This is a genomic window from Candidatus Nitrososphaera gargensis Ga9.2, from assembly GCF_000303155.1.
GTDB lineage: Archaea > Thermoproteota > Nitrososphaeria > Nitrososphaerales > Nitrososphaeraceae > Nitrososphaera > Nitrososphaera gargensis.
Genome location: NC_018719.1, coordinates 107927 through 218932, shown reverse-complemented (window position 1 = coordinate 218932; position 111006 = coordinate 107927). Strand labels below are relative to the sequence as shown.

Annotated in this window: 130 protein-coding genes, 2 tRNA genes and 4 pseudogenes (2 of these 136 only partly in view); 67 read left to right on the top strand and 69 right to left on the bottom strand. The window is 50.1% G+C overall.

Annotation, left to right across the window (positions count from 1 at the left end; genetic code table 11):
- From NGAR_RS01315 to NGAR_RS17005, 7 genes are all read left to right on the top strand, one after another.
- A protein-coding gene (locus tag NGAR_RS01315) for a copper resistance CopC/CopD family protein (RefSeq protein ID WP_015017805.1) crosses the window boundary here: on the top strand, positions 1-2186 show its 3' portion. The gene continues 736 nt to the left of window position 1, outside the view; the window shows 2186 of its 2922 coding nt (coding positions 737-2922); its start codon lies off the left edge, out of view; its stop codon occupies positions 2184-2186.
- Between the two features lie 78 nt (positions 2187-2264).
- Positions 2265-2672 carry a hypothetical protein gene (locus NGAR_RS01310; RefSeq protein ID WP_015017804.1) on the top strand — a complete coding sequence of 136 codons (408 nt, stop codon included), beginning with the start codon at positions 2265-2267 and terminating at the stop codon, positions 2670-2672.
- 5 nt (positions 2673-2677) lie between these two features.
- Complete coding sequence (locus NGAR_RS01305) at positions 2678-3208, top strand: winged helix-turn-helix transcriptional regulator (protein WP_015017803.1); 531 nt, start codon at positions 2678-2680, stop codon at positions 3206-3208.
- A gap of 34 nt (positions 3209-3242) precedes the next feature.
- Positions 3243-3782, top strand: coding sequence for a hypothetical protein (locus NGAR_RS01300; RefSeq protein ID WP_015017802.1), 540 nt, complete (start codon positions 3243-3245; stop codon positions 3780-3782).
- A gap of 4 nt (positions 3783-3786) precedes the next feature.
- Positions 3787-4293 (top strand): hypothetical protein, encoded by a 507-nt coding sequence (locus NGAR_RS01295; RefSeq protein WP_015017801.1) that lies wholly within the window; start codon positions 3787-3789, stop codon positions 4291-4293.
- A gap of 110 nt (positions 4294-4403) precedes the next feature.
- The gene (locus tag NGAR_RS01290; protein WP_148680796.1) at positions 4404-5336 is read left to right on the top strand and encodes a hypothetical protein; all 933 of its coding nucleotides are present in this window, start codon (positions 4404-4406) and stop codon (positions 5334-5336) included.
- A gap of 45 nt (positions 5337-5381) precedes the next feature.
- On the top strand, positions 5382-7217 hold the full coding sequence (locus NGAR_RS17005) for a CFI-box-CTERM domain-containing protein (protein WP_015017799.1): 1836 nt from the start codon (positions 5382-5384) through the stop codon (positions 7215-7217).
- On the opposite strand, the gene NGAR_RS01280 is transcribed toward NGAR_RS17005, so the two are convergent.
- Together NGAR_RS01280 and NGAR_RS01275 are read right to left on the bottom strand one after the other, a co-directional pair.
- Positions 7189-8433 carry a cytidine/deoxycytidylate deaminase family protein gene (locus NGAR_RS01280; RefSeq protein WP_187147611.1) on the bottom strand — a complete coding sequence of 415 codons (1245 nt, stop codon included), beginning with the start codon at positions 8431-8433 and terminating at the stop codon, positions 7189-7191. The genes NGAR_RS17005 and NGAR_RS01280 overlap by 29 nt on opposite strands.
- A 52-nt stretch (positions 8434-8485) precedes the next feature.
- Positions 8486-9535 (bottom strand): DUF1297 domain-containing protein, encoded by a 1050-nt coding sequence (locus NGAR_RS01275; RefSeq protein WP_228369249.1) that lies wholly within the window; start codon positions 9533-9535, stop codon positions 8486-8488.
- 74 nt (positions 9536-9609) lie between these two features.
- On the opposite strand from NGAR_RS01275, the gene NGAR_RS01270 reads away from it, so the two are divergent.
- The 6 genes from NGAR_RS01270 to gatB all read left to right on the top strand — a co-directional run bounded on the left by NGAR_RS01270 (position 9610) and on the right by gatB (position 15594).
- Complete coding sequence (locus NGAR_RS01270; protein WP_015017796.1) at positions 9610-10545, top strand: DHHA1 domain-containing protein; 936 nt, start codon at positions 9610-9612, stop codon at positions 10543-10545.
- A gap of 79 nt (positions 10546-10624) precedes the next feature.
- Entirely contained in the window at positions 10625-11017 is a 393-nt protein-coding gene (locus NGAR_RS01265; protein ID WP_015017795.1) for a response regulator, read from the top strand.
- Positions 11018-11086: 69 nt separating this feature from the next.
- Positions 11087-12418 (top strand): aspartate--tRNA(Asn) ligase, encoded by a 1332-nt coding sequence (gene aspS, locus NGAR_RS01260; RefSeq protein ID WP_015017794.1) that lies wholly within the window; start codon positions 11087-11089, stop codon positions 12416-12418.
- Position 12419: 1 nt separating this feature from the next.
- A complete protein-coding gene (gene gatC, locus NGAR_RS01255) occupies positions 12420-12689 on the top strand; it encodes an Asp-tRNA(Asn)/Glu-tRNA(Gln) amidotransferase subunit GatC (protein ID WP_015017793.1) in 270 nt (89 codons plus the stop codon).
- Between the two features lie 9 nt (positions 12690-12698).
- Positions 12699-14147: an Asp-tRNA(Asn)/Glu-tRNA(Gln) amidotransferase subunit GatA gene (gene gatA / locus NGAR_RS01250; RefSeq protein WP_015017792.1), complete on the top strand. Its 1449-nt coding sequence runs from the start codon at positions 12699-12701 to the stop codon at positions 14145-14147.
- A gap of 1 nt (position 14148) precedes the next feature.
- On the top strand, positions 14149-15594 hold the full coding sequence (gene gatB, locus NGAR_RS01245; RefSeq protein ID WP_015017791.1) for an Asp-tRNA(Asn)/Glu-tRNA(Gln) amidotransferase subunit GatB: 1446 nt from the start codon (positions 14149-14151) through the stop codon (positions 15592-15594).
- A gap of 57 nt (positions 15595-15651) precedes the next feature.
- Here gatB and NGAR_RS01240 read toward each other — a convergent pair whose 3' ends face one another.
- The 9 genes and pseudogenes from NGAR_RS01240 to NGAR_RS01190 all read right to left on the bottom strand — a co-directional run bounded on the left by NGAR_RS01240 (position 15652) and on the right by NGAR_RS01190 (position 20161).
- Positions 15652-15945, bottom strand: a complete 294-nt coding sequence (locus NGAR_RS01240) for a GIY-YIG nuclease family protein (RefSeq protein ID WP_015017790.1) — start codon at positions 15943-15945, stop codon at positions 15652-15654.
- Positions 15938-16351, bottom strand: a pseudogene (gene msrB / locus NGAR_RS01235) (peptide-methionine (R)-S-oxide reductase MsrB). Before msrB ends, NGAR_RS01240 begins: the two are co-directional and overlap by 8 nt.
- A 17-nt stretch (positions 16352-16368) precedes the next feature.
- Positions 16369-16988, bottom strand: a pseudogene (locus tag NGAR_RS18205) (SPFH domain-containing protein).
- A 29-nt stretch (positions 16989-17017) separates the two neighbouring features.
- Entirely contained in the window at positions 17018-17311 is a 294-nt protein-coding gene (locus tag NGAR_RS01220) for a hypothetical protein (RefSeq protein ID WP_148680793.1), read from the bottom strand.
- Between the two features lie 66 nt (positions 17312-17377).
- Positions 17378-18625, bottom strand: a complete 1248-nt coding sequence (locus NGAR_RS01215) for an ornithine cyclodeaminase, nickel-pincer nucleotide-dependent (RefSeq protein WP_015017784.1) — start codon at positions 18623-18625, stop codon at positions 17378-17380.
- Between the two features lie 137 nt (positions 18626-18762).
- The gene (locus NGAR_RS01210) at positions 18763-19074 is read right to left on the bottom strand and encodes a PQQ-dependent sugar dehydrogenase (protein ID WP_187147610.1); all 312 of its coding nucleotides are present in this window, start codon (positions 19072-19074) and stop codon (positions 18763-18765) included.
- A 213-nt stretch (positions 19075-19287) separates the two neighbouring features.
- Positions 19288-19649, bottom strand: a pseudogene (locus tag NGAR_RS18625) (PQQ-dependent sugar dehydrogenase); the annotation flags it as partial.
- A 160-nt stretch (positions 19650-19809) separates the two neighbouring features.
- Complete coding sequence (locus tag NGAR_RS18195) at positions 19810-19902, bottom strand: PQQ-dependent sugar dehydrogenase (RefSeq protein ID WP_148680792.1); 93 nt, start codon at positions 19900-19902, stop codon at positions 19810-19812.
- A 28-nt stretch (positions 19903-19930) separates the two neighbouring features.
- Positions 19931-20161, bottom strand: coding sequence for a hypothetical protein (locus tag NGAR_RS01190; RefSeq protein ID WP_148680791.1), 231 nt, complete (start codon positions 20159-20161; stop codon positions 19931-19933).
- Positions 20162-20302: 141 nt separating this feature from the next.
- On the opposite strand from NGAR_RS01190, the gene NGAR_RS01185 reads away from it, so the two are divergent.
- On the top strand, positions 20303-21520 hold the full coding sequence (locus tag NGAR_RS01185; RefSeq protein WP_015017779.1) for a hypothetical protein: 1218 nt from the start codon (positions 20303-20305) through the stop codon (positions 21518-21520).
- A 248-nt stretch (positions 21521-21768) separates the two neighbouring features.
- Here the strand turns inward: NGAR_RS01185 and NGAR_RS01180 are convergent, their stop codons facing one another.
- The 6 genes from NGAR_RS01180 to NGAR_RS01165 all read right to left on the bottom strand — a co-directional run bounded on the left by NGAR_RS01180 (position 21769) and on the right by NGAR_RS01165 (position 24332).
- A complete protein-coding gene (locus tag NGAR_RS01180) occupies positions 21769-22374 on the bottom strand; it encodes an NADPH-dependent FMN reductase (RefSeq protein ID WP_015017778.1) in 606 nt (201 codons plus the stop codon).
- Positions 22375-22426: 52 nt separating this feature from the next.
- Positions 22427-22765: a hypothetical protein gene (locus tag NGAR_RS01175; RefSeq protein WP_015017777.1), complete on the bottom strand. Its 339-nt coding sequence runs from the start codon at positions 22763-22765 to the stop codon at positions 22427-22429.
- Positions 22765-23328, bottom strand: coding sequence for an HD domain-containing protein (locus tag NGAR_RS01170; RefSeq protein WP_015017776.1), 564 nt, complete (start codon positions 23326-23328; stop codon positions 22765-22767). The genes NGAR_RS01175 and NGAR_RS01170 overlap by 1 nt, the downstream gene beginning before the upstream one ends.
- On the bottom strand, positions 23322-23477 hold the full coding sequence (locus tag NGAR_RS17000) for a hypothetical protein (RefSeq protein WP_015017775.1): 156 nt from the start codon (positions 23475-23477) through the stop codon (positions 23322-23324). Before NGAR_RS17000 ends, NGAR_RS01170 begins: the two co-directional genes overlap by 7 nt.
- A 53-nt stretch (positions 23478-23530) precedes the next feature.
- On the bottom strand, positions 23531-23704 hold the full coding sequence (locus NGAR_RS16995) for a hypothetical protein (protein ID WP_187147609.1): 174 nt from the start codon (positions 23702-23704) through the stop codon (positions 23531-23533).
- Positions 23705-23771: 67 nt separating this feature from the next.
- Positions 23772-24332 (bottom strand): cob(I)yrinic acid a,c-diamide adenosyltransferase, encoded by a 561-nt coding sequence (locus NGAR_RS01165; RefSeq protein ID WP_015017774.1) that lies wholly within the window; start codon positions 24330-24332, stop codon positions 23772-23774.
- Positions 24333-24426: 94 nt separating this feature from the next.
- Here NGAR_RS01165 and NGAR_RS01160 point away from each other — a divergent pair, with 94 nt between their 5' ends.
- On the top strand, positions 24427-24795 hold the full coding sequence (locus tag NGAR_RS01160) for a response regulator transcription factor (protein ID WP_015017773.1): 369 nt from the start codon (positions 24427-24429) through the stop codon (positions 24793-24795).
- Here NGAR_RS01160 and NGAR_RS01155 read toward each other — a convergent pair.
- Genes NGAR_RS01155 through NGAR_RS01145 form a run of 3 tightly spaced genes read right to left on the bottom strand, consistent with a single transcriptional unit; the run spans position 24787 to position 27176 of the window.
- On the bottom strand, positions 24787-25467 hold the full coding sequence (locus tag NGAR_RS01155; protein ID WP_015017772.1) for a TfuA-like protein: 681 nt from the start codon (positions 25465-25467) through the stop codon (positions 24787-24789). The genes NGAR_RS01160 and NGAR_RS01155 overlap by 9 nt on opposite strands.
- Positions 25449-26774, bottom strand: coding sequence for a YcaO-like family protein (locus NGAR_RS01150; protein ID WP_015017771.1), 1326 nt, complete (start codon positions 26772-26774; stop codon positions 25449-25451). The genes NGAR_RS01155 and NGAR_RS01150 overlap by 19 nt, the downstream gene beginning before the upstream one ends.
- Before the next feature lie 36 nt (positions 26775-26810).
- Positions 26811-27176: a hypothetical protein gene (locus NGAR_RS01145; RefSeq protein ID WP_015017770.1), complete on the bottom strand. Its 366-nt coding sequence runs from the start codon at positions 27174-27176 to the stop codon at positions 26811-26813.
- Positions 27177-27245: 69 nt separating this feature from the next.
- Between NGAR_RS01145 and NGAR_RS01140 the strand changes: the two genes are divergently transcribed.
- The 3 genes from NGAR_RS01140 to NGAR_RS01130 all read left to right on the top strand — a co-directional run bounded on the left by NGAR_RS01140 (position 27246) and on the right by NGAR_RS01130 (position 29124).
- A complete protein-coding gene (locus NGAR_RS01140; protein WP_015017769.1) occupies positions 27246-27608 on the top strand; it encodes a DUF6659 family protein in 363 nt (120 codons plus the stop codon).
- Positions 27609-28159: 551 nt separating this feature from the next.
- The gene (locus NGAR_RS01135; protein ID WP_015017767.1) at positions 28160-28408 is read left to right on the top strand and encodes a hypothetical protein; all 249 of its coding nucleotides are present in this window, start codon (positions 28160-28162) and stop codon (positions 28406-28408) included.
- The gene (locus tag NGAR_RS01130) at positions 28405-29124 is read left to right on the top strand and encodes a CbtA family protein (protein ID WP_148680788.1); all 720 of its coding nucleotides are present in this window, start codon (positions 28405-28407) and stop codon (positions 29122-29124) included. The genes NGAR_RS01135 and NGAR_RS01130 overlap by 4 nt, the downstream gene beginning before the upstream one ends.
- 113 nt (positions 29125-29237) lie before the next feature.
- Here the strand turns inward: NGAR_RS01130 and NGAR_RS01125 are convergent, their stop codons facing one another.
- Positions 29238-29480, bottom strand: coding sequence for an Lrp/AsnC family transcriptional regulator (locus NGAR_RS01125; protein WP_015017765.1), 243 nt, complete (start codon positions 29478-29480; stop codon positions 29238-29240).
- A gap of 171 nt (positions 29481-29651) precedes the next feature.
- On the opposite strand from NGAR_RS01125, the gene NGAR_RS01120 reads away from it, so the two are divergent.
- Together NGAR_RS01120 and NGAR_RS01115 are read left to right on the top strand one after the other, a co-directional pair.
- Entirely contained in the window at positions 29652-29906 is a 255-nt protein-coding gene (locus NGAR_RS01120) for an Lrp/AsnC ligand binding domain-containing protein (protein WP_187147608.1), read from the top strand.
- A gap of 2 nt (positions 29907-29908) precedes the next feature.
- Positions 29909-30094 (top strand): hypothetical protein, encoded by a 186-nt coding sequence (locus NGAR_RS01115; RefSeq protein ID WP_015017763.1) that lies wholly within the window; start codon positions 29909-29911, stop codon positions 30092-30094.
- Between the two features lie 274 nt (positions 30095-30368).
- Here the strand turns inward: NGAR_RS01115 and NGAR_RS01110 are convergent, their stop codons facing one another.
- Positions 30369-30674 (bottom strand): hypothetical protein, encoded by a 306-nt coding sequence (locus tag NGAR_RS01110; protein ID WP_148680787.1) that lies wholly within the window; start codon positions 30672-30674, stop codon positions 30369-30371.
- A 408-nt stretch (positions 30675-31082) separates the two neighbouring features.
- Between NGAR_RS01110 and NGAR_RS01105 the strand changes: the two genes are divergently transcribed.
- The 4 genes from NGAR_RS01105 to NGAR_RS18190 all read left to right on the top strand — a co-directional run bounded on the left by NGAR_RS01105 (position 31083) and on the right by NGAR_RS18190 (position 33803).
- Positions 31083-31250, top strand: coding sequence for a hypothetical protein (locus NGAR_RS01105; protein WP_187147607.1), 168 nt, complete (start codon positions 31083-31085; stop codon positions 31248-31250).
- A 281-nt stretch (positions 31251-31531) separates the two neighbouring features.
- On the top strand, positions 31532-31915 hold the full coding sequence (locus tag NGAR_RS01100; RefSeq protein WP_015017759.1) for a hypothetical protein: 384 nt from the start codon (positions 31532-31534) through the stop codon (positions 31913-31915).
- Positions 31916-31969: 54 nt separating this feature from the next.
- Positions 31970-32224, top strand: a complete 255-nt coding sequence (locus tag NGAR_RS01095; protein WP_015017758.1) for a hypothetical protein — start codon at positions 31970-31972, stop codon at positions 32222-32224.
- Positions 32225-33665: 1441 nt separating this feature from the next.
- The gene (locus NGAR_RS18190) at positions 33666-33803 is read left to right on the top strand and encodes a hypothetical protein (RefSeq protein WP_228369246.1); all 138 of its coding nucleotides are present in this window, start codon (positions 33666-33668) and stop codon (positions 33801-33803) included.
- Between the two features lie 34 nt (positions 33804-33837).
- Here NGAR_RS18190 and NGAR_RS01085 read toward each other — a convergent pair whose 3' ends face one another.
- Positions 33838-34095 (bottom strand): hypothetical protein, encoded by a 258-nt coding sequence (locus NGAR_RS01085; protein WP_015017753.1) that lies wholly within the window; start codon positions 34093-34095, stop codon positions 33838-33840.
- Between the two features lie 16 nt (positions 34096-34111).
- Positions 34112-35020, bottom strand: coding sequence for a transcription initiation factor IIB (locus NGAR_RS01080; protein WP_148680786.1), 909 nt, complete (start codon positions 35018-35020; stop codon positions 34112-34114).
- An 883-nt stretch (positions 35021-35903) separates the two neighbouring features.
- Between NGAR_RS01080 and NGAR_RS01075 the strand changes: the two genes are divergently transcribed.
- Positions 35904-36143: a hypothetical protein gene (locus NGAR_RS01075; RefSeq protein WP_015017749.1), complete on the top strand. Its 240-nt coding sequence runs from the start codon at positions 35904-35906 to the stop codon at positions 36141-36143.
- 164 nt (positions 36144-36307) lie between these two features.
- Here NGAR_RS01075 and NGAR_RS01070 read toward each other — a convergent pair whose 3' ends face one another.
- Positions 36308-36787: a universal stress protein gene (locus NGAR_RS01070; protein ID WP_015017748.1), complete on the bottom strand. Its 480-nt coding sequence runs from the start codon at positions 36785-36787 to the stop codon at positions 36308-36310.
- A 466-nt stretch (positions 36788-37253) separates the two neighbouring features.
- The gene (locus NGAR_RS01065; RefSeq protein ID WP_015017747.1) at positions 37254-37511 is read right to left on the bottom strand and encodes a hypothetical protein; all 258 of its coding nucleotides are present in this window, start codon (positions 37509-37511) and stop codon (positions 37254-37256) included.
- Between the two features lie 123 nt (positions 37512-37634).
- Between NGAR_RS01065 and NGAR_RS01060 the strand changes: the two genes are divergently transcribed.
- The 6 genes from NGAR_RS01060 to NGAR_RS01035 all read left to right on the top strand — a co-directional run bounded on the left by NGAR_RS01060 (position 37635) and on the right by NGAR_RS01035 (position 44075).
- Positions 37635-39818, top strand: a complete 2184-nt coding sequence (locus NGAR_RS01060) for a CDC48 family AAA ATPase (protein WP_148680785.1) — start codon at positions 37635-37637, stop codon at positions 39816-39818.
- A gap of 173 nt (positions 39819-39991) precedes the next feature.
- On the top strand, positions 39992-40957 hold the full coding sequence (locus NGAR_RS01055) for a radical SAM protein (RefSeq protein WP_015017745.1): 966 nt from the start codon (positions 39992-39994) through the stop codon (positions 40955-40957).
- 98 nt (positions 40958-41055) lie between these two features.
- Positions 41056-41979, top strand: a complete 924-nt coding sequence (locus NGAR_RS01050; protein ID WP_015017744.1) for a pirin family protein — start codon at positions 41056-41058, stop codon at positions 41977-41979.
- A gap of 159 nt (positions 41980-42138) precedes the next feature.
- Positions 42139-43116, top strand: a complete 978-nt coding sequence (locus tag NGAR_RS01045) for a transcription initiation factor IIB (RefSeq protein ID WP_228369245.1) — start codon at positions 42139-42141, stop codon at positions 43114-43116.
- A gap of 8 nt (positions 43117-43124) precedes the next feature.
- Positions 43125-43751, top strand: a complete 627-nt coding sequence (locus NGAR_RS01040; RefSeq protein WP_015017742.1) for an antibiotic biosynthesis monooxygenase — start codon at positions 43125-43127, stop codon at positions 43749-43751.
- A 66-nt stretch (positions 43752-43817) separates the two neighbouring features.
- Positions 43818-44075 carry a VOC family protein gene (locus NGAR_RS01035; protein WP_015017741.1) on the top strand — a complete coding sequence of 86 codons (258 nt, stop codon included), beginning with the start codon at positions 43818-43820 and terminating at the stop codon, positions 44073-44075.
- A 300-nt stretch (positions 44076-44375) separates the two neighbouring features.
- On the opposite strand, the gene NGAR_RS01030 is transcribed toward NGAR_RS01035, so the two are convergent.
- Together NGAR_RS01030 and NGAR_RS01025 are read right to left on the bottom strand one after the other, a co-directional pair.
- Positions 44376-45035, bottom strand: a complete 660-nt coding sequence (locus NGAR_RS01030) for a YsnF/AvaK domain-containing protein (protein ID WP_015017740.1) — start codon at positions 45033-45035, stop codon at positions 44376-44378.
- An 859-nt stretch (positions 45036-45894) separates the two neighbouring features.
- Entirely contained in the window at positions 45895-46758 is an 864-nt protein-coding gene (locus NGAR_RS01025) for a hypothetical protein (RefSeq protein ID WP_148680784.1), read from the bottom strand.
- A gap of 274 nt (positions 46759-47032) precedes the next feature.
- Here NGAR_RS01025 and NGAR_RS01020 point away from each other — a divergent pair, with 274 nt between their 5' ends.
- From NGAR_RS01020 to NGAR_RS01005, 7 genes and pseudogenes are all read left to right on the top strand, one after another.
- Positions 47033-48016 carry a mechanosensitive ion channel family protein gene (locus tag NGAR_RS01020; protein WP_187147606.1) on the top strand — a complete coding sequence of 328 codons (984 nt, stop codon included), beginning with the start codon at positions 47033-47035 and terminating at the stop codon, positions 48014-48016.
- A 458-nt stretch (positions 48017-48474) separates the two neighbouring features.
- Positions 48475-48864, top strand: coding sequence for a transcriptional regulator (locus NGAR_RS01015; protein ID WP_015017736.1), 390 nt, complete (start codon positions 48475-48477; stop codon positions 48862-48864).
- Entirely contained in the window at positions 48861-49016 is a 156-nt protein-coding gene (locus tag NGAR_RS16990) for a hypothetical protein (protein ID WP_015017735.1), read from the top strand. Before NGAR_RS01015 ends, NGAR_RS16990 begins: the two co-directional genes overlap by 4 nt.
- A 448-nt stretch (positions 49017-49464) precedes the next feature.
- Positions 49465-49635, top strand: a complete 171-nt coding sequence (locus tag NGAR_RS16985) for a hypothetical protein (RefSeq protein ID WP_015017734.1) — start codon at positions 49465-49467, stop codon at positions 49633-49635.
- Positions 49636-49817: 182 nt separating this feature from the next.
- A pseudogene (locus tag NGAR_RS19170) lies at positions 49818-50204 on the top strand (MFS transporter); the annotation flags it as partial.
- 31 nt (positions 50205-50235) lie between these two features.
- A complete protein-coding gene (locus NGAR_RS18185) occupies positions 50236-50649 on the top strand; it encodes an MFS transporter (RefSeq protein WP_228369244.1) in 414 nt (137 codons plus the stop codon).
- 141 nt (positions 50650-50790) lie between these two features.
- Complete coding sequence (locus NGAR_RS01005; protein WP_015017732.1) at positions 50791-51648, top strand: LysM peptidoglycan-binding domain-containing protein; 858 nt, start codon at positions 50791-50793, stop codon at positions 51646-51648.
- A gap of 46 nt (positions 51649-51694) precedes the next feature.
- On the opposite strand, the gene NGAR_RS01000 is transcribed toward NGAR_RS01005, so the two are convergent.
- The 3 genes from NGAR_RS01000 to NGAR_RS00990 all read right to left on the bottom strand — a co-directional run bounded on the left by NGAR_RS01000 (position 51695) and on the right by NGAR_RS00990 (position 55465).
- A complete protein-coding gene (locus NGAR_RS01000; RefSeq protein WP_015017731.1) occupies positions 51695-53290 on the bottom strand; it encodes a glycosyltransferase family 2 protein in 1596 nt (531 codons plus the stop codon).
- Between the two features lie 23 nt (positions 53291-53313).
- Positions 53314-54927 carry a TackOD1 domain-containing metal-binding protein gene (locus NGAR_RS00995; protein WP_015017730.1) on the bottom strand — a complete coding sequence of 538 codons (1614 nt, stop codon included), beginning with the start codon at positions 54925-54927 and terminating at the stop codon, positions 53314-53316.
- Positions 54928-55364: 437 nt separating this feature from the next.
- Positions 55365-55465: transfer RNA gene (locus NGAR_RS00990), tRNA-Ser, on the bottom strand.
- 430 nt (positions 55466-55895) lie between these two features.
- On the opposite strand from NGAR_RS00990, the gene NGAR_RS16980 reads away from it, so the two are divergent.
- The gene (locus tag NGAR_RS16980) at positions 55896-56057 is read left to right on the top strand and encodes a hypothetical protein (protein ID WP_187147605.1); all 162 of its coding nucleotides are present in this window, start codon (positions 55896-55898) and stop codon (positions 56055-56057) included.
- A 13-nt stretch (positions 56058-56070) separates the two neighbouring features.
- On the opposite strand, the gene NGAR_RS00985 is transcribed toward NGAR_RS16980, so the two are convergent.
- The 11 genes from NGAR_RS00985 to NGAR_RS00935 all read right to left on the bottom strand — a co-directional run bounded on the left by NGAR_RS00985 (position 56071) and on the right by NGAR_RS00935 (position 64537).
- Positions 56071-57138: an RNA-guided pseudouridylation complex pseudouridine synthase subunit Cbf5 gene (locus NGAR_RS00985; protein ID WP_015017728.1), complete on the bottom strand. Its 1068-nt coding sequence runs from the start codon at positions 57136-57138 to the stop codon at positions 56071-56073.
- A gap of 27 nt (positions 57139-57165) precedes the next feature.
- Positions 57166-57750, bottom strand: a complete 585-nt coding sequence (locus NGAR_RS00980; RefSeq protein WP_148681694.1) for a cytidylate kinase-like family protein — start codon at positions 57748-57750, stop codon at positions 57166-57168.
- Between the two features lie 5 nt (positions 57751-57755).
- Positions 57756-58361 (bottom strand): EMC3/TMCO1 family protein, encoded by a 606-nt coding sequence (locus NGAR_RS00975; RefSeq protein ID WP_015017726.1) that lies wholly within the window; start codon positions 58359-58361, stop codon positions 57756-57758.
- A complete protein-coding gene (locus tag NGAR_RS00970) occupies positions 58358-58948 on the bottom strand; it encodes an adenylate kinase (RefSeq protein ID WP_015017725.1) in 591 nt (196 codons plus the stop codon). The genes NGAR_RS00975 and NGAR_RS00970 overlap by 4 nt, the downstream gene beginning before the upstream one ends.
- Positions 58932-60389, bottom strand: a complete 1458-nt coding sequence (secY, locus tag NGAR_RS00965; RefSeq protein ID WP_015017724.1) for a preprotein translocase subunit SecY — start codon at positions 60387-60389, stop codon at positions 58932-58934. The genes NGAR_RS00970 and secY overlap by 17 nt, the downstream gene beginning before the upstream one ends.
- Positions 60367-60807, bottom strand: coding sequence for an uL15 family ribosomal protein (locus NGAR_RS00960; protein ID WP_015017723.1), 441 nt, complete (start codon positions 60805-60807; stop codon positions 60367-60369). The genes secY and NGAR_RS00960 overlap by 23 nt, the downstream gene beginning before the upstream one ends.
- Before the next feature lie 63 nt (positions 60808-60870).
- The gene (locus NGAR_RS00955; RefSeq protein ID WP_015017722.1) at positions 60871-61329 is read right to left on the bottom strand and encodes a 50S ribosomal protein L30; all 459 of its coding nucleotides are present in this window, start codon (positions 61327-61329) and stop codon (positions 60871-60873) included.
- Positions 61330-61339: 10 nt separating this feature from the next.
- The gene (locus tag NGAR_RS00950) at positions 61340-61954 is read right to left on the bottom strand and encodes a 30S ribosomal protein S5 (protein WP_015017721.1); all 615 of its coding nucleotides are present in this window, start codon (positions 61952-61954) and stop codon (positions 61340-61342) included.
- A 5-nt stretch (positions 61955-61959) separates the two neighbouring features.
- Complete coding sequence (locus NGAR_RS00945; protein ID WP_228369243.1) at positions 61960-62721, bottom strand: 50S ribosomal protein L18; 762 nt, start codon at positions 62719-62721, stop codon at positions 61960-61962.
- A gap of 73 nt (positions 62722-62794) precedes the next feature.
- A complete protein-coding gene (gene larB / locus NGAR_RS00940) occupies positions 62795-63577 on the bottom strand; it encodes a nickel pincer cofactor biosynthesis protein LarB (protein WP_015017719.1) in 783 nt (260 codons plus the stop codon).
- 42 nt (positions 63578-63619) lie between these two features.
- The gene (locus tag NGAR_RS00935; RefSeq protein WP_015017718.1) at positions 63620-64537 is read right to left on the bottom strand and encodes a malate dehydrogenase; all 918 of its coding nucleotides are present in this window, start codon (positions 64535-64537) and stop codon (positions 63620-63622) included.
- A 93-nt stretch (positions 64538-64630) separates the two neighbouring features.
- Here NGAR_RS00935 and NGAR_RS00930 point away from each other — a divergent pair, with 93 nt between their 5' ends.
- The 6 genes from NGAR_RS00930 (at position 64631) to NGAR_RS00905 (ending at position 69861) form a co-directional block, all read left to right on the top strand.
- Complete coding sequence (locus NGAR_RS00930; protein WP_015017717.1) at positions 64631-65194, top strand: hypothetical protein; 564 nt, start codon at positions 64631-64633, stop codon at positions 65192-65194.
- A 41-nt stretch (positions 65195-65235) separates the two neighbouring features.
- Positions 65236-66495 carry a nickel pincer cofactor biosynthesis protein LarC gene (larC, locus tag NGAR_RS00925; protein ID WP_015017716.1) on the top strand — a complete coding sequence of 420 codons (1260 nt, stop codon included), beginning with the start codon at positions 65236-65238 and terminating at the stop codon, positions 66493-66495.
- Positions 66496-67314, top strand: coding sequence for an ATP-dependent sacrificial sulfur transferase LarE (larE, locus tag NGAR_RS00920; protein ID WP_015017715.1), 819 nt, complete (start codon positions 66496-66498; stop codon positions 67312-67314). It begins immediately after the preceding gene.
- Entirely contained in the window at positions 67304-68485 is a 1182-nt protein-coding gene (locus NGAR_RS00915) for a cysteine desulfurase family protein (RefSeq protein WP_015017714.1), read from the top strand. Before larE ends, NGAR_RS00915 begins: the two co-directional genes overlap by 11 nt.
- A 35-nt stretch (positions 68486-68520) precedes the next feature.
- Entirely contained in the window at positions 68521-69015 is a 495-nt protein-coding gene (locus tag NGAR_RS00910; protein WP_015017713.1) for a redoxin domain-containing protein, read from the top strand.
- A gap of 84 nt (positions 69016-69099) precedes the next feature.
- The gene (locus tag NGAR_RS00905; protein ID WP_015017712.1) at positions 69100-69861 is read left to right on the top strand and encodes an FkbM family methyltransferase; all 762 of its coding nucleotides are present in this window, start codon (positions 69100-69102) and stop codon (positions 69859-69861) included.
- Here NGAR_RS00905 and NGAR_RS00900 read toward each other — a convergent pair.
- The 4 genes from NGAR_RS00900 to NGAR_RS00885 all read right to left on the bottom strand — a co-directional run bounded on the left by NGAR_RS00900 (position 69851) and on the right by NGAR_RS00885 (position 73793).
- Positions 69851-70363 (bottom strand): acetyl-CoA carboxylase biotin carboxyl carrier protein subunit, encoded by a 513-nt coding sequence (locus NGAR_RS00900; RefSeq protein WP_015017711.1) that lies wholly within the window; start codon positions 70361-70363, stop codon positions 69851-69853. The two genes, NGAR_RS00905 and NGAR_RS00900, sit on opposite strands and share 11 nt — an antisense overlap.
- 4 nt (positions 70364-70367) lie before the next feature.
- Complete coding sequence (locus tag NGAR_RS00895) at positions 70368-71879, bottom strand: acetyl-CoA carboxylase biotin carboxylase subunit (RefSeq protein WP_015017710.1); 1512 nt, start codon at positions 71877-71879, stop codon at positions 70368-70370.
- 18 nt (positions 71880-71897) lie between these two features.
- A complete protein-coding gene (locus NGAR_RS00890; RefSeq protein WP_015017709.1) occupies positions 71898-73439 on the bottom strand; it encodes an acyl-CoA carboxylase subunit beta in 1542 nt (513 codons plus the stop codon).
- Between the two features lie 126 nt (positions 73440-73565).
- Complete coding sequence (locus NGAR_RS00885; protein WP_148680779.1) at positions 73566-73793, bottom strand: hypothetical protein; 228 nt, start codon at positions 73791-73793, stop codon at positions 73566-73568.
- A gap of 240 nt (positions 73794-74033) precedes the next feature.
- Here NGAR_RS00885 and NGAR_RS00880 point away from each other — a divergent pair, with 240 nt between their 5' ends.
- Positions 74034-74411 carry a DUF2795 domain-containing protein gene (locus NGAR_RS00880; protein WP_015017707.1) on the top strand — a complete coding sequence of 126 codons (378 nt, stop codon included), beginning with the start codon at positions 74034-74036 and terminating at the stop codon, positions 74409-74411.
- Positions 74412-74416: 5 nt separating this feature from the next.
- On the opposite strand, the gene NGAR_RS00875 is transcribed toward NGAR_RS00880, so the two are convergent.
- Positions 74417-74911 (bottom strand): hypothetical protein, encoded by a 495-nt coding sequence (locus NGAR_RS00875; protein WP_015017706.1) that lies wholly within the window; start codon positions 74909-74911, stop codon positions 74417-74419.
- Between the two features lie 144 nt (positions 74912-75055).
- On the opposite strand from NGAR_RS00875, the gene NGAR_RS00870 reads away from it, so the two are divergent.
- The 5 genes from NGAR_RS00870 (at position 75056) to NGAR_RS00850 (ending at position 78561) form a co-directional block, all read left to right on the top strand.
- Positions 75056-75241 (top strand): hypothetical protein, encoded by a 186-nt coding sequence (locus NGAR_RS00870; RefSeq protein WP_015017705.1) that lies wholly within the window; start codon positions 75056-75058, stop codon positions 75239-75241.
- A gap of 385 nt (positions 75242-75626) precedes the next feature.
- The gene (locus tag NGAR_RS18180; RefSeq protein ID WP_228369242.1) at positions 75627-76706 is read left to right on the top strand and encodes a DUF2795 domain-containing protein; all 1080 of its coding nucleotides are present in this window, start codon (positions 75627-75629) and stop codon (positions 76704-76706) included.
- Positions 76707-76709: 3 nt separating this feature from the next.
- Positions 76710-77276 (top strand): DUF2795 domain-containing protein, encoded by a 567-nt coding sequence (locus tag NGAR_RS00860; protein WP_015017703.1) that lies wholly within the window; start codon positions 76710-76712, stop codon positions 77274-77276.
- Between the two features lie 6 nt (positions 77277-77282).
- Entirely contained in the window at positions 77283-78023 is a 741-nt protein-coding gene (locus NGAR_RS00855; RefSeq protein ID WP_015017702.1) for a hypothetical protein, read from the top strand.
- A gap of 193 nt (positions 78024-78216) precedes the next feature.
- On the top strand, positions 78217-78561 hold the full coding sequence (locus NGAR_RS00850) for a hypothetical protein (RefSeq protein ID WP_228369241.1): 345 nt from the start codon (positions 78217-78219) through the stop codon (positions 78559-78561).
- A gap of 485 nt (positions 78562-79046) precedes the next feature.
- Here the strand turns inward: NGAR_RS00850 and NGAR_RS00845 are convergent, their stop codons facing one another.
- Entirely contained in the window at positions 79047-79268 is a 222-nt protein-coding gene (locus tag NGAR_RS00845; RefSeq protein WP_015017700.1) for a hypothetical protein, read from the bottom strand.
- 519 nt (positions 79269-79787) lie between these two features.
- Between NGAR_RS00845 and NGAR_RS00840 the strand changes: the two genes are divergently transcribed.
- Positions 79788-80756: a mechanosensitive ion channel family protein gene (locus NGAR_RS00840; protein ID WP_187147603.1), complete on the top strand. Its 969-nt coding sequence runs from the start codon at positions 79788-79790 to the stop codon at positions 80754-80756.
- A gap of 63 nt (positions 80757-80819) precedes the next feature.
- Here NGAR_RS00840 and NGAR_RS00835 read toward each other — a convergent pair whose 3' ends face one another.
- On the bottom strand, positions 80820-81089 hold the full coding sequence (locus tag NGAR_RS00835; RefSeq protein ID WP_148680777.1) for a hypothetical protein: 270 nt from the start codon (positions 81087-81089) through the stop codon (positions 80820-80822).
- 170 nt (positions 81090-81259) lie between these two features.
- On the opposite strand from NGAR_RS00835, the gene NGAR_RS00830 reads away from it, so the two are divergent.
- Both NGAR_RS00830 and NGAR_RS00825 read left to right on the top strand, forming a co-directional pair.
- On the top strand, positions 81260-82081 hold the full coding sequence (locus NGAR_RS00830; protein ID WP_015017697.1) for an ATP-binding protein: 822 nt from the start codon (positions 81260-81262) through the stop codon (positions 82079-82081).
- 65 nt (positions 82082-82146) lie between these two features.
- Positions 82147-82602, top strand: a complete 456-nt coding sequence (locus NGAR_RS00825; protein ID WP_148680776.1) for a hypothetical protein — start codon at positions 82147-82149, stop codon at positions 82600-82602.
- A gap of 13 nt (positions 82603-82615) precedes the next feature.
- On the opposite strand, the gene NGAR_RS18175 is transcribed toward NGAR_RS00825, so the two are convergent.
- Entirely contained in the window at positions 82616-83194 is a 579-nt protein-coding gene (locus tag NGAR_RS18175; RefSeq protein WP_015017695.1) for a hypothetical protein, read from the bottom strand.
- Positions 83195-83483: 289 nt separating this feature from the next.
- On the opposite strand from NGAR_RS18175, the gene NGAR_RS00815 reads away from it, so the two are divergent.
- The gene (locus tag NGAR_RS00815; protein WP_148680775.1) at positions 83484-83822 is read left to right on the top strand and encodes a KGG domain-containing protein; all 339 of its coding nucleotides are present in this window, start codon (positions 83484-83486) and stop codon (positions 83820-83822) included.
- Between the two features lie 49 nt (positions 83823-83871).
- Here NGAR_RS00815 and NGAR_RS00810 read toward each other — a convergent pair whose 3' ends face one another.
- Positions 83872-84063 (bottom strand): zinc finger C2H2 domain-containing protein, encoded by a 192-nt coding sequence (locus NGAR_RS00810; protein ID WP_015017693.1) that lies wholly within the window; start codon positions 84061-84063, stop codon positions 83872-83874.
- 118 nt (positions 84064-84181) lie between these two features.
- On the opposite strand from NGAR_RS00810, the gene NGAR_RS00805 reads away from it, so the two are divergent.
- Positions 84182-84619: a CBS domain-containing protein gene (locus NGAR_RS00805; RefSeq protein WP_187147602.1), complete on the top strand. Its 438-nt coding sequence runs from the start codon at positions 84182-84184 to the stop codon at positions 84617-84619.
- A gap of 27 nt (positions 84620-84646) precedes the next feature.
- On the opposite strand, the gene NGAR_RS00800 is transcribed toward NGAR_RS00805, so the two are convergent.
- Entirely contained in the window at positions 84647-85129 is a 483-nt protein-coding gene (locus NGAR_RS00800; protein ID WP_015017691.1) for a hypothetical protein, read from the bottom strand.
- A 405-nt stretch (positions 85130-85534) separates the two neighbouring features.
- Here NGAR_RS00800 and NGAR_RS00795 point away from each other — a divergent pair, with 405 nt between their 5' ends.
- The 4 genes from NGAR_RS00795 (at position 85535) to NGAR_RS00785 (ending at position 87565) form a co-directional block, all read left to right on the top strand.
- Positions 85535-85981, top strand: a complete 447-nt coding sequence (locus NGAR_RS00795) for a hypothetical protein (RefSeq protein WP_015017689.1) — start codon at positions 85535-85537, stop codon at positions 85979-85981.
- 207 nt (positions 85982-86188) lie between these two features.
- Positions 86189-86587, top strand: a complete 399-nt coding sequence (locus NGAR_RS19165) for an MGH1-like glycoside hydrolase domain-containing protein (RefSeq protein ID WP_407637182.1) — start codon at positions 86189-86191, stop codon at positions 86585-86587.
- Positions 86588-86693: 106 nt separating this feature from the next.
- Positions 86694-86951: a hypothetical protein gene (locus NGAR_RS00790; RefSeq protein WP_015017687.1), complete on the top strand. Its 258-nt coding sequence runs from the start codon at positions 86694-86696 to the stop codon at positions 86949-86951.
- A 350-nt stretch (positions 86952-87301) separates the two neighbouring features.
- On the top strand, positions 87302-87565 hold the full coding sequence (locus NGAR_RS00785; protein ID WP_015017686.1) for an MGH1-like glycoside hydrolase domain-containing protein: 264 nt from the start codon (positions 87302-87304) through the stop codon (positions 87563-87565).
- Between the two features lie 10 nt (positions 87566-87575).
- Here NGAR_RS00785 and NGAR_RS00780 read toward each other — a convergent pair whose 3' ends face one another.
- The 10 genes from NGAR_RS00780 to NGAR_RS00735 form a co-directional block, all read right to left on the bottom strand.
- Positions 87576-87977: a hypothetical protein gene (locus NGAR_RS00780; protein ID WP_015017685.1), complete on the bottom strand. Its 402-nt coding sequence runs from the start codon at positions 87975-87977 to the stop codon at positions 87576-87578.
- Positions 87978-87979: 2 nt separating this feature from the next.
- Positions 87980-89218, bottom strand: a complete 1239-nt coding sequence (locus NGAR_RS00775; protein WP_015017684.1) for an AAA family ATPase — start codon at positions 89216-89218, stop codon at positions 87980-87982.
- Entirely contained in the window at positions 89215-90357 is a 1143-nt protein-coding gene (locus NGAR_RS00770; protein WP_015017683.1) for a hypothetical protein, read from the bottom strand. The genes NGAR_RS00775 and NGAR_RS00770 overlap by 4 nt, the downstream gene beginning before the upstream one ends.
- 433 nt (positions 90358-90790) lie before the next feature.
- Positions 90791-91396 carry a 30S ribosomal protein S7 gene (locus NGAR_RS00765; RefSeq protein WP_015017682.1) on the bottom strand — a complete coding sequence of 202 codons (606 nt, stop codon included), beginning with the start codon at positions 91394-91396 and terminating at the stop codon, positions 90791-90793.
- Entirely contained in the window at positions 91393-91830 is a 438-nt protein-coding gene (locus tag NGAR_RS00760; RefSeq protein ID WP_015017681.1) for a 30S ribosomal protein S12, read from the bottom strand. The genes NGAR_RS00765 and NGAR_RS00760 overlap by 4 nt, the downstream gene beginning before the upstream one ends.
- Positions 91823-92302, bottom strand: a complete 480-nt coding sequence (locus tag NGAR_RS00755) for a NusA-like transcription termination signal-binding factor (RefSeq protein WP_015017680.1) — start codon at positions 92300-92302, stop codon at positions 91823-91825. The genes NGAR_RS00760 and NGAR_RS00755 overlap by 8 nt, the downstream gene beginning before the upstream one ends.
- Before the next feature lie 90 nt (positions 92303-92392).
- Positions 92393-92710 carry a ribosomal L7Ae/L30e/S12e/Gadd45 family protein gene (locus NGAR_RS00750; RefSeq protein WP_015017679.1) on the bottom strand — a complete coding sequence of 106 codons (318 nt, stop codon included), beginning with the start codon at positions 92708-92710 and terminating at the stop codon, positions 92393-92395.
- Positions 92685-96509 (bottom strand): DNA-directed RNA polymerase subunit A', encoded by a 3825-nt coding sequence (locus NGAR_RS00745; RefSeq protein WP_148680774.1) that lies wholly within the window; start codon positions 96507-96509, stop codon positions 92685-92687. Before NGAR_RS00745 ends, NGAR_RS00750 begins: the two co-directional genes overlap by 26 nt.
- 13 nt (positions 96510-96522) lie before the next feature.
- Positions 96523-99873: a DNA-directed RNA polymerase subunit B gene (locus tag NGAR_RS00740; RefSeq protein WP_015017677.1), complete on the bottom strand. Its 3351-nt coding sequence runs from the start codon at positions 99871-99873 to the stop codon at positions 96523-96525.
- Positions 99874-99880: 7 nt separating this feature from the next.
- Complete coding sequence (locus NGAR_RS00735) at positions 99881-100129, bottom strand: DNA-directed RNA polymerase subunit H (protein ID WP_015017676.1); 249 nt, start codon at positions 100127-100129, stop codon at positions 99881-99883.
- Positions 100130-100408: 279 nt separating this feature from the next.
- On the opposite strand from NGAR_RS00735, the gene NGAR_RS00730 reads away from it, so the two are divergent.
- Positions 100409-101200, top strand: a complete 792-nt coding sequence (locus NGAR_RS00730) for a PEFG-CTERM sorting domain-containing protein (RefSeq protein WP_228369240.1) — start codon at positions 100409-100411, stop codon at positions 101198-101200.
- Between the two features lie 82 nt (positions 101201-101282).
- Here the strand turns inward: NGAR_RS00730 and NGAR_RS00725 are convergent.
- The 3 genes from NGAR_RS00725 to NGAR_RS00715 all read right to left on the bottom strand — a co-directional run bounded on the left by NGAR_RS00725 (position 101283) and on the right by NGAR_RS00715 (position 103912).
- Positions 101283-101388: transfer RNA gene (locus tag NGAR_RS00725), tRNA-His, on the bottom strand.
- A gap of 60 nt (positions 101389-101448) precedes the next feature.
- Positions 101449-103032 carry a pyridoxal-phosphate dependent enzyme gene (locus tag NGAR_RS00720; RefSeq protein WP_228369239.1) on the bottom strand — a complete coding sequence of 528 codons (1584 nt, stop codon included), beginning with the start codon at positions 103030-103032 and terminating at the stop codon, positions 101449-101451.
- A gap of 61 nt (positions 103033-103093) precedes the next feature.
- Positions 103094-103912, bottom strand: coding sequence for an NIFsuperfamily domain-containing protein (locus tag NGAR_RS00715; RefSeq protein WP_015017673.1), 819 nt, complete (start codon positions 103910-103912; stop codon positions 103094-103096).
- Between the two features lie 68 nt (positions 103913-103980).
- Here NGAR_RS00715 and twy1 point away from each other — a divergent pair, with 68 nt between their 5' ends.
- Complete coding sequence (twy1, locus tag NGAR_RS00710; protein ID WP_015017672.1) at positions 103981-105018, top strand: 4-demethylwyosine synthase TYW1; 1038 nt, start codon at positions 103981-103983, stop codon at positions 105016-105018.
- An 11-nt stretch (positions 105019-105029) separates the two neighbouring features.
- On the opposite strand, the gene rdgB is transcribed toward twy1, so the two are convergent.
- Both rdgB and NGAR_RS00700 read right to left on the bottom strand, forming a co-directional pair.
- Positions 105030-105584 (bottom strand): RdgB/HAM1 family non-canonical purine NTP pyrophosphatase, encoded by a 555-nt coding sequence (gene rdgB / locus NGAR_RS00705; RefSeq protein ID WP_015017671.1) that lies wholly within the window; start codon positions 105582-105584, stop codon positions 105030-105032.
- 10 nt (positions 105585-105594) lie between these two features.
- Positions 105595-106215 (bottom strand): KEOPS complex kinase/ATPase Bud32, encoded by a 621-nt coding sequence (locus tag NGAR_RS00700; protein ID WP_015017670.1) that lies wholly within the window; start codon positions 106213-106215, stop codon positions 105595-105597.
- A 33-nt stretch (positions 106216-106248) separates the two neighbouring features.
- Between NGAR_RS00700 and NGAR_RS00695 the strand changes: the two genes are divergently transcribed.
- A complete protein-coding gene (locus tag NGAR_RS00695; protein WP_015017669.1) occupies positions 106249-106569 on the top strand; it encodes a PH domain-containing protein in 321 nt (106 codons plus the stop codon).
- Here NGAR_RS00695 and kae1 read toward each other — a convergent pair.
- Together kae1 and NGAR_RS00685 are read right to left on the bottom strand one after the other, a co-directional pair.
- Positions 106553-107554 (bottom strand): KEOPS complex N(6)-L-threonylcarbamoyladenine synthase Kae1, encoded by a 1002-nt coding sequence (gene kae1 / locus NGAR_RS00690; RefSeq protein WP_015017668.1) that lies wholly within the window; start codon positions 107552-107554, stop codon positions 106553-106555. The genes NGAR_RS00695 and kae1 overlap by 17 nt on opposite strands.
- Positions 107555-107563: 9 nt before the next feature.
- Positions 107564-108766, bottom strand: coding sequence for a redox-regulated ATPase YchF (locus tag NGAR_RS00685; protein WP_015017667.1), 1203 nt, complete (start codon positions 108764-108766; stop codon positions 107564-107566).
- A gap of 84 nt (positions 108767-108850) precedes the next feature.
- On the opposite strand from NGAR_RS00685, the gene NGAR_RS00680 reads away from it, so the two are divergent.
- The 4 genes in view from NGAR_RS00680 to folE are tightly spaced (at most 23 nt apart) and all read left to right on the top strand, a layout consistent with a single transcriptional unit that may run on beyond the window.
- Entirely contained in the window at positions 108851-109345 is a 495-nt protein-coding gene (locus NGAR_RS00680) for a cupin domain-containing protein (RefSeq protein WP_015017666.1), read from the top strand.
- Positions 109346-109368: 23 nt separating this feature from the next.
- Positions 109369-110121, top strand: coding sequence for a 7-cyano-7-deazaguanine synthase (locus NGAR_RS00675; protein WP_015017665.1), 753 nt, complete (start codon positions 109369-109371; stop codon positions 110119-110121).
- The gene (locus tag NGAR_RS00670) at positions 110066-110806 is read left to right on the top strand and encodes a 7-carboxy-7-deazaguanine synthase QueE (RefSeq protein ID WP_015017664.1); all 741 of its coding nucleotides are present in this window, start codon (positions 110066-110068) and stop codon (positions 110804-110806) included. The genes NGAR_RS00675 and NGAR_RS00670 overlap by 56 nt, the downstream gene beginning before the upstream one ends.
- A gap of 10 nt (positions 110807-110816) precedes the next feature.
- A protein-coding gene (folE, locus tag NGAR_RS00665) for a GTP cyclohydrolase I FolE (RefSeq protein WP_015017663.1) crosses the window boundary here: on the top strand, positions 110817-111006 show its beginning. 401 nt of this gene lie beyond the right edge of the window; only the first 190 of its 591 coding nucleotides appear in the window; it begins with the start codon at positions 110817-110819; the stop codon falls past the right edge of the window.

The following is a 111006-nucleotide window of genomic DNA, read 5'->3' as shown; positions in this document are numbered from 1 at the left end:
AGGCCGCAAAGAACAGCTCCAGCCCAAGCAGGGCAGAGATGTACGCAATACTAATCCTAGGGCTTGCCGTTATGGCCACTTCAAGCCTGATAGCCCACGCGGCAGCAACGAACCAGATCCATTCGATAATACTTGACTTTTTCCACAATGCCGCCGCTTCAATATGGATAGGCGGCCTGATACTGCTTGGCTTTGCGGCAGTCCCCAAGATCCTTGCTATTGCCGATGAGAGAGTCAAGGCAACCGCGCTTTCGCTCCTGATTCCCCGCTTTTCGACAGTGGTGGCGACGCTTCTTGGCATAGCGGTAATAACCGGGCCGGTCCTGCTGTTCACGCTTGAAAGCGACCTTTCGCTCACCATTGCTTCGGTCTACGGCCAGATACTGGCAGTCAAGCTTGGCCTTGCAGGCGTGATGGTCGGCATGGGCGCATACTCCCAGTTTGTAATACAAAAGAGGGCGGTGGCGGTGATGGTCGGCGGCAGAGGCAGATCGAGCGTGCAGGACACGGGCCTCAGGCGCTATGGCAGGACGCTCAAAGCAGAGGCTGCAGTCGGAATCGCGCTCTTGCTGGCGGTATCCTTCATGGCCAACGGATCCCTGCCTGCAGGCCAGTTCCCGGCATATGCGCGCCAGCAGCAGGCAGCAGACGGAAGCCAGGCCGCATTTGCAAAGGAGTCCAAGGTCGACTTTGTTAGGACGCTGTACACTGACAATGGCAAGATACAGCTTGCAATAACGCCCTTTGCAGTCGGGCAGAACAGCTTCAAGATATCCTTCCTTAACCAGGACGGCAGCAGCGCCACAGGAATAGAGTCTGCTACGATAAAGCTGACACAGGTTGACAGGGGCATCGGCCCGATACCGATTGAAACCAGAAAGCAAGCAGGCAGCAACAATGTGTTTTTGGCCGACGCGGCGTTCAGCCTGCCGGGGAACTGGCAGATCGAGATCGAGGGCGTGAACACGCAGGGAGGCAATATGCTCGCTTCCCTTGACGCAAATGTCAAGCCACAGGTGTCGAACCTACAGTTCAAGGTAGACCAGTACAAGACTCCAGAGAATAGCCTGCCGCTCTACCCTGTCTTTGATGCGGCAAGGCAGTCGATATGGGTTGGAGACTCGATACCAGGGAGCGGCAGGATATGGCAGATGGACATTACAACAGGCAACTATACAGTGCACAACATAGACGGTGCGGTCCTGGTAACGAATGTCTTGCTTGCTCCTGACGGCAGGATTTGGTACATTGATCCTCTTGGCGGCGGCTCAAGTGACGGATCAAACAGGGGCGCGCTTGGCGTCTACAACCCCGAAGACAACTCTAACAGGCGGTTTATCATGCCAGAAGCCGGTACTCCGTCTGGTATTGCAATAGACGGAAGCGGCAACCTGTGGATCACGGTAGGAGGTCTGGCTAACAAAATAGCCAAGTTTGATCCTGTAAATGAAGAGTTCTCGTTGTATGATGTGCCGACGCAGGAGGCAGACCCGCGCGGGATTGTTGTTGACAATTCGGGCAACATTTGGTTTGCAGAGGCAACTGCAGGACGCATTGCCAAGGTAGACCATGCTACTGGCAACATTACCGAGTATGCGCCAAACAGCAAGCTCCAGACGCTTGACGAGCCGACCGCGTTATTCCCAGATCCAGAAGGCTTTGACATTTACATCGCAGAGCACGGGGGCCACACGATAACAGTGTTCAACTCGCTGCTTGGCACTTTCCGTGAGTATCCTTCCGTCAATGAAGAGGGCCTTCCATTTGGTATGGCGATGGACAGCTACGGCAACCTGTGGTTTGCAGAGCACACGATAGACAGGGTCGGTGTCATAGACCCAAGGACGGGCGAAGGGACAGAGGCCAGAATACCAATCACAGGCTCTCAAATCCAGTGGATAACGGCTGACAACGATGGTAGGATCTGGTTTGCGGCGCAGCGCGGCTCAGCCCTTGGCAGCATTACTATAACGGCTAGGCCGTCGACCGCCCCACCAGGCAGCGGAGAGCAGAATGGATCAACAACGACCGGTGGAATAATACCCCAGCTTCCATTTTCCTTCACTGACGTAGTAGGACCAGCCATTGCTGCGGGCATAGTCATAAGCGCGCTGGCATACACCAAGAGCGCAATAGACCTCAAGCGCAACACCCAGTCTGCCCTTCGGCTTGAGGAGACGCGCTAGCGCATATATATACAAGATATATTATTTCGCCCGGTGTACCAGTTGGCTTATTAGTGGTACCTGACCATAATTATATGGATGCAAAAGGGCAGTCGAGGCGAGCCTGTACAGGAATCGGTAAGCAAGCCTATACTGCTTGGGCTAATCACGGCGCTTGTTATTGGCATTGTCGCGCCTATTATCATGCCCCACATGACCCACCCTTCAATGATTTACCATATCATGCTCCATATCGCCAGCCTGACGATTGCAGTCTTTCTCAGCATAGTGTCGGTCATTGCGTACGGGAGAAGCACAGGACCAAGGCTGCTGTTCATGATGCTTGGCTTTATGGCTCTGGCGCTGGTAGAATTCCTGTACCTGCTGGACGCCACTGCGATTGTGAGCGTATTTGACTTTTCGACGCTTGGCATCGAGCTGCCCCATGTTATTATTCTTGCAATGCTGGCCATGTTTGGCCTAGGAGTGCTGAGGGTGAACAAGTGAGAGATATGATTGAGGAGCAGGCAGTCGAAGAAGTAGTAGAAGAAGGCACGAGGACGATGCTTCTCAAGCACATTGAAGAAAACCCAGGCATTCGCTACAGGGAACTGCTCCGCATGACAGGCCTTGCCAACGGAGTCCTGACATACCATTTGGCAGCGCTTGAAAAGGCAGACGTTGTCAAGGTCGACAGGCAATCAAGGATGACAAGATACTACCCAGTCAGCGTTTCAGAGGACGAGTCTACCATATTGAAATTTGTCAGGCACGAGCCGATAAGGCAGATCGTGCTTTTCATACTGAATCACGACCTCTGCACCTTCAACGAAATAGTTGATCACACGAAAAAGGCCCCTTCTACCGTGTCAGCGCACCTGAAGCGGCTGAAGGAGGCTGGCATAATCTCGGTGAGGTACGGAGAATACCAACTCTACAGGCTTGCAGATAAAGAGCTTGTAGCCGAGGTGCTATCAAAGTACAGGGCGAGCTTTACCGACAAGGTCGTTGACAACTATGCCGAGATGGTAGAAGAACTATAAGCCGGATTTACCAAGCAAGACAAGACCAAAGTTGATGAAGCTTTCAGCCCTGATGATTATTGCCTTCTTTGTCACTATGGCACTGCTGACCTTTTCTTCTAGTGCGAAGGCGTTCGCGGACCCGCTTCAGAACGCCTATCGGCAGAGGATAGGCAACTATGATGTTGAAATGACTACAGAGCCGGCAAGCCCAGTGGCCGGCAGCCCTGCAAACGTCTTGATAAGAATCGCAGGGGTCAACGGCGACGATCTGGTCGACGTCTCGATAACGATAAGGCTGGCCAAGGACGGAGCGGAGCTTCAGAGGACCAACCCTATAATCGTGCCCTACGGCCATTACACCTACGAATACACGTTTGCAGAAGCCGGAAGGTACGTCCTTTACGTCGACCTCAACGACCATAGCTATAGCGGCGAGATCTTGACCTTCACGTTCTTTGTCAACGTGGCAGGCCCGTTTGATTACGTCTACTACATTGTGGCGCCTTCTACAGGGGTTGCCGTTGCTGCAATAGCTGGAACGGTAATTTTCATGAAAAGAAAGAGGAAGGCCAGCAGCAGGATAAAGCCATAGAGACATGATCCGACCTTTCCTCTTTATTGCACTGGTAGCTGCTGCCGCTACCACGCAAGCAGGCTTGGCGTACGGGCACTTTTTCGGCGACACCAAGAACGTCGACAGGTACCAGGTGGTGTTTGCCCCAAACCCTTCAAACCCTACCGCAGGCGACAATTCTACGCTGAACTTTAGCGTCCTTGAGAACAACGCCAACATTTACAACATCTACGCTGCAGTGATGATAACCGACCAGTCAGGCAGGGTTGTTGATCAGGTGCCGTACAAGCTGTACGAGTTTAGCGACATCACGATTCCTTATAGTTTTCGGGAAAACGGCAGGTACACAGTGACCCTGCAGACTCGGATAATAGGCGACGAAAAGTACCAGTCAAGCCCGCTTGAAGCCAGCTTTGACATCACTGTCGGCCTGATCCCGTTTGACGAACTGATGCTGTTCTACGTCACGCCTGCCGCGGTGGCAATCGCCGGCATTGCGATATACCTGCATTCCAAGAAAAAGCTCTAGAGGTTATCATTCGGCGCTTGTACTAAAAACCTAATTAACGATGCATACTATATCGTGCTTGGATGAAAAATAGGCAAGCTTACGCGTTGGTACTGACAGGCATAATTTGTATGGGTGCCATTTATGCTGTTCCGGGTCAACAGGCTTTTGCACATGAATTTTCCGGGGACGAGAGCGCATCGTTCCTTGCACTTATCGAATCGATAAGAGTCGAGCTTGGGCTGGTGCAGAGCAACTTTGTTTCAAATGTCACGCTGGCTGAACAGCATGCCGAGCATGCTCACAAGCACCTTGACGAACACACTATAAAAGAGATATCAGAGAGAAATAAGAGGCTCGGGACAGCCTTGCCGGCCGCTCTAGAAGAGCTGCACGATTCAATTGGAAACAGCACGACAGAGCAGGTCCAAGCAGATATACAGGAAATCAACAACTTGCTGGCTGAGACAATCACGGTGCGCATTAGCAACGAGCAGTTGAGCAACTCAACGGTGTGGGCGCTCGTCGTTGCAAACATGGCCGATGCCGTGCTGGAACACTATGGCGCAGCCTATGGAATGGAGACAGAAGAAGGCGGAGGAGGGCACGGCCATGATGAAGAAGAGTCTGACAACATGACAGAAACCACAACAACAGAAGATAATAACATGACGCATGGCACGAGAGAAGAGGCAGGAGGAAGCATGTCCATGGGTGAAGGAAATGACGCCATAGTGAACGTCGTGCACTACCAGACCTCCCAAGGGTTAGCTGCAAGAACCCAAGTCCTGTTCAACGAGCAGGTAAAGAATATGGCGCCGGCCAACGCGACACAGGCAGTCGCAGACCTTGAAGCCGGCCTTGATCACCTGATTCAGGCGATAAACAACAAGGAGCTGTTTGCCGATGTAGAAGTCATTGTGCATAGTGAAGTGCACCCCAACCTACAAACTGCCTTCAACCTGCAAGTGATCCCTGAGTTCCCGCTGCCGATGCTGCTGATAATCCCTGCAATAGCCGGCATCATTGCAGCAACCAGATTCAACGCTCTGAGAAGAAGATGACTCGGAGCAAATCTTTATTTTAAGTATATGCACTCAGTATACAGCGTGAAGCGCTACCCTGCTTCGCTTGTGCTGCTATTGCTCTTGCTTGCTGCTATCGTTCCTTTCATCCCTTTTCCTGCATACGGTCACGGCCTTGGAACCGACAAGTCACTCCCGGCCACAATATCTGACAAGCAGGTTTCTGTTGAAGCGACGATAAATCCGAGTTTTATAGATCAGGTTGCTGGCACCAATCCAACATTTGTAATCAGGGCGCTTGACGATACCAAGCTTGATTCCACCATACCCGGCGTCGATTTTCACATCGTTGTAGAACTGCGGGACGAGATCGTCCTTGATCAGCACTTCAGGTCGTCCGATGGCGTCGTGGCGGCTAACCTGATCCCTGATGGCGAGATCGACGGCTGGGAAATAAACGGCAACAACAGCCCGTCCCCAACTGATCGGATCAAAGTGAGTAAGAGCAATCCTATCGAACTGAAGAGCAAGATCCTTTCAGCAGGCGGCCTTTACCACATTGCAGTAACCATCGAGAGCAGCAGTCCCGGCATTGCCGTGCAGTCTGACCGAAAATTCGATCTTTATGTCAGCGTCGGCAGGACGTACACATACGACGTGCAAGGCAACAACCAGATGGTTGTCAAGACCTACTATGACGATGTCAACAATTTCAACTATTCCAATGGCACGATCTCGTTTGAAATGCCGTTTACGTGGAATGAGGACTATGTCTCGCAGGTGCCGGTGCTCCACATGGAAGTCCAGTTCCCAAAAACGATCGAAGAGCTCAGGACTAACAGTTACCGCGGGACATTGAATGGTATGGAGCTTGAGGCACAAGCGGTTGTCATAGACGACTATAGCTCGGAACAGAACCGCATAGTCCACTTTGTGGTCAACAATGCAATGCTGACTCGCTTTGCGGAAAGAGTGGAGGACACTGATGTCGCTGCCTTTTCCCTCAAGCCAGCAGAGAAGCCAAAATTCCCGCTTGACATAATGTCGCTGCCGGGAGAAAAGTTCCTCTTCCAGCTTTCGTGGGGCCCGGACCTGATCGAAACTGGAACCCCTATAACGTTTGTCATGAACATTCAGGACCCGGCGACTGGCGAAGTCATCAGGGGATCGTCGTTTGATTTCGTTCTGACGCAGAACGGGCGAGAGATCCACAGGCAGCACCTAGCAGAGGACTTTGGGACATATGCGTACGACTATACGTTTTCAAATCCAGGGACGGTGACTCTGTCTGCAAGGAACATCAACGGTCAGCGCGAAAGCGCCAGCATAGACCTAGTCGTGCTTCAGGGAAGCAGCCCAACTCCACAGCCGCCACAACAGCCTTCCGGCTGCCTTATCGCAACTGCAGCGTTTGGCTCAGAGCTCACACCACAGGTACAATACTTGCGCAACTTCCGCGACCACTACATCCTGTCAACTGTGTCAGGGTCAGCTTTCATGAACACGTTCAACTCTATCTACTATTCTTTCAGCCCACAGGTTGCAGACTATGAGAGGGAGCAGCCATGGCTTCAGGCAACGGTAAAAGCAGGGCTATACCCGCTGTTTGGCATACTCATGGTGTCAGAGCGGGCATATTCTGCAGTTGAGGGTGAGGCCGGCGCGATTCTGGCCGGCGCAACTGCAAGCTCGCTCATCGGTGCCGTCTACTTGTGGCCGGCAGGCATGGCTGCAAAAAGAGTTGGCTACAAACCACTGGCTATCATTATAGGAGCGGCGACAACAGTTCTTGCGATTACGCTAGTTGCGTTGCCGGCGCTGCTGCCGTTGAGCACTGCTGTGTTTGTAGTGGCAGCCGCTGGGGTGTCTGCAATAGCAGTGACAAAAGCAATCAGGTACGTCCGCTCGCAAATAATGTAGCCTTGCTTGTGCAGAATTGCTGGAGTTGTACGTCTTTTACTTGATGGATGGCATCTTTTAGTCGCATAACGTCTGAATAAAGTGGAGGCAGGTTGTTCAGCATATTTTGCAGGTCGTCCTGCCCTTGTTGCGGAATGACGTACTGCATCTGCTCGCCTTTTGGCAATTTTCCCTCTATACACGAGCCAAAGCATCCTACCTCCATTAGGCTCTTTGGATCCCGCCCCGGCCCAAGCATGGTCACTGTCTTGCAATATTTCAGATGCGCGAGGTGCTTGCTGCCCTCAGCTCCTGCTTCAAGCAGCAGGCGATGATATTTGCGCACCAGCTCCAAGAAGGGCGCCCGTATGGGAGACGCATCTTCGGCACCGGCCTCTGAGAGGAGCACATTTCCAAAAGGATCTATCAGGCAGGCAGAATTAAAGACACCTGATTTTTCATGCGATTCTTTTGCCTTTTCCACTAGAATCTGTCCAAGGTTTATTCCGGGCTTGTCAAAATCAACGAGGTATCCATCAGAAAACACTTTTGAGTTGTACTTTTTCAGCAGCCTGAAAATGCGCGATGATCTGGCAAGGGTCTTGGGGTCTGTTAGTTTGTCTGGCGACTGCCCGTGGTGATTGTTAATTATTCCCTTGATCTTTTTCAAGCTGGAAGAAAAGGCGCGCACCGATCGCCGATCTAGCTTGCTGTCGATTTCGTCGCCTGAAAATATCGAATCAGGAGGCCCGTTGAACAGCCTGTTCCCGACCACTCCAAAAGCAGAAAACGTTTCTCTGGCCCTTTGCTCAAGGCCATCTGGCAGGGTTGAAAAATCTCCAACTCCCCTGCAGCTTGTACCCGTCTGGCTGTCTTGGGAGATATGGATTACGTTAAATCCACCGGCAAGGATAGCGCCAGAGCACATCATGCACGGATCCAGAGACGTGATTATAGTCGTCTTATTTGCAGGCGGAAGAAGCAAGTTTTTTGTTTTCTTCTCTCTCTTTTTTGAAAAGTACCAGTCTACCAGCTGTCTCTCAACATGTGCCGTCGGGTCGTGAACAGAGTTGCCCTGGATTACCGTGTTTCTAATTATTTTGTATATCTTACCGTCATTTCCTATCAAAAGCCCGCCTACGCCAAACGTGCCAGCGCTCTTTGCATTTTCAGCCTCTCTTACCGCAATCTCGGCATATTTGCACGCTGCTGCAAGTTTGCGGCTGTCTCTGAGCATAACATATACCGTTGCAAGATCAAACATTAAACATTTGTAGCACGCTTCTTTCTTAGGTCACTACTTTTCCAAGCTTGCCCTTCTTGCTTGCCATCTTGACTTCCCGCGCTATTCTTCTCCCCATGCTCATCGGGTCATCGTACAGCAGACCCGAATAAGGCGAGCCGTCAAGGTAGAGGTTCGTCCCTGCCACAATCCTTGCAGAGAATTCAAACGTGGTGAACTTGCCCTCGCTGTCATAGACGCCTTCAAGGCAGAACGGACCGGGCATCCCTGGAGGCACGAGTCTCTCTGCTGCGCGCACAAAGCTCTCGCCCATCTTGTAGACTTCGTCCAGCAATGACTCACGGAGCACGAGCGGGATGTTGCCAATCACATTGTACGAAGGCTCGACCCCGGCTCCAAGCTGCTGCTTTGCCGGAATCCTGCCGATGCCATCAATGTCCGATTCGTAGCGCCTGTCAATCCCGAGCAGTTCAAGCTCGCCGGTTACCGGCGAATAGAAATACTGCAGGTACACTGGAACGCCCCTGATAAATTCCTGAATGTAAAGATCGTTTTCGCTCCTGATCGCTTTCTGATCGATCAGCCGCCTTGCGCCTTCCTCAAAGCTCTCCCTGTTCCATGCAAGGTAGTATCCCCGGCCGCCGGCCGCGCCGTGCAGCTTCACGATGCAGAGGCCATTGAGGTCGTCCTTTGACTTGACCGCCCGCGGAGTTCGAAGGCCGGCTTCGTTCATCAGCTTTTCCTTGAGCTCCCTGTCGGCCTCCCACCTCAGTATCCACTTGTTGCCAAAGATGGGCGTGTCTATCTTTTCAATCTCATCGCTCCTCATCTGCGATATCAGGGTGCCGTGCGGTATCAGCACCGAATTTGCCTGCCTCAAGCGCTTGCGGCATTTGTCTTCAAGGATCTCCCTAAAGCTGTCGACTTCAATGATCTCGTCGATAAACCCAAAGCGCCGGTAGAGCCCAAGCCGCCGCTTCTCGCATATTAGCAGGGTATGAAAGCCCTCGTCCTTGGCCCCCTTTAGCACCTGAAGTGAGCAGTGAGAACCCAGCGTTGCTATCGTAACACGCTTGCCAACCTTCTTCCTAGCCAACGGCTGTTGGTTGTTAGCAGGGAGGTTAAAATCCTTCTCAATGGCATTTATAGCTGGCAGGGGAAGAGAGTGCCGTGCACGATAGGCTAGCTCACACGGCAGAGCACGCATTTATAGGCTCGCTCCAAAAGTTGCTTGGGCAGACGCTCAGGGTAAGGAAGGTGGAGCACAAAGGCTCAGGCAACACAGCGTTTATTGTGATCCCGCAGCTTGACCTTGACACCGTGCTCAAGGCAGAGTCTGAAGTAAATTTACTCATTACTGAAGGGCGCAAAGTGGTGGCGCGCACATTTCCGTCGCTTGAAAAGGCCAAGAAAAACATACCAAACCTGCGGGCAAACGAAGAAAGGATAGCGGCAGCCGGCGAAGTCAGGGTCGTAGAGATCGAAAATCATGACGTTGCAGCCTGCGCGATGGATCATGCCAGCAACCTGCAGGAATGCGACTTTTTTCTAGTCACACGGTTATCAAAAAGCGGAAGCGAATACGAAGTGGACTTTGCAGTGGGCCGGCAGGCCAAAGAGACCGCGGTGACACTGGCGGCCAAGCTAATGAGGGTGTGTAGCGAGCTTGGCGCCAATATCAACACCGTCGAGAACACTGCGAAGAAATTGAGATCAGAGAATGAAAGCAACGCCAGAAAATTGAAGGCACTTGGCCGGGAAAAACTATCAGGCATCAAGCCGGTCACAAACGACAGGGTGACACTGCTCAAAGGAGTGTTTGAAAATCTGGCTGACGACCAGCTTCAGGAATTTGCAGGAGACAAGATCGCCGATGCAAACAACAACACAGTAGTCCTTGTCGCAAATGTTGGAAGCGGCGAAATGGCAAATGTTGTTTTTGCGCGAAATGAAAAGATGAAGGGGATCGACTGCAACAAACTGTTCAAACAGTTCGCCGGCCCGGACGGCAGGGGAGGAGGCAAGCCCCACTTTGTCACAGGCGTGATCAAAAAAGAAGCGGTCAGCAGCGTGCTGGACAGAATAGTAAACGAGATCATGCGCTAGACTAGCAGATTGATTCCGATTATCATACCACAAATCTTAAAAGCCTGATAGACTGTTGCTCTTTTTAGCCAAAAAATTTATGACAATCCCGAAAAAGGTGATGATAATCGATGATGAGCCCGATGTTGTAGCAGCAATCCAAAATTCCTTGAAGAATAATGGGTACAAGGCGAACGGCTTTACGGATTCGAGGAAGGCTCTTGAAGAATTCCGAAACAACAGCCAAGAATACGCCTTGATAATTTCTGACATCAGGATGCCCGGCATGAGCGGGTTTGATCTCGCAAGGAGGGCCAAAGGCACAAGGCCGGACGTGCCGATCGTGCTCATGAGCGCGTTCGAGATCAACAAGCCCGAGTTCTCGTCACTCTTTCCTTCGATGTCAGTATCCGAGCTGGTCACAAAGCCTATGACAAAGGCACTGCTGCTTGCCATGGTTAGAAAGTACGTCGGCATCACAGAGTTGCACTGACATACATGCTCTGCTGGTAAGGTTAAATTAACCTCTTTTTAAGTACAAGCACTTACTCAATTGGGAGAAATGTTGCAAGAACAAGATCTTGGACACTGGCGGAGGACCCACTATTCCTCAGAGATAAGCCCCTCTATCGGAGATAGCGAAGTGGTTGTCATGGGCTGGGTCGCCAGCGTGAGGGATCACGGCAACATCCAGTTTATCATACTAAAGGACATGCACGGCGAAGTGCAGATCACCGCAAAAAAGGGCGAGTGCAGCGAACCGATCTTTGAAATGGCCAAGGAGGTCAAGGAGCACAGCTCGATCGGGGTGCGCGGCAAGGTGAGGCCACAGGAAAAGGCGCCAAACGGGGCAGAAGTGGTGCCATCGGAGATCAGGGCATTTTCGATAGCAAAAAAGGCTGCACCTTTTATGATGCAGGGCAAGACTTCGACGGTGGGCATTGACACTAGGCTTGACCTTCGCGCAGTAGATCTCCGCCGCAACTATCTTGGCGCGATATTTCGGATACGCCAGACAGTGCTCAACTCTGTCAGGGAGTTCCTTGCAAGGCAAAAGTTTATTGAAGTAAACACGCCGAAAATGATAGCGACTGCTACAGAGGGCGGGGCGGCGCTGTTCCCGATATTCTACTACGATAGGGAGGCGTTCCTCGCGCAGAGCCCGCAGCTCTACAAGGAGCAGCTGACAATGGCGTTTGAGAGCGTCTTTGAAGTTGGCCCCATTTTCAGAGCCGAGCCATCGCGCACAAACCGTCACCTGTCTGAGGCGATATCAATAGATGTCGAGCGCGCGTTCGTGGACTATAACGACGTGATGTCGCTCCTTGAGCGCATGATAGTAAACATCATCGAGACGATAAAGGAGAGGAACGCGGACGACCTGAAATTCTTGGAGAGCCAGCTGCCGGCTGTCGAGCTTCCCTTCCCAAAGTACACCTATTCCGATCTCATTGACAAGCTGCAGGAGGCCGGCGAGCGCATCCAGTGGGGCGATGACATCTCTCCTCAGGTGATGAAGAGCCTGCAGGACGACCGGCTCAACAGCTTTTACTTTATCATAGACTGGCCGACCTCGACCAAGCCATTCTACGTCAAGCCCGGCACGGCGGACGGCGGCAGAGTGTGCGAGTCATTCGACCTGATGTACGGCGCGCTTGAAATGTCGTCGGGCAGCACAAGAATCAACCGCAAGGACCAGCTGGTGGAGCGCATGAGCAAGCAGGGCCTGAAGCCTGACGCGTTCGACTATCATTTACGGGTGTTTGACTATGGCGTCCCGCCGCACGCCGGCTTTGGCCTCGGGCTTGAGAGGCTGATGATGGCGCTAACAAAAATTGAAAACATCCGCGACGCGACCCTTTACCCAAGAGACATAGACAGGCTGGCTCCATGATATGGTGACCAAAGAGGAAGTAAAGCACCTTGGCTGGCTTGCAAGGATCGAGCTGTCAGACGACGAGCTAGATCGATACACATCGCAGATCAAGGAGATAATCAAGTACCTGGACAAGCTGGACACAATACCGCTAGAGGAGGTCAAGCCGATCGTTTCCAGAAAGAAATTTGCGGATCTGCGGCGTGACGAGCCGGCAGATTTTGAAGGCGACACGCTTGGGACTAAATACAGAAAGGACGGCTTTGTGAAGGGGCCGAGGATGGTGTGACAAGAATTGGTGGTGGCCCTCTACACCCTTGATGCAGGGCAGGTTGCGGCAGGCGTCAAAAGCAGAGAGTTTTCAGCTGAGGAATACATCTATCAGCTTTTAGAAAGGATCGAAAAGGTAGAGCCCAAGGTAAACGCGTTTGTGACAGTCAACAACAAGGAAGCGATAGACCGGGCGAGAGCAATCGACAAAAAGGTAAGGGACGGAGAGCAGGCAGGAGCGCTTGCCGGCGTCGCGGTGAGCGTCAAGGACAACATTTGCACCAAAGGTATCAAGACCACATGCGCCTCAAGGATGCTTGAAGCATACGTGCCGCCGTATGACGCGACTGTGGTCAAGAGGCTGCAGGACGCCGGAGCCATAGTGATCGGCAAGGCCAACCTTGACGAGTTTGCAATGGGCTCGACTACAGAGTTTAGCAGGCATGGCACCACCAGAAACCCGTGGGACATTAGCAGGGTGCCAGGTGGGTCATCAGGCGGAAGCGCTGCAAGCGTGGCCGCGCTTGAATGCACGGTATCACTCGGTTCCGATACAGGAGGCTCGGTCAGGTGCCCGGCCAGCTTTTGCTCTGTAGTTGGGTTAAAGCCGACGTACGGGCTGATAAGCAGGTACGGGCTCGTGTCGTACGCAAACAGCCTAGAACAGATAGGGCCGCTTGGCAGGACGGTTTCAGATGCTGTTTCGGTGCTGAACGTGATCGCCGGCGCGGACGAAAACGACCATACCACGGCAGGCGGCAAGCCGACATATTCATTGCAGGAGAGAAAGAAAGGCCTGCGCGTCGGCCTTGTACAAGAGTTCATTGAAGGTGCAGACCCGGCAGTTGCAAAAGTGATCCACAAGGCGGCAGACACGCTGGTTGGGCAGGAGGGGTGCACGTGCGAACAGGCGTCGCTTGCGTCTGTGCAGTACGCCCTTGCGTCCTACTATACTATTGCAACGGCAGAGGCGAGCAGCAACTTGGCGCGCTATGACAACGTGCGCTACGGGTTTGACTTAAGCCCGGAAGGCTACGAGTGGAACAGCTACTTTGCTAAGGCGCGCAGCAACTTTGGCGAAGAGGTCAAGAGGAGGATAATTGTTGGGTCGTACGTTCTGTCGTCCGGTTACTATGGCAAGTACTACCTGAAAGCGCAGCAGGTGCGCTCGCTCCTCAAGCGCGAGCTCAAGGCGCTGTTCAAGAAATATGACGTCCTGATAGGACCGACGATGCCTATACTGCCGTTCAAGATAGGTGAAAAGATAGATGATCCGCTCAAGATGTATCTTGTTGACATTGACACTGTGGTGGCGAACCTGACAGGTATGCCGGCGATGTCGGTTCCTGCCGGCTTTGCCGACGGCCTGCCTGTGGGCTTGCAGATAATGGCAGACGAGTTTCAGGAACAGACGATGCTGGATGCGGCGTACCTGTTTGAGCAGGCTGCCAAGGTGCAGAGGAGCCCTGAGCTATAAGATGGAGACCAAGATTGGGCTTGAAATCCACTGCCAGCTGACAGGCGCCAAGAGCAAACTCTTCTGTCGGTGCAGCAGCGACTACCGCGGAAAGGCGCCAAACGCAAACACTTGCCCCACGTGCTCCGGGCTTCCAGGGACGCTGCCGCTACTGAACCAAAAAGCAGTCGAGTTTGCCGGCATGATATCGCTTGCGCTTGGCTGTAAAATCCCTGACGAAATCGCGTTCTACAGAAAGAACTACTTTTACCCCGACATGCCCAAGAACTTCCAGCTGACGCAGTACAACGCGTACGGCATAACAAGCATCGGCGTTGAAGGCAGGCTCGGATACGGCGACGGCAAGAGCGCAAGGATAAGGCGGGTGCAGCTTGAAGAAGACCCCGGCAGGCTCGTCTACGAGGGAGGCAGCATGGAGACAAGCGTCTATGCTTTGATAGACTACAACAGGGCCGGCGTCCCTCTGGTCGAGATAGTGACAGAGCCGGACTTTACCGACCCAAAGGATGTTAGGATGTTCCTTGATAAGATAACTTCGATAATAGAGCACCTTGGCGTGTGCGACACGAAACTGGAAGGCTCGGTTCGCTGCGACGCCAACGTTTCTGTGGGCGGTGGCAACAGGGTCGAGATCAAGAACGTCAGCTCGTTTGCCGATGTTGAAAAGGCGGTGCGGTACGAGATCACGAGGCAGAGGACTATGGCCTCGCGTGACATCGAAGTCAGGTCGGAGACGCGGCACTGGGATGACGCAAGGAAGGTGACAAAAGAGTCAAGGACAAAGGAGGAAGAGCAGGACTACCGCTACTTCCCCGAGCCGGACGTCCCGGCAGTGGTGCTTGGAAGCGAGTTTATCTCGTCCATCAGGCAGTCGATGCCAGAGCTGCCCGACACCCGCAAGGACCGCTTTGTGTCAAAATACGGCATCTCTTCCCACGTCGCGCAGGTGCTGATCGACAATAAAGAGCTGGCAGACTTTTTCGAGTCGGCGATCAAGATATACTCATCGCCAAAAGAGATTGCAAACTGGCTGGTCACCGACCTGATGAGCTTTGTTGACGAGCGGCAGAAGGAGGAGCAGCAGAGACGATCGCTTTTTGCCGGTCTAAAGATAGGGCCGGAGCACATCGCGGATCTGGCAAAGCTGGTCGACCAAGGCACAATAAACAGGGCGACTGCCAAGCAGATCTTGGCTCAGGTGGTCAGGACAGGCGAGATGCCCTCTCATGTAGCCAAAAAGACGCAGGCTGCCAAAATAGACGATGTTGGCGCGCTTGCGCAGGCGATCGAGTCTGTTTTCAAGTCAGAGCAGGCGGCAGTTCAGGACGCAAAGCGCAACCCCAATGCAGCCAACTTTTTGCTCGGCAAGGTCATGCAGGCGACAAAGGGCAGGGCTGACCCCAAGGCTGCCCTAGAGATGATACAGAAAAAACTACGGGAAGGCTAGCTATAGCCGTCACAACGACTGCTGCTTCATATGACCATGATCGTCCCGTCCCTATCATCAAGTGTTTTGCTCTTCCATGCAGGGCGGAAGCTTGCCGTGCTTGCCCACGTATTCCTTTACCTGTTGCTCCTTGACGCTTTCAAATGCAGGCGTCACAATATAGCGGAAGCGCTTGGCCTTGGCCGTGCAAGGGTCCGACAGCCGGCCCATCAGCTCCTGCCGTATGTTTGGGCTTGCTCCGATGTACAGTATCTTCATTCTTGCGTGCATCACGCAGACGCCGGGCGATTCAGGCACGGCCTCGACGTTTGCCTTGTCAAAGTCGAGCCACTGCGACCATTCATCACCCATTGGTCGTTGCACCCTTCTTTTTTGCCAGCAAAAGCGACAGGGCGTTAATGCAGTAGCGGGGGCAGGTAGGGTTGGACCCGTCGTCAAACATGTGACTGAGGTGCGCGCCGCACCTGCCGCGCATGACTTCGGTCCTTACCATGCCGTAGCTAGTGTCCACCTCTTCTTCCACGCTGCCTTCCTTGATAGGTGTCCAGAAGCTAGGCCAGCCTGTACCCGAGTCGAACTTCGTCAGAGCTGAACAGGCTGATGCCACAGTAGACGCACTTGTAGATGCCCTTGTCTTTGCAGTTGTTGTACTCGCCGGAGAACGGGGGTCGGTGCCCTTGTTCCAGCACACTTCGTACTGTTCTGGGGTCAGGTGCTTTTTGTAGTCTTTTGCCATATAGACTCTATACCTTTGCATTCCGCTTATTTTAGGCGTTACTCAGCAGTGTCAGCGGCGGCCGCTGCTGCATGCGGCTTTGTTGCAGCCTTTTTCGTGTTTTTCAGGTACGCCAGCGTCATCCTCAGATTTCCAAAGCCCATCGAATTGAGAGTCTCTGACGGGATCATGACTATGGTGTTGCCCTGCACCTTCATCGATTCGTACAGCATGTTGGACTGCCTGAGCACATAGGCCACATGGTTGTTTTCATACACCTTGGCCGCCTCTTCAAACTGCTTTGCAACCAAGACCTCCGATTCGCCGTACGTCACACTTGCGTTCTTTTCTCGCTCGGCCTGCGCCTGCATCTGCATGGCAGCTTCAAGCTCCTGCGGGATTATCACCTGCCGGATCTCGACGCTAGTAACTTCGATCCCCAGTTGCCTGCTTCGCCTGCGATCACGGACTTGATGTGTTGGTTCACTTCTTCCCTCCTTGACAGTATGTCCTGAAACACTGAAGACCCAATGTTGTTGCGGAGCGTCGTCTGCGAAACCTGCTGGATCATCTGGTTAAAGTTCTCCACGTTTAGCACAGCATTTCTGACGCGCTCTTCAATTATCCGATAGCGCGGTATGGCGTCTATCGTCACCGGCACGTTGTCCTTGGTGAGCATCTGCTCCGCCTTGAACTCCCTCACGTCCACTACAAGACGCTGTCCACAAACGGTATCCTTGTCTGGACGCCGGGCCCAACCTGCCTATGATATCTGCCAAGCCGCAGTATTATGACGCGTTCGTACTGTTTGATTATCATCAGAAAGGCCGATATTATTGTGGCCAGTCCGATGACAATTGCTGCGTATACTAGGGCTTCGCTTTCTATCGATAGACCAAACGCTACTCCTACTATCAGGATTAGCAATCCTGCTATGGCATGCGCCCCTGAACCCTTTTGGTTGACTATTCTTTTCGATATGCTGAAGAGAGACGATGACATTTTTCTCATCCTCAGGCACTATATAGTAAATGTAGAATAAAGGGTTTGATTACCAATTCTATATAGTCAGCTGTGCTTGTTGGCGATCTGCTTGAGGTGTTCCACTACAATGGGCAAGAACGCCCCAACGTCCGTCACTATGCCTATTGCCTGAGCTGTGCCCCTATCGATGAGCTTCGTGACCACCGGCTGGCTGATGTCCACTGCGACAACTTTGACCGAAGCGGGCAGCATGTTGCCTACCGCTATAGAATGGAGCATCGTAGAGAACATCAGCACCATCCTTGCTCCCTTTACTATCTCCTTGTACTTGCGCTGGGCCTCGACGACATCGGTGACCACATCTGGTAGCGGCCCGTCGTCCCTGATAGAGCCAGCAAGCACAAATGGGACGTTGTTCTTTATGCACTCATACATCACGCCGCTTTTCAGGATCTTTTTATCCACCATTGCCCTCAGGCCGCCGGCCTTGAAGACCTCGTTTATGGCCTCCATGTGGTTGCGGTGGCCCCTGATTGCAAGCGTGCCATCCTTGACGCGCATTCCAAGCGAAGTACCAAGCAGTGCATTCTCAACGTCATGCACCGCAAGCGCGTTGCCTGCGAGCAGTCCATCGATGTAGCCCATCCTGATAAGAGAAGCAAGCGCCTCTGCCGCGCCAGAGTGCACGAGTACTGGGCCAGACACCACCACTATCTTGCCGCCCTCTTTTTTCGTGCTGTAAATGTCGCTTGCCACTTTGCGCGCAATGTGCTGTGTAGGCCGCTCGCTAGAGCTTGCGCTGCTCATGAACTGGAAAATGTCAACTCCTTCCCGGGGACGCTCTAGCGGGATTATTTTTACCCCCCGCTCGCCTACTACTACCAGGTCGCCCTTGACAATGTCGCGCACCATCTTGCATTCGGCGGTCTTGCGTCGGGTGTCCACCACGATGCACTTGTCCATCATCATGTTCTGCACGTCGATCCACTGGCCACCGTAGTAGACCTGCGTGGCGTTGTTTGTAGTGCTGTAAAAGTCGTCAGGCATCACCATGTCTTTTGGAGCAGGCTCGAGCCTCACTTCCTGTACCGACACGGGCTGGGCGCCTTCGCGGAAGACCTGCTCAAGGATGCTCTCAAGGTGTGTCTTGCTCTTGCCCTTTACAAGCAGCCTTGCGTAGCTTGGGTCGCCCTTTTTCTTTCCGACAGTGAACTCGAGCACCTGAAAGTCGCCCTGCATGTCCATGATGCTGTCGAATATTCTCGTCAGTATCATAGAGTCGATTAGGTGCCCCTTTACCTCGATTTCCTGCTCGAACCTGTTGTCTGCCAAGACTGCTATGCTATGCTGGTATGCCTATTTCGGTATAAAAGCCATATCGATGCAACACTCTCGTTCTGGATGGTCGCGCGCCTAGTCGTCCCTTGCCACGTTGTTGTTATTATTGTTGCCCTCGTACCTGAACTCGATCAGTGAGCCTGGGTTCTGCTGGTCAGCGATCGGACCGCCGCCGTCCCCAATAGCCTGCACTGGCCCAGGCGAGTCAAAATGATCACATAGATCGACTTGCTGTCAGGGCTGAATGCTAGGTCTCGGTAGCGGTTCTCCGAGCGGAAGAGTTCCACAGGATCGCTTGCAAGCTCTGCGCCGCACTCGTCCAGCGCGAGGTGGAAGATCCTGCCGCCCTTTAGAGTAGGCATCAGGAAGGTGCCGTTCCAGTCCGGAATCACATCTGATGTATAGAGGCGCAGGCTTGACGGCGCGACGGTCGGCCAGCACACGTAGCCGCAGCCAGCGGGCTCGGAGAAGTTGTAGTCATTATCCACTGTATAGAATGTACGGATCGGCGGCACAAAGTCTGTGGCATTGAATTCGCTTTCGTTCATCACGGGCACGCTTGACGGGAAGGGCTGGAAATTGGTCCATCCCAGTTCTTCGCAGTTCTCTGTTCCAGACCAGTTGGCGTACTGGTATGCCTGCTCGTCATTGTAGCCGGCTACGCGCGGCCAGCCATAGTTCCCACCAGCTTCAATGCGGCTGAATCCATCGTCGGACTTGTCGCCGTGCTCAACGATGTAGAGATCGCCGTTTGGACCAGACGCTATGCCCTGATGGTTGCGGTGTCCGATGTAAAGATGTGGCTCCGGACACCGTTGATCTCAGGGTTGTCCTCAGGTATCGAGCTATCCGGGTTCATCCGCAACACCTTACCTTCGTATGCTCTCCAGTCTTCGGCTTCAATTTGTTCAGCCGTTGGGAGCTCTTGGGCTCGAATTGTCTCGCAATAGCGTGAGAATTGATTCTTGCCCTGATCGCCTATGGTATAGTACAGCTTGCCGTCAGGACCGAAAATCATGCGGCCTCCATTGTGATCGACGCTGCCGGAAAGTCCGGGATAAGATCTACAGGGTCGCCTATTGATTGCCCTTCTGGGTTGTATGTAAATCGCGTAATCTTTAGGCGGCGGTCAAGCTGTTCTTCTCCCTCGTCAGGATCTGCGTCATATGTATAAGCGACTAGATGTAGTTCGTGTTGTTAAAGTTTGGATCAAACGCCATGCCAAGCAGGCCATCCTGACTGCCGGACTGGTGGACGTCGGGCATCGGCATGACGTTGAGCCTCTCCCAGCTGTTCAGGTCAATGCGCGTAATGCTCTTTCCGACGCACTCTGATCCAGAGGACACTGTCAGGGCCATAGAGGATGTTGTGCGGCGCGCTAAGGTTCATTGCAAGCAGGCGCATAGAAAAGCCTTCCTCACCTGGCAGCTGCTGCGCCTCGCTACTACTATTATTATCTTGTACATCAGACGGTATGTCATCATTTTCATTAGCAGCAGAAGACGACATCGCATATGTTGTCTGTGCCAATGCTGGTTGTGAGCTGCCCAATATTGCGGCCAATAACAACAATCAGTACTTGGCAATAACGAGTTTGTGAGCAGCTTTTTAGTCGATTGTTGAAGGGCGTCCCTGGCAACAGCTAAAGCTGCCACCAGAGACGCATGGTTTGTGAGAACCCTGCCAATCCAGTGCGGTACATTTACCCAAGAACCTACCGACAAACATTTTTTGACACATGAGAGAGTACTTGGTAATGCAGTAAACGTACTGCTGCCAGTCTTCAGGCCAGCCGATTTCAGAAAAAGGCGGTATTCAGTAGTCGATATAGCAAATTCTGTGGTCTATGCCTGTACCGGTGGGACATCCATAACACAAGCCTGCTGTACTCTGGCCAGCACCCCGTCCAGGAGGGATGTCCAGTACCACGTGTCCAAGATTGACATTTCGTGGATTCAGTCGGCCGCCAACAGGCTGCTGCAGAAAAGGGTGGCGGAGACCCTGCACAATCGAGCTGTCGACATAGCCATCGACATGACAGACGTTCCCTACCACGGCGAGCCTGAGAATGAGGGGGATGTCAGACGCGGCAGGGCCAGGAGCGGCACGACCCACTTTTTCACGTACGCCAGCGCCTACGTGATGCTCCATGGAAGGAGGTTCACCTTGGCCACCAGGTACATCCGGGAGGGGGAAGCACTGGTTGGAGTAGTCAGGTACCTGCTTGCAGAGGTACAGAAGGCGAGCATCGTGATAAAATGCCTGTTCCTTGACAAGGGGTTCTTTACAGCAGCTGTAATGAGCTACCTCAATTCCATGCGTATCCCGTACATCATAGCCGCTTTTCCAAGAGGCAGGAAAGGCGGCACGTTATCCAGACTGACCCGGAAAAGAAGGGATAGTTTCGTCGTACCGGACTGCGAAATGACAGATTCTGCCACCGGCGAGAAATGCACATTCAGGCTGTATGCCGTTGCCAAATACCGGAAGAAAAGGTACAGGAAGAAACGCGGCGTCCAGTACATGTACTATGCCGCAGGCCTTGTCAATATCCCGGTAGGGCGGATGTTTGACGAGTACCGGAGGAGATTTGGCATAGAATCGTCATACAGGGCGATGGGAAAGAGCAGGGCCAGGACGTCATCCAGGAGTCCAGCACTGCGCTTCCTCTATGTTCTGGCATCGCTTGTTATACAGAATGAGTGGGTGTACATCAAGTGGCAGTACCTCAGCAAGGCGACGCGCGGAAGGTACGGGAGAAGATACGATGCAGAATTTACGTACTTTCATATGCTGCTTTTTCTGCGGCTGGGACTGGAGCAGAAATACGGCGCGGTGTACTCGGTACAGATCAAAAACAGCAGGTCAGTTATAATTGATGGTGGCTAATTGCCAGGTACTGACAATAGTAATCCAAACGTTATGATTACACTACCATTTAGTAACTTGGATTTTAACATTCGATGCAATAGTTCTCTATTCGTATCTACGCACTTGGGAATAGAATTACGAAATCTGGGCGCAGTATCATAATATGATGCAAGATCAGGAAAAGGAGCGTCATCATCAACATTCATTGAAAACGCAAGCGCAGCCTCTGCTTCTTCATTTCTTTTTCTTTGTGTGTTGTGTTGGAATCAGGAGGCTGCTATAGAATATTCTGGTCTTTTTGTTCGGAGAGGCTTTAGGGCACCGGCCCAAGCGATGACCTGATCCAGCATAGAGTTGACATAATCTTGTTGATATGCGGCAGGCTTGAACTTTGTAAAGTTCTCAAAATCAGTAAAGAGCGACAACGTGACTTGGGCGCGCACGTCTGCAATCTGGAGTTCTGCCATAACCAGACGCAACTGTTCTACCGCTCGCACGCCGCCGGCGCTGACGTAGCCGACAAACCCTGCCACTTTGTTGTTCCATTCCTTGTACAGAAAGTCTATTGCGTTCTTTAATGCACCTGGTATTCCATGGTTATATTCAGCCGTCACAAAGACAAAGGCGTCGAAAGAATCAACCTTTGCCGCCCACCTCTTGGTGTGTTCCTTGGTATACTGACCCTGTGAGGGCGGGATCGGTTCATCTAAGAGCGGCAAGTTGCAGTCCTTAATGTCAACATACTCGAACTCGGCATCGCTGCGCCTCTTTGCAATATCGTAGACCCATCTAGCTACTGCCTCGCCATTGCAGCCGGGGCGTATGCTCCCCAGAATGTAGCCACCTTTACTACCATGCGCTGCACTGACCATTCAAGTTAATAAGACTTGTATGATTTTTTCTTGGCGAATGCAGAGAGGACTACTAGATTGGTAGCGATAGCTTGCCGAAATATTCCTGCATGTTCTGTTCGGCCTTTATTTTCGCCACGATCTCGTTTTTCACGTCTTCAGAAAACCACTGAGCAATCGACTTTGCGATGCCGTTTCTATCGCAAAAGGCGATCATGTAGCCGGCGTCCTCCTTTACAACAGCATAGAGCGTTTCTTCCCCCACTGGCTCCCACTTGTTATCCTTGTTATCCTTCAGGGCAAGCGCGGGCATTGCGTGGCCAGCATAGCGCGTCAGCAGCTCCTGAGCTGCCCTGACACGCTTCTCACCCATCTTGAGAGCCATGAAATACTGCATTGCTACTACTACCATTATTTTTTAGCAGAAGCCGGCCTTAAAGAGTTTAGGATTTCGCTCACGATGTCGCCTTCGTCGCCGACAGCCGTTCTTGCAGACTCGAAGAAAGGCGCAAGCAGCCTGTCGGCGTAGCCCTGCTTTGCGTACTGGTTTGCCTGCAGTGCCATTTCCAGCTTGTCAATTCTGTGGACAAACCTTGCAACCTCGGTCTTGTTCTGAAGGTATTCAAGCCAGACCTGTTCGTATTCTGTTCTTACTTTTTCTGGCAGGCCTGACAGGATCGACTTCATTGCCCTTTTTTCTTTAGCCAGCTTTTGGTTTGCAGATACGTCGCCGGGCATGTAGTCGCCCACTATGGACTCAGCAAGATCGTGCAGGATCACCATCTTGACAACCCTGTGCGTGTCAAGGCCTAGCATGTCTGACAGAAGCATCGCCATCGCGCACATTGAAAATGTGTGGTCCGCGACCGACTCGGCATCTTTGACCTTGACCTTTGAGACCCAGCCGGCGCGCCTGACCGATTTTAATTGCAGGACGGAACGAAAAAAAGGAGACAGATCGTCGTCGCTTACCATTTCCTTGAGTCGCCTTCAAGCAGCCCAGAGCCGTGGTGAATCCTGTCAATGTGCTTTGAAAGCTCTTCGTTGTCTTTGAACTTGGATGCGCAATAAGGGCAGCTGACGCCACTACCGCTATCTTCTTTTTTGCTATTACTATTATTCATCTGACGCAAAGAGTGATGCTGCAGCTGACTTTTTAAAGCTAGCGAGTGTGGTACTAGCCTTCTGTTGTTGTTACCTGCTGCGTCCCTACTGACACGTTTGTCGATATCTGCGTCCCGCTATCAAAAACCAGAGGCAGGAAGTCGGCAAAGTAAGCAAGCACTGCTGTTGCCACGGCCATCAGCAATGTGATAGCCAGTATTATCAGCACGTTATTGATCTGGCCCAAAGCCTATACTGGGCCATCTGTGCCTTGGTGATTTTAACGTTAGTGTGTCATGGCCATTACTGCCCGATTACTTGCGCCAGGCGATGTCTGGCACGCCAAGCCTCTTGTTGGCAAGCCGCGCGGCCACAAATATGAGGTCTGACAGCCTGTTGAGGTAGACCACTATTGCAGGGTTGATCGTCTGGCTCTTTGAGAGCGACACAATGGCCGTCTCGGCCCGGCGGGCCACACCTCTTGCCTGATGCAGGAGAGACGCTTCGACGCTTCCCCCGGGCAGAATGAAAAACGTGATTGGCTCAAGCTCCAACTCGAACCTGTCGATCACAGGCTCTAACGCAGACGCCATCTTTTCGTCGGCGCGCGGGGTAGTGTTGTTTGCAGCCTTTGGAAAGGACGGGTCTGCAAGATCAGAGCCGACTATGAACAGATCATTTTGGACCTGCACCAAGACATCGACTAGATCTGAAAATTCTTTTCTTGGCCGCAGAAACGACACTGCAAGACCTATGCTAGAGTTCAGCTCGTCGACCGCGCCATAAGCTATTATCCTCGGGTCAGCCTTGCTCACCCGCTTTCCGCCTATAAGCCCTGTCTCTCCCTTGTCGCCCGTCTTGGTATAGATTTTCATGCATTTACAGCAAGAAATAGATGATTTAAGAATATAGGGTTCTGGAAAGCAGAACCAGTGTCTTAAAATAGTCCTCTGAAAATTTTATCTATGCATGAAAAGGATCGCCGTAGTGGACGACGAGCCTGACATCACGATTGTCTTAAAGCGCGGGCTCGAGCACCACGGCTTTGCAGTTGATACCTTTAATGACCCACAGGCAGTGCTTGCAAGCTTCAAGCCGGGCAGTTATGATCTGATGATAATAGATATCAGGATGCCCAAGATAAACGGCTTTGACCTGTACAGGGAGCTGAAAAAAAGGGACGGCAATGTCAAGGTCTGCTTCCTGACCGCGTTTGAGATCTATTACGAAGAGTTCAGGAAGATGTTCCCGACGATAGACATCAGGGCATTTATCAGAAAGCCGGTGAGCATATCAAACCTAGTAAGCCAAGTGAACTCGACTATCGAGTCAGAGTAGTAGAGACTCGTACCGCTCCTTTAGGAATTTTACAAGCATCATCGCGTCCATTTCCTTGAGGCTCTTTCTGTTTGACGCGATATAGCTGCCAAAGGAATCGACCTCGCCGGCAAGCGCGGGATACCTGCCTCTTGCCTCTTCAATAATGTTGGGATAGTTGCGGTGCGGGAAATAGATCCTTTTTGCCACATGGGTCAGCGCACTTTTTGTCTTTTTGCCAATGACGCCCTTTTTGTGCGCGAGGTAGAGGTTGTAACGTATGTCTATCATGGCCTCTGACTGGAGCAGGTAGTCGCCTTCCGGCGCAAATGTGACTGCCACTTCGTCGTCCGCGTTCACCTTGCCTGTCTTGTACAGCTGGAATATTCTGCCGATCCCTACCATCCCAAACTTTTCCAGCTCTACTGCTCGCAACGCGCCAAGGCTTGCGGCGCCGGCCAAAAGTACCCCTTCCTTTCTGGCCAGCTGATACACTTCAATAGGGGTGGGCGGGTAGTCCTGCAAAAACACGCCGTCGACAAACCCGACCAGCTTGACGCCTGTGGGGTCTGCGGCAAGGCGCAAAAAGTCGCCCTTTTTCGCAGGCGGCCTGTAATCTGCGTCAGCAAAGATTTTCCTCGCCTTTTCGTGGCTCAACGAAGGCCCGAGGAATATTACTGGCTTCTTTTCCATTGTCCAAAACACGCCCTTGCGCGCATGCCCATCACTGACTTGGTTATCTTGAAGGTTTCTAGCCCTGGCACTATCGCCCTGACCACAGGAATTCCAATATCAGGGTTTGTAAGGTCGACGATTATAGCCTGAGTGAGCCCGACGCTCTTGAGCCTTGAGAGGATGAGCTTGATATCGTCAAGTATGTCTTCATTAAAGAAGGTCTGCACCTGCGAAAACTTGATCCTTTTTGTGGACGGCATGAACTGCCAGGCGCGCTGGTCGTCGGTGTTCTGCTCGCTGTACTTTATCTTGCGCAGGTCGTCACGCGCCCCCTGTATGTTGGCGGCCCTTGTCTGCGATACCTCGGTGATCGCTCGCAATAGCGCGATTCTTGCGTCAGGGTGCGTGCCATGCCCCTCTGCAAGGTAGCCATAGTCGTGGGTGACCCACTCGACGCTGCTTGCGTTGAACGTTGGGATTCCAATGTCAGAGGTGATGTCCTTTATGGTGAGCGAAATGCCGGCGCGGCTGAACCTGTCTGCGAGGTTCCTTGCAGGCTCGAAGTCGATTTCTGAAATGTCGACGTCTGGAAATACGCTTGGGTCGTCGACGAACCTGTCTGCCGGGATCGGGGGCACACATATGCCTGCCGAATTGAGCGAATGGTGCACCGTTCTTAAAATGTGGAATGGGATCGCGCTCGCCCGCAGCTCTGCAAGGCTCATGGCGTCCCGCTCTATAACCTCGCACAGCGCATGGCATATCGCTTCTTCTACCACGTTGCCTGACGCAAGGCCGTTTGTGTGGAAATATGCAAACGGGTTGACGGCCGGCGGTGGCGGCGTATAACGAAAGAGCGCAATCGACGCGGGAACCATTACCTGTTCACCGCTGATAACGTCGTAGCCGGGGAGCCAGTCCATCAGCATGTCGTCGCGGTACTCGAACCTTACCGGCTCTACTATGCTGTCAGGATGGAGTACCTTGTGGATCTTGGACAGCTCGGCGTAGCTTGACCGGATAAAATTGCGAGGCCCGCCTGATGATGGCAGCGATGAATAACGCTCGATGCTCTCCATGAGGGCGCTTGCCATTGCGTGTTCCCTCGTCGGGCCCTTGCCGCTGTAAACCCAAATATAGTCTTCGGTGCCGGGCACCACGGCCGAGTAGTTTGGGATGCGGAGCACGTCCATGTCGGTGATGTCGGCAAGCCGGGTGACGCCTATCCTCTTTGATATCGGGACGACCTTCTCCAGAGTCTCCTGCGCCGGCCTTATCCGGGACGTGCCGTTGACCGTCCACTTTTTTCTGCTCTGCAGCTGCACTCTAACTAACTACAAGCCTTGCTGGAGTTGTTCATATCAAGCTTTCTTCTTTGGAAAATCGTGAAGCTCGATGTGCTGGCACCGGAGGCACGCCCTTTGCTCGGCCTCTGCCAAATAGTTGATGTAAAAGCATTTTGCACACTGGAGGCGGGTCAGCCGGCCCGCAAGCCTTAGCTCGTTTCCATCCTGCTGCTCAAGAACATTCCTTGCAACCAGATTGTCAATGACAGGGACCATCAGCTGCGACAGCTGCTGAAGGTCGGCGTTCCTGTACCTGAGGTAGAGGGTGGCCATCTCGCTTGGCAGCGATTCTCGCCTGAATGCGGCTTTTCCCGTATTTGACTGCCTATACAAATGATCTCGCAGGTACCAGTCCATCTCCCTTGTCGCCGCATCAGACATATTTGAAGATAGCATATGCTGGCGACGATATTTAAAACATTATTAACCTACTCTGGCATCATATTGCCGTTGCCTGCAAGCGACGACCTTGACAAGCTATGCGATAGGATATTCGCGGCCGATAGCAACATCAGGTTTGTCGGAGCCATAGACAAGATGGGTACGCTTGTGGCCGGCGGCATGCGCAAAGGTATCAAGCCGCTTGAGCCGAGGGAGGACAGGCGCAAGCTCTACCTTGAATTCGCGCTTAGAAATGCCATGCGGTCAGAGTTTGATCCAGAGTATGGCAAGACCATCTATACCATGTCAGAGCGCGAAAAGATCAAGATAGCATCGTTCCCGTACGGCGACTACCTAATTCTAATCTCTATTGAAAAGAAGGCGCAGCATGACAAGGTAATAGCCAAGGTCCTCAAACTACTACTCGACTGACGATTGCCAAGCGTAAGCCAACAGGCTCTGGCGTGACACATTTTAGGTACTTGTCTAACCATGCATTATGTGCTCAGGACTGATGTAGTTCTACTCAAACCTCCTAAATCTCAGGAGATAGAGCTGCGCAGACTGGCGGAACAATCATCACTATTGTGGAATGCGGCAAACTATGAACGAAGGCAGGCATACTTCAAACATCATAAGATACCTACATACCACGAGCAATGTAAGACACTAAAACATTCTGAATACTTCAAAGCAATTGGTACGGGAAAAGGTCAGGCACTACTGAAGAAACTACAGGAAGCATGGAACTCTTTCTTTGCACTTAAGCGACTGCAAAGACAAGGAAAGCTTCCGCCCAACATCCAGAAGGTGCGTATACCGAGCTATTGGAAGAACAGGATAACAAATCGGGCGCAAAATAGGTAGGGTTTTGGTTAACCCTCTAATGTTAAGGTGGGAGTACCATCGATGGCATTAGGAACCCCGTACCATTTACGAGAGGATGCCATGATTATATACTGCGCCTTGCGTATTCTCGCTGGATGACTGCTGGCAAGAAGAAAAGGCGGCGCGAGCATGGTGCTGACGGCGACGACCTTGTAGAGCCGAAAAAGGTGACGGGCAAGGAGCTGAGCGAAAATGAAGAGCTGAGCGCCCGGCTGACGGTCCTTGTGGAGATGCTCGACGAAAAGGGCGTCATAAACAGCAATGAGTACCGCAGGAGGGTTGCCATGCGCCTGCACGAAATATCCAAGGCCGGCGCGATTGAAGAGCTTGATGAAGAGCTATGATGGAGACTTTGCAGACGGGCAGGGCTTTTGGGCTTTCTATTATGGCCGGGCTTGTCGCAGGCGGCATCCTTGCAGGGATCAACGTGGCGCTTGTGCGGCCTTATACTGCCGCCCTTGCAGACATTGAGCTTGAAAACCTGCTTGCAGAGAGCGAGTTTTTCGAAGAAGAGTTTGACGACCGGCTGCAGTCGATCTATTTTTCGCAGCTGTACGGCTCTGTAATAGTAGGGCTTGCGGCCGGTGCAGGTGCAGGAGTCACCTTTGTGGTTGGCAGGATCAGGGCAAGCCCGCTCAAGGCTGCTCTCATTATAGCCGGCATTGCGTGGTTTGTGCTTTACGTCATACCTGCTGTAAAGTATCCCCCAAGTCCCGAGGCGACGTTTGACCCAGAAGCAGCCGGCATCTACCAGATGCTTCTTGCAGGATACACTGCAGTGTCAGGGCTGGCCGCCCTTGCCATAGCCTTTGGCTTCCGCAAGGTAAAGAGGAAGGAGAAGGCGCTTGGAGCCGCCGCGCTCTACCTTGTGGCGATAGCCGGGGCGTTCTTTGTATTCCCTGACTTTCAGAGCGAGGACGATTCGTTCCTGCCACAGCCCATCGTCAGCGGGTGGAGGTCTGCCATTTCGCTGTCAATGACTGTTTTCTGGTTTGCGCTTGGCATCATCTGCGGCCTCTTGTGGACGTATGGAAGCAGAGGCGTAGGGAGAGGCATTTGAACTCATTGTCGAAAGAGTTCATTTTTTCTCGTATCACAGTAAAGTCCAAGTTTTGCGCCGAATGTGAATCTGTTCGTTCATTTAGATTTACACTGGAAAGGACTTGATTCATTCTATGCAATAGTTAATGTGATTGTGGCATCAATTCCATGTATCGTATTGATATCGCCAGAAATCCTTTCTTTCAGCTTGTCTTCGGTGTCTGCATTCAGCTTGATTAAAAGGTCGTATCTTCCTTCTGTTCTGTAAACATTTGATACAAATGGTAATTTTGATACCTCATCCGCAATCTTTACGTCAAATGGAAAGTGGCAATTAACCAGCACAAATGCAGAAACCATAAGTTCATTGTACATTCGCAAAACACGTATTAAAGACTGTGTATTTGCAACAGATTAATTATCAATCTAATTCTATGATAAAAACTAGACGACACTGTGCTCAATAATGAAACAATGCGGATTTACGGCTTTTATTAACCGCCCGATCCCTCATTTCCTTTTATACTCGTAATGTGCATGATAAACATGTCAAGAGCTTTTGTGTTTTTGAATTGTGACATTGGAGCAGGGCCTGAAATCATCAATGAGATGAAGACGATTGCAGGCGTTTCTGATGCTGTGCAGGTATCTGGCATCTACGATATCGTGGCAAAAGTAACTGAAGAATCGAAGGAAAACATAGTAATGCTAGTAAAGAAAATCAGGAGGATTGATAATGTCAGATCAAGTTTGACAATGATTGTAGCTGAAGATTCGAAATCTTTGGCTGGGGCAGTTTGATAATGGCGATAAGACCTTATGGGACAAGGCCTGTGCTGGCAAGCAAGAACAGGTCGCCGGGTTATTGCATTGTTTGTGCAGCAGTAGCTACGACAGAAGCATTGTTTCAGCTAGATGGAGCAGTAATAATCCAGAGGTATTGCGACAAGTGTCTCTCTGACGCCAAGTATGTAGTTAGTTCGCGCTAGACCCTACTAATCCTTAAGAGCATCGGGACACTAGATCAGTCAGTGGTAAAACAGTCTTTCTCCTGCAGTTGCGGTAATGTTATGGAGTGCATCGCAGAAGATCATGTAATAAAACCAAAATACAGGAGCATTTCTGGCCGAGTGCGACTAAGATGTAATGATTGCGGCAAAGAGCATGAAGTCATTCTAAAGCATAAAATCGCAAAGTTTGTGGGAGCATCGCCATCGTTCAAAGAGATTTCCCACTCCTGATTAAGTCGTCGCTAATAATTGACTATGCTAGAGTACCTGTTCCGTGGCATGTTTGACAATCATAGCTCTCTTCTTTGAAGCTGTTCCCACTGGCACTAGTTCTCTCAGGAATAATATGTGCTTTCAAGCCATCACAGCAAGGGCATATGTTTAGCTCCCTTCCAGCTTTAACAATAATGTGCAGCTTGTCGCCAACGTAGCTGCTTAGATCTGCATCCGGATCAATGCCATATTTTGCTTTTAGCGCATCATCAAGCTTCTCTATATCCTCCGGCGGAGTCTTGTTGTTGTAAACAAACTGCTCTATTGCATCAAATTCCTTTCTCATCAGCGCGGCATATTCGTTGACTAATTGCGTATTTGGAGGGGCTACCAGTTGCTTGAGCTTGTTCTTTGCTCGCTCGATGGCTATATCATATGACAGGCAATTGCGATCTACGGGTGACGACACATAATGCAGTCTATCAATAAATATTAAAACAATTACCATCTTCCTCCGAACACGTAAAAGGGACTGCAGGCAGGAAAAAGGTAGACAGATGCTCGAAAGCGAAATCACTGTTGGAATAGGTAATACGCACAAAACTCTGCATTAATTATATCATTGTAAAAGCAGCATGCGCATATGTGGCATATACTGGATGATGCCCTAACAGCAATAGTTTACCATTTTAGTTTACGCTGCTAGTTTTAAAGGTTAAAAGCGCCAAGTACCAAAGTAGTTATGGTAAAAAGCATGGACAAAAGAGAATACGATCAGCTGGATTCGCTTAGTTCCAGCCCAAACGCAGAGATAAGCCGATTGAGTATAATAGTCAAGAACCTGAAAGACCGTGTGGAATCGCTTGAGAGAAATCAGACTGAATTGATGGATAAGCTAAATGCGCTAAAGAAGAACTTCTAACAGTTCATATGAACTATCCCAATTCGAACATAAAGTAATAACAATGATGTATTAGACGTATAAAGGCTGTTCTTGTTAAATAGTACCTTCACGTAACGTTACATGATGACTTCAGGAAAATATTTTAACAAAGGTGTTAAGGCGCTTGATTCGCCCCACATAGGACATGTTGTAAGAGAGACTGACGATAAGATTGTAGTATTCGGCGGGGAGACGACAGATACGATATTCCGAAGTCTGAAATCAGATTTACCAGCGGTAATGTCCTGATTGATCTACCGGTGTACGATATTGCAAAAAGGTTCAAGATTAGCAGAGAAGAACCACTTCCCACAGGAAAAGCGACAAAAGACCCTTGGACAAAGGTAGAAAATATTGATTTGGCAAGCTACGAAAGAGAATATCCAAAGTCACTATTCAACAAAGGTGTCAGGACAAACAACGAAGACCATGTAGGCCATGTTGTGAAGGAAACTGACGATAAGATTGTGGTGTTTGGTCACTATGACTACAGGTTTGATATACCAAAATCAGAGATAGTGGCAGCAGGCAGAAACGTCATAGTTGGGATAGACTTTCCAGAATTATTGAAGTATGGGGTAGATAGAAATGCTCCTCTGCCAACTGGTGAGCCGATAGACAAGCTGGCCGAGGAAGGACAATAAGCTATATTGCAAATTTATCATTTTACGTGCAAGGGCTGTGGCTATGAATCGAAATTGCCGCTTGGTAGCTCAGACCTTGACCAAATCCTTACAGATACTAACTTGGATTATGCTGAATATCGGCTTTTCATATGCAAAAAAGAAGCAAAGTTTGTACATGCAGATATTCAGGATAAGGAATTCGAAGGCAGATGCTCTTCTGATGGCAGTGACTTGATGGAAATAGAAGAAAGATTTCCCTTAAAGTGTCCTCATTGTAACAACGATCTTGTTATAGAAATGATTGCCCCACTGGAAGAGCAAACATGACAGCAACCTACTTAACTACTCGATACTACTTGATATCATGGGCAATTCTGACTTTTGCATTCAAAACGAACATGATTCCTGCGCAGGCATCGTCAAGACGGTAATAAGCGGTTCAGACAATACGGAAATGTGTGCCTGTCAATGTCATAACAGTAGTTATCAGCTCGTCAAACGGATGTTTGGTGTTATTAACCAAAAAGATAGACAGACGCAATAAAGGCAGGCATCTCAATATAATAGATAATCATGCCTAAATATTTTACACCCAATGAGGAGCTAGTCATGCTTTTCCTAAGAAAACATGTTAATTCCACTGCCGCTGAAATTACTAGGGATACCAGATTGAAAAGGAGGGGTGTGGTAAGACGCGCACAGGACGGTCTCGATGCAAAAGGCGTTCTGCGTCATACTGGTGACACAATAGAAAGATACTATCTGGTACATACAGAGTAAATGTAGAAGATTGCTAGACTGGGTCTTAATGTATTTAAGTCAATATAAATATAGAAAAATTCTCATCTCATCTATTGCATTCAATTATTATAATAATATCAGTGATCACCCATAAAACAGATGTATTAGATGTAAAAAGTTTTTTTGAAATTTTATAAATATTACAAAGGTTCACATGCGCTGTTGTCATAGTATTGATGAGGAGATCAAATGGACACAGTACTTACGGTTCTCTTTGTTGGAGTAGGCGGCTTACTGGCTGCTATGGCTTACACGATCTTTGGCTCCAAAATCCGCCAGCGAATCCACAATGACACATTCCGAACACGCTCGGCTCGAGCCTTTCCCCACTTTTTGGTTCAATATCTTCATTGCATAATATATCAAATTCTTTAGTGACACATCAATGCCTTGTATAGTACTGATGTTTGTCGAAATTAACTCTTTCAATTCATGCTCCGTTTCTGCTTTAACCTTTACAATAAGATCATATCTCCCCTCTATCCGGTGAGCTCCTTCAGACTTATCTATCAACCAAGACCAGTACGTTCTTATGAGTAAAAGGCATCCAGCATGTGATGATTGACAAGAAAGATAGTAACACTAGATTTTTGATACTTTCATCAGCTATAATAGCCACATCACTGAAAGTTGCACTCGTCGGGAGCTACACAAAGTGAGGAGAAATGGCAAAATTTTTGCTAACCATCAAACCCTTTGTAACTACAGTTAAAGAGAAAAAATTGAAGTATTGCATTACTTGCGCGAACTTGGCGACACAGGAGGCCTGCTTTGATGTTGGCGAAAACGTCACTATTGTAGAGAAATACTGCGACACATGCGCCATGAAGGTATTGCGGTAGTGTGATGATTTAGTATGAACATTGCTGATTCAGAAGCCTCTGTTGTGATAGTTGCCAAGACTTGCGGGTGTACAGAGAAGAGAAAGATATCATACGCGTTTTCGCAAGGATATCATGATCTTTGCTTGGATAAGAAAGATATCATATCGGCTCAGTTGGAGGCTTGCGAGCGGCTTTTGAAATACGCCATAGAGCAGAATGACAGAGATGCATTAGATCAGGAGATTAAAGAACTTAAAATGGCGCTCGACCTTATGACATAAGGATTGCACAGGTACAAACAGCACCCCTGTTCAATTACTTGTCCTGCTTCACAGGATGTCCTATACTTATGCGCCTGAGGATCTCCTTGTTGATTTCCTCGTATTTTATTTGCTCTCCTCTGCGTCCTGGTGTTATCATTGCTTGATGCTTCACCCGCGCTAGTTCATCCGATATCTCATCTAAACCAAAATGCCAATTAGCGTAACTCTGCATCTTTTTCTTCTGCAGCTCATGAGCATATTTTGACCTGAAATCTTTTTCTTCCTGCGTATCATCCGCGTTATTGGTCATGTGTAATTGAATTCTCCTACTCCAATTCCAGCTTTGCTTTTAGGTCCTTGAACCTATTTCTGATGGTGACTTCCGTTACTCCTGCCATATCTGCAATATCTTTTTGAGTTTTACTTTCCCCATTGGCTAGGCAAGACATGTAAAGAACTGTCGCTGCAAGGCCCATAGGAAGCTTGCCTGCAGAAATCTCTTTCCCAATGAGATCGTTCATGGTGTCCATCGCCATCCGTTTGGTCTTCTCAGTCAATTTCGCGCTGTTTGCTATCTTGGCGATGCATTTCATTGGATCCGCCAGAGGCACCTTAATGTCAAGTTCCAAGACAAGAATTCGGTAGCTGCGTGAAATAGCCTTGCGCTTGATGTCAGTCGCTTTAGCCACGTCTTTTAATGTTCTTGAGGCTCCCAACTCTCTGCATGAAGCGTATATAGCAGCCGCTAAAATGGATGAAGTAGACCTTCCCCTTACCAAGTGTTTTTCGTGAGCCTTTCTGTATAGATAGGCAGTCTTTTCCATTATCGCGTCAGATAACCCGAGTTTATCCTTCAGTCTTCCAAGCTCGCTAAAGGCATGCATAAGATTTCTCTTCGTAGGCGAATGTGCTTGCGATCTGAAATCCCATGTTCTTAGTCTCTGGATACTTGCATTCATTGAGGGCTCAAGCTGATGTCCGCTCGAATCTCTATTTTCTTTTCCGATTACTGTTGCCAAACCCATATCATGATAGGCAAGAGATGAAGGAGACCCTACCCTCGACCTGCCATTGCTCTCTGAATTGAATATTCGCCATTCTGCGCGACTTTCTTGGACCCTATCGGATGATACAAGGCCGCACTTGCTACATACTATTTCGCCAGATTCCAAGTCTGTTACAAGCTGCTGGTCTTTACCGCACATGCAAGAGATTGTTGAAGACTGCATTACCATGACGGAGGATGGAGAATTAGAAGAACTAGCTTCTCGATTTTCTACGTGTTACTATTATATTATAGGCGCTTCAGCTATATAAGGAGCGCTAATAGACTGCCTGCAACTTGAGGGATTCTCATTTTTGCTATGATAGATGCTAGAGGAAGTATTCTGAGAGAAAGGAAAATGGACGAGGTCATTGAATCCATGGATAACATCCACGATACATCCTTTTTCTAAGATTGGTATGTTTTTCTTACTGTCTAACTTAACTTGAGGGAATGCATCACAAAAGACAAGATATGGTCAAATTTTATACTTCAAAAGAGCAAGCACTAATAGATATCTTGAAGGCACATCCAAACTCTACCGTTTCTGAAATGAAAATGCATATCGGCTTGCGAAACAGGAATGACGTTCCGCACGCTTTGAATGGCCTTCGCGTCAAAGGAGTTTTGCTGCATACGGCCGATAAGCCGCCAAGATACTCCTTTTCGGATAATCAATAAGCTTTGAAGCATATGCATGACCTAACGAATCATTAGAGTGAATTCTAGTTTGCCACTACAAAGCCTTTTACCCAATTAATTCTGTGGCTAATTTCCTCTACTCCATAATTTTGCCAGAGGTACACCGAAGAGTTATCAATGTCAAGATAATAGATGATATACAAAATGCGGGCATGCAAGTTCAACTAGCCAATATGTATATAGCTGCAGCGCATATCATACGTCGAGGCATAGAGAAATTGTATATCATGACAATGGTAGGCTTATGTGATATTCTACGCCTACCAATAAAGTAAATCCCCTAGAACTCTCGGGATTGACACAAGGCAGCTTGTGCAAATTTGGATATCCTTTCTGTTTCACAATAGGTGGATGGAGCATCCCGATGGCAAATGGGAAGTTACAGCGAAAGGCAGAGAGTGGATAGAAAAGAGGTTTTCAGAGTGAACCACATAGCCGAAGCATGTGCGGAACTGGCGTTGTATAAGGTGATGATTAGCATAGATGACATATTGGATCATTACAGTGAACCAGCGCTTGCAGCAATGGACATCGAGCTTTGGATCTTCCTAGAGAACATGCAGGCGTCAGGAGTCTTGACGAAAGAAGCGATGCGAAGGAGAAAAGCGTAATCATCATAACAGAACTGCTTGATTGTCTATACATATGCCATGGTTGCACATACTTTACTATTTTCAAATCAGAATCAGAGGAGCATGAACAACTCACAGGACATAGAACTAGAAGGATTATGCTTGACAATGGCGAAGCTTAGTAAACGATAAGTTGCTAGACCTTATTTTACTATCATTACGCTGCATTGCGCATAAACGGTTACGCCAGAAGTAACACTTCCTATCAGCAGCCTTTCAAACTCGGACTGGCCTCTTGTTCCTAGAACGATAAGGTCTACTTTCTCTCTTTCTGCAAACTTTACGATTTCCCCAACGACAGATGCTGAAGAACTGTCGGTCACTTCCGACCTGAAGCGGAGGTTGTGGTGGTCTGCCTTCTCCTTTATTTTAGGAAACCACTCAGCAGTGCCTTTCTGAGCTGTCTCCTTCGCCTTTCTTTCGTATTCAGAATAATGGAAGCCGTACTTGGTGAAAAGATGAAACTTTGGATTGATATCTATAACATGGAGTGCAATCACTTCAACAGGACGTGATTCTTCATTATACCTTCTGGCCAGCTCAATTGCAGCGTTAGCCGCACGCATTGATGACTCTGAACCGTCTATCGGAACCAGTATTTTGGAAACTACTGACAGAGCCATAGTCTCATCATTGCAGCTTAATTATCTCATCCCAAGTGCCAGTCAGCTAGAACATGAAGTATTTGTTATGATTGCCAGATTCAAATTGCAGTATGTCCCCCGGCTGCAATCTGTGTCTGAAATAACTTGTTCAGAAATTGCATGAAACTTGGACCGGCAACTATGCTCTTTGCTCCATGCTCAAACGGCTTGTTATAGTATTTTTTCAAAGTTATCTGTCAACCCAACGTTGCCAAGCTCTTCGACCAGATTAGATAATTCTATGAAGGTAGAATTTCGCTTGTATACTCTAATTGTTGCCATAAAAATATACTCATTGTCTATAGGGTGAACTAGGATATATCCATATCATGCACTGGTAACACAAACAGCCTTATGGACGGCACGATCATATACTAATGCAATGTACCGGCTATGCCAATCGTGCGGAAAAGAGTTTCAAGACTTTATTGAAGGAGTGAGCTATTCAAGTGCTGTAAAGGGTTTCTTTGTCTTTTGTTCGGACAAATGTTGCAGAGATTATCTTGATTTGACTATCAAGTAGTAGGCATATGTATTGTTCAGAATACAAAGGAACAGTCATCCCGATTTGGGTAGGGTTATGGAAGCGCAATAAAGCAAGGGTTCTTATGGGCAGAGCGCTCATCTTATTCGTGATCGTTTTATACTGCAGCCAAAGCAAGAAGACAGCCTCTCCTGATCTCTTGGCAACCTCCTCTTCCATTGGCTGCGCTCCTTGGATACCGATAACACCTGATCCCGATGAAAGACAGCCTTTGGACAAGCAATGGCAAGAGGACCACGAGTAATCATGACAACAGATAGCTTTGCAGGTAGAGAGTAAATCATGAATCAAGGTGCTTTACCGCTAAAGGTCTTGGAAGCCTATGCAAGAGATGTAGGCAAAGGCATAGCCAGGATTGATTATGACACTATGGCATCTTTGGGAGTAGCAGCGGGTGACGTTCTCGAAATAAAGGGCAGCCGCAGGACTGTTGCCAAATGTTTACCACTTTATCCTTCAGATGAGGGAAAAAACAGCATCAGGATAGATGGGCTGATGAGAAATAATGCAGGCGTCGGGATAGGAGACATGGCAAATGCAAAGAAAGTGAAAGCAGTCCCGGCAGAGAAAATTTTAGTATCTCCACTCGAAGCGATGCCGCCTATAGATGAACGATATATTTCTGATTCTCTTGAGAACACTCCACTTGTCAAAGGCGACAATATCATGTTGCCTTATTTTGGCGGCAGGCTTACATTCCAAGTAGTTGGTGTAACCCCGCCCGCGGATGCGGTACTTGTGACAAGCAAGACTTTATTCACCATTACTGAAAAAGATGCAGATTTGCGAGGTATGCCCCATGTGTCATACGAAGACATTGGGGGCTTGAAGGATGAACTGCAAAAGGTCAGAGAAATGATAGAGCTTCCTCTAAGACATCCAGAGATATTTGAAAAACTGGGAATTGAAGCTCCAAAGGGAGTGCTGCTGTTCGGGCCTCCAGGAACTGGCAAGACCCTGCTTGCTAAGGCAGTCGCAAGCGAGAGCAACGCGCATTTTATTACTATCTCCGGCCCGGAGATCATGAGCAAGTTTTACGGAGAATCAGAAGCGCGCTTGCGTGAAATATTCAAAGAGGCAAAAGACAAGGCTCCATCCATAATATTTATCGACGAAATTGATTCCATCGCGCCAAAGAGAGAAGAAGTGACAGGCGAAGTTGAAAGGAGAGTAGTGTCGCAAATGTTGTCATTAATGGATGGTCTCGAGGGCAGAGGAAAAGTCATCGTAATTGCAGCTACCAACAGACAAAATGCCCTTGACCCAGCCTTGAGAAGACCGGGAAGGTTTGACCGGGAAATCGAGATCAAGGTGCCTGACAAACATGGACGGCTGGAAATCCTTCAGATTCATTCCCGCAATATGCCGCTTGACACCGACGTTGACCAGCCCAGAATAGCAGCGGTTTCCCATGGTTTTGTTGGTGCTGATCTGGAATATCTATGCAAGGAAGCTGCAATGAAGTGCCTTCGCAGGTTGCTGCCCGAGCTGAACATGGAAGAGGACAAGTTGCCACCAGCAACACTTGACAAGCTCATAATAACCCAAAATGATTTTGACCAGGCCATAAGAGATGTCACACCCTCTGCAATGAGAGAAGTCTTCCTTGAATCTCCAGACGTAAAATGGCAAGATATTGGAGGTCTTGATGGCGTAAAACGTGAATTGCAAGAAGCTGTCGAGTGGCCACTCAGATACCCCGATCTTTATGCAAAGCTAGGTCATAAAGTTCCAAAAGGCATTTTGTTGCATGGACCGTCTGGGACTGGCAAAACTCTCTTGGCAAAGGCAGTGGCGACCGAATCGGAAGCCAACTTTATCAGCGTCAAGGGCCCTGAACTGGTATCCAAGTGGATTGGCGAGTCAGAGCGTGGAATAAGAGAGGTATTCAGAAGGGCAAGACAGGCGGCGCCCTGTGTCATATTCCTTGACGAAATTGACTCGATTGCTCCAACAAGAGGCGGGGGAATGGAAGGTGGGGGAGGGGGAAGTGGAACTGAGAGAATAGTTTCTCAGATTCTAACAGAAATAGACGGCATCAGCGAATTGCATGGAGTTGTAGTCTTGGGCGCAACTAACAGACCTGACATGGTTGACCCTGCGCTTTTGAGGCCCGGCAGATTTGACAGAATAATACTTGTTCCGAACCCAGATAGCAAGACAAGGGCCAAGATACTTGAGATTCATGCCAATGGAAAGCCCATTGGTCAGGATGTGAACATTCAGAAAATAGCAGAAGCAATGACAGAAGGATTCAGCGGGGCAGACACCGCCGCAGTAGTAAATACTGCAATATCGCTCGTCCTACATGAATATTTGGCAAAATATCCAACGCCAGAAGAGGCGGCAAAGCATGCTACAGAAGCGCACATAATGTTGCGCCACTTTGAACAGGCTGTCAAGAAGATAAAGACACAGAGGGATACAAAGCCAAGGGAAGCAATGGCGTTATCGCTTTACAAATAAGAAAAAACAAGAATAGGTTGCAGTATTCAACAAGTCGATTGTTACTATTATGCCAGCCTGTTCGTTGGTTACGTCATGTACACACAGTTCTTGCATATAACGCGACTAGCTGATGATTTATCTGGAACACTTGCACTATCCTGCTTAATTACTGGACACTCCCTCTATAATGGATGGTAGACCTGATTTATGGCCGCAGCATAACCGACCTTATCCGCGAAATGCCGTTTTACACTAGCCTAATCAGGAAAATGATTGCGTATAGGCTGTTTGGTGTTAAGCAGCCCTTGCACGGCTCTGTAGACGTTAACAACATTTGCAATTTGCATTGCACCCACTGCTACTGGTGGCTCAACCGAAAGGAAGAGAAGGACAAGACGGTCGAGGACTGGAGGAAGATAATCAAGGACGTCTTTAACAAACAGCGCATTTTTATCACTACTCTCGTCGGTGGAGAACCTACGCTGCGCCCGGACATAATCGAGCTCTTTTGCAAAGAGATGCCCAAGAGGGTCTGCGTCGTCACAAATGGAACTTTTCCATTAAAGCGCTACAATGGACTGTATTTCTACTGGGTATCGTTGGACGGAACGGAGAAGGTGCATGACAGCATAAGGGGAGAAGGAGCATATGCAAAGACAAAGAAGAACATACTCGACTATACTGCAGGTCCACCGCATAATGGGATACCTGCTTGGAAGGAAATCTGGCTCTCAATGACAATAAATTCACGGAATTACATGACTGTCGAAGACTTGATAGAAGAATGGAGGGGAAAAGTAAACAAGATTGGTCTTCAGTTCCATACGCCGTTTGCCAAGGGCGACCCGCTGATGCTGCCGTTTGGCGAGCTGCGCAATTCAGTAGTTGACAAGCTGATCGCATTAAAGAAAAAGTATCCCAACTATATCGTCAACCCTATCAGCCAGATGTCCCTGATGAAGGGCAACTGGGGTGGAGTAGGGACGACGCCAGTGGACTGCCCCTCATGGGCTATACTGTCGCTTGACCACATGGGAAGGGTCAAGCAGCCCTGCTGCATAGGCAGCGCTGACCCAAAGAGCATGAAGCCAATATGCGAAGAGTGCGGCCTTGGCTGCTACTCGATTCTGGTAGCGCAGGGGATAAAGGGGATTTGAACCCATGGTAAGTCCAAACTTACCACGTTTGGTGCAACAGACCTGCTAAGTAAGTTATTGCTACCTAGGTTAAATAAGTAACTGCATACAATGTATTTATGGTTACTAAAAATTCGTTGGTGAACAATAACGATTCTACCACAAGCACGTCTCGCTCTGTACAGCGCATTGTAAACAGCACTAGGACGATGGAAGGCGAAGGCTTTTTGGTGCACAGGTCGTTCCCGACGCATTTCCTTCCAGACTTTGATCCATTCATGCTGCTGGACGAAATGGGCCCGATGGTCCTCGCTCCCGGAGAAGCCAAGGGCGCACCAGACCATCCACACCGGGGCTTTGAGACAGTGACATACTTGCTTGACGGTCGGTTTGAGCACAAGGACTCGCAGGGGCACTCTGGCAAGCTTGCCGCCGGGGACGTGCAGTGGATGACTGCCGGCGCCGGCGTGATACACTCTGAAATGCCAGAAAGAGAATTTGTGCGCACAGGTGGGAGGCTGCATGGCTTTCAGCTGTGGGTCAACCTGCCAAGGCGCGACAAGATGGTAAAACCGCGCTACCAGGACATCCCAAGCGCCGAGATACCTGTTGCCAAGAGCCCTGACGGTCGCGTGAAGGTCAGGGTGATTGCGGGAGAGGCGCTTGGCAAGCAAGCGGTAATAGAAACGCGGACCCCGATAATGTACCTGCACTTTACTCTCGAGCCGGGCGCAGAGATGGCGCAACCAGTCCCGCAGGACTATAACGCGTTTGCGTACATAGTCGGCGGCAAGGGGCTCTTTGGGGTAGATGAAAAGCCCGCGCAAAGAGAGCAGGTCGTACTGTTTGCAAATGGTGGCGACAAGGTATCGATAAAGTCGCCAAGCGACGCCGCATCGCCTCTGGACGTTCTGCTAATAGCAGGCGTGCCGCTGAAGGAGCCTGTCGCCCGCTATGGGCCGTTTGTGATGAATACAAAGGATGAGATCTACCAAGCGATAGAGGACTATAGAAGCGGCAGGATGGGCAAGATTGACTTTTAGTTTGTGAAAAAGGAAGCAGGACTATGTTTTGAGCCTGCCTTCCGCCATAGTTTTTTCTAGCTATGACAGGTCAGTTTCCGCTTACCTAGGCAGATGTTGTTAACCTACTAAGTAGGAAATTGCTACTGCAGTTAAATAGTGCGGCCGCCATATTTTATTGTGACAACCAAAACATCACGCGCAAATCCAGTTGCCTTGCATGACTTGGTGGTTACTGATCCAGATACAGGCGAATTGATACGCAAGGATACTGGCGAGGTTATTTCTGATAACGCATTATCTCAAGAAAAAGAATGGCGCGCATTTGGGTCCGAGGGGGACGCGGACAGGGCACGAACAGGCGCTCCTGTATCCTTGGCCTTTCACGACATGGGGCTCTCTACAGTCATAGGCAAAGAGAGCACTGACGCATCCGGCAACCAGATCGACTCTGCGACCCAGATGAGGATGGGAAGGCTCAGGATGTGGCATAGCATAAGCCATAGCCATTCGCCAAAGGAGAGAAGCCTGCAGCAGGCTTTTACGATGCTCTCAAAGATCAAGGACAGGCTAGGCCTGCCAGATTACGTGATTGAAAAGGCAGCATATGTGTATCGAAAAGCTCAGGAAAGAGGTCTTATCCGGGGCGACAGCATAGGCTCGGTTCTGGCCGCTTCGATATACACTGCAGTCAGGCAGTCAGGAGTGCTAAGGACCCTTGATGAAATTTCGGCAAGTATTGACGTCAAGCCCAAGCAGGCTGGCAGGTCCTACCGGCGTATTGTAACAGAGCTTGACATCAAGGTGCCGATGATAGACCACGCAAGGTACATCATCAGAATAGCGAACAGGCTGGAGCTTGACGAAAGGACAAAGCGCAAAGCCCTCGAGCTTATCGAGCAGGCCAGGAAAAAGGACCTTCTGGCAGGCAGGGACCCAATAGGCATGGCGGCATCTATTCTGTACCTTGTAAACTTGGAGGAAAAGTCTTACAGAACGCAGGCAGACATTGCAAAGGCAGCAGGAGTCACAGAAGTGACTGTAAGGAACAGGTCAAAAGAACTCAGGAACAGACTTGACATGGATAGCAACAGCCGATCTACCCTCAGAGGACAGAAATTTCCTCTGCTCAATGAGAGCAATACTCGTAAGGACTAGGTGGTGTCATGATAGGGTTAGATCGGCGACATTACATGACGGCCCTGCACCAGAATGGTAATGGCAAGAACGACGACGGCCCAATCACGGTTATCGTCACCAGGAAAGCAAAGAGTGGCAGGATCAGGGAATTTGAGGAATGGATGGACGGTGTAATACACGAAGCCATGAAATTTGAAGGGCACATGGGGGTAAACATAATCCGGCCGGTTGACGCGTCATCAAATCCTGAATACGTCATAATCTTCCGCTTCAATACATATGAAAATCTGGCGAAATGGGAAAAGTCGGAGATAAGGAAAAAATGGATTGAAAAGAGCAAGGACGTGACAGAGGGCGAAGCCAAGGTAGAGATGCAGACTGGGCTGGAGTTCTGGTTCACCCCAAGTTCCAGCAATAATCCCCCGGCTGCCATACAGCCACCGCGCCACAAGATGGCGATAGTTGTGACTGGCATCATTTTTGTGCTAGTATCCATCTTGCTCCCGCAGATACGGCAGGCAACGATCGGCCTTCCTTTTCTGTTGAGCACTCTCATAGGAGTAGTTACGATGGTTCTGCTCATGACCTACGTAATAATGCCGTCCGTCACAAGGTTGCTGAGGCCTTGGCTGTCAAAGAAAAGGCTGTTCTAACTCCTCAAATAGAGTATGGATTCTACCTAAAAGCTCATTTCAATCTTTTTGCAATAATATCAATTGATGTTCAAATCGCTTGACTTTCTGTATGTTCCTGCACCAGATATCGAATCTTCGATACAATACTATACTCAGGTGCTTGGCGGCGAGCTGTTATGGAAAATACATGCATATGGAGTGTGGGTGGCGTGCGTTACTCTATCAAAGGCGGAGAAGCCATACATTCTGCTTGCAGATCACATACACAAGAATGACGTGATGCTCATATACCAAGTGGAGAACCTTGAAAACGCGATTGCGCAATTGAAATCGAAAGGCTGAAAGAAGAAAATAGGATTGAAATCCCTCCGGGTCCCTGTTGCACCTTCCACGACCCTGCAGGCAATGCTCTTGTCATTTATGAAAATGTTCGTCCCTATATCATGAAGGAGTTTGCAGGCAACAGTGACAGAACCAAATAGAGTTCATCTGCCCCATATACTTTATACTTTGATCGTCAGCAGCCATGACATTTTTGTAAATGATTCTGCCCCAGCCTAATACAAGTTCATAAGGGGACGAGCGTGTCTCCCCCCACCATTTTCTAGAATTTGCTCGTCGAACTTTTGGTTGGTCGGTCGGTCAGTGTTGTCTTCGCTTTTTCCCTTCAACGTCTACCTGTTCGCTGGTCACAGTGTCACTAACTGTCTGTGTTTCTGTTACCGGCTCTTTCTTTATAACTACCTCTTCCTTCACGTATGGTTTTTTGGTGACCTCGACCTCTTCCCTGCGCAATGGAACCTTGATCTCTGTGTCTGACGACACCGGCCCTTCTGCCTGCGTTGTATCAGTTGCAGGTCTTCGCTCTACAGTTAATTCTTCATGTGTTACAGGCACTTCCACGGTCTTGTTTTCAGTTACTGGCCTTTTGGTAATAGTAGCTTCGTCTGTCGACTCTCGCTTTGAAACTTGCAGCCTTTCTTCAATGACGGGTATTCTTGTTTCTATGTCCTTAGGTGCCTCTGGCTTTCTGAAGCTTGAATATTCGTCATACGAGGGTGCAGTATCCCTCCTCCAGCCCTGAAGCTGGTCTTCAGAGGCATCAAACCATAGCGTTTTACCATCATAGCCCTGCACCAAATATTTCGGTACATAGAACTTTTCTTTCTTCATGACTCCCTTCTGAGTCAGCACATAATGCTGTCCTATCTCTTGCACTTCGCCAAAGTCTGAATCATCTACAGCGCCCCTTGCTTCTTTTTTTACCACATCATCCCATGCTATTGATTCTGTATTTGCCATGTGCGATATTGCAATGAATGTTATTTAACGGATAGAGGATAATTTTAGCCCAGAACCTTGATGAAAAACAATATGGCTCGGTTTTGCATAATTAAAAGCGGCTATAGGGATTCAAAAATATAAGAGGTTGTGTAACAAGCTTGCTTTACCTTGTTTTTCGTTGCGGTTCCTGATCGCCGCCCAAAAATCCGCCTACCAGATTCCTATTCCGCCGCCCTCTTTTCCTCCGCCACCCAGAAAGTTACCAAATAGCAAGCTGAGACCTTGTGGATCGTCATCAGTTTTTCTCTAAGGACTCCTATCGCCTGCTGTGTGTATTGTTTTGCTGGTTATCATCGCGGAGATTGGCGTTCTGTTTGACCTGTTGTACCAACGGATGTTCTATATTATTCAAACCACCATCCAATTGAGACAATGCTGATTGCATAGAACCTTTATCATTGCCGCCTGAGCTAAGAAAGCTTCCTATTCCTTTCTGCATCATGTTCTGCATAGTTCAAGATAGTGCTGGAAATGGACTGTTGGGTGCCGCTTCTTTGCGAAAACATGGACGCCAGATTCTCAATGTTCATAGCTGACGTGGTAGCAAATCGTATTTAGTCGTTATAGAACAGGAAACGGAGGGCGTTTGCAAGATTAGCAAACGATAGGAAGGCTGCAGGCAGAGGGCCGATGAAGAAAACGCCTCTGGAATGCATAAGGAATGTTGTTGCCTGTCTGCCCAGGTTGTTTCAACTATGAATCATGCAAGTTTGCCTCAGTTCTAAACGTCAATTTGTATTTGCATTTCATCAAATTGACTCTTCTGCAAGAAAATGTAATAAAAAAGAAAAAGGAGAAGGGGCTCTTCTACTATCCATCATCCGCCCCCGCCAAACAAGTCTTCAAATGGCCGCGTCAGGTTCTCCAGAAAGCCGCCACCATCTTCCTGCTGTTGCTGCGTCTGGTTGCCGCCAGCCGGGACGCTTTCAGTAATCGTTGTTCCATTTTCACCTGTTGCCCTGAGCACGATTCCGTAGATGGGCTGGCCTTGGAAGTGATCTTTCGCCTCCTGCTCTTGCGGCTGTATCGTCAATACCGTTGCTTTCTCTATCGTGATTACCGTGTCAGTACCTGGCCATCTGCTTGTCCCATTGACTGCATAGTCGGCTGTGCCATTGATGGTGGTCGTGCCCGCAGGATCCAGCTGGAACTGCGTATTGTTGCCTACGTTGAAGTTTGTGATGTCATGGTTGTGGTGCTCCGAGCCATCAATCCTGACCATGGTAAAGTTTGCCATAAAGTTCGTTACGTTCCCACTCTCAACATTCATTGTCCAATCGCCGCCGACTAGGAATGGTGCGGTCGATGTCCCTCCTCCTGCCGTCTGGGTCGCGTTGTCAGTCTGGTTTCCTGACTGGGCGGTGGTGGTAGTTGTATTGCCGGCTGTAGTTGTTGTCTGCTGGCCGCCGCCTGCTTCCTGAATCGTTCCGGTAATTACTCCGCTAGCTACAAATGTATCAGTCATTGTTGTGTTTGCAATGGTCGTGGCATTGCCATCCTGTGTCTGGTTTTGCTGCTGCTCTGTTTGCTGCTGTGCAGTTGCTAATTGTTGCCCGTTAGTAAAGCCCAAGCCGCTGGCAAATAATGTTGCCCCGATCAAAAGTGCCCCTAGGCCTGCTATGGCGATAACGCTCTTGCTTTTCCCATTATTTTTTCCATTATCATTGGAGTTATGATTCATCGATACACGTCAGAATCATTAAAGAACTTAATGATTGCAATGTTCAGAAACATAAGAGTGAGATAATAATCTAATCAGAATAGCAATTTCGCTTAAATCTGCCATAAATGAATATTCAGAATAAATTTTGGCCTGTTATATACAATCTTCTTCTTGTAATACAATCAGGCTCCAGTTTGTTGTTCAATTCCTCGTTGCTATGGCTTGCTTTTGGTATTATTATGTATGCCCCTTTTTTATAATTTGTAGACCTATAGTAGTCCATATGCCGGAAATGGCAGGTATAGGTGGCGAAGTTATTGCCCTGCTGTTAATTACTTTGCAGCAAGTAGGGACCCAGTCAGTTACAGAGCCTTTAACAAATTCGCTAAACCAGTTTGCAACCTCGATAGCAGAATCAGGCCCCAGAATCATAGCTGCCCTGATTCTGCTCGGGATTGGTCTGCTGGTTGGCCGCGTGATAGGATGGGTGGTGAAGAAGGTTGCCCAAAAGATGAACGTTGATCAGCACTGGAACAGAACCAGCATAGGCGAATCAGTGTCAAGGAGCGGCTGGTCGCTGTCCAAGATAATTTCTACAGCGGCAAAGTGGTTTGTTTACCTGTTCTTCATATCAGCTGCAGTGAACGTGCTGCAATTCCAGCAGCTATCCGAGGCAATCAATGCAGTGTGGCTTTGGATTCCAAACGTAATAGCGTTCATTGTAGTGCTGGGAGTTGGAGCCATCATTGCCGACTTTGTTGGCAGGTGGATGCAGCGGGAACTGCCGGCCAGAGGCGTGGTTGGAGGCAGGGCGCTAGGGCTTGCCGCCACAGGTATCCTCTACGCCATCGTGTTTGCAGTGGCCGTGGCCCAGCTGCGCATAGGCGAAACCATACTGAACTCTGTCATATCTGCGCTGGTGTGGGGAGTTGCGGCAGCCGTAGCAATAGGCGTAGGAGTCGGCTTGGCATACAGCCTAAGAGAAACGTTCCCGGCAATGATAAGGGGAAGCACGCAGATACAGCCTACGCTGAAACAGGGGCAGAGAGTAACAATGGATGGAAAGACAGGCACAATTCAGGAAGCCGGGTCGTTTAGCATAATACTGAAAGACGATCAGGGCAATACAGTTGTCATTCCAACTAAGAATATTATCGATAAAGAAATAGTGATACTATCAGGTCCAAAGCCAGAAACGTCAGAGAGGATGGTTGAAGGGATGAGCGCAGAGACGGCCGCTAGCCCGTCGTACAAGACTACCGGCGAAGCCGCTTAAGACCCTAATCATTTCCAAAAGCACCAGAAGGACTTGAATCCAGTCTGAGGGTTCAATCCTTCTAGGATGTAGATCGAGCTTTACAAAAAGATTGGAGTAGGGATATTCGCTGCCTGGGGTGTAAGAGCACCTTCGTAGAAATTGAAGCGCACACGTGCCAATCGCGTTGCTTATTTCACCAAATAGGATATATGCATATTGTCCCATTGAATCACGATTTTTTGTGGGGGTCTGCGCAAACTTATAGAAATATGGCCACACTATTGGACTGACAACAAAGAGCGTCAAGAGTATACAAGATACTTTCTTCTGGCGTCATCCACAGGTTCATCACCGTTGTAAACCCGTCGATATTTGGATATAGCAGGGTATACGCCATAGCGCTTAGGAAAAGCAAGCTGAGCAGGGAACTTCTTGAGCGCATCAATCTGGTAGGAGTTATAGGATACCGGTTCGAAGTGCTGAGCGGTGTTACGGGATTAGGGGTAGGCGTTAGAGATGAAGACGAAGACAAGATGCAACTGCTGCTGGATTCGCTGCGGCCCGCAATCGTTGGCCTTATTGAAAGTTGCAACTACGAAGTGCCTGACATTCTTACCAAGATCGATTATGCCATAATAAAGGAGCTTATCAAGAAACCGAGGATTGAGGTACTGGACATCGCAAAGGCAGTCGATCTCGCCCGAGACTGTCGGGAGAATGATAGAGAAGATGACGAAAAATCACTCCTTGAATTTTCAATTAACATAAACCCTTCTGCAATGAAGGGACAGATAGTATTCTTCCTCCCAGTGAGGGCTGAGAGGCAATTCTACCCCGGCTGCTGGAAAGGATACTTGGAGAGTTGACCGACAATATCATTTTGTCCTTCAACCTGACTAACCAAGTGGATGCAATCGGGCTGAACCTTGCAAGCGACAACGTTTTCAAGATCGAAGCCATCCGCGCCCGCATCGAGTCATTCGACAGAGCCTTGGAGGCCAACGTGTTTTTCCCGTAAAGCTGGATTATCCTCAAGAGTGGATAATCAAGGCGATTGACAGCAAACTCAAAAGGAGCGCGACGGTGGCTGGTAACATCTATCTTCCCAGATTGCCGTGTCAAAACCACGCTAGATACGCTGGGTACTTACCATATGTTTCCCTCCAGTAACAATAACGGAAGGGGCAACACATTATCAGTCTAAAGTGTTGACAGCAAGTACGATCAGCGCTAAATGCACTTGCAACTAAACGAAAAGATATATGATGAAAGCAAACTCGTAACATGCAAATGATGATAGATCAAGCAGGCTCAGTCTTGCTTTTGCGGAATCCCTATACGAACTGATAGATTTGCAGATTAGAGACGTGGTCAAAGAGTACGGCAACAACAGCAGGCCAAAATCAATGGCTGGAGGAGGTCGGATCTAGGTGCCACAGTAGGCCGTAGGGCGTTCCACGTTTTCTGTGCTGAACAGCACAGTATTCATTGGCTTTCTGGGCTTTGTATTGGTGCTGCCGTTCATATTCTTTTACGCAGAGAGCTTTGGGGCGTCGTCTTTTGTCTTTGGGCTCCTATTAGCTTCGTACAACATTGCCCAGTTCGTGTTTTACGCCGATCGGGGGAAGCTTGAGTGATAGGTTCGGTCGGCGCAAGATCATCTCTTGTGCCTCTTAGGATCTGGGATATCGTTCGTTGCCTTTGGCTTGGCCAACAGTTGTGGATGCTATCCTGTCAAGAATCCTGGCAAGAGCGATAGGGGGCGACATTCCCGGTTGCTTCAGCGTATGTCGCAGATATTACAACGCCGGAGACAAAGATGAAATACATGGGCAAGATAGGCGCGACCTTTGGGCTTGGCTTTATAATCGGGCCTGCGATAGGAGGGACGCTCAGTGGCCTTTATGGATTTGCAGTGCCCTCGTTTGTAGCGGCCGCGCTTGTATTTGCCAATTTCAGTCTTGGCTACTTTAGGCTTCCTGAAAGCATGAGAAAGGAAGAAGAAGCAGCAGGCACCAAGACTAGCAGCAGAGAAACGCTTGCGACAATGTTCAGGACCATTGCAGCAAAGACGGACATGAAGCTGCTCCTTGCCACCTACTTTATCGCAATGCTCGCATTCTTTGTGCTGGATGGGACTGGGACCCCTTGGAGCAAGGAGGTGTTTGGATTTGGCCCATTCCAAGTAGGTCTGCTTTTCTTTTTCATCGGACTGGTCAGCGCAATTGTCCAAGGACTTGTTATTCCAAAGCTATCAGAGATATTCCCCGCAACTGCTGCTGGCAACAGGCATCACCTCGATCGCGATAGGTCTTGGAATGCTCGGAGCCATTACAAGCTACAACCTGCCGGCCCTGCTTCTAAGCTCCACTCTGATTTCGCTGGGAATGAGATTTGGCATGGCTTCAATCAACACGCTTGTATCGCTAAGAGCAGGCACAGACAGGCAGGGAAGTGCGCTTGGGGTAACGCAGTCAGTCTCCGGGATTGCGCAGATCATAGGTCCCGCCTTTGGAGCCTCCGTCTTTGGCTATGGAGTCTCTGTAGGAATAGACGGGCTGCCCTTCATCGTTGCTGCGGCAATTGCAATACCGGCCATCGCGACGAGCATGCGCTTTCTCAGAAAAGAAGTTGGCCAAAGGGAGATGTGAATGCAGCAGTATGGTGTGAATGCCATGGGGACAAGCGCCTTCTGACCGTTGCCAGCAGCAATACAGAGGAGCGCTATAGGGGAATATTATACGTCTTACTACCCCTATTCCTTTTTAATGCTAGCAAGAAAAAATGTCAAAATGGTAAATAATCAAGAAAAGAAAAACCAGTATTTAGCTCTGGCAGCAATATCCTCCATCTGGACTCTTTTACTGTCCACTATTGTTTCGATGGGAGGAGCCGGATCGCTTCTTCAAGCGGCATATGCTTCGTCTTCTACTACTACATACACGGTGGTAAGCGGCGATACGCTGTACAAGATCGGTCTGAGATTTGGCGTGCCTTGGCAGGACATAGCGCAGGCAAATGATATCCAATCGCCGTATCTGATATACGTCGGAGACGTGCTTGTAATACCATTGAATGACGCAAGTGATGATACTACTGCGATTGCTACCGGCAATCCTATGTACGATCAATTTGACTCTTATATCAAAAGCTCATCTCGGAATTACGGCATATCTGACCAGATGTTGGTAAAGGCCATGATATCTCAGGAATCGTACTTTGACCCCAGGGCAGTGAGTCCCGATAGCCCCTGTGGCGTGCCGCCGGGGTGGACAGACGCTCAAAGCAAATCATTCGGCTTGATGCAATTTACGCCGGCGTGCGCAGAACCTCAGGCAGGCCCGCCGAACCTTACCACGGACACAACTTCTCCTTACTGGTCCTCTTCATGGTTCAACCCTCAGTACAATATCGATCGGGGCGTGCAGGCGTTATCCAGAGAATTGTCCTACGTGAAAAGCAACTTTTACGGATGTTCAGATGAGCAATACCTGCTCATGGCTGTCGCCACATACAATTCCGGACCAGGCGCGGTATACGGCTGCGGCTCTTGGAACGAGCGCGCCGACACGCACATAAACCATGTCCTGAGCCAATACAAGACTTATGCAGAAATGGCCGGCGCGCCGTATCCGTATGCTGGCTACTGAGCCGAGGGACATACAGCGTTTCATAGTAGCAGTGGCAGGCGGATCATCAGCCCTTGTTGGAGACTTTGATCGCTTGCATGCCGCCCGACCTGTCGATTTTATGCCACTGTTTGCTCCCGCTGAAGGCTGCCCGGAATGCCGAGACCAGCGTTGTGAAATCTATGACCTGCTTGTAGACAAGGACAAAGAATGGTGAATACAACGCAAGCCTGTACCTCTCGTTGTCAATGGAAAGCGCGACCAGAGACATGAAGACCTGAACTATGAGGAATATCAACTGCATTCCCAGAAATATCAACAGACCTCCTGTGAGCGCAAGGTAAATTCCGGCCCCTATCCCGACAAAGCTTGTTATGGGGTTAAACAGCGAGAGCAGGATCATAGGAAAGACCAGAGAATGTAGCAGATCATACCGCGTGTTCCAGATGACGTCCCGGTGTTTGAAGATCGTCTGGTACGTCCCAGTGCTCCAGCGCAGCCTTTGCTTGTATAGCACTTTCCATGACGATGGAACTTCCGTGTAGGCAAGCCCGGCTGAGCTTGAACCTACCGCCCCTCCTGTTTTTAGCAGCTTGATGGTGAGATCAAAGTCCTCGGTTATTGTGTCATTGTCATAGCTGCCAACCTGAATTGTCTCTCTCTTCCTAAAGGCTCCAAACGCCCCCGGCACTACCATCACAGAGCCGAACAGGGCGAAAGCCCTCCGCAGCATGTTTATCGACATCAGGTATTCCAGTTCTTGGATTTTGGTGAGCATCGAGTTGCTATTGAGGACCCTGATGTTTCCTGCAACAGCCAGCATATTTTCATCTCTCATGATGGAGACTATCTTGTTAATCGCGTCGCGCTCGACCATGCTGTCGGAGTCTATCGTGATTATGATCTCGCCGCGGGCAAAGAGCAGTCCGTAATTTAGGGCAGAAGCCTTGCCGCCGTTAGGTTTCCTCAGCACTTTTACCCCAAACTGCCTATACCATGATGCAATTACAGGGGTGAGGTCTGTGGAGCCGTCGTCGATCACGATAATCTCCTTGTTTCCGTATTTCAGGTTCATGAGGCTCTCAAGGGTTCTCGATATTACTTCCTGCTCGTTATACGCCGGAACGAGTATTGTCACAAGCGGCCTGTACGACTCTTGGTTTTGCTGGCGGCCTTCAAGGAGCTTGAACTTTATTGCAAGAGGCAGGGGGAACGAGCTGACAAAGAGCGAAATGCTAAAGCCTACTGTCATCAACATTCTTGTAATCGCTTCGGCAGGGGACCCAAGGTAACCAAGGAAGAAAAATACCAGCGAGCCTACGACAGGTCCAATGCCAACAAGCAGGACGGGGGCAAATCCGCGCTTTCGCCCAAGTTTTTTCTTCTGCTTCTTTTTTGTCTGTGCGCTCTTTAGGAGCCAGAGAAGATAGATGTTGCCGGCTAGGGCACAGGCTGCTGCGAGGTATACATCGATGGCTCCTATCGCTAACGTCACTGCGACAAGGGTAACGATTGCCAGTACGCTGAATAGCACGGTTGAGCGATTGATGATGTTATTATTATTGCCACTAGGCAAGGACGAGGAAAAAGAAGTCTTATCGCCATCGTTCTTGCCTCCGCTCCGCGCGCTTCTTTGCACCTGATCTTTTACTTTAGAGGCCAATTTTCATCTGGTGAACCAGCGCGTCAGTTCGTACCCCTGCTGCTGCCGACTGCGGGCAGAATGTTCAGCCTCTCCAAGGCTTGTTCGATGGTCTTTCCTTCGACTAGTCGTATGTTGAATCCTGATGCGTAGCTGCGGGCATTGTCCGAGGCCCCCGGAATCGCAAAGATCAGGGATTCGCAATCGACATCGCACATTTTGCCGTAGGCTCGGGTTATCTGCTCCAAGTTTACCTGATTGCTTGAAATGATGATTTCAAGAACCATGTTGCTGCTTGAGTCGTTTGCCAGCTTGTAAGGAGCCCCGCCCAGTCGTCTATTTGTCTCGAGACCCTGTACGCCTCCCAGCACGAGAGCATCGAAAATGTGCTGCGTTCCCGATTTGCCTATCACAAAAGCTGGAGATACTACCGTGTAGCCAAGCGACCTAAAGTGCGCTATGCAGGCTCCCAAGGGCTTGATCTGATCGCCAAGCTTCTGCGCGGCGACTTCGTTCAGCGTATATGCGTACAGATACTGCTCGTTTTCTTCGCCAATTTCCAGCTCTGTTCCGCATCCAGCGCACTTCATCATCTGGAGGAGGTCCTTGTTCCGCGAATTGCATTCTTGGCAGATGTACATCTGGGACAGGTTGCGGTAGTCCGAGCCTATCAGCTGGAGTTTGGTGTGACACTTTGGGCAAACGAGATCCCCATTGGAGTTTTGGAAGTTCTCCTGCTTGTCCACAAGTCCGCAAGCGAAGTGTTCCAGCACGTTGTGTTTGCTCAGCCTCATTGACTTGCATGAAGGGCACATGTTCCTGAGCTGGATGTTTGGAGAACCACAGGATTTGCATGACAGGATCTTGTCCGAGAATTCCAGATTGAGCAGCTTTTTGCGCGTCAGCGAATCCAAAATCTGCCTCAGCCTGCTGGTATCCATGTTCGAGATTGGCGCGCCTTCAAAGAAGTATCCCTCTGGCTTTGACAGGTCTACGCGAGGAGTGATCTTGCTTACTCTTCCAAACAGAAACAACTCCATGATTGTTAGCTCTTCCTTGCTGAGGGTGTTTGAAGAAGCCTGAGCGTCATGGGCGACAGAGTTCTCTTGAAGTTTGTAGCCGGCAGAAGAATAATGAAGCGTGCCTGCTCTGTTGTTGTCACCTTTTTGGCGCATAGTCTGGAAATCAAATTCATCATCGTCGTCATTACGACTTGCGGGAACAACGGTACTGACCCCAATCTGTGGCGAACCAGAAATTGCATTTTCAGACTCTTTCAAGTATTGCTGTTGCTGGGAGCGCAAATGGGAATGGGATCTGATATTAACTAAAATGACGAACCCTGCAACCATTGTAATCTCGTAAATCCCAATGAGCGCAGCGGCCGCTGTTTGCTGAACACTTCCGTAGACCAAGGTCGAATACGGAGTGTTTCTTATCAGGGAAGTGAAATCAGAAAATAGCATGGCATTTGCGAGTTGTTCTTTGAAAGCCAGTGAACCGTACCACATGGCCACCCCTGATCCTGCCGCCCATATCACAAAAGCCAAGTTGCTTATCTTGGGCCCGACCTTTCCAATTCTGAAGAAGAATATTGCAAATGAGAGACCGGCGACCAGCGTGGCAATTGGAGCAAGCGCAAATTGAACGTAGCTCATGACAGCTCCCGACTCTCCTCTCCTTTCATCTTCTTGAATGACGATGGCCTTGAGATAGTGGTTGTTGATACCAATTCTTGATGATTATGATAATAACAAGCATCATCATTGCTTAACGGCGCACCATTATCAACAACATACAGAGCATTTAGGGTAGCGGCAGTAGTTGTTGATACTTGCCAGTCGATCAAGTTTTCTTTCATCGTCATTGGGGCAAGAGAGTCATATTTAACGCTAAAGTAAAACGGCTCTATAGTTCAAATCTGCTGATCAAACCGTAAAAACTCTGGCAAAACAACAACAGAGTTCTGTCAACTTATTGTTTGCTCACGTTTTCCTCTATTGTTCGTCAAATGGTGTAAGTTAGTTAACAGTACCGCTGAAAACGCAATTCAGTCATCAATAAGCATCTTCTATAGATGTATTATTATTTCAAGCGCCGGGAGAGGGATTTGAACCCTCGGGACCCTCACGGGTCACAAGCTGGCCGGTTTGACAAATTCCAGGCTTGCGCCCTACCGGGCTAGGCGATCCCGGCACTTACATCTTGCACTGGCACATCTGTATATTAATCATAAGCCACGCCATACAGGTCATACAAACTCAATCCCAAACTATCTACTATACAAACGACTACCACAGCCATCTAGTGTCAACTAGCGATAGCTTAATTTTTTAATCAGGCTATAAAAGAACTAATCATTCTTGGACTGGAAACGTGCATGTTATACATGTGTTTTGCAAATGCACCATTTTTGTGTGTAAAACGTGCGCAATGCACCAAAATTTGACTGGAAGCACATTTCGTAAATTGTAGCATTTTTTGTATATAAAATGCAGCAGCTCTGCATCATTTTTTCTCCATATACACACATGCCCCACTGGAAACGCACACGCACATATACGAGCGCCGATGGCCAAGACAAAAGCTAAAAATTGAGGAACTTGCAAAACTAACAACGGTTATTTTGGCTACTACTCAAGGGTTATCCGATCATTGCAAGGGCGGCAACCACGTCGACTGCGCGGATTGCATGTGCAAGTGCCATATTCCTGGCACGATTGAAAACCTTGCAAAGAACATCGCCAAGCTGGATCGCAAGAGGCCCGGCATCGGCGAAACCCTCTAGCAATTTTTTATTACTACAGCTCGTCGGCGTGCTCATTTTCCAGCCTGTCTAGGTCGACTTCTGTCGGCACGTTGACTACTGCTGCCTGCTCGCCCTTAGACCGCCACGCCTTTGGGTACGTGCCCGGCTTCATGATCAGTCGCTTCATTGCAAACGCTATCCCCCGGGCATTCTGCTCGATCTCTTCCTTTGTCATTGCTGCCTGTCCGAGGCCCACCACCTCGCCCTTGAGCGTGTACACGCCCACAAGCTCGCCTACCCGTAGGTCCTTTGGCACGGCCACCACTCCCGGCACCGCAAGCGGCGCCCCGTGGCACAGCGCGTCAACCGCCGTGTCGCGGACTGTCACAGCACGTATGCCCTCAAGGCAGTGCTCTATAGGCAGGATCAGCCGGCGCAGTTTTTCGTCGTCCTTGCTCTCCTTGTAGCGCTGGTACGCGTCTGCAAGATCGTGCAGCTTTACAAGGCCGCCACTGTTCTGCTCCGATAGGTTGCTCACCCTCGTCCTGCGGAGCTCGACCATCGTGGCCCCCGGCGACAGCACCTCTCCGATGTCGTAGATTATCTTGCGGATGTACGTCCCTGCCTGGCAGAGGATCCGCATGAGTACCAGCCTGTCATAGTTCTCAAGGTAATCGAATTCATACACGGTCCTGACGCGGGTGACGCGCCTGACAGATGAGCGCTGGGGCGGGCGCTGGTAGATCTCGCCAGTAAACTCTTGCATGACCCGCTTTAGCCTGTCAACTGAAATGTGCGAGTGGAGGCGTGCAAGGGCATAGTACTCCTTTGGTCCAAGCAGCAGCACCGACAGCGCCTTGGTGCCTTCCCCTAGGCCGAGCGGCAAGAGGCCGGTCGCTCCCGGATCAAGCGTGCCACTGTGACCCGCTTTTTCGATCTCCAGTATCCGCTTTACCCACGCCACCACCTCGTGGCTCGTGGGCCCGGCAGGCTTGTCTACAAGCACAAGGCCGTAGTATAGCAATGACTCGATAGGCCGCCTGTCAGGATAGTGGCCATAGTTGTCGTTGGTGACATCGTCGTCTACTTTGACAAGGTTCTCCAGCTGCGGCAGGTTCAAGGCTATTACCTACTACCTCTACTACTATTATCCACCTATTTGCCGCCTTACTATTAATTTGGATATCTCAATAAGCGAATCGAGTGGCAGCTTGTCGGTGTTGAGCACATAATCAAAGACCGTCAGGTCCTCCCCAAAGCGAAAGCCGTACAGCCTGTGGTAGATCTTTTTATTCTCCTTGTCCCGTAGCGCGATTATCTTTTTTGCCTCTGCAAAGCTGATGTCATCACGGTTTGCCATCCTTTTTGCCCTGTTTTCTGAGGAGCCCCTGAGCCAAATCTTGATCAGGGATTCTTCTCCTTGCACGAGCCAAGGGAGCGTGTAGCTGGTAATGACTGCGCCGCCCTTTCTCACTATCTCGGCCAACTTTTTGTCCACCTTTTTGTCAAACGACGGGTCGGACTTGCGCTCCTGCATGAACTTTTTCGCCTCTGCAGTGTCCCACCAGTCGTCCCTGCCGGTGAAGTAGCCCTTTTCCGCTGCAAGCATCTTTAGTATATCGCCGCCGTTGTACATCACAAGGCCGAATTCCTCGGCGAGCTTGGCCGCTATCGTAGTCTTGCCCACGGCGGGCCAGCCTGAAATGACAATGCTGAATTTGTTGGCCGCCACCAATTCTAAGTCATGCTCGGCATGCTGGTCTTTGTTATCTTGGATATTATGCCGCTAAAGCCAAACGAGCCTATCAGGAACCACCCCCATAGGTAGACCTGACCGGGTATCCTGCACGGTCCTGTTAGAGCAGTAGTGCCATCTTCGTTGGTTCTTGTCTGTGTGTCGGTGTTTACATTATCCTGGCTGCAGGTCACAAATGGCAGTTCTATCGGTGACATGGCAACGGTCCCGCCAAATATTGCCGGGAACACAAAGATCCAGATCAGGAACGACGGTACCATGTAAATGAGCATAGGGCGCATCTGTTGCTGCTGCATCTCAAGGGCCATCTTGTTGACATAGGCCTGCTTCTTTTTCAGCTCCTCAATTCTGGGCTTGTCCTGCTTTTTGATCGCCTCCGTGTACTGCTTGCGCCATTCGTTTGTCTCTTTCATGACCCTGTTCATCTTTTCAATGTCCGTGGTCTTTTTCCGGAGCATCGCAAAGGCAAAGTTCATCGCGACAGCTATTATGAGCGCAACGATCGTTGCGCTCAGCATGTCAGGGAACCACGGGTTAGTAGTATACTGTGGGGAGAAAAATTGCATCAGCAGATCCTGAAAGTTCATTTTTCATCTCCTACTAGCAGTATCTTTGCTATATTTGCTGCCGCTTCGTCCACCTGACCATCGTTATTCATGATTATTGCAAACGGAGCGCCTGTCAGTATAGAGCACGAAGACACCATCACCCTTGAAATGTCAAGCTCTTTCTGGATGTTTTCTGCAGAAGCGATGTCGCGCTGGCGCGTCTGGTCGGTCCTGCGCCTCTCCGCTATTTCATTTGCGTCGGCAGCGACCATTATCATGTTGGTCGGCTTCATGATGTTGAGGAGCCTCATCGGGAGCCCAGGGTAGTACCCTTCAGCCGTGTTTATAAAAAGATGAGTATCGATAAGAACGATGCTGTCCCTCATTTCCGCGATGCGCTGGGCGGCCATCTCCTGCAGGCGGCGCTGCTCCTCTACGGGCATCCTGCGCATCTCGTCTCTGCTCTTGAGGCCCATCTTCTTGGCCTCTTCGAACATGACAGTGCCGAAAACCACGACAGTGGTCTTGCGCTTTTCGTTGAGCATCTCTGCCGCGCGGGTGATGACCGTGGTCTTGCCCACGCCTGGGATGCCTACAATTACTGCGCGTTTATTGTTTTCTGCCAATTAGAGCCGCCAGACCGGGCATGTTCACGTCTACCTGCTCTTTGACCAGCGTCTGGTAATAGCTGACCATGATGTTGACCATAAGGAGGATGCCGGTTCCAGTGCCAAAGACGTTCAAAACATCGGAAATGCCGGCCAAGAGCCCAATTATTATGCCGCTCAGAAGCGTGAGTGCGGGGATGTATCTGTTAAGCAGAGTCTCCACCGACCCTTCAGAGCGCCTAAAACCAGGGACCTGCACATCGGCGTCAAGGAGGTTGCGCGCTGCAGTCCTTGCCGAAAGTCCACCAAGCTCTACCCACAGCCTAGAGAACACGGTGACAATGCCGGTCAGAAATAACACATAGACTACAGCCCTTAGCGGGTCTGCGGCCGCCGCATCAAGGCCCCTTGGGGCAGTGATGTAGTATAGTATGCCACCGATTGGCGTAGGCTGCCCTCCCTGTTGCGCAGACTGGGTGTCAAACATGGCGATCCAGTTGAACGCCGGGTTCTGGTTATTCGGATTATAGTTGGCCCATAACATATTCCCCATAAAGACAGCGTTTGCGATGAGCGCAGATGCTAGTATGACAGGTATAACTGAGGTGTAGAGCAGCTTGATCGGGTATACGGCTGTAAAGCCTCTGTACTTTGTCGATACTATCGGTACATCGACGTGTATGCCCTCGATATACACGAGTATAAGTATAATTGCAATGGTCAACGCAAGGACAAAAAGGCTTGGGAGCTGGCCGACACGGAAGATCGCGTCTGCGCCGTGCCCGTTAACTATTGCATCTATTGTGAATGGGAATATGCCCACCGGGCCGTCGTCTGCAGGCACCACGCTGAACACACTCCAGAGTATAGTCTGAGCTATGCCGGCCATGATGAACAGGCTGAGGCCAGAGCCAATGCCCCATCCCTTCTGCACCATTTCGTCCATCAACATGACTATGACGCTTGCGCCTATCAGCTGCAGAACAAGGACATAGATGGCATGGGGAGCTTCCGGAGCAGTCAGCGGCCCATAGACGCTTGCGCCGTACAGCGCGCCCTCTGCCACTATTACTATTATCGTGACTATCTTTGTCGCCGACGTAAAGAGCGACCTATCGTCAGGGTTCTTGAAGTCCAGCCTTATTAGGTCAGAGCCCTTGAGCAGCTGCATGAGCAAGCCTGCCGTGACTATGGGCCCGATGCCAAGCTCCATCAGAGTTCCTTGCTGTGCTGCGAAAATTACGCGTGCAAAAGCGAGAAAGTCAAAGCGCGGGTCGTCTGTTACGCCGTAAAGCGGTATCTGCGCCATGACAAGGTATGCAAAGAGCGCGATGCCAGTCCAGACGAATTTTTCTGTTAGCGAAACTTTCTTCTTTGGCTTTGGGACCTGCGGGACATAGGCTGATGCGGCCTTTATGAAGCGCCGTAGCCCGTGCTCACTTGTCGTCGTACTGCTCATTTATTATAACCTCGCCACCTGCAGCTTCGATCTTGCTCTTGGCGCTTTCTGACACCTTGGCTACCTTGATCGCATAAGCCCCGCTGATAGAGCCTCCTCCAAGCAGCTTGTCGTAGCCCAGCGAGGTCAGGTCGAGGACAACCTTGCCACTTTCATCAGCCTTGCCATGTTTGGCAAAGACAGCGTCCAAGTCCCGGACGTTTATCCACCTCTGCACGAGGTTGCGGTTAAAAGAGTTGAAAGGATCATGACCAAAGTGGTCAGGTTCCTCGATGACTGTCCTTATCCAAAAGTGCTTGTGCTTTCCAGCGCCTCCTATGCCACCTCTGCTGCCGGCCTGCCTGTGCTGGCCGATCTGGCCCCAGCCACAATACCGGCTGCCGCGCTGTCTTCTGCTTTTTCTAAATCTAGTAGCCATAAATTATCACTGGGCTGGAATTAGTTATCACGTTCACTTGCACCTTAATTAAGTCTTGCTGCGCTAGAGCATCCTCTTGACGATCTCGACTAGTTCGCCGTCTTCTCCAAGGACCCCGTTCTGCGCGTACTGCGTCTTTGTCTTTCTCTTGAATCCTCCCTTTGGAGGGCTGAGCGCAAACCACGGCTTGATGCCTTCCAGCTTGCTCATGGCGACCTTGTTCTCTGCTATTGCAGCAGCAAGGTCGTCGATGCTCTTGTACTCCTTTGGAAGGTCTGACTTGGTTATCGGCTTGTAGCCGGCCTTTCTGCCGCGCTTTTCAAGAAGCTCTTTCACGATGCCAGCGTCAGCCTTTGTCCATGCGACCTCTTCCTTGACCTTCCTCAGCATGCCGAGGTACTCTTCGCTTTCTGGCACTACAGTTGCCCGGAAGCGCCTGTCAAGGTTCAGGCCGTTAAGCGTCGCCTGCGCCCATCGGGGTATGTTGACCGTTCCCTTTATTCTGACTATGAGATATGCCATGTTAGCATCATCAACCTACGCTGTAAGTGCTCCGCAGAGCATTGAAGATCGCCTTTGTTGTTGACGACATTGTGTTGGTCGACCCAAAGGACTTTGTCCATGCGTCTTTTAGGCCCGCCAGCTTGAGCAGGCTCTTGATATTTTCGCCTGCTACAATGCCAAGCCCTCTTGGGCCAGGAATGATCTCGATCGTAACGCTGCCGCCCTTGCCCCGCACCTTGAAAGGTACAGAGTGAAGCTGGTTGCACTTGCACTCCCAGCTTCCGCAGCCAAGCTTTACTGGGATGACATTGAGAAAAGCAGCATTTGTAGCCTTGTCTATTGAAACTCTCATCTGAGAGGCCTTGCCCTTGCCGATGCCAAACCAGCCAGCCTCGTTGCCAACTGCCACAAGAGCATTAAAACGCGTCATCTCGCCGGCGTCGGTCTGCTTTTGGACGATGCCGACGTGGACCACCTGATTCTTCATGTCCGGCAGAAGGTGCTTGACTATCTCAGCCTCTTGAATCCTCATGCCGTTTTCATATATCTGATCCATCGAGTTTATCTTGCCCGCCAACACCATGCTTCCAAGCGTGGTTCTGGGCTTCCATTCTGTCTGCTGCTGGCCTGGTGGCTGGAACATTCTACTCATTTCTTCTTGGTCTTACCTCCTTCCTTAGCCTTCTTTTCCTTCCCCTTTTCTTCTTTTGCCTCTTTCTTCTTGGTCTCCTTCTTCTCCTTTGGAGCCTTCTTTTCCTCCTTTTCAGGCGCTTCCTTCTTTTCCTTCGGGGCAGCAGTTGGCGCCTCTTCTCCTTCTTCCTCTTCTTTGGCAACCCTCTTTGGCGCAGGCTTGCCTGAAAGTTTGCTCTTTATTTCTTCAAAGTGCAAAGGATAGTCCTCCGGGTTGAGGCCATTCTTCAAGATAGCAGAAAATCGAGAATTATATTCTTCCTGGTTCTCTTTCAGCGTACTGGCATACTCGGCGATATGCTGGCCGGTTATCCTCTCCTCATCCGGAAGTGACTCTTCAGAAACAGGCATCGAGACGCCTCCGTCCACAATGCCCTTCATGCATGCGGCCACCCTAGATGTAAAGTGGTCCTTGCCTACATACAGGACTGCATTCTTCACCCCTTTCTCTAGCGCCTTCTTGGCCATTAGCATGCCTGTGAGGTAGCACGCAGGCAGGTTGTTGAGTGCGCCCTTCCAGCCCTGCTTTTCAAGCTCCCTGCTGTGCGCAGAGGCAATGACAATGTCGCCGGTCGGGGTCGGCTTGAGCACTTGGGCTGCGATGTTCTGGTCGCTGACCTTGACAGTCACAAAAGAGTGACGGCCGATCAGGATTGCGGCCCTTTTGCGATAATTTGTTTTATTGTCTCTAATTCTTTTTAGTGTATGAACATAAGTCAACAGTTAATCATCCACCATTCAACGATTAGAGAAGCAACAAATGTAAAGCACTTATAAACGTTTTAGGATTCCCTCATTTTCTCGTCATTCTCTTTGCAATCGACGCCGCATATGCTCCGGCCCCGACCCCGTTGTCGATGTTGACCACAGCCAGGCCAAGTGTGCAGCTCTGCAGCATCGAGGCAAGCGCGGCTATGCCGTTTGCACCAAAGCCGTAGCCTATCGAGGTCGGGACGCCCACCACGGGGACGTCAACCATTGATGTAACCACCGATGCAAGCGCGCCTTCCATCCCGGCCACGACAACAATTGCGCCTGTATTTTGCGCCACCATCTCCTTGAGCGCGGGGAACAGCCTGTGCATTCCTGCAATGCCTACATCATAGCTGGCTATTGCTTCGCAGCCCATGGCCTTTGCCACAAGCCGGGCCTCCTCTGCGACTCCGATGTCAGAAGTGCCGGCTGCCATTATCCCTATCTTTGCGCCAGTCATTATTTTTTTCCTGCTAAACGACTTGTCCGAAGCAAGAAGCGTTGTGCTGTTCCTGCCGACTTCAACCAGCAATCCCTTCTTCTTTAGCGCATTTGTTACTTTTGACAGCTCGCTCTTCCTTATCCTGCTGACTACAGCTTGGCCGTTGTGCCGGACGGCGGCTAGTGCAATCCTGATGATGTCCCTGTACTCTTTGTTCTCTGCAAAGATTATCTCCGGCATACCCCTCCTCATCTCCCTGCCGACGTCCAGCTTGGCAATGTCGCCTATCTTTTCTATCGCGTGGATAGAGATCTCTTTCTCTACGTCTGACAGGCTGAGGCTGCCATTTGCAAACCTGTCGAGGATAGTGTGTAGATCCATCGGCCAGTCAGCTATTCCACAAAAAGAGAATAAAAGGATTGTTTAAAGCGGGAGTGCCTTGATCGCTTCTTTCACGCTTGCGACGCCCTTGTTGAAAACGTCCTGCTCAAAGCTATCCAGTTTGAGCTCGATCACCCGCTCTACGCCGCCCGCGCCAATGATTGCCGGTACTCCTATGCACAGGTCAGAGATGCCGTACTCGCCTTCAAGAAGCGCCGACACAGGTATCACCAGTTTTTTGTCCCGGATTGCCGATTCGAGCATGGTCGCGACAGCGTTGCCTGGCGCGTACACCGTCGCACCCTTGAGCGCGATCACTTCGGCCGCCACCTTTCTAGTCTTTTCAAAAATCTCCATCGCCTTGTCCTTTGAGATGAATTCGTGCAACGGAATTCCACCTATCGATGAGAACCTTGTCAGCGGCAGCATGTTTTCGCCGTGCTCGCTTATCACCATAGCCTGGATTGAATCGCGGGAAATCTTGGTGGCGTCCTGAATAAAGCTCTTAAACCTTGACAGGTCAAGCATGCCGCCCATGCCCATCACCTTGTTCTTCTTTGCCCCGATCGCCTTGAGCGCAAGGTACGTCATCGGGTCAAGCGGATTCGTAACTACGATAATAGTGGCATCTTTGGCGTACGACGCAATCTTGCCTGCAACATCCTTGACGATGCCGGCGTTTGTCTTGAGCAGATCCATCCTTGTCATGCCCGGCTTTCTGCCTACGCCAGCAACAAGTACGACATAGTCAGAGCCCCGCATGTCTTCATAGTTGTTCGAGCCCCGCGCAACTGCGTCAGAACCCCTTTCCGAGAGCTGGTGATTGATATCCATCGCCTCTCCCTGAGGCAGGCCCTGCACGATGTCTAGAAGCAGTATGTCCCTGTCAAGCTCCCGTAGGCCGCAGTTAAGCGCTGCCGAGGCGCCGACCTTGCCAGATCCGATTATGGTAATTGTCATGCTCGAGGTTGCAACTGGCGGGATTGCTTATATAAATTGTGACCGAAAGCAGATCAACTTTAAATTGAACGACATGCCAAACTCAATGGCAAATTGTCAAAGAAGAAGAGGGACGATAGTTACTTTGCCGCAGACCGGCGAAGAAAGAAAAAATCCATGATGATTATAATACCGATCATAGTTGGAGTAGCTATTGCAGCCGTCGTCGGGGCGCTTTTGTACCAGTCCCCGCAGGCAGCCGCAATAAGCGGAGTGGAATGCAACAGAAATGAGTTTAACAATTATCACGTCCATGCCCACTTGGACGTATTTGTCAACGGTCAGGAAAGACAGGTACCTAACAATGTCGGCATACTCACTTCTCCTTCCTGCTTTTACTGGCTCCACACACATGACAGCGATGGCATAATCCATGTAGAGGCACCACAGACCAGAGTGTTCACCTTGGGGCAGTTCCTTGATATATGGGAGCAGACCCGCGACCAGCAAGGGCTCTTTGACTCGGTGGCCGGCATGAATGTGACTGCATACGTCAACGGCGAGCAGTTTGAAGGCAACTATAGGGACATACAGCTTGAATCACAGAAACAGATCGTTCTTGCGTACGGGCAGGCCCCAGCAGAGATCCCAGCGTACAACTTTGGCAGCCTGAGGTAAAAGCAAACGTGATATAAAGCAGGGCACCAACTAGGTTGGGAATGGCGGCAAAGGTTGCTGTAGTAGATTGCCAAGTTGCCGGCATTGCAGGCGACATGCTGATGGCAAGCCTAGTGGATGCAGGGGCCAACAAAGCCAAGGTGATCGATGCGATCTTTGCCTGCCAGGATTCTCTGAAAGGGAGTAAGATATCCAAAGTGGATTTTGCAAAGGTGGTGTCGCACGGTTTTACCGCCACCCAGCTGCAGATGAAATACAGCGACAGTGTGCACGAGCGCAAGGGCGCGGAGATGCATCGCTCGCTTGCGCGCTGCTGCGACTCGCTAGGGCTTGACCAAAAGGCCAAGACGTTTGCTCTGGAATCTTTGAAGACGATAATCTCTACCGAGGCTAGGATCCATGGAGAGGATTTTGCCAGCATACACCTTCATGAGGCGTCCAGTATCGATACCCTTGCAGACTTGGTGGGCTGCGCGGTGGCGCTGCAAGACTTGGGGCTGTTTGATGGCAGTAGAATATATTCCACAAAGGTGGCGGTAGGCGGGGGCCTATTGAAATTTTCCCACGGCACGGTTCCAAACCCGGCAAGCGCAATCTTGGAAATTTTCAAGAATAGGCAGTTCGTGTTGGTGGGCGGACCGGTAGAAGACGAATTGACAACCCCCACAGGAGCAGCAATGCTTGTCAATTTGGCCTCGGGCAGCATCAACTACTATCCCAACATTGCGCCGGAAAAGATAGGCTATGGTGTCGGCACAAAAAAGTTTGATGGGTTTGCCAACGTAGTGCGGGTGCTTGTAGGCACGTCAGGCGTTGGTGTCACTGAAATCGCCAAGGACACGGTATGCGTTGTGGAAACAAATATCGATGACGTGTCAGGCGAGTTGGTAGGCAACCTGGTAGAGAAACTGTCCGAAATCGCCAAAGATGTGACAGTCATACCTGGCACGACTAAAAAGAGCCGACCGACGTACCTCATTAGGATTATATCTGAAAATGCCGAGCTAAACAACGTGCTTGATGTGCTTTTCAGCGAATCAGGGACGCTTGGGGCAAGGGTGCAGGAAGTAGAGCGCTATGTGCTGCCCAGAGCAGTCCTGATAGTCCCAGTCGACATCAGCGGGAGCACCTTCAACGTGCACGTCAAGGTGGTCAAGGATCGGGCCGGCAGGATAACAAACGCCAAGCCCGAGTTTGAAGATGTCAGGGTGATCGCATCAAGGTGTCATATGCCCGTCAAGAGGGCGATGGAGCTTGTCAATGCACAAGTCGCAAAGAGGATAGGTGGCGGCGACACATAGATGGACGACACATTCAATAAATTAGTAGAGTGGTTTGCCAAGAACAGCGGCAGCAAGGTCATTGTGGCGCTTTCTGGCGGAGTCGACAGCGCGGTGGTTGCCCTTGCTGCAAAGCAGGCGCTTGGCAATGACGCCATAGCGATAACCGCCGATTACAAGACTCTATCAGAGGAAGAGCTTGCCACAGCAAGGCAGGTTGCAAAGGAGATAGACATCGATCACAGGGTGATAGAATACGACGAACTTGAAAACCCTGAATTTGTCAAGAACGACAGGATGCGCTGTTACCACTGCAGGACAGAGCTTGGGGAGCACTTGGTTGAGGAAGCGAAAAAGGCCGGCGCTGCCCTCATTGTAGATGGCACTAATGTCGACGACCTATCTGACTACCGGCCCGGCATCAGGGCGCTGCGGGAAAATGGCGTGCGGAGCCCCATGGTGGAGCTTGGCATAACAAAATCAGAGATCAGAGAGATTGCAAAAAGCTTTGGGCTCTCTATCTACGACAAACCGTCTAATGCGTGCCTTGCCTCAAGGATACCCACGGGCATCGAAGTAACCTATGAAAAGTTGCAGAGGATTGAAACTGCTGAAATTATTGTAAAGTCGATATTTGGAGTCAGACAGGTGCGCGTCAGGGATCACGGCGACCTTGCAAGGGTCGAAGTGGGCAGGGACGAGCTGGTCAAAATATTCGATGTCGACAAGCTGGCGCTCTTGGACAGCAAGCTCAAGGAGATTGGCTTCAAGTTTGTTTCTATAGATGCCGCCGGCTACAGGACAGGCAAGCTGGTGATGATAGACAACAATGGCTACTGACCACATTTACCTTGACAATGCGGCGTCAACCCCGGTTGCAGACGAAGTGATGGCAGAAATGCTGCCATACATGAAGCAGCAGTACGGCAACCCGTCTTCCATACACAGGTTTGGCAGGGAGACCACCAGGGCAATCCAGCTGGCGCGAAAAAGGGTGGCAGAGATGATTGGCGCGTCGCCGCGTGAGATAACGTTCACCTCCGGCGGCACTGAGGCAGACAACCTAGCGCTCAAGGGCACAGCCATACACGCAAGGAGCAGAGAGCCTGAAAAGAACCGCATAATCACAAGCAACATAGAGCACGACGCGGTGCTCGAGCCATGCAAAGATCTCGAAAGCAGGGGCTTTGTAATCACGTACCTGCCAGTGACGGGCGAGGGGCTCGTCAGGCCGTCTGATCTGAAAAACGCGCTTGGTAAGGATGTTGCGCTTGTCAGCATCATGCATGCAAACAATGAGGTCGGCACTATCCAGCCAATCAAGGAGCTTGCCGGGATCGCGCATCAGGCTGGCGCGCTTTTCCACACCGACGCAGTGCAGGCAGCCGGCAAGATCCCGCTAAGCGTCAAGGACCTTGGCGTCGACATGATGTCAATGTCGTCGCACAAGATAAACGGGCCCAAGGGAGTGGGCGCGCTTTACATCAGGTCCGGCCTGAAAATAGCGCCAATAATCCACGGCGGCGGCCAAGAATCGGAATTGAGATCGGGCACGGAAAACGTGCCGGGCATAGTTGGCTTTGGCAAGGCATGCGAGCTTGCGGCCAAAAGGCTGAGCCAGTACCAAACACATGTGTCAGAATTGCGCGACTACCTCATCGAGAGGGTGTCAAAGGAGATCCCGCACTCCCGGCTGAATGGCTCGCGCACAAGCAGGATCCCAAACAATGCCCATTTCACGTTCTTTGGAGTGAATGGCGAGGACTTGATTATCAAGCTGGACGAAAATGGTGTCGCGGCGTCTACCGGCTCGGCCTGCTCGGTCAAGAAGCAAAAGCCATCCCATGTGCTAAAGGCAATGGGCTTTTCCTACGAGGAGATAACCGGCTCGCTCCGGCTCAGCCTCGGCATGCACAACACAAGGGAAGAGATCGACAGGACGGTCAGCGTGCTGTCCAGCGTGGTAAAGGAACTGCGGGAGCTTTCTCCGTTCAAAGGCAAGTATGCCTGAAATGTTTTTATTGCGAGATCGGCAGTTGTTAAGGCATGTCTAGTGCATCTCTCGCATCGGTTCCAAATATAGGCGACAAGGCTCCAGACTTTGAACTTCCAGACCCAGACATGAAGCCGCGCAAGCTGAGCGAATTTTATGGCAAAAAGACGATACTTGCGTTCTTTCCGGCGGCAGAATCGCCGGTGTGCACTGCAGAAATGTGCGCGCTACGCGACTCGCTTGATCAGCTGCGCGATTTGGGCGCAAATGTCGTTGGGATCTCGGTAGATGGGCCGTTTGCAAACAAGTTCTTCGTGCAGAACCGTCACCTGAATTTTCCAGTCCTGTCTGACTATAGACGCGATGTCATCAAGAAGTACGGCATTGTGATGAATAAGCTAGGGCCGCTTGAAGGCTATGATGCCGCAAAAAGGTCGGTCTTTATCCTTGATGAGAAGGGCAAGGTGATCTACAGGTGGGTCTCGGACAACCCGCTGGTAGAGCCCAACTACAATGAGATCAAAGATGCCCTAAAGAAGGCGAAGTAGCACGCGCCCTTCTTTCTTTTTTCTATTATGACTAGAGCTCTTCTTCGCAATCATTAAATTTATCGGACATCCTGATTGTCTTGATTGAAATCGTTCAGGTACGACGACGGGCTAGACTTTGTCTACAGGCATACCGACCACCTGATCAGTCTGGCAGAAGTCCTGCTTTTGGATACGTACCACGCCGATCTTTTAAAAAAGGGCGATACAGTCGTTGATCTTGGGGCAGGCATAGGCGATTTCTCCCTCCTTGCATCAAGAAGGGTCGGCCCCAATGGCAAGGTCATCGCCCTTGAGCCAAACGCTGAGGATTATGAAACGCTAAAGATTAACATAGAGAAAAACGGCTGCACAAACGTCATCGTCCTTAACATGGGCGTTGCAGGAGAGCCGGGACAAAAGGAGATCAGCTTTTGGGACAGAAGGTACAGCTTTGCGGCAGACACCCTAGAAAACATACTAGCACACTTGAGAATAGAGAAAAAAATCAATTTCATAAAAATGGACATTGAAGGCTTTGAGACAGGGGTGATAAGAAACAGTATCGGAACGATCGAGCAGGCTGACGTCATTTCGATAGAGATGCATGGGACAAAAGAGGAGGTTGACAGGATGCTGCAACCCCGGCGGTTCGCATTCATGCCTTCTGACCGGTGGCGCGCGTGCAAAAATTTCGTTTCAAGTATGGCTGCCCATCCCCGAGCAGCGCTTGAAATTTTGCTGCTCACCGCAAAGACGTACCCAAGAATTGTCCGCATGAGGGTGAATCAGACGCGCCGCAATGACCGCCTGATAACTGGCGTGTACATCAAGCCTGCAGGGCGCGCCGCTGTGGTTATTCAATAACTGCCAGCACGTCGTTCCTTGCGACGCTGGCTCCCTGCTTTACCTTTATCTCTTTCAGGTTACCGTCCTTGTGGGCCTTGACTGCGACTTGCATCTTCATCGATTCCAATACGACTATTACGTCGCCCTTCTTGACTTCGGTCCCTGCCTTTGCAGCAATGTTGACAACCCTGCCGGGGATCTGGCTTGTTAGGTTACGGTCGCCGCCACCGGCACCCGATAGCGCCGACGCCTTCTCCAGCACTTCTGTCAGCTTGCTGTGCTTTTTCACAGTCAGAGGCTGGCCATCGAGCACCAGCTTCACCTCGGCGCTTCCAGACTGCAGAATCTTGGCATGGTGGAAGGTGTTGTCCAGCACAAACTCAAACTCGTTCGTTCCGGCCTTTAGCAGGCGCAAAGCGTGTTGCTTGCCAGCTATCCTGACCAGCACAGAATTATTGTCAGTGGTGCGCAGCACTTCGCCCTCTAACATTTCTGCAAGGTCGCCGACTTTGAACTCCATACTACTATACTACCCTCATCATCTTCCACTTTGATGATTTTGCTGCTGTAGCGGCTGTCTGGGCTGCGCCGACCTTTTTCACGAACTCTGACTGGAGAAGGACTGCCGCGACTGCGGCACGTGCCTTTTCCTTGGCCCGTTCCTTTGCCTGCTCGTTCATCCTGTCAAATATCTTGAAGCGTTCGAGATAGTCGGTCGACAGCTCGCCCTTGATAAAGTTGGGCTCGTCTATTATTGTCTTGTATAGTGGGATCGTAGTGTTGATGCCTTCTATCGTGAACTCGTCAAGAGCGTTCCTCATCCTGACCCTTGCCTCTTCAAAGTTCTTGCCCCATGCGAGGAGCTTGGCCGTGAGCGAGTCATAATATCCTGAGACGTTGCATCCCGGGTAGAGGTAGGTATCGACCCTGATGCCCGGCCCGTACGGGATGTTGCAGTTTGGCACGATGCCGGTGGACGGCGCAAATTCGTAGAACGGGTCTTCGGCGTTGATCCTACATTCAATAGCACAGCCGTTCATCTTCAGGTCTTCCTGTTTGAAGGGGATCTCTTCGCCCTGAGCGATCGCTATCTGGAGCTTTACTAGATCAAGCCCTGTCACAAGCTCGGTCACAGGGTGTTCTACCTGAAGACGTGAGTTTATCTCGATAAAGTAAAAGTTGCCCTCCGGATCGCGGAGGAACTCTGCCGTGCCGGCGTTCAGGTAGTCCACCGCTGCTGCGGCCCTTACCGCTATCTCGCCAATCCTCTCCCTCGTCTTCTGATCGACCACCGGCGACGGAGACATCTCGATGAGCTTCTGATGGCGCCTCTGGATCGAGCACTCGCGCTCAAAGAGGTGCCGGCCGTTTCCATGCGAGTCACGGATCAGCTGAAACTCGATGTGCCTGATCTTTTGCAGATATTTTTCGACAAATAAAGCTGCCTTGCCAAATGCAGCGCGTGACTCGGCTGACGCCATTTCAAACTCTTGCCGCAATTGCTTTTCATTGTTGGCGAGCCTGATGCCGCGGCCGCCTCCGCCAAACGCAGATTTAAGCAGGACAGGGTAGCCGGCCTTGTGTGCGATGTCTGCGGCCTTTTCTACATCTTCAATGATGCCGTCGCTTCCCGGCACAGTCGGGACCTTGGCCTTTTTCATGACTTCCTTGCACTTCATCTTGTCGCCTGTGATTTCCATCGCCTTGGCAGTCGGCCCAATGAATATCATGCCGTTCTTTTCGCACATTTCCGGAAAGTTCTCGTTCTCAGAGAGAAAGCCGTAACCGGGGTGAATGGCGTCTGCGCCTGCAGCCTTGGCAGTCTCGACTATCTTTGCCATGTTGAGGTAGCTCTGCGCCGGAGCTGCAGGCCCGATGTGGTAGGCTTCGTCTGCCCTCTTTACGTGCACGGCACGCACGTCCTCGTCAGAGTAGATCGCTATCGACTTTATGCCCAGCTCCTTGCAGGCCCGAATTACCCGTAGAGCTATTTCGCCCCTGTTTGCAATCAATATGCTCGATATTTTTTTAGACATGGCACACATACACCATTATTACAGGTTGATGTTACCGTGCTTCTTCCACGGCCTTGCCTCCTTTTTGTTTGCCAGCGCATTGAGCGCCTGTATTATCATCGGCCTAGTCTCCATCGGGTCTATCACAACATCAATGATGCCCTTTTCAGCTGCAATGTATGGGTTTGCAAACTTGTCGCGGTATTCCTTGGCAAGCTTTTTCTTTGTTTCAGCTGCGTTTGGAGCGTTCTTTAATTCCCGTCTGTGTATGATCGTGACTGCGGCTTCAGGGCCGAGCACTGCTATCTCGGCGCTTGGCCAAGCATAGTTGATGTCTGCGCGCAGATTCTTGCTTCCCATGGCGATGTATGCACCGCCGTACGCCTTGCCAATGATGCATGTCACCTTTGGGACCGTGGCTTCGCAATAGGCAAACAAGAGCTTGCTCCCATTTCTGATGATGCCATTGTGCTCTTGGTCCGTGCCTGGGAGGTAGCCGGGCGTATCTACAAGCGTAACAATCGGGATGTTGAACGCGTCGCAGAACCTGATAAAGCGGGCCGCCTTGTTGGAGGAATTGATGTCAAGCGCGCCTGCAAGGTACTGCGGCTGGTTTGCGACAATGCCTACAGACCTTCCGCCCATCCTTGCAAAGCCGACCAATATGTTTTCTGCCCAGAGCTCGTGGACTTCGAAAAAGTCGCCGTTGTCAACTATGGATTTTATTATCTCCTTCATGTCATACTGCTGGTACGGGTTCTCTGGCAGCTTGTTAATGAGGTCGGCATCGATCCTGTTTGGATCGTCGTTTGTCTCGACCATCGCTGGCTCTTCAGTGTTATTCTGCGGCAGAAAAGAGAGCAGCTTCTTTATCTTGTCAAAGCATTCATATTCGTTCTTGGCGATAAAGTGCGCGACTCCGGACTTGGTAGCGTGGGCGCGTGCGCCGCCCAGTTCTTCAAACGACACTTCTTGGCTGAGTACCTCCTTTACCACCTCGGGGCCGGTGACAAACATCTGGCCTATGTTCTCCACCATTATCACAAAATCGGTCATTGCCGGAGAGTACACCGCGCCGCCTGCACAGGGGCCAATGCTTGCAGTGATCTGCGGTATAACGCCTGAAGCCACCGTGTTGCGGAAGAAAATGTCGCCATAGCCGTCTAGGCTCATGACACCTTCCTGTATGCGGGCGCCACCCGAGTCAATTATGCCTATTATCGGGCAGCCCACCTTCATGGCGTGATCCATCGCCTTGGCGATTTTCTTGCCAGTCATCTCGCCAAGGGAGCCTCCAAGAACAGTAAAATCATAAGAAAACACGAAAACTTGCCTGCCGGCAATGGTCCCAAAGCCGGTGACGGCTCCGTCGCCGTAGAATTTCGGCAGGGTTGGGTCGTCGCTCCTGTGGGTGACGTACTTGTCTAGCTCTACAAATGTGCCTTCGTCGAGCAAAAGCGCGATCCTCTCTCGCGCGGTAAGCTTGCCCTTTGAATGCTGAGCCTCGATCCTCTCGTTGCCACCGCCGCTTTCTGCGGATTTTTTCATTGTAGCCAGACGCTTGATTTTCTCTTCGTGCATAGAGATGTAGATAAAGCGATCTAGTCGTCATATAAATTCATTATTGATTCCACGGTTAGTAATTCATCAAAGATCTTGCAGAATAATGCGCAAGCTTTAGTGGTATCATCAGCGGCCAGTCTACAGCTATTCCCTGAGCCCTGACCTGCCGCCTTGAGCCCTTCGGAAGACATTCATGCCAAGGTTATAGTTTTCAAAGAGCGACTGGAGCGACTCTATTTCCAGAGAAAGCATTGCAATCTCGCTTCTGTGCCCTTCTGGGTTCTTCATCAGCTGCTCTAGCCTCTCCTTCTTTTCTGCCAAAAGCTTGCCAACGTTGTGCTCGTATTCGCTTGACACATGGGTTGCTCCCAACCATTCAAATTTTAACCTTTAGATTGGTAAAGCTTTGTTTAAAAAGTCAACAATCCGTGCTTGGATAGCTGTTTGATTGCATGACTTTGTTTTTACGAGTTATTACTTTTTACACAAAGCCGATTGGTAAGCTGTGCAACTGCTCCCTATTGTTGGCTGCAAAAAGAGCATGTCGTTCTGCTGCTCCAATGAGAGCTAGGCAATCATTTCTTTATAATTTGCAGTGCATGTGTATGGTACATGTCTACAAACGGTGATGGTTCAACCAAAAGGCGGGACTTACCGCTTCCCCCTGTGAGCGGATATCCAGATGAAGCAGAAGCCTTGCGCAGAAACCAAGGGCTAGGAATGGCGCGGCCAGCACAAAAGGTAGCGGCAGAAACTGGGGCGGCCAACGAGCTATCAGATATTCTTTCAGGAATTGATTATCCTGCAGACAGAGACTCGATACTAGACTTTCTTGACCGTAGCAAGCCTGATATGAGGGATTTTGATATTGTTGTAAATGCAGTTCGGCTGCTGCTAAAGGGCAAGCAATATCGTAGTCCCTCAGAGATAGCTGCAGACCTCGGAAATATTAACGAGGAATACAACAGGACAAGGGGAAGCAGGCGTTAGAAGCGCTACCGCTGATCTATAACCTTTCTTTTCTCCCGGCTTATTTTATCAGTGTTTGCAGCTGCGCCTGTAGGAACTCCTACGCCTGGCGCTCCTCTGGCGCCACGAAAATCGGTCGTTTCTTTGTCCCGCCTGAGGCTTTTGGCCGCTTCAGTGTCGATATCTGCTGGTACCGTAACATCTCTTGCATAGGTTGCAGAGCCAGCTCCTATTGCGCCCCCGGCGCTTGTAGCTGACCTAGAGTCTGCTATAACATGAGGAGTGCTTGCGTCTAAGGTCCTTGTTCCACTTCCTACAGCATCCATATCGTGTGCTGTTGGACCGCGGGTCTGAGCTTGCGGTTCAGGCGTTTTGCCAGCAGGCAGCGGCTCGCCTCCTCCGGTGCCCGAAGTCGCGCCTTCTCTTGTCGCCACTCTGCCGCTCTTTGTTGCCTCCTCTACTGCTTCACCCACAGATGGCGAATAATTTCTGCCGCTCCTGCTATCCTGGTCGTCACTCATATTATATTTGTATACTGCCTTACAAGCTATTAATGGAATTTAGATCATAACTTCATTTAGGGCGGAAGGTAATAATCGTTATTGCGGGACGGTAGCTCTGCCTGCTGAATACACATATCATTCTTATCGCGCGCGTTAAAAGATATGGGTGCAAAAAAGAAAAAGGGCCAAGAGGATCAAGCCCTGCATGAAGCAACGCACGGACAGTTTGGAGAAGAGCCAAGACCTGAACCAATGCCAAATACTGAAGACAAGCCTTCTGAAGGCAGCAGTGGTGGCAATATCGAGGATCGCATTAGAGCAGCTCGCAAGAAATCACGAACAATCTAGTAGATAACAAAAAGGGTTTCAAACTGGTCAACAGTTACCCTCATCTAGTAGTCAGAATGCATGTCTTCAATGTGCTTGTCCTTCTCCTGTTCGGTCTTGAAATACAGGTTGCAAAATGTGCATTTTATTGGCAGCGGACTGGAATCATCCCACCCTGATGAGGACATCATAGGGAATTGGTCCAGATTGGATTTACGGGTTGTTGTTATATATTTGCTTTCAGGCTGATGAAGAATCCCTTCATCTGTAGCAATTATGCAAAAATTCAACTATAGAAGCAGGACAACAAACAGGTATTGCAGCCCAAACCGTTTCCATTTTTCCGGATTCGTCTAACAGTACTACTATTGTTAATCTTTATCTTGCATCTTTGCCGCGCCATGATATGTCTAAAGAAGAAAAAAAGCCTCAGATCATAGAACAAGGAGACATATTCTTCTTCTACAAACCAAAAGTTGGAAAAGAAGAGGTAGGAGATATTGAAGATGTTCAACGCCTGTACATGGCTACTGCTCCAGAAGATGGCAAATACAGGCTGTTTGTGATAGGTCAAAAACAGTTACCTGAAATTGTTGAAGGCAGATCGACATCAGAGGAGAGGAATTGGGCGCTAAATGTGCTCGCTACTGATAAGCCAGAAGATATACGAAAGGAGCTTTTGCCCACCGAATACGAGACAGAAACAAGAGGCAAGAGATCAGTTGGCCCGGCGACGCCTGCAGGTGAAGGCAAGTACGCTATTGTAAAGCATGATAGTCATACAGAGCTGGCGTATACACTGGAACTTCCAGAGGTCCCTGGCCCGACTCAGAAAGAGTTCGAGATAAGGAAAGAGGTAAGCTACATCGTCTCTGTGAAAAACCCAGATATATCCATCAAAGGTTTTGCAGCCTTTGAAAAAAGGAAGCCAAAGTATCCATCCAGCATCAAGCAAAAGTTTGGAGACAAGCGCTGGATAAACGTCGAAGATCCTGACTTGTTAAATTATGAAAACGCACAAGTCTTGTTAATTGGAGCAAGACAAAAAGATGTCCAAGAAGAGCTTGGCATCGATCTTGACGAAGAAAAAGAAACTGCAAATACTACAGAGCTATTCAAGGAGCTCAGGATCAAAAGGGAACAAGTTCCGCTCAAGCCACTCCTTGAAGGCAAGTTCCTCGGTAAGGGAGAGCAACAGCCTATGGCTGCGGAAACCAGACAGTTATCAAGGGAAGAGGCACCCGGGCGCGGAGGCAAGATTGGAGGAGAGGCTGCTGCATCAAGGGCGCCTTCGGCGGCAGCAATTGCAAAGATACTTTCTGGCATTGGTTTTCCAAAGGGAAAGAGCGACTTGGTAGAATATGCCGAAACCAGCAAAGCAAGAGTCGAAGTTGCAGAAGAGATAATCCAGGTTATCCGAGAGCTTCCAGATAGAACCTACAACAATATGGCCGATGTTGAAAAGGCAGTTGGAGAGGTGAGATAAGCAATGGCGCAATTCACATGTAACGTGTGTGGAGATGGCTTTGATCAAAAGTCGCGTTTTGAGAGACACATGGCAACTTCGCACCCGGAAAGGGCGCCATCGGCGGCGGACGTTGAAAAGGCATTATCGGGCATACAGTATCCAAAGACAAGAGAAGAGCTGGTCAGATATGCGTCTCAGCAAGTATCTGACAAAGACCTCATGGACATTATCAATTCCCTCCCAAGCCGCGTTTATAGAGACTCAGCAGAGGTTGCGATAGCATTGGGTGAGGTCAAGCAAAGACAAGGAGTTAGGAGTGCAGAAGAGGTTGCCAAGACAGAGGCACCAAGTACAAAGGGCGGAAGAGCGGCAGCCACGTCATCAGTTTCAGCTGCCACAATTGCCAAGGTGCTTTCAGGGACAGACTTTCCAAAGAACAAAGGCGAACTCAGAGATTATGCGCAAAAGCACATGACAGAGGTCGAAGTTGCAGATCCTCAAGCTATCATGGGCATCTTGGATAAACTTCCTGACAGAGAATATCAAGACATGGCAGATGTAGAAAAGTCGGTAGGTCAGGTGCTATAGTGGCATATGCTTCATGACACGGCTGCTGACTCTGTTATAGAAAGAAAAGATGGCAGGACCGCTTCTACAGTAGATGTCCTAATGGAGCTAGGAAGGCAGAAAGGATTTGAAGTTGAAGCTGGCAAAGATTATGGTGCCGGGCCGATAGATGTAGTGTGGCATATCGCCATCCATCCTGCTCTAAGAGATATAACATGCGGTTTTATCGTTATGAAGCCGTTGGCTGAAACATTGAATGAAGCTATAGCAAGTGGCGAGGTAAAAAGACAGCAAGATTTTGAAGACGATAGAGGCTGGCAAGAGTACCGCGATAAAGAAGCTGCTTTTCTTAAAGATATAGAAGAAGCGGCCATGCGAGGCGTCAGAAGCGGTATGGACAGAGTATGCCTAGTTGCAGAAAATGAAGAAGCAGCCAAAGCGATAAGTGGCAAAATTGAATGGCTTGCATCCCATGGAAGCCTGTTGCGCATGGATGCATTATGCCTCGGACTTGCAATGGATCAGAGTAGCTCCAGTGTAATTATGCCAAGTCAAAAAAGAGTTCCAAAGGGCGAGAAAATAAGAAAGCGCGCAATGAGGAGAAGAGAGGCCAAGCTGGAGAAATACAATAGACCAAAGGGCCAGAGAAAGAGAAGCGAGCCGGAGGAAAGGAGAAGAGAAAGGGAGGAAAAGTTGGAAAGATTCAGCAGACCCAAAGGTCAAAAGTTAAGGAATAACAAAGATAATAGTAGTAGTAGCAGTATTTGAACCTGCTAAATATCATACAGTGCAGCTTTTTGTTGTGATGTTGTTGTATGATAATATCTGACAAACCATCATCAACAACAAAAAAGGAAGAAAGGACGAGGAAAAAAGCTGGATTGACCTCATAAATGAGTCGGTTCATACAAGCGATGATGTCGACATTGGAGACATAGACGCGGTCAGCCGCGACTTTATTGTGGTTAAGAGAGGAATGGTGAATGTTCACTATTATTACATTCCAATAGGAAAGGTTGAAGGTTGGGATGGTAATGTTTTGTGGCTAAAAGTGCCAGAGGAGTATGTCAAAAGAAATTATGAGAGGGATACGTATCCTGATCCATCACAGTATTATCTAAAGGATTTTCCCGGCTATACTGCTGTTTATCCGGAAGTGGAAGTAATCTTGCCAAAATATTCAAGGCCCGTATATACTACAAAGAATACAACGCCTGAAGAATTTCGTGTAAATCTTTGCGAACTGTGCCAAACAGCATTTGATACAGAAGACGACCTGAGCCAGCATGTAAGTACGAGTCATTGAATAGTATATGGTATGATTGATGGCAGCAGAACCAACTTCCCTAGGTATTGGAATAATAATGGCAGGAGCTATGGCACTTGTTCTTTGGTTTCTTAGAAGGTTGAGAAGGAGAACGAGGCAGAAAAGACTTGTGCTTGCGAGGTAAGTAAAAAAGGAGCGTAATTCGCTTTGAGACAAAGCCTAGATACTGTGTTGTTGTTGCCTTCCAGTCAATGATCTGATGATGATTAAGGTTTATTGTCCAAGATGCAAGGGATTGATTTTGCTCAGATAGCTGCTACTGTGCACAAGAGCAAGGTAAGAGAATACCGCCAAAATTGCAATATTGAAGTGACTGAACTTAATTCAAGACTGGAAATCTTGTAGTTGTGTGATACTCTTCTTATATAGCCTAACTGGCAAGAGTACCCCGCTTAGCCTTGAGCGAGCTGATCAACCAGTGCTCTTATCTGCTGAGCATAGGCTTGTACTATTCCTCTAATTTCTTAAAATTCTTCATCTGATGGTACCCGATCGTAAATGCCTCTAAAATATCCCACTATCAGACCGTCAGTTGACCTAAGTCCGTACATAAAATCATCTTTATGTTCGTATTTCCAAGTATTAACAAGGTTCTGCCTGTTAGGAAAAGTTCCACCAAGTATACTTAAATAATTTTCAATAGTTTCGCCAGCTCTTTTTCGAAATTCTTGCTCAAGCGCCGCCATACTTCAATCTCTGACAAACATAGGTAATAATAATACTACTACTGCAGCTCGGCACTTGTTGTCTTTTTTATCCCTTCTAGCAGTTCAGTGAAATCAGGCTTGTTTGTTGTATGTCAGGTTGATTTTTGATTATGATTCATTTTCATATGCACTTCAAACGCAGGTTCAGCCTTGTACTTTTTCCGCATATAGAACAGACCTTTCCTTGGCTACTATCAAGTTTATCTGCAATTCTGGCTGCCAAGTTTACAATTGAATATGATAACATAGTATTGGAAATAAAAATTGCAGCTGAGCAGTAATAATAGACCAGCCAGCTCTATCTATGAAGATTTTCTCGTCTCTATTTAATCAATGACAAGGATAGATAGAGACCTTGCATGGAGCCAGAATACCATAGCAATGCTTGTTGGTTAGCCTTCTGCGATTTATAAGAGATGAAAGGTAGCAATCATTATGGTCACTACGATAGACCAACTAGTTATCCTTATGCAAGAAAACAACATTTTATTTAGTATATTGGTGATTGGCGGTACCGTACTCGGCATCAAACTTCTAGGCTTCGTTTTTCAGAAAATTGTAAATGCACTTGATCGTCATGAGCACCTTAGGCAGCTAGATAGCCGATTGATATATGCCATCAGGATCCCTCTTTACCTAGGAGTGGCCTTGACAGGTCTTAGAATTGCCCTCACTCAAGTCCCCTTCCTTGATTCATACTCGTCTATTCTTGACCAGATCTTCTATGTGGGTTCACTTGTCCTTATTGCAGCCATAATATTGAAGGTAATTGACGTGATAGGGCTCGTGACTAGTAGGAGCTGGTTTAAGCGGACAAGAGCAAATGTTAGCTCCCTTATTCTTCCAATGTCACGACTTGGCAAAGGTCTTACAGTATTTCTGATAGGAGCAGCCGCATTAGCAGTTTTTGGCGTTGACGTTACTGACATATTATTTGGATGGGGACTTCTTGGCTTTGCAATAGTTGTAGCGCTTCAACCTATCATACTGGATGTATTTGCCGGCCTGTCTATTGCAAGTCAAGGTTCACTCAGAGTAGGCCAGCGAATAATTCTAAGCTCAGGAGAGCTTGTAGAAGTAAAGGAAATACGGCTCCAAAATACTCTGTTTCGTGATGTACTGACGGGCAACATCTATTCGATATCAAACGCAGATCTCATGAAACAAAAAATAACAATTCTTGAGAAAGGAGTTCTGCCAGTACCAATAGCATTCAAAGTCGGCTATGATGATGTACAAATGGCATACAATATAGCTATGCAAATTGGAACTGACCTTAGGCGCTATTTGGCAAAGGATCCTGTAGTCAATATACGGGAGCTTAATGATAATAACAAAGCCAAGCTGGAGCTACTACTGTGGATATCTGATGCCAGCAATAAAGACAATGTTGTAACACAGGTTTTAACGAAGCTCATTAATGCGCTGAGGAGAAATGCAATAGTGACAGAACAAAAACAGAGTTAAGGCGGCATTTATTTTATATAACATCTATTGCTATTGCTGCCTCTGACACATCATTTAGGATATCTACAGCTCTAGCTCGTCCGGTTTGAAGGTGCTGCCTATTTCACTCAGATTTCTTTCTTCAGGTGATCCGGGAGCTGGCGTCGGCTCTGGAGTAGCTGTTGGTGCAGGCTTATTTTGAGGATGTGCTAATGGCCCACCTCCACCAAGACGCCTTCTTCCTGCCGGCGCTCTTCTGTCTTGACCTTTTTTGCCAACCAGCCCTCTAGCACTCTTCTTTGATTGCTTGAGTGTTTTGTTGGAATATGACCTTGATCTTCTACTTTTTGCCAATGTTTGTACCCATGCATCATATACCATATTAACGGAAAATCAGGCAAATAGCTAGGGTATTAAATTAAATATTCTTAATGCAGAAAGAATTCTGAATTTCACAGAACCGTTACCAACAACAACTCCTATCGGTTTTACAGCAGCGATAACGGGTCTGGAAGCAGAACAAAATGGCAACACAAACTAGCATATACCCTCATGAGGTTGGCAGGGACCTTATCCCAGAGCTTGCTACACGCGTATATAGCTCACAGCTTGATTCCTTTAGAGAGGCGATCTCTAATGCGTTCGACGAGGGTAGCAAGCAGGTAGCATTGGCTATAACAAAAGACAGGATAGTGATAGAAGACTGGGGAGGAGGCATAAAAGATTATGACGAGTTCCGCAAGTTCGGTCAGGCTTCAAAGAAATCAAGAAAAGGCGAAATCATTGGTGAAAAAGGTCTTGGCAAATTGTCATTGCTGAACCTCGGTCGCACAGTCCGATTTGAAACAAACAATAGCTCTATCGGAATGCGATTTTACATGACGCTGGCTGGCTTTACCAAGCCCGAGTATGGCAAAGCCGGCTCGTTCCTTTCACACAGAGGAACCAAGATTACCGTAACCAAGCTAGCAAATACTGTTGATACAAGCGAAGTGGCATCATATCTCAGAAAGGCATTCGGCCTCAGACTTGTGCGGGGCGCAGATATAACCATCAATGGAGAGCCAGTCAAGCCAAGATTTGCCTTTGATCCAAAAGAAACTCTCCTGTTCAGACTGAAACACAATATCGACGTGACAGGCAACGTCAGGTTCAGCGAAGGCGGCAAGGGCGCAGTTGATGTCTATATTGACCACGTGTTTGTTACAAGCCTCGAAGTTGATATGAGGCGGAAGTTTGAGGGTGGGTCAACTGCAATGATCTTACACCAGAGACATCAAGGAACAATATCATTCAAAACAAAGTTTACAAGGAGTTCATTATCCAGCTTCGACAATATGCTTTGAGGTTTCCTCTAAGAGACATTATAATTGATGAGCAAAAGTTGATGCTCAGCAGGGAGTTGAACACCATGTTAAGAAGCTACCTAAAAGATATGAAGGTTAATATCAGATCAGGCTTTAACATCAAATCATCATCTGGTGGTAAGTCCGTCGCCGAGTTAAAGAAATCCAAGGCTGTCAAGGAAACGCTTGAACAGACAAGGCAGCAGCCGTTGGAAAAAACATCTAGCAAGAAAATAGATGGCACCATAAATGTAAGATGGGAATATGCAGATCTTGGGAACGAAAAAGAGCCAATCTATTTTGTGCCGCCAAACACAATATACTGCAATACGTCCAGCGATCTTTACCGTTTTGCAGTCGCAAAGAACAGGTATTACGGGCCAACATGGATAAGGGTGCTGCCTTACTTGTCAAGGATTGCAGTCATTATGAGCAATGGATCATCGCTTCGGCCAGAGGAATTCAATCTAAAAGTAGACCAAGCGACCCGATATTTCCTCAAGCAGAAAAAGATAATATAACACAGTAAAAAAGTTATTCGGCTATCTCGTCTCTATACGTTACAACAGCTATAATTGTATCAAAGTTGCTGTGCTCACCAGATGGGAAAGGCCGCTGTCCTACGAATGTCTGCGCTGTGATTCTTGCTGAGGTTATCTCGTCGACATTTACCCGGCGCCATCCTGGAATTTTGCCAGAAGAACTCTGGCCGCCTGTCTGGTATACCAAGAGCTGTTTTCTGCCATTATGTATGCCAAAGACATGTGGTTCTGCTATCCTATGATAGCCATGGTAGCTGAATTCAATGACATTCTTGCTCATGATTGCAGTTCTAACCAAATCATCCATGCTGCTATACATCAGGATTCTACCCCTTCGGGGCTTTGCAGGTATGTCTGGATGATCTTCCTTTGCGTGACGCTCAAAGTCCTGTGGTGACGAAAAGTCGGTACCGCACGTTTCACACCTGACTGGCTCATTTGATCTCTCTTCCCTCATTGACTCAGAGCGCCCTGAAACTTGTTGTTGTCTTTCCACCTGCCCCTCCTCGTTTTTGCCCTGAAATACCTCGTCCTTGCTTTTTCTTCTCCTGATTCGGTCGAGGAAACTCATATACATTTTACCTTGTTCATTATGTCATATAACAGCTGATAATACTAGAGATTGTTGCTAGTTAGCAATGTGCTCAAAGTAAGGAAAATAAAATTTAGTGATAAATTTTCCTCTATTATACGTAGTATCGTTGTAAAAGAGCTAATGCGAAAGTACACGATAGAATAGCGTTCTGTAATGTCAACTTGATTTTTGAATTCCACTTTTTTGTTCGTAAGTGAATTATGAGATGTACCGTTGTAATTATAATTCAAAGTCCGTTAATATTTTGTTGGTTAGGTGATTGTCAATGTCCGACAGAGGATTGGCTTCGGCAGACGAAGAGACAAAAGAAAGAGTGGCTAGGAAAGGCGGGGAAGCCCGAGCACAAGACCCAGAAAGCCTAGCAGAAGCAGGTCGCAAGGGCGGCGAAGCGGTGGTTGAGAAGTACGGTCCAGAACACATGGCCGAAATAGGTAGGAAGGGCGGCGAGTCCGTTTCTCAGGACACCGAACACATGGCAGAGATCGGTGCCAAAGGCGGACAAGCATCGGATGGTGGAAGAGAAGGAGGCGGCAGTGAACGCGGGTTTGCTGCAATGTCTGAAGAAGAGAGAAAAAGAATAGCAAGCAAAGGAGGACAAAAGTAAAGAAAGAAACGCGCGTCTATAGCTGCTCCCTATATTTTTTCAGACCAGATTATGCAGCAGCTATCTTGCTATGATCAATCTTCATATGTTCTTCTAAATCCAGCTGGCTTGGAAACAGCGTATCGCATGTTTGGCAATAATACACGGGCCTTACTTTACGTGGTGGTGGGGTCTTGACCTTGACTTCTGTCCCGTCAACTTTGACCTTTTGTTCTTCTTTATTATTGTCTTTCGTCGCCATTCCTCATTGCTGCATTTCATAATTTTAAAGAGTTTCTAGCCAGGCTATGTAAGCGGGTCGGCAAATGTTACCTTCTTATCTGTTGTTGTAAAAACGTATGATGGATGAAGCAAAAAATATGAAAGCCTCGGATGTAATGTCTGTTGACATCATTGCGGCGACTGAAAACATAAGCGCAATCGAAGTTGCCACCAGAATAGTCCTGGGAGCAATAAATGGCATGCCAGTAATCAGCAAAGACGACGGCAAGTTACTGGGCATAGTTACCACGATTGACCTCCTGCGCGCCATAAGAAGCAGTCAAGACTTAACTACAATAATTGCCAAGGATATAATGTCTCCTAACCCGCTTTCGGTCAAGCAGGACACAGATGTAAACGAAATAATCGACGTTATGGATAGAAATGGCGTGATGATGGTTCCGGTGGTTGAAAATGACGGCAGGCTGATAGGCATATGCTCGCGATCAGATATCTTGAAGGAGATTCTAAATGAGAGATTCGTTACTATAGGCAGGACAAGGACAGTAACAACAACCATAGGAGAAGCTGCCTAGCTCCACCCAAAAGCCACTACAGTATTATCATATAACATCTGCCCAGTAGCTTTCAGAATACTTTTCTTCTTCTTCGCTATCATAAATTTCTTCTTTTTCCTTCAGCGCGCTAGGCTTTTTTCTTAGATAAATAGAGCTGTTAGTATTTGCCATCACGATTCCAAACAAGCTCTTATCGCCACCTTCCAGTTTATCCAAGCGTTTATGCATCTCTTCAGTGACAATTTCCTTTGGCAGTCCTTGGTGCGCCATTTGATCGTGGGCCTCAAAAATTAGATCCATGGCCTGTTTTTCAGAGATCTTGCCCTCCTCATAAGAAAGGGTTATCCTTCTGCAGACAAAAGTGACTTGCGAGTAGACCGTGGAATGTATGCATGTTGTGTTACGCTTGATCGCCCTCTTGAGCGCCTCCCGTCTTTTTTGATTTATTATTACTGGCCGTAACCTGTCTTCATGCAGGCTTTTTGACACCACCTTGGTAGCTGTTTTTTCATTATCGGAGGAGATCATGTGGCATTACCTGTACTGTCTTGCAGCTCTTTAGATATAACAAAAGCTAATCAGTGCTATGAAAAAACAGTATTTGGGTATCAAAGTATCAATTTGCGATGACTAAGAGAGCAATCGCTGCATCTATGCGCCTCTTCCTTGATGCTCGTTTCCTGTATGGATTTCAAGCTCGTTCTTATCAGAGAAGCTTGCATTGCAGATAGAGCATATACATGCCTCCCGCCTTTCACGTCTTTGAGTTTGCGCGCCGCTGAAGCTATCCAACTTGCCATGCCGCACTATGTGGGTTACATTGTTCTTAAGAATTTGAGCTTTGAAATGTCATTGCTTGCAGGACGCATGTATTTCATTAAATATTATCATGAGCAGCGTTAGCGCAAGGACAGATGAGATGGTAGGAAAAACATGGCAGGAATAAGAGCTGATTATGCAGTCTATTATGGAGCCGCTGCAAGTACTGCTATTGCAGGCATATTGCATCTAGTAACAGCATCCAATGCTGTTGGACTGAGAGAGATAACCTTGGCTATCCTTTTTGCGATAGCTGGCATTGCGCAAATATTCTATGCATGGCCGCTTGTACGCAGATGGGGCCGGCCTTGGTATTATGGAGGAATAATTGGGACTGCAATTCTCATAATCTTGTGGATTGGGACTCGAATACCAAGCGGCAGAGTGCTGGGTGGCTATACAGAATTGCTGCCTATTAATGCCGTTGGAATAGCAGTATTGATATTCCAATTTGCCGCGCTCTTGCTCTCCATACGGATACTGCAGACAGCGACCACGCCTAGCAAGATAAGCAGAAGAGGAGAAAACAAGTCGGACCGCGACGCTGCAGCCGCAACCTAAGAAGGTATTTTGTTCAACAATTTTACAGTCTATTTAATAGCAAAGATGTGCAAGCTGCCATAGAAGGCCCTATGCTTGCTCTCCATTAGCATGCGACCAAGCGCCGGCAATTGCAAGGGTCATCAAAAAATAGCTGAATCAAGGAGCATCAAGGAACAATGGAAAATGCAGCATTATCTTTGGAAAGTATAGCAGAAGGCTAGCAAGGTGTTGGAAGGAAACTGGAATGAGAATTACAAGATAACGATACCTGCACACAAATTATATCCGTACCAATGGAGCTGGGACTCGGCCTTTATAGCCATTGGAAACTCTTACCTGAATGTCAATAGAGCGATCACAGAATTTGAAAACCTTTTTTCTGCGCAGTGGAAGAATGGTATGCTCCCGCAGGTAGTATTCTACGAGTCATCAGACTCGTACTGGCCGGAGCCAGAGTACTATCAAATAGAGAGGAGCAAAGATTCCCCAAGTCATGTAATGATATCTGACATGACTCAGCTGCCGGTCAATGCCATTTCATGTTGCTATATATCTATGAAGATGTCAGAAATGCTGACAAGCACAAAGCAAAGGAATTCCTCAAGAGAATGTTTCCAAAGATAAGGTCTTTCACCGATATCTTTTGACAGAGCGTTCCTGAGCAATCAGGGCTTACAACTATACTTCATCCACGGGGATCTGGAATGGATGACAGCCCATATGGGACGATATGATCGGTAAAATAATAAAAGAAAACCATGACAGGCTGCCAGAATACAAACGTAAAGACGTAAAGGCAGTTGAAAATGGAAGTGGTGAGCGGCCCATCAAGGATACTTATTACCGGACCTTCATCTACTTGGTGAAATTAATGCGGGAATACAACTATGACGAGCGCCTCGTATACAGGAATTTTCCCTTCAAGACAAAAGATGTAGTCTTTAGCACTTCGTTCTATGTTTCAAACAAATGCCTGCTACAATTGTAGTAGGCATAGCAGATCGTAATGATTCGAGATCAGAGAGATTAAAGGTTGTTGGATGAAGAGGCAGCAATCCGGCTTTACCAAGTTCTTCAAGGAAACCAGCGATTTCCAAGATGGAGAGCAAAAAATAACCTGCTACTATCAGGATTTTGATCTAATTAATAACAAAAGAATCAGTAAACTAACATCTTCTTGCATTATCTCGATATTTACGGGATGCTGGCAAGGGAGGAGGTAAAAGATATCGTCAAATTGATGAGGCAAGAGCGTTTATGCGGCACAGGCAGCAAGTGCGCGGCCAGATTGATTCCAAGCTATGCCCTTGACGGCAAAGGGTTTTGTGCAGAGAGATATTGGCGTGGACCATTCTGAGTAAAAATATCAACTGGATGATATACTATGGTTTGTTGCAAAATGGTTATGATAGAGAGGCTGAAATCATTAGGGACGAAATTATCAAGATGGTAACAAAAGAAGGAGCCAGAAAGTATTACAATCTATTTACAGGTGAAGGCTCGGGTGGAAAGAACTTTTCTTGGACTGCAGCCCTTACTTTGGATCTATTTTATCGCCAAAGCGGTAAGAAAACACCGCTTGATAAGATATTGGGCTTGTGACCATAGACATTTAATGATAAAGGTTCTTTGCTACCCTGCGCGCCTTTTCAATGAATGCCTGCTGGTAGTTTTCAAAAGCGTTCTTGTCTTCTAGGCACTGGCTGCAGATGCAAGCCTGCGACACTGCCTGCCTGTCACAGTCAATCTCAAAACCGCATTCGGCGCACCCAGCAGGCCTGCCGCAGATAAAGCAATTGAGCTCGGGCACCTCTGGCGTTTTCTTTTTCTTTTCTTCCTTCTTTTTCCCCTCCTCTTCTTCTTTCTTTTCAGGCGCCGCTGGCGATTCGCACTTGATATGCTTGATTGCCTTGCTGCTCTTTGACCACAATGCACGCTCGCCTTGTGGTATCTCTTTGCCGCATTCGGCGCATTTGCCCTTGAATTTTACCGTAAGCGGTATCCAGTCGCTCATTATTATTTCCTCTTCGCCTTCTCGATCTCCTTTGCTATAGACTCGCCAACCGACTCGTCGCGAAAGTTGTCCACTGCAAACTCGATCGGGTCTACCTTTTCTTCGATAATCAGCCTTATGAAGTATGGCAGGGCAAACGAGCCGGCAGAGCTCCTTGACATGTGGAGCGCCGGCGCAAGCTCGCCCAAGATTTTCCTTGTCGACTGCGAGCGGGCAAATATCGGCCCCATGACCGGCCAGGGCATCGCATACTGGCTGTACTTGATCCCTTTCTGGCGCGACCTTTCATACAACCCTGACGCGATCATGCTGCTTATGTATTTGAGCAGGCGCCACTCCCTCCTTGCGTTTGCGCGCCCGACCATCATGTCTGCCCTTGACAGGACTTCGAGCATGGAAGCCATGTCGTCATGCTCGACGTGCGAAGAGACAATGCTTGAGAAAAGGGCGGCCAGCATGTCCTTGCGCCGGTCTTCCTGTGACATGCCGTACCTTGGATCCGGGTACAACGCGTCTGCCTTTGTTATGAAGCGCGTCGCCTGCTCCAAGCTGCTGGCGTTAAAGTAGCCGTTTACCGCGTCTACAATGTCAATATCCACAATGTCTCTGTTTGATACCGTGGCATAGCCGGCGACACGCGACTGGGCGCTGTTGAGCATCGAGCGGATGTCGCCCCTGCTGTTATTGACGATCGATATCTTGTCCCTCGGCCCAAGCTTTGCCCCCTCGCTCTGGAGCACGTGGTCAAGGAACAGCAACAACAGCCGAGGCGGCACGGGGCTGAACTCTACTGTCTTGCACACCTTGGAGAGGTCTTTAATCTTGATGGACTTTTCGTTGGCGGCCATTATGACGGGCACCGTCGGCTCTTTCATGAGCTCCACCAAGGTGTCAAGCCCGCCCGTGTCCTCCCTGCCTGAGATACCATCAACCTCGTCCAGAAACAGCATTATCTTTCTGCCAAGCAGGTTTGCAGTGTTCTGGAAGACAGGTGTTATCCTTGCCCGGAGTATGTCCTTGTTGCGAGCGTCGCTTGCGTTCATCTCCACTAGGTCGTAATCGAACTGCCTTGCAAGCGCGTGCACAAGTGTGGTCTTGCCGGTGCCCGGCGGCCCGACCAGCAGCAGCGGCTTGCTACCGCTCACCCAGCCTGCCAGCCACTTTAGCGCTGCAAGCCGGGTGTCCTCGTTGCCCACCATTTCTTGTACCGTCTTTGGCCGGTGCTTTTCAGACCACATCATTTTGCAGCAGCAACAGATTCTTCTATCTTTTTCTGGAACTCGGCAAACGGCGCGCGTCTGATGAGCTCATTGTACCAGTACTGGTTGTAGTGCCGGACTGTCAGAAACAGGAACTCTAGGAACGGCTTTAGCTTAAAGTTCTCGGGCAGCATGTCAAGCGCGATCTTGGCCTCGTCAAGATAGAGCTCACTCTTTGCCATGGTGAGCTCAAATGCTCGCCTCACGTCGCCGCCGGTGTTGAGGGCGTAATAGAGCGGCCATGACGGGACTTTGACCGCGTTGTTCTTGATAGCGTCCTCGATCTCGTTTCCGCAACCGACGCATTCACCGGCCTTGGCCATGCCAAGGTGGAATATGTCGCTCAGAGGCCGGCGGTTAAGCGCCATGTTCCTGCCTGCAGTGCCCATCACAGCGCGGTACTTTTTGTAGCACTCGGTCATGTTTTCGTCATTTATTGATGCCGGCTTGATCTTCAGCTTGACATCAATGTACTGCCCGATCCGAGCGTCCTTGAACCCCTCTTCAAACGCCTTGAGCACCGAGTCTCCGCCCTGCGCGATTTTGCTGCACGCTATACCAAGGATGTAAGGGTTCATGAACTTGTAGTCGTCAAGGTATTCGAGATCCTCATCCCTGTCGACTATCCTGTCCATCGGCTCTGACAGGTCTATTGCAATGATGTGGCCGTCGATTACGGCGTTCCTGTTTTCTTCAGAGGCACTGTCGCCGAAATATTCTGAAGCGCCGTCATAAAGCGCGTTAAAAACTGGGAATGTCATCTTGACAAAGTTGGAATTCAGAATACGCTTGATCCTGTCGCCAAGCACGTCTGGGTTTGACAGCCGGGCTTTGACGTCTGCCACGCTGCTACCGTCAGAGAGGGCGAGCTCCTCAGAGCCCATGTCATCCGCAAACTTGCGAATGGTGCCGGCAGGGTTGGGGTCGGCGGTTATCGCCTTGTGCAACGACATGATGAACCGCTGGGCAAAGCCGGAAAACTCTTGCTCTGTCTTTTCCTTGTACTGGTTGAACTGCCGGTAGCCCTTGCTCCTCAGCAGTCCCTGCTTCATGATGTCCTTGCCGGCCTGTGTGCTCCTCAGTGCCTCCATTGAAAAGATCGATTCATCCTTGCCGCTCATTTCTCTGCCATCTCTTCTGTTGTTGTCTAGCTAGCCATTGATAAGCGTAGTGGGAGGCTAGGGGAGCTTTCCCTCCACGCCCCTGCGTCACCCGCTCAGCCTAGCCCCTTTTACAAAAGGCGACCAGCAATCGCTTTTATTTTTTGCGAAATTAGATTCCGGAAACATACTCTCTCCCCTTAATGTTCCATTCTTTAAGTAAAACCCAAAGGGCAATGGTCAAGCTCAACCGGTGCATTGCTCCGAAGGGCCGTGATATGTTCTACGGTTCAAAAGGCTTTTGGCAGGTGAAGCAATGATGCGGAACGTGGGACTGAAGCTAATCCACAGAGTAGATGCCAAGAAGGATGAGGGCAAAAGCCTGATAGAACCCGAAATTAGAATATAGAATCGCCAAATATAATTCAAAATAAAAGAAGGAAAAATGGCTTTTTTACCTTGAAGCCATTGCGATTCTTTCTTGCTCATTCTTTTTCTTGACAGCGTGGCTTGCCATGTCGTTGTTGGAGGCCAGAATGATCTCCTTGGCAAGCGCCTCTTCTATCGTCTGCGGGCTACTGTAGGTTGATTCCCTCACGCCCTCTGCGATAAAGCGCAGCGCAAGGTCGACCCTTCTCAGCGGGGCGACGTCAACCGATACATGGTAGACGACTCCACCATACACGATGCGGGTCGTGTCCTCGTTTGGCGATGAATTTTCTATTGCTCTCACCAGCAGCTCGACAGGGTTCTTGCCGGTTTCAAGGTGGATGATTTCAAACGCCGTCTTGACGATGTTGAGCATCCTTGCCTTCTTGCCGCCCATCCTACCAGTGTTCTTGGCGTATTTCTTGCCAAAGTGCATCAGCTTGTTGGCGAGGCGCTCGACGATGTTGACCTCTGCCTTTTTCAGTCGCTGGTGCTCGTGCCTGCCAAAAGTCACCGGGATTACCGCTGGCTTGAGGCTGATCACGTTCTTAAGTCCGGGGTCGTTTATTGCAATGTTGCTTGTGTCCCACTTGTGGAACAACTGTATGTGAACCTGTTCTTTCCCGCTCATCTTCTCGGCTTCTCCTTTCTTCCGTGTACAAGCTCGTTCAGTGAAACGCCGTTGACCTTGAACACCTGCCACCTGACTCCCGGAATGTCGCCCATTGCGCCACCCATCGAGCCTCCGATGCCGCCGATAATGACCTCGTCGTGCTCGTCAACAAAGTTGAGAGCGCCGTCCTTTGGAAGGAAGGCGGTTACCGACTTGCCGTTCTTTATCAGCTGAACCCTGACGCACTTGCGTACGGCAGAGTTGGGCTGCTTTGACTCGATTCCAACCTTTTCCAGCACTATGCCCCTTGCCTGCGGCGCACCCTCGAGCGGGTTTGCCTTCTTGTCAAGCATGAGCATCCTTCTCTTGTAATATTTGTCTGCCCACCTTGCGCGGCTCTTCTTTGATTTCAGAACCCTGCCTGCGAACAGACCTAGTGGAGATTTACCCATCTATATTCACCCTATGACTATTACTACCCTGTTCAGGGCTTACTATCTGCACATTGGTTATTTGGAAGTATCGCTTCGCAAGAAGTCTTGCCTTCTCGGCGTTCCTGCCCTCCCTGCCAACCACAGCGCCCTTTTTCTTCTGGTCGACCGTGACTACGGCCTGCTTTGTCCCGTCGCTCCTATCAGATATCCTGACGTCGTTTACCATGTCGGCGTTGAGCATGTTGCGGATAAACTCGGCTGGGTTGTCGGAAAATTCAACAAGTTCAATCTTTTTTGCAACCACATTCTGCAGTTGCTTGATGGTGGAGCCGCCCTTGCCTATGGCAAGGCCCATCTGGCCCTTGTTGACCACGAATATGACGCGGTCCATCTTTTCGTCGACGATGCAGTCCCTTGCAGTGGCACTAGTCACGCTCTGGAAAAGAGACATGAGCCGAAGCTCGTCAGAGGTCAGCTTGATCTCTGTCATTTCAGAGTCCCTGCGATGTGCAGTGCAAACGGCGACGGCAACAACAACAAATCATGCTCACAACCTTTGTTCAATTTAAGTCTTGGTGCCTTACTTGGCAGCTGCCGCCTCTTTTTCTGCCATTATGGCTTCGATCTCGGCCGCCGTGCCGCTCTTGATCGCTATCGCGGTTATCCGAAAGGGCTTGTTGCAGAGCTTGCCCAGCTGCACAGAAGTGCCATGATATTCGTAGACTGCGACGTTTGCTGCCTTGGCCTGCTCTTCAAGCTTGGCCCTGTCGGCCGAGTCGATCGATTTGCTGACGATTATCAGTTTCGTCCCCTTGACTGACTGCAAGACTTCCTTGACGCCGCTCTTGTACTTGTCGGCGGCTACTGCGTCCCTAATCACTTTTTCCAGCACTTTCATTGTTACTATCCTTCACCTTCATGTAGAGGTCTACCATTCCAGTGCCGACAGGTACAGTGGCACCCACTATAACGTTTTCTGTTACTCCTTTCAGCGTCTCAATCTGGCCTTCAAGCGAGGCTCTTGCAATTGTCGGGACTGTGATCTCGAACGCGGCCCTTGCAAGCACCGATGTCTTTGTTCCGGCGATGCCATGCCTGCCTATCTGCTGGAGGTAGCCCTTGGACGTCATCAGGTCGGCGACCAGCATGATGTGGCGCGTGTCCACTTCAAGACCCTGTTCTTCAAGTGTGTTTGTGATCTCTTTGATTAGCGCTGTTCTTGCGGCTTCGATGCCAAGCGTCTGCCATATCTCATACACATTGTTCGTGGTGACCCTTGTGAGGTCGACGCCGTCGACTGCCACCACCTTTGCAAGGTTAGAGCCTGCAGTCTGGATCACCCACTCTTCGTCCTGCTTTACGATTGTAACGCGCTCAATGTCCGGCACGCCCTTTACTCTAGTGTTGAGCAGCTTGCTCTTGAGCGTCAGCAGAGTCTGCGCATCCGGCTCGTCAGGAACCGTTATCTTGATCGAGAGCTTGTTCTCGTTTGGCTTGACTGTGTATTTCTTCTTTGATCCTTCAAGGACTTCCTGCACATCGGCAAAGGTGCATCCCCGCTCTGCCAGTTTCGCCTCTGACAGATGGAACGTCAGCACGCCGCTATAATCAGTCTCCGACCTCTCGATAAGGTCCCCTATCCGGGTGAACAGTATCTCTCTTGCGACTTCAAGCGCCTTTTCTCTGGACACCCTGTGCTCCTCGTCGAGGTAAATGTCCATCGTGGGCGTCACCGGCTTTTTGCGCGCGTCCACGAGCTCGATGAGCCTCGGAAGGCCAAGCGTCACGTTTCTCTCCTTGACGCCAGCAAAGTGGAATGTCCTGAGGGTCATCTGGGTTCCCGGCTCGCCTATCGACTGCGCGGTGACGACTCCGACTGCCTCTCCCGGCTCGGCAAGCGCCCTGTCGATCAGGTCGAGCACCTTCTTCATGACTTTTTCAACTCCTTCCTTGCTCAGCCTGTTTTCAAGGAGCGCCTTTTCCAAGTTAGCCTTCATCCTCGGGTTGAGGTTCTCGGCATACTTGGCAATGATGCTCTTGATGACATCCTCGGTCGCCTTCCTTCCCTCGTCTACTATTGATTCAGCTTCAATGAGCCTTGAAATGTTGACGGCTTCGCCGTGGTCGCTCTTGGCAGGGTCAATTCCGTCCTCGCCATACAGGTACTGGACGATGTTGCCGTGCGGATCGCGCACAGTCTGGTCGTACTCAATCTTCAAGTGCTCCAGCGCGTTGATGAGCCTTCTCTGCATGTAGCCAGATTGCTGCGTCCTGACTGCAGTGTCAACCAAGCCTTCTCTTCCGCCCATTGCGTGGAAAAAGAATTCAAGCGGCGACAGGCCGTCGCGGTAGTTTGACTTGACAAAGCCCTTTGCGTCTGGGTTGGCGTCGTTGGGCTTGAAGTGCGACAGTGCCCTGTTGTGGTAGCCCTTTTGGATCCTCTTGCCCCTGATCGACTGCTGGCCGAGGGCCGCAGTCATTTGGCCTATGTTGAGGGTCGAGCCCCTTGCGCCTGTTGACGCCATTATGACGCCCGAGTTCTCGTCGGGGAACGCCCTGTCGGCCGTCCTGCCCGCGCGGTCGCGTGCGCGTGACAGCTCGTTTACCACATACAGTTCAAGTGCCTCTTCAGCAGCAAGACCCCTTGTGAGCGGCAGCGTTCCGTCGTTATACTGCTGTATCAGCTCATAGACCTTTTCGTAGGTCTTTTGGATAATGTCATTTATCTCCTGTCTTGTTTCTGGCGAGAGCCACAGGTCAGAGTAGCCATATGTGAATCCCCTGTGGGTAATGTACGTCTTGAGCATGGTAAGGATCGAATCGAGGAACTTTCTTGCAGCGTTTGTGCCATAGTCCTTGGCGATCCTGTGGAGCACGCTGTCCGGCTCTTCTGCGCCGATCGACGCCTTGTCGATCACGCCGCTTATGAGCTCGCCGTTCTTTATGACGACATCCTTGCCCTCGCCCTTTGCGGCCTTGTTCCATTTTGATGTGATGATAAAGTTAAAGTCCTTTGGCAGGAACAGCGAGAAGAGCTGCCTGCCCGAGTAGAGCCTTTGGCCGTCCTTTGTTATTGCAGGCTCTGGCAGCGGCCCTTCGTAGCCGCCTATCATCGCAAGGTTTGCAAACTCGTCCTTTGTCAGCGTGGTTCCGTCGCGGGTCAGCATGAATGCACCGGTAATAAAGTCCCTGATGCCTCCAATGATGGGTCCGCCATACCTTGGCGATATCAGCTGGTCCTGCACCCTCATGAGAAGGGTGGCTTCGGCCCTCGCCTCTTCGCTCTGCGGTACGTGCAGGTTCATTTCGTCCCCGTCAAAGTCGGCGTTGTAGGGCGGGCAGACTGCAGGGTGCAGGCGGAACGTCCTGTAGGGGAGCACCTTGACGCTGTGCGCCATTATGGACATCCTGTGGAGCGACGGCTGCCTGTTAAAGATCACAATGTCGCCGTCTGCAAGGTGGCGCTCTACGATGTATCCCGGAGCAAGCGAGTCGGCTATTGCCTTTCTATCGGTAACATAATCCAGCCTTATCTTGACCCCGTCTGGCCTTATGATGTAATTTGCGCCCGGGTATGTGTTGGGGCCATTCATCACCAGCTCCTTGAGTCTTTCTACGTTCCACTGCGAAACGGTCTCGGGTATCGTGAGCTTTTTGGCAACATCGGTCGGCACGCCAACGTCCGCGATCGTAAGGTTGGGATCCGGCGAGATCACCGTCCTGCTTGAAAAGTCGACGCGCTTGCCTGAAAGCGAGCCTCTGAACCTTCCCTCCTTGCCCTTGAGCCTCTGGGTCAGGGTCTTGAGCGGCCTGCCCGACCTGTGGTGGGCCTGCGGGATGCCAGACACTTCGTTGTCAAAGTACGTCGTGACATGGTACTGCAGCAGATCGACGAGGTCCTGCACGATGAGCGGAGGGGTTCCTGCCTCCTTGCTCTCCTTGAGGCGCTGATTCACCCTGATGATGTCAACGAGTTTGTGGGTAAGGTCGTCCTCCGACCTGATGCCTGTTTCAAGTATGATTGACGGCCTGACCGTCACCGGCGGCACTGGCAGCACTTGGAGCACGAACCATTCTGGCCTTGCAGTCCGGGGGTCGTAGCCTAGCAGAGTCAGGTCATCGTCTGGGATGTGGCTCAGTCTTTCGCGTATCGTGATTGGCAGCAGCCTGTTTTCGCCGGCGTCCGTCTTTTCTACAAATATAGTTGGCTTTGTGAATATCAGGTCGTACTGCTCCTTGCCGCAGTGCGGGCAGACCTTGACCTTCTTGGCCCGCTCGATTATCTCATCCTTGATGTTTTCAAGCGTAATGACCGCGTAGGCTGCCTTTGTGTCACGGATCGACTTGTAGTGGGTGAGCTCTTCCGGCTCGAGCTTGATCCTGTTGCACGACCTGCACGATATCAGCAGAAGCTTGTGGATGTCGTCTACAAATGCGATGTGGAGCACCGGCTCGGCAAGCTCGATGTGTCCAAAGTGGCCAGGGCATTTTGCAGAAGTGTTGCCACAGGTGGCGCACTTTTGACCCGGCTCCAGAGTTCCTAGCCTGTTGTCCATAAGGCCTCCCTGCACCGGCATACCATCTTCATCGTACGTCTCTGGGGCCGTTATCTCGGCGACAGAGAACTTTCTCACTTCAGTAGGCGACCATACGCTGAACTTTATTCCGCCCAAAATTTTTGCAGATTCTTCCATCATCTCAATCTACCCCTTAGACTTTCTCCTTCACAAGGAGCCTCGGAGCGACGTTCAGGCTCATCATCTCCTGCAGCAGGAGCTTGAACGCGTATGCGATCACAACTGACGATATCTTGGCCTTTTCTCCGCAGACGCGGCAGATGTAACGGCGCTGCTTGACGTCATAGTATGCAAGCAGGCCGCAGCGCTCGCAGACGTTCACTTCAGCCTTGTCGGACTCCTCCAAGAGCCTGTCCTTTAGCATCATTGATGCGCCGTAGGCGATAAGGCAGTCGCGCTCCATCTCTCCAAACCTCAGACCTCCGCCACGCGCCCTGCCCTCTGTGGGCTGCTTTGTGAGCATCTGGACCTGGCCCCTTGCGCGGCTGTGGATCTTGTCGGCAACCATGTGGTGCAGCTTTTGATAGTATACCACGCCGATGTAGACGTCTGCTGGGAACTTTCTGCCCGTCCTGCCGTCGTACATCGTTTCCTTGCCGGTGTACTTGAATCCGTACTGCTCCATGGCGGTCTTGATGTCGTCGCCCTTTTCCCCAAGGAACGCCGAGCCGTCGACGATCCTGCCCCGGAGCGAAGCGGCCTTGCCGCCAAGCGACTCCATGAACTGGCCGACGGTCATCCTTGATGGGAACGCATGTGGGTTGATCATAATATCAGGCACTACGCCATCCTCGGTGTACGGCACGTCTTCCTGGTTGACCAGCATGCCGACAACGCCTTTCTGGCCGTGTCTTGAGGCAAACTTGTCGCCTATCTCCGGGATCCTCATGTCCCTGACGCGGATCTTGTACATCTTGCCGCCTTCGACCGACTGCGTGACTATCACCGTATCAACGACGCCGTTTTCTGATGGCCTGACGCCGACTGAAGTGTCGCGCCTGTACGGGCCCTTGACCTCGAACTCTTTGTACTCTTCCATGAACCTTGGCGGCGACGTCCTGCCGATCAAAATGTCGCCTCCGTTGACCACGGCTTCGTGCATTATCGCGCCGTCCTGCTCTAGCAGGCGGTATGCTTTTTCTCCCCTGTAGCCGCGGATGTTGGCATCTGGCTGCGGCAGCTCAAAGTTGTCCTTCATGCCGCCGGGGTACTGCTTGGCTTCAGCTTCATAGATCCTGTAAAAGAACGTCCTGCCAAGCCCCCTGTCGACTGACGACTTATTGAACACTACTGCGTCCTCAATGTTGTAGCCTTCAAATGGGAGCACCGCAACGACCGCGTTCTGGCCCGTCGGGCGGTCTTCAAGCCCAAGCAGGTTTATCGCCTTTGTGCTGACCACTGGCGTCTGCGGGTACAGCATAAAGTGCTGCCTGACATAGGTGCTTGCGTTCATGAGCGGAGTCGAGAAGCCGAGGCTCTGCTTTGCCATTGCACTTTCATAGGTGTTTCTTGGCGACTGGTTGTGCTCGGGGTACGGGATTATTGAAGCGCCCACACCCAGAATCGCAGATGGGAATATCTCCAAGTGTGTATGCTTTGGCTCCAGCTTTTTCGGATCAATGGCTACATAGCAGTTCTCCTCCTCGTTAGCATCTACCAGCTCGATTACTCCCATGTAGAGCAGGTCGTTCCATGAAAGGAACTTTTTCGACACTTTTTCAATGACTTCATTAGTTACAAGAGGCTTGCCATCCCTGAGCACAACGAGTGGCCGCAGCACCCTGCCGGCGTTGCAGCTGATGTAGAGGCGCTTTGTAGCGTTCTCGTTCTGCGAGCTGTAAAGGTAAATCCCGACGTGCGGGTGGATCTTGCCTGACCTTCTCATCGATCTCAGCGTGTCAGAGAGGTGCTCTCCCTTTTCGACGTAGCCTATCAGCCTGCCGTCAACAAACACCCTTGTGCCTGACTCCCTCAGGTCCTCGCGGGCATCCTCGACGTTCTGGACGCCAAGCTCGTACAGCTTTTCTGTTACCTCGGCGCTCTGGACGTTTACCGAGATTATTGCAGATAGCGCAAGGTTCTTGACGAGTCCACAGTTAGAGCCTTCAGGGGTCTCTGCGGGGCAGATCCTGCCAAAGTGTGTAGCGTGCAGATCCCTTGCCTCAAAGTTGGGCTGGCTTCTGCTGAGCGGCGACTGGATCCTGCGCAGGTGCGAAATGGTGGACATGTAGTTGGTCCTGTCAAGCAATTGCGTGACTCCGACCCTGCCCCTGCCCCAGTTGCCCGTTGCAATGGCGTTGTTCAGCTTGTCAGAGACGATGCCGGGCCTGACTGCGGCTGCGACTGCGTTGATGCCGCGCTTTTGGCCCGAGCGCTCTAGCTGGTACTTCATGTCACGTATCAAATTGCGAAAAGCTGTCCTGAACAGGTCTGCAAGCATCTGGCCGGCGAACTTGATCACCTTGTTGCCATAGTGGTCCTTATCGTCAGCGTCTATCCAGCCCAGCTTGAGCTCAATGAGCTTGCTTGCCGCTTCGCCTAAGAACAGCGCCTTTTCATGCCTGTTGTCTGGGTTCTTGCCAATGTGCGGCAGGAGGCCCCAGTCAAGCAGCGTTTCGGCCCTCTTTATCTGGAACTCCTCCAACATGCCGGGCGCAATTCTCTTGCTGATATACACGATGGCGTCCCTGCTCGTGTTCACGTCGCCGGCCTTTTCAAATGAGGGCTCTAGCTCGTCTTGGATGGTCTCGTTTAGCGAGACCGAGTCTGCGATGTCCTTGTCCGACTCTAGGCCAAGCGCCCGGATTAGCGTGATAAGAGGTATGTCTACAGGCGAGCCGGGGATCTTGGTCACTATGGAGCCGTCTGGGCGCATCACTAGTTCAAGTTTCGCCCTGTAGCCGACTATTGAAGAGTACACCTTGGCCTTGTATAGCAGGGTGCCGGTTGCCTCTTCGGCGTCAACGATTATCTTGTTGTACGAAAGATCTTCCAAGCCTACGATGACGCGCTCAGAACCGTTGATAATGAAATATCCGCCGGGGTCGCGTGGGTCTTCGCCAAACTCGATCAGCTTGCTCTCAGGCAGGTTGTGCAGGATGCACGTGTTGGACTTGACCATTACAGGCATGTCGCCGATGTGGATAAAGCGCGATTCCAGTATCTTGCCGTCCTCGACCACGCTGCATTCAAGCATGACCGGCGACGCATAGGTTAGGTTGCGAAGGCGTGCCTCCATCGGGGCAACATGTGTGATAGAGCCGTCAAGCTCCATGATCCTTGGCTGTTGGAGCTTTATCTTGCCCAGCTTGATCTTGTACGGGTATTCTGCGGTCTCGATTTCGATCTCGCCAACTTCGTCGATGATGCTCTGGAGTCCGCGCTCCATGAATTCGTTATAAGAATTCAGGTGCTGCCTTGCAACGCCTTCCCTTCGCAAAATGTCGTTGATAATAGGCCACATCTCAATAGAATTCTCTATCATGGCGTACTCAACCCTCTACGACGTATCGGTAATATACACTTTCACCCGCAGTCGGGCTCTTTCTCGTGATCTTGATAATGTCGCCGGGCCGGACGTCAAGATCTTCAAGGGCCTTGTCGCTTATCATGATGTACGGCAGCTGGCTTGGTTTGGCGTTGTACTTTTTCAGAATTTCCTCTGCTTCCTTTTTCGGCAGAATTTCATGCTTTGGTTGGTAAGCGTGGTTCGTTATCTTGACGACCTTCTTTTCAGACAATGGAGTGCACCTCCAAACAGGAAAATAGCTTCTGCTGAGAAAACATCAAAGTCAAATTTAATGAATATCGGGTGAGCATATATAAGTATTCGCAATTTATTGTCCGGGAATTTGCTATTTCTTTTGAAAATTGAGACATGGTATTTATTGAGGTTACTTAAAATGATCTAAAGCGTTAGAGTTTATACACAAAAAGGATAAATAGTAATGCAATTATAGCGTGTTAGGTGTGCATGAGGGATAATGGACTATAAAGCATATGCACTAGTGGCTATATTAATGGCATCCGTTGCATCTGTCGGAGTGGTAGGTGCCGCGTATGCACAAACGCTGACAATAGAGACAGACAAGGACAGCTACGCCTCTGGTGATGAGATCACGATTAGTGGCCAGCTGACCGCGCCGACGATAAACCAGCCAATCCTGATACGAGTGTTCGATCCGGATGGTAACTTTGTAAGAAGTGAGATACTCGATGCTGCAGCAGACGGATCATACAGCTATACATTTACGTCAGGAGGTCCGCTGATGGCAAAGAGTGGAACCTACAGAGTACAGGCTACCTATGCAGGCACTGTAAACCAGGAAACAACATTCGAATTCCAAGCTACTGAAGAAACCTGGAGGACATTCAATATCAGAGTTGGCGGCCAGACATTCCCAGTACAGTACAGAATTACAGGCGGATCGGTTCAGAACATGGTACCAGACGAAGCAACTGCGACACTGACAGTTACAATCAGCTCAACATCCGACGGAAACCTGCAGATCAGACTTCCAAGGAACGTGATTGACTCCAGGGATGGAGCTGACGGCAGATCAGGATCTGACTTGGACTTTGCAGTGTTCATTGATGACGAGAATGTTACGCCTGAGCAAACAGAGGCAACAGTTGACAGAAGGACACTGTCGATCGACTTTGCAAACGGCACTGAAACAATCGAAATCGTAGGCACATGGGCAGTTCCAGAGTTTGGTGCAATAGCTGCAATTGTACTGGCGGTAGCAATCGTTGGAATCATTGTAGCAACTGCAAGGTACGGCAAGTTCAACTTCGCTCCAAGGCTGTAAACAGCCTTTTTTCTTCCTTTTTATTATTTGACCAAGACCTACTACCGACGGGCATATCATTTTATTATATTATATTGAAAAATGGGGCCTTCGGAGGGATTTGAACCCTCCTCAAGCGGTTTCTGCCGAAAAGTTTCTTGAGAAACCGGCCACAGCCGCCTATACTGACCAGGCTATACTACGAAGGCCGCCAGAAAATTTGCTGACTCTACAGTATATAATCGTTCGATTGCTGCGCTCTATTGTTATTATTCGGTAGCCATTCGCACAAGTTCAGAGATGTGTTTGCCCTTTCCTTGGGAGAGTGTATTTATGCCCCCAGTCAGACTTTCAGCACCAATGCCTTTCTGACCAAGCACCTGAGCAACCCTGAGCGAAGTATTTCCCATCATGCAGACAAGCAACGGCTTTGAGTCTGGGCCTCCCAGTGATTTCTCCATCTCCTTTGGAATCTGTTGTGTCATCAAGAGTTGCTCTACCTCACTGGCCTTTGGGACATAGATCTTGCTTTCGTCGATGCCCAGCGTCTTTGCGATCAGCTCTATCCCTTCTTTGCGCGGCGTATACATCGTGTGTATCCAGACAACTCTGTCGTAATTCCCAATGTTTGAAACGGCTTCCTGCAAGGGGACCTCTAGGCGCTTTTGTTTCTGCTGCTGTTGCATGGCTTCAAGGTTCTTCCTATACTTTTGGATTCCGTCTGCAATTATCACGACAAACCTGCCTTCGCCGCCAAAGTTCGCCATCTGCATTGCTGCATAGAGCGCAAGGGCGCTGCTTTCACCCATGTCGTACCCCTTGTCCACAAAGAACTTGAGCAAGCGTTTTGCCTGTCCCCCAAAGTCTACTTCGTGCTGCCCGGCGTACTGGTCAGGCTCATAGAATTTCAAGCCCGACGCCTTTGCTTTTGTCCTTATCCCTGCGACATCCTGATCGGCTGGCGGGAATATCACGTGCACCGCCTTCTTGCCGTGCTTCTCCATCATGTACCTGCTCAGGCCGCCCGATGTGCCGCCGGTGCCAAAGGTGCAGACGATCCTAAAATCTGCTAGCGAATGACCCTGCTCGTGTAGTTGCTGCTCAATCTCTGGGCCAGTAACTGTCCTGTGCACCTCTATGTTCAGCTCATTATCGTATTGCTCTGGGCAAAAGCAGCCGTCATACACTTTTGCCAAAAGCTTTGCCAGGTTTATGATGTCCTGCTTTGCCAGAACTGCTTCTATCTCCGAGCGTGACCTGTCGAAAATAGCAGGATCGAACCCCAGTTCAGAGAGCTGGGCGCGAACATTCCAAGCAGTTGCTTTTGCAGCCATGAGATTGGCATCCCCCTTCATTCCGGGAGCAGGGCAGATATCCATGTCAAGGTTGACGATGCGAATATCCTCATTTCTCAACTCCTCGAATACCCCTTCCTGAAGCTTTCTAGACACAAGGGTAACAACGTTCAGCCCAATCCTTTTGCCGATCAGTCCCAGCGCGATCCCAAAGTTGCCCGAAGTCGCCTCAAATATCGTTTGCCCTCGCTTGATCTTGCCTGTGGCAATAGCGTCACGCAATATGTTTACCGCCGGCCTAGACTTGATCGAGCCTGCAAGAAGCTTTGAATCAAACTTGCCAAAGACTCGCAGGTTCTTGTCTGCCAGATCTATGCCAAAGACGCTTTTTGCACATTCTTTAAGGTCCGCGGTAATATCTTTCAAAGGCGTTGCATTGACGACCTTGCCAGACTTGTCCTCCAAATGGGGAACCTTGCTCCAGATCTCACGCTCAAAATCCTCAAGCAAAGACCTGTCAGCGCTACTGCTGTTGTTATTATTATTCAGCTCCTGCAATCTCCTTTTCTCTCCCTATAAGCTGCTCATCGAGGGCTTATAAAAGATTTGATAAACCGGATCATCTACCCGGAAGGATGCCTACTCGGACGGTTTCGACGCCCAAGCCTTCGAGCTGGTCTGCAAGGCCGTTGAGCCCTATCGAGTCGCCCGCAAGGTGCCCCATGACGACCAGGTTGCCGTCAAGCTTGTCCTCCCTCATCTTCATCAGGTCGCCATAGTCGACGTGCAGGTAAATGACAGTAGAAACGCCGTGTTGCATGTACGCCTTGGCGATGTGGTAGCCGCCGTTGGTGCCTGCAGCCACTACCAGCGCCCAGTGGCCGGCCCTGTTCTTTTCGCTGCCAAGCCTTACCTGCACCTTGGTCGCCGCATTGCTGAATTCAGGTATCTTGCCTATAGACCGGACAATATCTGACACGTATTCTGTCCTGCCGGACTTGATCGCTTTCAGTATGACCTGCCGCATGTATTCGTCGCACGGCTGGTGAATGTTGACAAGCGGCATTCCAAGCGCCTTTGCCGCTCCTACGACTTCGCTGTAAATGTCGGCGTGGTTACGCGTCTCGACCCGCTCCTTGAGCTTTGCGACCGCCTCTTTTGCGGTCTTAGTGGGAACGCCGTGCTCCATCATAAAGTCGACGTGCCTGTCAAATACCTTGTAAAAGTTGACAGAGGCTACCCCTATTGGGTGATGAGCAATGACAGCGTCGCACCCAAGCTGCCTCGCAAGCATCAGCTCTGCCGCCCCGACATCGATTGCTATCAGGACCTTGTTGATGTTCCTGCCCTTCACGTGCACGGCGCTGTCCGCCGGCATCTTTTTCCAGCCGGCAAGATCAAGCCCAACTTGCATTATCTTTTCAGTGTCGACGGCCATGGCTACCAGTCTGCACAGTGCAAAATTTAAATCTGATCCGCCGCCATCTTGCTCAGAGACACAGATAGATGAGCTGCTCCGACGAGCACGTTTCGCATTCGACTGACAACAACCTTATCCAGATAACCCCCCAACTCAAGGCTAGACTGCAGAAGGCAAAATACGGCGTCTACAACCACTCTGCGGTGGAGCTGTGCCACTGGACGAAAAAGTCGTTTGCAAACGAGGGCACCTGCTACAAGCACAAATTCTACGGCATCTCGACTCACCAGTGCATGGAGATGACGCCGACTGCGATGAACTGCGAGAACAGGTGCATCTACTGCTGGCGCCCGACAGAATTTTATGACACGCTTGAAATGCCCGAAGAGCTAGTAGACGAGCCGGACGTGATAGTCCAACAGCTGATGGTCGAGCGGAAAAAGCTGATAAACGGCTACTACGGCAACGCCAAGAACGACAAGAAAAAGCTCGACGAGTCATTGCTCCCGGCCCATTATGCAATTTCGCTTTCAGGCGAGCCTACCATGTATCCCAAGCTCCCACAGCTGATAAAATACTTGAAGTCGCTCAAGGCCACCAAGTCGATATTCCTTGTGACAAACGGGCAGGAGCCGGACATGCTAAAGAGGCTGGCGGCCGAAGATGCCCTGCCGACGCAGATCTATCTGTCGACCAATGCGTCCAACAAAAAGATGTTCCACCAAGTCAATAGGCCGCTCCACAAGGATGCGTGGGAGCGGTGGTGGGAAAGCCTGCGCTTCCTTGCCACTGTCAACACGAGGACGGTGCTCCGCATGACCCTGATAAGAGGATACAACGACAGCGACAGTTTTGTGGGTGAGTTTGCAGAAATGATGGCTCAGGGCGACCCACACTTTATCGAGCTAAAGTCTTACATGCACATTGGCATGTCAAACCAGCGGCTGGAGCAGGATCACATGCTGGAGATGCACGAGGTGAGGGACTTTGCAGGTAGGTTGTGCGAAAAGATGCCCTCGTTCAAGGTGATGGATGAGAGCGAGATTTCAAGGATAGTGGTGCTGCAGAACCAAGTGCGCTACACTGATAGGTGGATCAGGGAATACCTAACGCCGACTCATTAGCTCTTTGGATGCTAGGGCACCGTATGCTTGTACCACTGTGCAAAGTTGTCAAGCGCTTTCTTGCGGTGAGAGTACTCATTCTTTTTTTCTTTCAGCTCTGCAAACGTCAGATCAGTGCCATCAGGGACGAATATCGGGTCGTAGCCCCAGCCGCCCTCTGCTATCCTGTCCGATATCCTGCCGTCAACCCTCCCTTCCGATATTGATAGGCTCTTGCCATCATAGAACGCTATCAGGGACCGGAATGACGCTGACCTGTCGGCCGACCCTTCAAGCAGCTTCATGATGCCGGCGTTTCCAAGGGTCTTGAACGCGTGCGACGAGTACTGGCCCGGAAAGCCTTTCAACATGTCGATAAACAGGCCATCGTCTTCGACTATTACCGCCCTGCCGACCTGTGAAAACGCGCTCTTTGCCTTTTCACGTGCAATCTCTTCAAGCGAGTCTGATTGGATCTCGACCGGGTTTACCTGCGCAAAGTCTACAGAAATTCCATAAGCCGAGAGGATCGACTGGACTTCTCGGTACTTGTTCTGGTTGGTGCTTGCAAAGGTCACGGCTCGCATGATAATCTAATCAGACCACCCGCGCATACCTGCCGCGCTGCTCTATTTCCTTTACGTTTTCCAAGATCTTGTCTGTCCGATTCTTTCCGGCGACGCTTGCATATCCCCCGACAAAGCTTGGGAACGCCTTTTTGACAGCAATGTGCGCGCTGGTAAAGACCTCCTTTATCAGTCGGATGTCGGTGGCTATGTCTTCCTTGCGCTCTGAATAATATGACAGGCCAAAGTCAAGCAGGACAAGCTGCTGCTTTTTGCTTGTGATAAAGTTTGAAGTGGTCAGGTCGCCGTGGATGATGTTGCTTGCGTGCAGCATGGCGGCATAGCGACCCATTTCGTAGCAGAGGCTAGGCGTTATCGAGTCCCTGACATTTTCGCCTTCCACAAACTGCATTATTATTTCGGCGTTTACAGGGTCGACGAAATGCACAAACGGCGTCATGACCCCGGCAGCCTTGGCTGCGGACATGAAATTGGCTTCATGTATAGTCCTGTGCTTCCTTATGGCCGCGTCCAGCTCTCGATGCCTGTACGGCTTGGGGGTCCGTACCTTCGAGACTGCCTTTTTCCCGCCCCATTCTACGAGGTAGATATCTGCCTCTGCGCCCTTTTTAACCAGCCTCGGCTGCTGCAATAGTAATATAGCCTGTGGATTGGAGATAAAAATGTGGTGAGTTTCGAGCCGGCTCCCGGCGAAAAGGTGATCCTTGATGAGGACTGCGCCGAGGACAAGCTGAGAAGTGGCTTTCTTTTTCTTACGGACCGCAGGCTGGTGTTCCAAAAGACGCAGGGCAGGATGGCTACACTGTCGAAAAAGGAAGGCGAGGTTGTCGTCGATATCCCGCTAAACAAGATATCGTCTGTCAGGGCCGAAGGGTTCCTTGTGAAAAAGTTGGTTGTCGTGTCAGGCGACAAGACCTACAAATTCGGCGTATTTAACAACGGCAAGTGGGAGCGCCAGATAAAGCAGCTCACCGGCGCCAGCTGATGTCCACTGTATCAAGCCGCCATGATTGCTGCACAAATGACTCTTCCACCTTGACATGCCTTTTCGTGACCTGATATTCCAGGATGGCGGTCCACGCGATCTGGGCGCCATTGTCGCCTGCAAATTTCAACGGGCAAACAAACAGCTTGGCTCCCTGGCGGCTGCACGCCGCTTCAAGCATCTCTGCAAGCCTCTTGTTTGCGGCTACTCCGCCCACTATCATCATCTCTTTCTTGCCAGTGAACGAAAGGGCGCGCTCTACAGCCTCTGCTAGCATTGCAAACGCCGTCTCTTGGAGCGAGTAGCACGCATCAGTCACCGCCACCTCCTCTGCCCTGTCTGATGCAAGCTTTATCGCGGCCGTCAGCAGACCGGAGAACGAAACGTCGTTGCCCTTGACGATGTAAGGCAGCTGCATGTACCTGCCGGCAGACTGGACCGCAAGCTGCTCTATCCTGCCGCCGCATGGTGAAGCAAAGCCAAGCGCCCTGCCAAATTGGTCAAGCAGCTGGCCGATGGTGATATCAAGCGTCTCGCCAAAGACGCGCCACCGGCCGTGAGAGAACGCAAGTATCATGGTGTGGCCGCCCGATACCAGCAGGACAAGCGGGTCTGAAGCACCGGTGAGCATAGCCCCAAGCTCTAGATGCCCTAGGGCATGGTTGACCGGCACCAGCGGCTTTTTGTAAAAGCCGGCCACGGTCCTTGCAACGACGGCGCCGACACGGAGGCACGGCCCGAGACCCGGCCCGGCAGAATAGCCCACAATGCCGATGTCCTTCATTGAAACACCGGCAGTTTTAAGGGACTGTCGCAAGACATCAGCACTGGCTTCCATGTGGTGGCGCGATGCTTCACGCGGGTGTATGCCGCTGCCCTCCGGCGCCTTGTAGACGTCGCGCTCGTCGGACAGCACCTTGCCCTTTGAATCGACTATCGAGCATCCAAATGTGTGCGCGGTGCTTTCAATCCCAAGGCATAACATATTTTTTTCCTATCCCCTGCTTGTTGCAGACACTATTTTAATCACGTCGCCGCTTTTCAGCTTGTGGTCGGCGCCTATCCTCTGCTTTGTCCTAGCGTCGATCGCATACAAAAAGCCCTTTGCAAGGTCGGCGTGCACCGTCCCTGCAAGGTCTTTTGCAGTTGATCCTTCGGGCAACAGCCTAACGTCTGGTAGGACGTTCCCCTTTTTGTCTGCCAGCTTGAACTCGTCTTCCACAGGGTAGACGGCGACCATGCGTAAGAGCTTGAAGCAGGCGATATTGATCGCCTCCTGCACCCCGGTCGAGCCGTACTTTTGCATGAGCGTCCTTACAATGTCAAGTGCTTTTTGCTGCTGTATGTTTAGCGCAACATTGGGCTTGACGTCAAACGAGCTGTCGCCGGGCAGGTAATGGAGCACGCCCTTTTTTGACGCCTTTCTCAGGAGCGCCTCGGCTTCTGACGCGCACGGGACCACTTCGAGGCCGGCCGACTTCATCTTCTCGATGTTGACCTCGGCCGAGGGCAGGTCGGCCTTGTTGGCCGCTATTACAAAAGGCTTGGCTTTTGCGCGCAGTATCTTGCAGAAAGCAAGTATGTCTTCTTCTGTCCAGCTCACCGGCTTTTTCATTGCAAGGCCGGACGCGTGGATTGCGGCTGCTATCACCGGCTCGCCTATCGCAAGGCCGGACAACCGCTTTGCAAGCATCTGCTCAAGCTTTTGGCCCAGACCTTCTGCCTCTCTGGTGTTCTTGCCCCAGTCACGGCCTATCAGAGCGGCAAGCCAGAGGTCGAACTCTTCTTCTACAAACGTGATGTCAAACATCGGGTCGCCTGCTCCTGCTGGCACCGACCTCCCGTTGCTGTCCGTCGTGCCCGAGGCATCGACGACGTGTATGAGAGCGTCTGCTTGCCTTGCATCGTCGAGGAACTTGTTGCCAAGTCCCTTGCCGGCGTGGGCACCCGGCACCAAGCCAGCCACGTCCACCAGCTTGATTGGGATGAACCTGTTTCCGTCGATGCACATCGAGTGCACAGGATTGTCCTGAACGCCAAATTCGCGGCAGACGCACTTGACCCTCGCATATGCGACTCCAACGTTGGGTTCGATGGTTGTAAAGGGATAGTTGGCTGCTGGCACGGCAAGCTCTGTAGCCGCGTTAAAAAACGTGGACTTGCCGACGTTGGCTTTGCCAATCAAGCCTATGATCAAGTACACGCTTGTTCTATCCCAGCCCGAATTAATGTCTTCTTTCAAGATTTAATAAAACGCAGGCACGATACTGGTGCGTTATTGATGATGAACAGTCAAGTGGCACGACGGCTGGTCAAAAAGCTAGCACTTGAGAAGCACTCAGAGGGCGGCTACTTTAAGCAGACATACAGGTCGGACACAATGGTAAACGTTGAAGGGTTTGACGGACCGCGTAGCATTGCAACCGCGATCTATTACATGCTGGCCGGCGACCAGTTTTCTGCATTTCATAGGATCAGGTCAGACGAGATCTGGCACCACTACGCTGGCGGCTCGATCACGCTCTATACCATAGACGACAAGGACGGTGGCAGGCTGTCCAAAGTGAAGATCGGCGGCAAGGGTGGCATTCCCCAAGTGGTCATAAAGGCTGGCACGTGGTTCGCTGCAGCGCTTGATAACAGAAAATCGTACTGCCTGCTTGGTTGCACCGTATCGCCGGGCTTTGACTATCGCGACTGGGAGCTTGGCAAAAGGGACGAACTTATTAGAATGTACCCGCAGCACAGGAAAATCATTGAGAGATACACAAAATAGGCGCCGCTTTCAAACCTCTGCCATTGACTAGGCCGGCGGCAGTATGCATAGTAAGCGGGGGGCTTGACTCTGTCTGCTATGCCGCGTCGCTTGCAGCCAACGACGGCTATGACCTTTATTTGCTGACGTTTGTTTATGGCCAGCGCGCCAAGCGTGAAATCGAGCGTGCACGCTTTTTTGCCAAGGTGCTGAAGGCAAGGGATCACAAGGTGGTCGACATCAGCTTCATGAAATCGCTCTACGGCAGGAGCAATGCCCTGACCGATAACAGGCAAGAGCTGTCGCGTGACTTTTCGCAGAGCCTAGTAGTTCCCGTACGCAACGCAGTGTTCCTGACTATAGCTACCGCGTGGGCGATGAGCATCAATGCCAAGGTTGTCGCCTACGGGGCGCATACCGGCGATATCCCACACTACCCTGATTGCCGGCCGGCGTTTGTCAACGCGATAAACGAGGCGCTCAACATTGCCGAATCTGATAGCATCATTGCCGGCAAGCGGCAAGAGATAACAGTATTGTCGCCGGCCGTGATGGGTCTTGACAAGCCGGCGCTGCTCAAGGCCGGCTACAAGGTACTTGGCGACAAGATATTCCAGACATGGAGTTGTTACTCTGATGGCGTCAGGGCCGGCAAAAAATACCTTCACTGCGGGAGTTGCGAATCGTGTATAAATAGGAAAGACGCATTCACCACTGCACGGATAGAGGACAAAACAGATTATGCAACAGAAAGTCGCAGCAAGCGCAAGGGTAAAGCTAAGCGAGATATTCACTAGCATCGAGGGAGAGGGCATACTGTTTGGCACAAAGACCATGTTTGTCAGGCTGTCTGGGTGCCCGCTGAAATGCCATTGGTGCGACACGCCCTACGCGCTGCCTCTGGACAGCGGCTCTGATTACTCTATAGACGAGGCAAAGGAGCTCATCTTAAAGAACCTACACCCCAACACCTACAAGGTCAACTTTACTGGAGGCGAGCCGCTGGTGCAGCATGAGGCGGTGATTGAGCTTGCCAAGTTCGTCAGGCAAAAGGGCCTCAGGACTTTTCTGGAATCGGCCTGCTATGACGCCGCAAGGTTTGCCAAGGTCCTGCCCTACATCGACCTTGTCAAGGTAGAGTTCAAGCTGAAGGACTCGAAGGTGGTTGATGAAAAGCACTACGGCAGCCTGCTGATGAGCGAGCTTGACTGCCTCAAGCTTGCAGTCGGCAGCGGCGGCAAGACCACCTATATCAAAGTAGTAGTAACAAATTCGTCAAGCCTTAAAGAATTCAAGGAACTTGTACGCGAGGTGTTCAGCGTAGCCAGACCAACCGAGATAGCAGGATTTATAATACAGCCAAGCTATAAAATCGACGAGCCAACATTGGATGTGCTTTTTGGCTTTTACGACGCTGTCTACCCCCTGTATGATCAGGTCAGGGTCGTGCCGCAGCTGCACAAGATTATAGGAGTCAGGTAAAAATTAGAAAATGACAACAACAGCAGAAAAGACAGCAGCGATCAACAAGAGAAAAATTGCCAAACTTGTAAGGGAGCTTTTGATCGAGCTGGGCGAGAACCCCGATAGAGAAGGGCTTACAGGCACGCCAAGCAGAATAGCCGACATGTACGAAGAAATTTTCAGCGGGTACAGGATGGACGCAGAGCTTGACGTCAGCT

Excerpts from the sequence above, each read along its gene's own strand:
- NGAR_RS01310 (WP_015017804.1), top strand. The coding sequence starts at position 2,265 with ATGCAAAAGGGCAGTCGAGGCGAGCCTGTACAGGAATCGGTAAGCAAG.
- NGAR_RS01305 (WP_015017803.1), top strand. The coding sequence starts at position 2,678 with ATGATTGAGGAGCAGGCAGTCGAAGAAGTAGTAGAAGAAGGCACGAGG.
- NGAR_RS01300 (WP_015017802.1), top strand. The coding sequence starts at position 3,243 with ATGAAGCTTTCAGCCCTGATGATTATTGCCTTCTTTGTCACTATGGCA.
- NGAR_RS01295 (WP_015017801.1), top strand. The coding sequence starts at position 3,787 with ATGATCCGACCTTTCCTCTTTATTGCACTGGTAGCTGCTGCCGCTACC.
- NGAR_RS01290 (WP_148680796.1), top strand. The coding sequence starts at position 4,404 with ATGGGTGCCATTTATGCTGTTCCGGGTCAACAGGCTTTTGCACATGAA.
- NGAR_RS01280 (WP_187147611.1), bottom strand. The coding sequence starts at position 8,433 with ATGCTCAGAGACAGCCGCAAACTTGCAGCAGCGTGCAAATATGCCGAG.
- NGAR_RS01265 (WP_015017795.1), top strand. The coding sequence starts at position 10,625 with ATGACAATCCCGAAAAAGGTGATGATAATCGATGATGAGCCCGATGTT.
- aspS (WP_015017794.1), top strand. The coding sequence starts at position 11,087 with ATGTTGCAAGAACAAGATCTTGGACACTGGCGGAGGACCCACTATTCC.
- gatC (WP_015017793.1), top strand. The coding sequence starts at position 12,420 with ATGGTGACCAAAGAGGAAGTAAAGCACCTTGGCTGGCTTGCAAGGATC.
- gatB (WP_015017791.1), top strand. The coding sequence starts at position 14,149 with ATGGAGACCAAGATTGGGCTTGAAATCCACTGCCAGCTGACAGGCGCC.
- NGAR_RS01240 (WP_015017790.1), bottom strand. The coding sequence starts at position 15,945 with ATGGGTGATGAATGGTCGCAGTGGCTCGACTTTGACAAGGCAAACGTC.
- NGAR_RS01220 (WP_148680793.1), bottom strand. The coding sequence starts at position 17,311 with ATGTCATCGTCTCTCTTCAGCATATCGAAAAGAATAGTCAACCAAAAG.
- NGAR_RS18195 (WP_148680792.1), bottom strand. The coding sequence starts at position 19,902 with ATGCCGATGCCCGACGTCCACCAGTCCGGCAGTCAGGATGGCCTGCTT.
- NGAR_RS01180 (WP_015017778.1), bottom strand. The coding sequence starts at position 22,374 with ATGGTCAGTGCAGCGCATGGTAGTAAAGGTGGCTACATTCTGGGGAGC.
- NGAR_RS01175 (WP_015017777.1), bottom strand. The coding sequence starts at position 22,765 with ATGGTAGTAGTAGCAATGCAGTATTTCATGGCTCTCAAGATGGGTGAG.
- NGAR_RS01170 (WP_015017776.1), bottom strand. The coding sequence starts at position 23,328 with ATGGTAAGCGACGACGATCTGTCTCCTTTTTTTCGTTCCGTCCTGCAA.
- NGAR_RS17000 (WP_015017775.1), bottom strand. The coding sequence starts at position 23,477 with ATGAATAATAGTAATAGCAAAAAAGAAGATAGCGGTAGTGGCGTCAGC.
- NGAR_RS01165 (WP_015017774.1), bottom strand. The coding sequence starts at position 24,332 with ATGAAAATCTATACCAAGACGGGCGACAAGGGAGAGACAGGGCTTATA.
- NGAR_RS01160 (WP_015017773.1), top strand. The coding sequence starts at position 24,427 with ATGAAAAGGATCGCCGTAGTGGACGACGAGCCTGACATCACGATTGTC.
- NGAR_RS01155 (WP_015017772.1), bottom strand. The coding sequence starts at position 25,467 with ATGGAAAAGAAGCCAGTAATATTCCTCGGGCCTTCGTTGAGCCACGAA.
- NGAR_RS01145 (WP_015017770.1), bottom strand. The coding sequence starts at position 27,176 with ATGTCTGATGCGGCGACAAGGGAGATGGACTGGTACCTGCGAGATCAT.
- NGAR_RS01135 (WP_015017767.1), top strand. The coding sequence starts at position 28,160 with ATGACTGCTGGCAAGAAGAAAAGGCGGCGCGAGCATGGTGCTGACGGC.
- NGAR_RS01130 (WP_148680788.1), top strand. The coding sequence starts at position 28,405 with ATGATGGAGACTTTGCAGACGGGCAGGGCTTTTGGGCTTTCTATTATG.
- NGAR_RS01125 (WP_015017765.1), bottom strand. The coding sequence starts at position 29,480 with ATGTACAATGAACTTATGGTTTCTGCATTTGTGCTGGTTAATTGCCAC.
- NGAR_RS01120 (WP_187147608.1), top strand. The coding sequence starts at position 29,652 with ATGTCAAGAGCTTTTGTGTTTTTGAATTGTGACATTGGAGCAGGGCCT.
- NGAR_RS01115 (WP_015017763.1), top strand. The coding sequence starts at position 29,909 with ATGGCGATAAGACCTTATGGGACAAGGCCTGTGCTGGCAAGCAAGAAC.
- NGAR_RS01110 (WP_148680787.1), bottom strand. The coding sequence starts at position 30,674 with ATGAGAAAGGAATTTGATGCAATAGAGCAGTTTGTTTACAACAACAAG.
- NGAR_RS01105 (WP_187147607.1), top strand. The coding sequence starts at position 31,083 with ATGGACAAAAGAGAATACGATCAGCTGGATTCGCTTAGTTCCAGCCCA.
- NGAR_RS01085 (WP_015017753.1), bottom strand. The coding sequence starts at position 34,095 with ATGACCAATAACGCGGATGATACGCAGGAAGAAAAAGATTTCAGGTCA.
- NGAR_RS01080 (WP_148680786.1), bottom strand. The coding sequence starts at position 35,020 with ATGGTAATGCAGTCTTCAACAATCTCTTGCATGTGCGGTAAAGACCAG.
- NGAR_RS01075 (WP_015017749.1), top strand. The coding sequence starts at position 35,904 with ATGGGAAGTTACAGCGAAAGGCAGAGAGTGGATAGAAAAGAGGTTTTC.
- NGAR_RS01070 (WP_015017748.1), bottom strand. The coding sequence starts at position 36,787 with ATGGCTCTGTCAGTAGTTTCCAAAATACTGGTTCCGATAGACGGTTCA.
- NGAR_RS01065 (WP_015017747.1), bottom strand. The coding sequence starts at position 37,511 with ATGGAAGAGGAGGTTGCCAAGAGATCAGGAGAGGCTGTCTTCTTGCTT.
- NGAR_RS01060 (WP_148680785.1), top strand. The coding sequence starts at position 37,635 with ATGAATCAAGGTGCTTTACCGCTAAAGGTCTTGGAAGCCTATGCAAGA.
- NGAR_RS01055 (WP_015017745.1), top strand. The coding sequence starts at position 39,992 with ATGGTAGACCTGATTTATGGCCGCAGCATAACCGACCTTATCCGCGAA.
- NGAR_RS01050 (WP_015017744.1), top strand. The coding sequence starts at position 41,056 with ATGGTTACTAAAAATTCGTTGGTGAACAATAACGATTCTACCACAAGC.
- NGAR_RS01040 (WP_015017742.1), top strand. The coding sequence starts at position 43,125 with ATGATAGGGTTAGATCGGCGACATTACATGACGGCCCTGCACCAGAAT.
- NGAR_RS01035 (WP_015017741.1), top strand. The coding sequence starts at position 43,818 with ATGTTCAAATCGCTTGACTTTCTGTATGTTCCTGCACCAGATATCGAA.
- NGAR_RS01030 (WP_015017740.1), bottom strand. The coding sequence starts at position 45,035 with ATGGCAAATACAGAATCAATAGCATGGGATGATGTGGTAAAAAAAGAA.
- NGAR_RS01025 (WP_148680784.1), bottom strand. The coding sequence starts at position 46,758 with ATGAATCATAACTCCAATGATAATGGAAAAAATAATGGGAAAAGCAAG.
- NGAR_RS01020 (WP_187147606.1), top strand. The coding sequence starts at position 47,033 with ATGGCAGGTATAGGTGGCGAAGTTATTGCCCTGCTGTTAATTACTTTG.
- NGAR_RS01005 (WP_015017732.1), top strand. The coding sequence starts at position 50,791 with ATGGTAAATAATCAAGAAAAGAAAAACCAGTATTTAGCTCTGGCAGCA.
- NGAR_RS00995 (WP_015017730.1), bottom strand. The coding sequence starts at position 54,927 with ATGAGCTACGTTCAATTTGCGCTTGCTCCAATTGCCACGCTGGTCGCC.
- NGAR_RS00975 (WP_015017726.1), bottom strand. The coding sequence starts at position 58,361 with ATGAACTTTCAGGATCTGCTGATGCAATTTTTCTCCCCACAGTATACT.
- secY (WP_015017724.1), bottom strand. The coding sequence starts at position 60,389 with ATGAGCAGTACGACGACAAGTGAGCACGGGCTACGGCGCTTCATAAAG.
- NGAR_RS00960 (WP_015017723.1), bottom strand. The coding sequence starts at position 60,807 with ATGGCTACTAGATTTAGAAAAAGCAGAAGACAGCGCGGCAGCCGGTAT.
- NGAR_RS00955 (WP_015017722.1), bottom strand. The coding sequence starts at position 61,329 with ATGGCATATCTCATAGTCAGAATAAAGGGAACGGTCAACATACCCCGA.
- NGAR_RS00950 (WP_015017721.1), bottom strand. The coding sequence starts at position 61,954 with ATGTTCCAGCCACCAGGCCAGCAGCAGACAGAATGGAAGCCCAGAACC.
- larB (WP_015017719.1), bottom strand. The coding sequence starts at position 63,577 with ATGGATCTACACACTATCCTCGACAGGTTTGCAAATGGCAGCCTCAGC.
- NGAR_RS00935 (WP_015017718.1), bottom strand. The coding sequence starts at position 64,537 with ATGACAATTACCATAATCGGATCTGGCAAGGTCGGCGCCTCGGCAGCG.
- larC (WP_015017716.1), top strand. The coding sequence starts at position 65,236 with ATGGCGGCAAAGGTTGCTGTAGTAGATTGCCAAGTTGCCGGCATTGCA.
- larE (WP_015017715.1), top strand. The coding sequence starts at position 66,496 with ATGGACGACACATTCAATAAATTAGTAGAGTGGTTTGCCAAGAACAGC.
- NGAR_RS00915 (WP_015017714.1), top strand. The coding sequence starts at position 67,304 with ATGGCTACTGACCACATTTACCTTGACAATGCGGCGTCAACCCCGGTT.
- NGAR_RS00910 (WP_015017713.1), top strand. The coding sequence starts at position 68,521 with ATGTCTAGTGCATCTCTCGCATCGGTTCCAAATATAGGCGACAAGGCT.
- NGAR_RS00900 (WP_015017711.1), bottom strand. The coding sequence starts at position 70,363 with ATGGAGTTCAAAGTCGGCGACCTTGCAGAAATGTTAGAGGGCGAAGTG.
- NGAR_RS00895 (WP_015017710.1), bottom strand. The coding sequence starts at position 71,879 with ATGTCTAAAAAAATATCGAGCATATTGATTGCAAACAGGGGCGAAATA.
- NGAR_RS00890 (WP_015017709.1), bottom strand. The coding sequence starts at position 73,439 with ATGCACGAAGAGAAAATCAAGCGTCTGGCTACAATGAAAAAATCCGCA.
- NGAR_RS00880 (WP_015017707.1), top strand. The coding sequence starts at position 74,034 with ATGTCTACAAACGGTGATGGTTCAACCAAAAGGCGGGACTTACCGCTT.
- NGAR_RS00875 (WP_015017706.1), bottom strand. The coding sequence starts at position 74,911 with ATGAGTGACGACCAGGATAGCAGGAGCGGCAGAAATTATTCGCCATCT.
- NGAR_RS00870 (WP_015017705.1), top strand. The coding sequence starts at position 75,056 with ATGGGTGCAAAAAAGAAAAAGGGCCAAGAGGATCAAGCCCTGCATGAA.
- NGAR_RS18180 (WP_228369242.1), top strand. The coding sequence starts at position 75,627 with ATGTCTAAAGAAGAAAAAAAGCCTCAGATCATAGAACAAGGAGACATA.
- NGAR_RS00860 (WP_015017703.1), top strand. The coding sequence starts at position 76,710 with ATGGCGCAATTCACATGTAACGTGTGTGGAGATGGCTTTGATCAAAAG.
- NGAR_RS00855 (WP_015017702.1), top strand. The coding sequence starts at position 77,283 with ATGCTTCATGACACGGCTGCTGACTCTGTTATAGAAAGAAAAGATGGC.
- NGAR_RS00845 (WP_015017700.1), bottom strand. The coding sequence starts at position 79,268 with ATGGCGGCGCTTGAGCAAGAATTTCGAAAAAGAGCTGGCGAAACTATT.
- NGAR_RS00830 (WP_015017697.1), top strand. The coding sequence starts at position 81,260 with ATGGCAACACAAACTAGCATATACCCTCATGAGGTTGGCAGGGACCTT.
- NGAR_RS00825 (WP_148680776.1), top strand. The coding sequence starts at position 82,147 with ATGTTAAGAAGCTACCTAAAAGATATGAAGGTTAATATCAGATCAGGC.
- NGAR_RS18175 (WP_015017695.1), bottom strand. The coding sequence starts at position 83,194 with ATGAGTTTCCTCGACCGAATCAGGAGAAGAAAAAGCAAGGACGAGGTA.
- NGAR_RS00815 (WP_148680775.1), top strand. The coding sequence starts at position 83,484 with ATGTCCGACAGAGGATTGGCTTCGGCAGACGAAGAGACAAAAGAAAGA.
- NGAR_RS00810 (WP_015017693.1), bottom strand. The coding sequence starts at position 84,063 with ATGGCGACGAAAGACAATAATAAAGAAGAACAAAAGGTCAAAGTTGAC.
- NGAR_RS00805 (WP_187147602.1), top strand. The coding sequence starts at position 84,182 with ATGAAAGCCTCGGATGTAATGTCTGTTGACATCATTGCGGCGACTGAA.
- NGAR_RS00800 (WP_015017691.1), bottom strand. The coding sequence starts at position 85,129 with ATGATCTCCTCCGATAATGAAAAAACAGCTACCAAGGTGGTGTCAAAA.
- NGAR_RS00795 (WP_015017689.1), top strand. The coding sequence starts at position 85,535 with ATGGCAGGAATAAGAGCTGATTATGCAGTCTATTATGGAGCCGCTGCA.
- NGAR_RS00790 (WP_015017687.1), top strand. The coding sequence starts at position 86,694 with ATGATCGGTAAAATAATAAAAGAAAACCATGACAGGCTGCCAGAATAC.
- NGAR_RS00780 (WP_015017685.1), bottom strand. The coding sequence starts at position 87,977 with ATGAGCGACTGGATACCGCTTACGGTAAAATTCAAGGGCAAATGCGCC.
- NGAR_RS00775 (WP_015017684.1), bottom strand. The coding sequence starts at position 89,218 with ATGATGTGGTCTGAAAAGCACCGGCCAAAGACGGTACAAGAAATGGTG.
- NGAR_RS00770 (WP_015017683.1), bottom strand. The coding sequence starts at position 90,357 with ATGAGCGGCAAGGATGAATCGATCTTTTCAATGGAGGCACTGAGGAGC.
- NGAR_RS00765 (WP_015017682.1), bottom strand. The coding sequence starts at position 91,396 with ATGAGCGGGAAAGAACAGGTTCACATACAGTTGTTCCACAAGTGGGAC.
- NGAR_RS00760 (WP_015017681.1), bottom strand. The coding sequence starts at position 91,830 with ATGGGTAAATCTCCACTAGGTCTGTTCGCAGGCAGGGTTCTGAAATCA.
- NGAR_RS00755 (WP_015017680.1), bottom strand. The coding sequence starts at position 92,302 with ATGACAGAGATCAAGCTGACCTCTGACGAGCTTCGGCTCATGTCTCTT.
- NGAR_RS00750 (WP_015017679.1), bottom strand. The coding sequence starts at position 92,710 with ATGAAAGTGCTGGAAAAAGTGATTAGGGACGCAGTAGCCGCCGACAAG.
- NGAR_RS00745 (WP_148680774.1), bottom strand. The coding sequence starts at position 96,509 with ATGATGGAAGAATCTGCAAAAATTTTGGGCGGAATAAAGTTCAGCGTA.
- NGAR_RS00740 (WP_015017677.1), bottom strand. The coding sequence starts at position 99,873 with ATGATAGAGAATTCTATTGAGATGTGGCCTATTATCAACGACATTTTG.
- NGAR_RS00730 (WP_228369240.1), top strand. The coding sequence starts at position 100,409 with ATGGCATCCGTTGCATCTGTCGGAGTGGTAGGTGCCGCGTATGCACAA.
- NGAR_RS00715 (WP_015017673.1), bottom strand. The coding sequence starts at position 103,912 with ATGGCCGTCGACACTGAAAAGATAATGCAAGTTGGGCTTGATCTTGCC.
- twy1 (WP_015017672.1), top strand. The coding sequence starts at position 103,981 with ATGAGCTGCTCCGACGAGCACGTTTCGCATTCGACTGACAACAACCTT.
- rdgB (WP_015017671.1), bottom strand. The coding sequence starts at position 105,584 with ATGCGAGCCGTGACCTTTGCAAGCACCAACCAGAACAAGTACCGAGAA.
- kae1 (WP_015017668.1), bottom strand. The coding sequence starts at position 107,554 with ATGTTATGCCTTGGGATTGAAAGCACCGCGCACACATTTGGATGCTCG.
- NGAR_RS00680 (WP_015017666.1), top strand. The coding sequence starts at position 108,851 with ATGATGAACAGTCAAGTGGCACGACGGCTGGTCAAAAAGCTAGCACTT.
- NGAR_RS00670 (WP_015017664.1), top strand. The coding sequence starts at position 110,066 with ATGCAACAGAAAGTCGCAGCAAGCGCAAGGGTAAAGCTAAGCGAGATA.